This is a genomic window from Catellatospora bangladeshensis (genome assembly GCF_016862575.1).
GTDB lineage: Bacteria > Actinomycetota > Actinomycetes > Mycobacteriales > Micromonosporaceae > Catellatospora > Catellatospora bangladeshensis.
The window spans coordinates 1-115,343 of record NZ_BONF01000017.1 but is presented as its reverse complement, the minus strand read 5'-3'; the positions used below and the strand labels follow the sequence as shown (position 1 = coordinate 115,343).

The following is a 115,343-nucleotide window of genomic DNA, read 5'->3' as shown; positions in this document are numbered from 1 at the left end:
GGCTGGCGCGAGCACCGCGGCCTGTGGTGGATCGCCGCGGGCGTCATCGCCCTGGGCGCCTACGGGTTCGTGGCCACGTTCCAGCCGGATGCGAACTTCGGCCGGATCCTGGCCGCCTATGGCGGAGTGTTCGTCGCAGGCTCCCTGGCCTGGGGCATGATCGTGGACAAGTTCCGGCCCGACCGCTACGACATCGTCGGCGCCGTGATCTGCCTGGCCGGCGTCGCGGTCATCATGTACGCGCCACGTAGCCACTGAGACGACGCACTGCTTTAGGGGAGCAGTCGACGCTGACCGCAGTTCGGTACTCGCCGCGTCACCGCTCGCGTTCACAGGCCAACGTCGCTGTGTCTGGCCCGAGGTGGCCGCGCTGTTGACGGTGCTTGCCCGCATCGCGTTGGCGGCGTCGGAGGGTGCGGGAAGGCAGCCATGTCGGCATGCCGAGCACTACCGGCCCCGCGTGCCGCGCCCAGTGCTAGCTGATCAACGTGGCCCCAGCGAGGTCGCTCGACGTTGTACACCACGGCTGATGCCTGGAAGGGCTGGAGTCCACACGGTACGGTTGGGCCAGGCAAGTCGCAGCGCTCTCCGGATTCAGCCCGAGCCAAGGACGATTTGTGACCACCGAAGCACGCCACCCGACCGATCTGTCCGTCTGGCACTCCGAGCCACCGTTTCCCGACGAACTGCTGACCGGGACCCACGACCGCTCACACGTGTGGGGCGAGTTCACCGAAGCGATGCTCGATCCCTCCGTGCTCCTCCGTGAGATAGTCGTCTATCCCGGCGCCCGCACCTCGATCCATTGCCACATGCACCAGTCGGAGCTGAATATCGTGGCCGAGGGCGCGGTTGAGATCCTCCTCGGCACACATCCCGCGAAGTTGCGGACCCGGCTCGTCATGGCAGGTCACGCCTACCGGGTGCCCGCCGGGACCTATCACGCGGTCCGGTTCGCTCGCCCGGCACATCCCGCGACCCGGCCCTGGGCCCGGCTTTTCGAGCTCGTGACGGGGTTCGCCGCACCTGACGACATCGAGCGCCACGAGCCGGCGGTGCCCGGCGGCCCCCCTCCGGATGGCAACCCCTTCCTCGGTGGCCTGGTCCGGGTGCGCCCGTGACGTCAGACCCGTTACGTGTGGCGCTGTCCCTGCGTGGGTACGACGAGTCGGTCACCAATGTGGCCGCCCGGTACACGACGGCCATGGCTGCGGCGCTGGGACAGGCCGGGCACCAGGTGACGATCTTCGCTGAGGCGCCAATACCTGGCCACATACACCAGGTGCTGCCGGCGTCGCGAGAGCCGGGCGAGTACCTCAGCCCCGATCACGAGTACGCCGACCGGCTGGCCGAACACCTCGCCGCGCTCGGCCCGTGGGACGCGATAGACATGCCCGCCGTGGGCGGCGAAGGACTAAGCGTGACCCGCGCCCGACGACTGGGCTGCAACTTCAGGCGGACTGTGGTGGCGACCAGGCTGCACGGGCCGCCACCGGGCGCGCCGGACGAGCAGACCCCGGTCAGCTTCCGCGACGACCTCCGCCACGCCGCTGAGCGGTACGTCCTCGAACACGCGGACGTGGTGAGCACCGATGGCACGGCCGCCGGTGCCGTGCGGGGCCCGACCATACTGAGCTGGCCTACGCCTATCGACCCGGGCTGGCTCGACGAAGAACAGCCCACGCTCGACCGGCCGGTCCGACGTGTGCTCTTCCTCGGGGAGATCTCCAGCACGTCGGGATACGACACTTTTCTCGCGACCGCCCGCCTGGTCGAGGCGACAGTGCCGGGCTTCCGGTTCGAGGTGCACGGCCCGGACACCCCCACCGATCCGTTCGGGCGCTCATACCGTCGCTGGGCGGACCGGCACACCTCGCTGGACGGGGTGGCAGTCACGTGGCACGCGGCGCCGAGTGTCGCGCGTTTGCGCGAACTGCTCGCCGAGCCGGCAATCTGCCTGTTTGCATACTCTGCCGCCCGATACCTGCCTGACATCGTCGCCGCCTGCGGGGGCGTGCCGCTGACGGCCGCCGCTGTCGGGAGTGGTACGAGCACGGTGCCGGCCACGTCGCTGCTGCGGCACGCCGATGACCACGCCCTGCTCAGCGCGGTCCGTGAGCAGGCCCGCCAGCGGGTGGCCCAGCAGTGCCACCCGGCCGCCGTGGCCCGCCTGGCCGAACGCGGGTATCGCCGCGCCCGCGCGGACCGCAGCGAGCGCCGGAGCCGCACCATTACTGCCCCGCGGGTATCCGTCGTGATTCCGCTCTACAACCAGGGCCGCTATCTGTCCGAGACCATCGCGTCGGCACGGGCCTCCACTCATCCGGAGTTGGAGATAGTCGTGGTCGACGACGGGTCCACCGACTCGCACACCAGGGACGTCTTCGACGCGTTACGCGACGTGATCAAGGTGCGTCAGCCCAACCGAGGGCTCGGCGCCGCCCGCAACGCTGGCATCGCGCACGCCTCGGCCGACTACATCCTTCCGCTGGACGCCGACGACCTGATCGACCCGTCGTTCGTCGGCGTCGCGCTGGAGGCGCTACGCCGCAACCCTGAACTGGGCTACGTCAACAGCTACGTGCGCAATTTCGGCCTGTTCGACAGCAAATTCGCTGGCTTCGGCAACGTGCTCGAGCTGATGCTGTTCATGCATACCGACGGGCCGTACACCGGGGTCTACCAGCGGGCCGCGCTCGCGGCGGTCGACGGCTACGACGAGGACATGCCCGGTTTCGAGGACTGGGACCTGCAGCTGCGTATAGCCAAAGCGGGGTATGACAGCGACGTCATCCCCGTCGAGCTGATCCGCTACCGGCGCCATGGCGAGTCGATGGTGTTCCGGTCCAGCAACCCGATGCGGATCCCCCAACTGCAGTACCTGTTCCGCAAGCACCAGGACGTGTTCGCCCCCAGGGCCGAATCGGTCGCACTGCGGCTCATCGACTTATGGAAGAGCCGGCTCGAGGTCAGCCAGTCGGCCCGGTTCACCTCAGGACTGACGAGGTAGGTCTGCGATGTTCTTCGCAGGGTCCAACGTCGCGACATACCGCGTGCATACGCCCGGCGGCGAGCGCCTCGCCGCAGTGCGCTGCGTCAAGTTCGCCAACCTCACCGAACGCGCCACGACACCGGGCGTCAGCTTCGTCTGGTACGGAGAGGGCGTCCGGGCCGGATACGCGTACCGGCACTTCGGCGAGGCCTTTCAAGATCCCCGCAGGTGCTACGGCCATGCGGCATACCTGCAGGGCAACGGCGAGGAACTGCATGGACACGTCGACCATCTGACGTTTCACCCCACCGGCCCGCCTGAAGGACCGCCCGAACGCATCGCCGTCACCGGCGACTGGACCGAGACTTGGCTGCTGGAGCCCGATGGGCTCGTGACCGAGTACACCGCTCTGCCCGGCCGGATCGTCACCGCGGGGCCCTGGTTCGACCACTTCAGCGTGCTGGAGAAGGCCGGCACCCACGGCGCTGGCCACCGGTACATGCTGAGTTCCGGCAGCTGGCTGGGATCCGGCACCTGGCGGGGCGTGCCGTACCTGCATCTGGGCACCTTCATCGGGGACCCGACCGCGCCCGGGAGCCCGGTCTCCTTCGGCGCCGCCGACATCTGCTTCCAACGCGGGTTCTGCGGGCAGGTGCGCTGGGGGGCGATGCTGCTGCGGCCCGCGGCGCGCTTCCCCGCCGGCACGCTCGAGGTCGTCGGCGGCTGGACCGAGGTCTGGACACCGCGGCGCTCGCGCACGCCCTGCGCGCTCGCCGACGTCCCTGTCCTGCCATTCCGGTCATGACCGGCGCGGCGCACATCGTGCTGATCCACTGGACCATGCCGCCAGCCGTGGGCGGGTCGGAGTCGCACGTCGCGGACGTCGCAGCGGCCCTCGCCGCCGCGGGGCGCCAGGTGACCGTCATCACCGGCGAGCAACACGCGCTGCCGGTGCCGGGCTGCCGCACCATCAGCGTCGACACGCTGCGTTTCGACCGCCTGTGGCACCACCGCGGCGCATCGTCCGAACTCGAGGACGAGTTGTATGCCGAGCTGGGCATCGTGCTGGCGGCGCTCTCTCCCGACGTGGTGCACGCCCACAATCTCCATCAGATCCGGCCCGAGCCCGCCCGTGCACTGGCCCGGTTGCGCGCGGACCTTCGCCTGGTTGTGCACCACACGTTTCACTGCCACGCGCTCTGGCCGGCCGGGGCCGCTCTCGACCCGGGGGTGTTCACGGCCTGGGATGCCAACTACGTGCTTTCGGCGTTTGTGCACACCGAGCTGGCGCGCCTGGACATGCCGACGACGTTGCTTCCCAGCGGCGTGGACGTGGGCCGGTTCCGGAGCCGGCGGCCGTGCCTGAGGGCGGCAGCGCCACCGGTCTTGCTGCACCCCGCACGGCTGGTACCGGAGAAGGGCGCCGACGTCAGCCTCGCGGCGTTGCGTGCGCTCCGGGCCGACGGCGTGGCGGCGAAGTTAATCATCGCTGATGGCCCGACGCCCGACTGGGACGACGTCATCGGTCCGTACCGGCACGGGCTCGCGGCGGCCGTGGCGCGCTGGGGTCTGGCCGAGGCGGTGGAGTTTCGGCGGCTGCCCTACCGCGACATGCCCGGGGCATACGAGGAGGCGGACATCGTGCTCTACCCGGTGCGGTGGGACGAGCCGCTGGGACTGGTGCCGTTGGAAGCCATGAGCGCGCGTCGGCCTGTTGTCGCCAGCCGCTGCGGCGGCATTACTGGCACGGTGCGCCACACGAGCACGGGCTACCTGGTCCCGCCCGGCGACTGGCGTGCGGTCGCGCGCCGCATCCGCTGGCTGTTGCGGCACCCGGACGAGGCCCGCCGGACGGCGCGGCGGGCCCACCGCGAGGTGCGTGCGACGCATGATCTGACCGTCCACGTCGCCGACCTGCTGCGGCGCTACGACCTTACTTGCCGAACAGCCGCTGGGTGATCGTCGCGATCAGGACCACCTCGATGATCAGCCCGACGAACGCCTCGCCCGCAGCGATGATCGACAAGGGGTCGCCGGGTGCGAAGGTGTCCGGAAAGAATCCGCGGCCGTGGAAGGCCGTGACACTCACGACGAACGCCTCAAGCCCGGTGAGCCCGGCGCCGAATGCGTGGTAGAGCGCCGCGAACGTGCCGATGCAGGTGAGGTAGGCGATCAGTCCGCGGCTCGGCCGGTAGCCGTACCCCGACAGCGTACTGAGAAAGACTGAGAAGAGGTACTGGGGCGCGCGACGTGGCCCGGCATGAAGGAAGGCCCGGCGCTGGGCGACCTGGGCACGGTAGGCGAACCGGTTCGCTTCCTCGGTCATGCCCCGGCCGCTCAGCTCCTTGGCGACCTGACGTGACGCCCGGGCAGCCAACACGTACGCCTCCGCCCTGGTAGGACGGCCCTGCTTGCCGTCGGCGCGGCGCGCCACAGTCTCGTCGCCCAGCTGTCGCACCTCCGACCAGGCGAACGTGGTCAGATTCGCATCATTCCAGTGCGCATCGGCCACGATGAGGCCGTTCTCGCCGCCGCTGCCAGCGCGGATGCCGGTAAGGTCGGTCGCACCGTCCAGGAACGCCCGCGACAGATTCGCCAGCAGCAGCGACGCGCCCGCGAAGTTCGCGCCCTCCAGGTGCGCCTCGCTGAGGTTGGCGCGGTCCAGGAGCGCTTCCGACACGTTGGCCCCGTCCAGCCGGGCGCGCCACAGGGTGGCACCAGTGAGGTCGGCCGCGCTCAGCGTGGCACGCTCAAGGCGGCACCAGATCATCTGCGCGTCACGCATCCGGGCGCCGAGCAGGTTCGCCTCGACGAGGCTGGCCGCGCCGAGATATGCGCCGGTCAAATCCGCCTGCAGCAAGTCCGCGCGATCGAAACAGGCGTCGGGCATGCTCGCGCCGATCAGGCTGGTATGGGTAAGCGTAGCCCCGTCCAACCGGGCCCACATCAGCCCGCACCGGTCGAGGACGGCCGAGGCTAGCCTCGCATCGCGGAAGTCGGCGTGTTCGCACTCCGCACCGGTCAGCACGGCCTCGGTCAGGTTCGCCCCGCGCAGCGACGCCCGCTGCATGTTCGCCTCAGCCAGTCGGGCACCGCTGAGGTCGACACCGTCCAGCCGCAGACCCGACAGGTCCGCGCCCGTCGCATCGACCTCGCGCAGACGCAGCGGCGTGGCCCCGTCACCTCGGGCCGCAGCCGCCGCCAGCAACCACTGCACGTCGTCGCGCTGCAGATGGAGACCGCCGAGTTCGAAGACGTCGCCATCGGAGATCCGGCGCGCCGCGAGCACGCCGATCCTGTCCGCAGGCAGTGCCGGCCGCTGGTCCGCCATGGTTCGCGAGTCTCCCGGTGAAGGCGAGCCGAGAAGTACGTGACCACCCCATCGTGCCCCATGGAGGCAACCGCCCCGGGCGCTGCGTGCACAAAAGACGCTCAAGGTGACCGGTCGTACTGACATGGGCACTTGCCGTCCGGGGCTACCGTCGGTCCATGCGGTTCCTTGGTGTTCCGGGCGGCCCGGACGAGCCGGAGCGGCCATTCGGCCGCGAGGGGTGGGCGGCACCTGATGGCGAGGTCGTGGGCATGTTTCGTGATGGCTCATGCCAGCCGGGCGACGCGGAGCGGCCGTTCGACTCTGAGGCATGGCGGGCAGCTGACGGCCACGTCATAGACATGCATCGCGGTGTCCCGGCCATTGTCGCCGGGGACAACCGTTGCAGTGATCTTTCTGGCGGCGCCGAGTCCCCATTGAGGGAAGCCGACGCGGACGGGATCAGCGGGCTGGCGGTGAAGGCGGCGGTCAAGCAAGCCATCGACGCATTTCTGTTCCCTGGTGCCGGGCTGGTGGTCCAAGTGTTGGTGACAGCCGTTCTGACGTTCAAGAGGCTGGACAATACCGACGGAGTGAAGATCGCCGTGCCGGTCAACGTGGGGGAGCTGCCGCTGGCCTTCGAGGTCTCCACCACATTGCGCGACGGCGCCTCGCGGTACTTCACCGCTCCGCTGGAGTTCGAGCCCAAGGCCGGTGAGCCAAGCGCCCTGATCGGAGTCCCGTCAGTGGAACTGCAGACTCCGCAAGCTGACTCCGCGGCCGTCTCTGCGGTCGACAGCGGAGCGCGTTGGCGGCAGGAGCTCGCCCCGGGGCGCGACGACATGGCGGCAGTCGTCATAGCGGGGCGTCCGCCACTGATCGATAGCGATCTTTTCTGGGCCCCGATGGCTGAGGTCATCGCCAACAGCGAGGCCTTCGCCGCCCGCAAGACCGAAGGCATGAAGATCGTGTCGCTCGGCGTGTCGGACGTCCTGGTGGTCGATCGGCGCAACCGGCGGATGCGGTGGATCGCCCGAGACCGTAACGGGACCTGGTCGCAGCGCTACTACGGCTACGAGGTCCGCCTCGGCACCGAACAGCCGTCCATTTGAACACGGGTCCCCGTTTGCCCCGGTAGAGGCTCAAAGGGACGGGGTGTCTACTCCTTGGGCAGCGGGCGCGTTCATCTGCACACCGGGGTGTAGAGCCAGGTGGCGACCCATTCGAGGCCCGGCGTGCGGCGGCCGAAGATGAGCAGCTCGTACTGCATCAGTTGGAGTCCGTCATCGCTCATGCGGGCTGCCAGAAGGCACGAGGCCCGTGATCGATCGCTGCGGCGAGCCCTCTGCTCGAGACGAGACGGTGTTCCCTGTGCGCTACGGCATCTTCCGGCTGGCGCCTGCCGGTCAGAGCAACTCGGCCAGGAGCCGTGCTGCTCGCTGCGGCCCGTCGGTCGCCACGGGCCGGTACGCCGTCGTGCGCCCGATCTCCGCGGCGATGGCGTCGGCGAGCACCTCAGGCGTGAGGTCCTGGTAGTCCAGCCGCCGCCCGGCGCGATAACGGGCGAGACGGTGCGGCACATGGAGATTCTGTTCGAAGTGATGCTGCAACGGGATGTAGAGGAACGGGCGCCCGGTGGCGGTCAGCTCCATGCAGGTAGTCAGTCCGCCCTGGACGACGGCGAGGTCGCAGGCGGCCAGGTGCCGGTGCAGGTCGGGGACGTAAGGGCGGATGTCGAGGCCGGGCGCGGGCAGGATCGAGGCAGGATCGATGCGGGGACCGGTGATCACGATCATTCGCAGCCCCGGCACGCGGCGCGCCGCGGCCCCGTACGCGTCCACGACCCGGCGCAGCAGCGCCGCGCCGACTCCTGAGCCGCCGACCGTCACGACGCAGACCTGTTCGTCAGGGCGGTAGCCCAGTTCGGCGCGCAGGGCCGCGCGATCGGCGACGGTGGCCGGGTCAAAGCCGGTGGCGTACCCGGCGAAGGCGTAGTGCTGGCGGGTCCAGTCGCGGATGCCCGGCAGGCCGGGGCCGAACGTGCCGTCCACGACGTCCTCGGGGTCGCCGATGAAGATCGCCCGGTCCCGGATGCGCGGGTAGCGGGCGATGTGCTCGATCATTTCGGCGTTGTAGTCGGCGGCGACCAGCGCCTCGCGCGAGTCGGCGTCGGGCATCGGCAGGTAGCCGACGAAGTCGGTGAGCCAGGCGTACGCGAACCGCTTGAGTTCGGGATTCTCGTGCAGGAAGTGGTCGACCTCCCACGCCTCGTCGCCGACGACCAGGTCATACGCGCCATCGTGGACGACGTCGTGGAAGACCATGAAGTTGGCGAGCAGGACCTCGTCCATCCGGCGCAGTGCCTCGAAGCAGTGCAGGTCGTGTTCACCTGCTTCGCTTTCGATGTGCGCGGATTCGTTGGCCAGCCAGCGGCTGGCTGGATGCACACGCTCCCCGGCGTCCTCCAGCACCCGGGTCACCGGGTGCTGGGCGAGCCAGTCGATGGCGACGTCCGGGTGCAGGCGGCGCAGTTCGGCTGCGATCGCGGCGTCACGGCGGGCGTGGCCGAGCCCGATGGGGGAGCAGAGGTACAGCACCCGCTTGGTGCGCCGGTTCCACCGCGTCCACGTACGCGGCGCCGGTGTCCGCGGTGCCAGCTGCTCGACGAAGTCCTGAATGAGAAGGTTCACCTGCACCGGGTCGCGGGCGAGCGGGATGTGGCCACCGCCGTGCAGGGTGACCAGCCGCCCGCCGGTGAGCTCCGCGATGGTCTGGCTGCGCCCGACCGGGCTGACGCGGTCGTCGTCGCCGTGGATCAGCAGGACGGGGCAGGTGACGCGCCGGCACCACTCGGTGAACGCCGCCGTCGCCGGCCAGGTGCCGTGGCTCGCGGCCACCAGCACCTCCGCGCTGGTCTGGCGGCCCCAGCCGACGCCGTCCTCGATCTGCTTCGTCGAGTGCGGCTCCGGGAAGCACTGGCCGAGGAAGAACCAGAGGAAGTCGTCGTAGTGCTGCCGCCAGTAGGCGCGGTTGTACTTGGCCCAGTGCTCGTCCGGATCCGACGCGAGCACCGGCACCTGCGAGGACGGCATCGTCGGCGGCTCGGCGTCCATGGGCGCGGTGTGTGACCGGGCGATGCTCGCGGGGGGCACGGGTGCCGTGGGGCCGATCAGCACGACACCGCTGACCCGGGCCGGGTGGTGTGCGGCCAGGTCGATCGCCCAGGTCGCCGCCATGGACAGGCCCACCAGCACGGCGGCACCGGTGCCGGTGGCGTCCAGCACCTTCAGGGCGTACGCGGTGTGGGCGCCGTGGTCGTACGCGCGCGGATCGAGGGGCCGGTCCGAGCGCCCGTTGCCGGGCCCGTCGTAGGCGACGACGCGGTGATGCCGGGCCAGGTACGGGATCTGCCCCTTCCAGAAGCGCTTGTGGATGATGGTCCACGTCGGCATGAGCAGGATGGTCGTCTGCCCCGTGCCGAAGACCTCGTAGTGGATCTTCACGCCGTCGTGTTCGATGAAGCCCTCGGCGTCGGCTTCCCGTGCCCGCATCTGCAGTCCTCCGGTCTCAGTACGTGTCGCGGTCCTGCGGCGCCGGGCGCCGGCCTGCCAGCGTCCGGGGGCTCGGGATGAACCGGGGCACCTGTTCGGCGTACCGCCGGTAGGGCTCGCCGAGCTGGCGGCGCAGGTCGGCCTCCTCGAACCGGACCGCGACCAGGATGTATCCGGTGCCTGCGAGTGCGAACAGCAGCCGCCCGGCGCTCATGTGGGGTGCCGCCCAGAAGGCGATGAGGAAACCGACCATGATCGGGTGCCGGACGACGCGGTAGAGCAGCGGCTGCCGGAACCCCGGCTCGGCGTAGGAGGTCTGCCGGACCCGCGCGAGCGCCTGGCGCAGCCCGAACAGGTCGAAGTGCCCGATGAGGAAGGTGCTCAGGACGAGGACCGCCCAGCCTGCGGCGTACAGCGCCCACAGCAGAATCTGCGCCCAGCTCGCCGAGACCTCCCACACCGTGCCGGGCAGCGGCCGCCACTGCCACATGAGCACTGCGATGACCAGGCTGGCGATGAGTACGTACGTGCTGCGTTCGAGGGCCTGCGGCACCAGGCGTGTCCACCACCGCTTGAACCAGGGCCGGGCCATCACGCTGTGCTGGACCGCGAACAGGCCCAGGAGGCCGGCATCGGTCAGCACCGCCGCCCAGACCGGGCCGGTCCTGCCGTCGTCGATGCCCTTCGGCACGCCGATTCCGCCCAGCCAGCCCATCGTGTAACAGAAGACGGCAAGGAACGTGACGTAGGCGATGACTCCATAGCCGAGTGTCAGGATGCGCCGGCTCATGGCCAATCCCTTCTGTCGCTCGGTCGACCGACCGAATTCAGGGCAAGCTATCATTCGGTCGATCGACCGAACAAGGTCTCGTCCGATGGGAGACTCAGTTGGCCGCCGACACGACGACCAAGATCATGGAGTCCGCCCGCTCCTGCCTGCTCTCCGGCGGCTACGCCAACCTGTCCACGCGCAGGGTGGCCGACCGCGCCGGCGTACCCCTGAGCCAGATCCACTACCACTTCGGCGGGAAGCAGGGCATGGTCCTGGCACTGCTCGACCGCGAGAACCGGCTCCTGGTCGAGCGGCAGCGCCAGATGTACGCCGGCCCCGTACCCCTGTGGAAACGCTACGAGCAGGCGTGCGACTTCCTCGACGACGACCTGGCGTCAGGCTACGTCCGGGTGCTGCAGGAGATGGTCGCCGCCGGCTGGTCCGACGACGCCGTCGCCCGGCAGGTGCTCGCGCTGCTGCAGGGCTGGATGGACATTCTGGAAGAGGTCGCGCGGGAGGCCGAGGCCAGGTTCGGCTCCCTCGGCCCGTTCAGCGCCGCCGATCTGGCGACCCTGATCGGCCTGGCGTTCCTCGGGGGCGAGACATTGATCCTTCTGGGCGACACCGGCTGGAGCCGGCGGGTCCACGTCGCCCTGCGCCGGGTCGCCGAGGCGATACGCACCCTGGAGGAGGCTTGAGCCTAAGCTCCGGCCGGAGAACCGAGGCCGCGAGCCGAGCGCGGCCCGGCTCGACTCGGCCACCGGTCGGTTATAGACCGAGGGTGAACGTCAGGACCGGACTGCACGCGCTGGGGTTCACCGTCAGCGCTGGAGGCGGTAGCGGATAGCATCGATACTGATGCCGGCATCTCAACCTCCGCCTGATCTGTGCGATGAACGTGATGACGGCTTTCGTGCCCCATCCACGATCTGCATACCCAGAGCATCGCCCGTTGCGAACCGGCCCGGAGCTGCCCAGCCCTGGTGCGGGCCAACGGCGAGCGACCAGCGTGGCCGGCGTTACACCGTGCGGCTCGTCGGCCACGGCGGTGTCGGCAGCGCGACGTCGTTGTCTCGACGACGGCCCCGGAGGAGGGGGTCGTGAACGACGCCGCAGTAGTGACCGAAGCCCGCGAAACCTGCGGGATGCGGGTGTGCGTGGTTGGTTTCCTCGTGCGGGACCTGGACTCCGGGCAGGAGCTGGCATCGACTGGTTGCGCCTGGCCTGTTCTGTGGTGGACTGGCGTCGGTCGTCTGCCCCACGAGTACTCTCGTGAAGATGATCTCGTATGAAGTAACGGATGTCCTCCGCAGCTGGGCGAAGGGTTTAGCCGCAGTCAGGCGAAACTCCGTGCCCGTCGAGACCGACTGGGGCCTGCGGATCGACGAGGTCAAGCCGAAAACCCGCGCCCGGTGTCTGGTGTTTCGCGACGACCTCGACGCGGTGCGCAGCGCGGCGAAGGACGCGACCGCCCCGCACGGTGTGATCATCGTTGTCACCGCCGAGGACGCCGCAGCCGCCCTGCTCGGGCCGGCCTGGCAGAGCACGCCGCCGGAGCCGATCATGACGACCACGCTGCGGCAGGTCCCGTCGAGCGTGCCCGTCGGCTACGACCTCAGCACCACGATCGACGCGGGCGTCATCAACGTGCGCGTACATGCCGAAGGCGAGGTCGCCGCGGCCGGATACACCGCCGTGGTGGACGGTGTCGCCGTCGTGGATCGTGTCGGCACCGAACCCGCACATCAGCGCCGTGGCCTGGGCACAGCGGTGATGAACGCGCTGGCCGTCGCAGCCATGGACCAGGGGGCTATGACCGCCGTACTCCATGGGACAGAGGAAGGACGTGCGCTCTACGAGCGTCTCGGCTGGCAACTGCACTCGAAGATCACGAGCTTCACCCACGCGGCATGATCTTCACAACCGTGGTGGCGGGTGCAAACGCGGCCAATCCGGCTCGCAGCGCGGCGGAGAGGGGACGGCTCCATCCGGATCTTCGGCGATCAGCCTGTCCGAGTGCTCTCATCCACCGCCATTGAGTGACTCGGCACGCATGGCGCCGATTGGCGCGATGCTGAACAACGCTGGCGTCCAGCGGCCCTGCGGCCGAGGTCGCAAGCAGGACCTTCGTGGCAGACGGCAGGGATGATCGGCCCTGGTTTGGGTACGACGCGTCTATGGCATTCACAGAGCAGCTCCTGCCCGTTGACGGCGGCGACATGTCGTTCACTGGTGAACGGGTGCAGGCCTGCATGAGCGTGAGCGTGGCCCTGCCATGACCGACGTCGGCCCGGACGTCAGTGGCATCTACGCCGTGGCTGCTCCGGCAGAGGTGGTGTTCGGCACCCTGACGGACCCGGACCGTACGACACGGTGGTTGCCCGGCGGTGCGGTGGCCGAGTATGACGGCCCGGAGCTGGTGCGGGTCCGAGCCGGTGACAGGGTCCTCGCGTTCCGGGTGTCCACCGCAGCCGAAGAGCTGCGGATGGAGTGGTCCGCAGCGGCGGGCGATGGTCCGCACGGCAGCATGCGGGTCCAGGACAGCAGCGTCGGTGGCAGCACCGTGGAGGTTCAGCTCTGGGTCGCGGCCGAAGGGCTGGACCTTGATCGGGTTCGCGCCCTGGTCGAGGAGGGCGTGATGCATCTGCGGCGCGACGTCGAGGACAACTTCAACGCCGGGTGACGCCGTAGAGTGCTGCGTTCGACAGTCCGGCGAGCACCTCGGGCGGCACCCGGGCCCGGGTACCCGGAGCGGGTGCCGGCCAAACGGGGCGTCATACGCCGCGTCCCTGAATACACCCGGTGCCTTGTGGGTACGGTCAGCCCATGGTCCAGCCCGGATCCGGGCCGACCGCGTCAGCCGCCGCCTCGGGGCCGGCGTGGCTGGCCGACAGTGTGCTCTACCAGGTCTACCCGCAGGCGTTCGCCGACTCCGACGGGGATGGGATCGGCGACCTGGCCGGGGTCGAGCAGCACCTGGCCTACCTGCAGTGGCTGGGCGTCGACACCGTGTGGCTCAACCCCTGCTTCGTCTCGCCGTTCCACGACGGCGGCTACGACGTCGCCGACTACCTCACCGTCGCGCCACGCTACGGCACGAACGCCGACCTCGTCCGGCTCGTCGAAGCCGCCCGGGCCAGGGGCATCCGGATCCTGCTGGACCTCGTCGCCGCGCACACCTCAGACCAGCACCCGTGGTTCCTGCGCTCCCGCGACGACCCCGCAGACCACCGCTACATCTGGGCCACCGAAGAGGCCGTCGGCCGTCCCGGCTGGGTCGCCTCGCCGGGCACCCGGCCCGGCTGCTATCTGCGCAACTTCTTCGATGTCCAGCCCGCCCTGAACTTCGGCTACGCTCGCCCCGACCCCGCCGAACCGTGGCGCCAGCCCGTCGACGGGTCCGGGCCGTTGGCCAACCTGGCGGCCCTGCGGGAGATCATGACGTACTGGCTGGACCGCGGCGCCGCCGGGTTCCGGGTCGACATGGCGTCCTCGCTGGTCAAGGACGACCCCGGGCTCGTGCAGACGTCTCTGCTGTGGCGACGGCTACGCGGCTGGCTGGACCGCGCCCACCCCGACGCCGCGCTCCTGTCGGAATGGGGGGACCCCGCCGCCGCTGTCGCGGCAGGTTTCCACGCCGACTTCTTCCTGCACTTCCGCGGGCGGGCGTTCGGTTCGCTATGGAACAACCGGGCAGGCACCCATGATCCTTCCTGGGGAGAAGGTTCCTGCTACTTCGATGCCGACGGAGCCGGGTCGGTAGCCGAGTTCCTGGCCGAGTGGACCGCCGCTGACACGGCGATCGACGGCGCCGGGCAAATCGTGCTGCCCACCTCGAACCACGACTTCGCACGCCTGGCCTGCGGACCCCGCACGCGAGACCAACTCGGGCCCGCCTTCGCGCTACTGCTGACCTGGCCCGCCCTGCCGGCCGTGTACTACGGCGACGAGATCGGCATGCGGTACGTGCCCGGGCTGCCCGACAAGGAAGGAAGCGCCATCGACGGCATCTACAACCGTGCCGGATCCCGCACACCGATGCAATGGGACCACAGCGCGCGCGCCGGCTTCTCCCACGCCCCCCAGGAGCACTTCTACCTGCCCCTGGACCCGGCACCCGATCGGCCGGACGTGGCCACCCAGCAGGCGGACCACGACTCCCTGCTGCAGACGGTCCGGCGCCTCATCGCGCTGCGCCGCCGGACTCCCGGCCTGCGCACCGGGGGAAGGGTCGAAGTGCTGCACGCCGGGTATCCGTTCGTGTACGTACGAGGGGGCTCGCATCTGGTCGTGATCAACCCACGCCGCACACCTGCCACCGCCCCCGTGCCCAACCTGGCGGGCGCCCGCCCGCTGGAGGCCCGCGGCGTCGAGGTCGGGGCGAGCGGCGTCACCGCCGCCCCGTACTCCTTCGGGATCTTCGCGCTCGAGGATGCCGGGATGTGAAGCCGCTTCGTACAGCTTGCCGGCGCAGTGCGGCCATTGCCGGCGATTGGTATCCGGTCGCCGCGGGTATCAGCACGCCATGGCTACTCAGCCGATCAGTCCCGACACCGTCGAGGTGTGGAGGGCGGGTGACCTGCCGGCGTATCTGTCCAACGGGCTCATCGGGCTGCGGGTGCGTCACATCCCCTACCTGAACGGTGTGGTCACCCTCAGCGGCTTCGACGGCGTCGACCCTGCGCAGGCGGTGGAGACCTTCGCCCGCGCACCTTATCCGCTGGCCGGTGACATCAGGGTCGACGGCAAGTCGATGGACTACGCACCGGACCGGGTGCGGCTGGTGGATCAGCGCTACGATTTCGGGTGCGGCGAGCTGACCAGCCGGTTCGTGTTCGAGCCGGACGGCGTCCCCGTGCACGCCCAGGTGACGACGTTCTGCAGCCGCACCCACCCCACGCTCGTGCTGCAGGAGACCCACATTCGCGCAGAACACGAATGTGAAATCACCATTTCCGCGGGCGTGGATCCGCAGGGCGTCACGGGGGAGTGGGCCGAGCGGCGCACAGGTGAGCCGGGCTCGGTCGCCGAGGGCAGCGACGGGTTGATGCTCTGGCGCAGCTACGGCGGCTTGAGCACCTGCGGTGCGGCGTACCTCACGTCCTTCGACGGCACCGACGACGTGCGCCGCGATCTTGAACACAGCCCGGTGGCGCCGCTGCGCACCGCCTACACCTTCACCGCCCGCCCCAAGACCTCCTACCGGCTGCGACAGATCACCAGCCTGCTGCCGGAGACGCTGCACAGCCAGCCGCACCTTCAGGCGGGAAGGCTGCTGCGCGGCGGGCAGCTGCGCGGCTTCGACACGCTGCGGGAACTGAACCGGCAGGCGTGGCAGCAGCTGTGGCGCAGCCGCATCGTCCTGGACGGAGCCCCCGCGCGCTGGCAGGCCATGGCCGACGCCGCGTTCTACTACCTGCACAGCTCGGTGCACCCGTCCTCACCGGCGAGCATGTCGATCTTCGGGCTGGCGTACTGGCCGGACTACCACTACTACCGCGGCCACGTCATGTGGGACATCGAGGTGTTCGCGCTGCCGCCGCTGCTGCTGACCTACCCGGAGGCCGCCGCGACGATCTTGCGCTACCGGGCCACCCGCACCGCCGCCGCGGCGGCGAACGCCGCGCTCAACGGCTACCGGGGACTGCAGTTCCCGTGGGAGAGCAGCATGGCCACCGGTGACGAGGCCGGCCCCGGCATCGGGTCGGCGACGTCGCTGGAGCACCATGTCGGGCCCGACATCGCGGTGGCGTTCGCGCGCTACGTGCACGCCACCGGTGACCAGGGCTTCGCCCGCCAGTACGCCTGGCCGGTGGTCTCCGGAGTCGCCCAGTGGCTGGCCAGCCGGGTCGAGCACGGCGACCGCGGCTATGAGATCCGCCGGGTCACCGGCATAGCCGAAACGGAGACTCCGCGCCACAACAATGCCTTCACCAACATCGCCGCGATCCGGGCGCTGCGCGAGGCGACCGCCCTGGGCCATACGCTGGCCGAACAGGTGCCCGACAGCTGGGCCGACATCGCCGATCATCTCGTCATCCCCACGATCGACGGTGGTGACGTCATCGCCAACCATGACGGATACCAGCCCGACCAGGAAAAGGGCGAGACCCCCGAAGCTGCCGCCGCGATCTTTCCTCTGGACTGGGAACCCGATCCGAAGGTCGCGGCCGCAACGCTGCACTACTACCTCAACCTGGGCGAACGGTACGCCGGGGCGCCCATGCTGTCGGCGATGCTCGGGGTGTACGCGGCCCGCCTGGGCGATCGCGGCGCGGCGTTGGAGATGTTCGAGCGCGGCTATGCCGACTTCGTGACCGACCCCTACCGGATCACCCTCGAGTACGCCCCCGAGGTGTTCCCGGAACAGCCGCACGCGGGTCCCTTCACGGCCAACCTCGGCGGCTTCCTCACCAGCTGCCTCTACGGCCTGACCGGCCTGGTCATCGGCCGTGGACAGCCCGACAGCTGGACCCGGCATCCCGTGACGATGCCGGCAGGGTGGAACGGCGTCAGCGTTCAGCAGCTGTGGGCGAGGGGGCAAGCCGTGGAACTGAACGCCGAACACGGACAAGAACATGCACGCCTCAAAGCGACCGACGGTACGCAGGACGTAGGCGAGACCCGGCGGCACAACTCCTGAGCCCAGCCGGTACACACTTCAGAGGCAATCCACTGACGTACGGTGACGGGTCGTGCGGCCATGCCGTGGCGGATCGCGGCAGATCCGGATGTGATCATCGGTTCGATGAGCAGCCGTGCACTTTCGTCCTGTCCGTGGCCCGATGCCTCAACGGCGTCGTAGCGGCGACTTGTCGCCCACGAGCCAGAGATGCCCGTACGGATCGAAGAAGCCTCCTTGCCGATGTGTTCCCCACGGCGCTTCATGGTCTCGTACCGGATCGTGGTATTCCGCCCCCGCAGCCGCGGCTCCGCTGGCGAACGAGTCCGGGTCGTCCACGAAGACCTCGACCCGTACCGTCGTGGTGCCCAGCTCAAGCGGGCTCTCCCAGCGGTTGCTCTCCGGCTGGGCCAGGAAGAACGGCGCCCCTCCGAGCTCCATGCCGATCACCGAGCCGAGGTTCCACAGCTCGGTGGCGCCCAGAGCGCGTTGATACCAGGCAGACGCCGCAGGAGCATCCGGCACCGCGAGCATCAAAGAGATAGCGGTCACGAGCCGCACGATACGCGCCGGAAGTCACGCCCGCTTCCTGCTGACCGAGTGTCGGCCGCGACGAAATGCAAAAGGGGCGAGGGTCGGCGGGGCGCGCTCCTATCGGCAGATCTGTGTACCCGCAGGTGCAAGCCGCGCTGATCCAGCACTACGAAGAGCGACAGACCTGTCGGCTGTTCTCGGCGGACGACCATGCGCCGCGGCCCGACAGCATATGGAGTCGACGCCGGGCAACCTGCGCGATGGTAAAACAGTCTTCCTAACATCTTGACAGCGTCCCCGTGCACATCGAGACTCATCACCAAGCGGCTTGGCGCGGCGTCCGAACCGGACGTGACGTGCTCAGTGTGTACTGCCCCGGCCGGTGACTCTCCCCTCAGAGGAGCACACCGTGCTGTCCAGAAAACAGATCCTCACCACGGCAGCGGCTGCCGCAACCGCCGTGCTCACCGCGGCCACCGTCGTCCTCGCACAGCGTGCCGATGCCGCCGATGTCCTGCTCTCCCGCAACAGGCCGGTAGCGGCGTCTTCCGTCGAAGCCTCGGCGTACGCGCCGGAGAACGCCGTAGACGGCGACACCGCCACCCGGTGGGCCAGCGCCGAAGGGTCCGATCCCCAGTGGATCCAGGTCGACCTGGGCACGGCCACGCCGATCACCCGCATCCGGCTGGTCTGGGAAGCGGCGTACGCGTCGGCATATCGGCTGGAGACCTCGGCCGACGCCACGACGTGGACCACCCTCAAGCCGGTGACCGGCGAGAACGGCGGGACCGACGACCATACCGGCCTCGCCGCGACCGCGCGCTACGTCCGGGTCTACGGCACCCAGCGCGGCACATCCTACGGCTACTCGCTGTGGGAGCTGGAGGTCTACGGCCCCGGCTCGCCACCGAGTCCCGGCACCGACTACCAGGCGGAGGACGCCGCGCTGTCGCAGGCGGTCGTGGCCGTCAACCACACCGGCTACACCGGCAGCGGGTTCGTCGACTACACCAACGTCACCGGCAGCCGGATCGAGTGGACGGTGACCACCGCCGTGGCCGGTCCCGTGGCGCTGACGCTGCGGTACGCGAACGGCACCACCGCGAACCGGCCGATGGACATCGCGGTCGACGGCGCCGTCCTCGCCGCGGGCGCCCCCTTCGCCCCGACGGCGAACTGGGACACCTGGACTACGTACACGGTCACCACGACGCTGGCGGCCGGTCCCCACACCGTCCGCGCCACCGCCGTCGCCGCCACCGGCGGACCCAACGTGGACAAGCTGACCGTCACGCCCACCGCCACGGCCGGACCCACGGCCAGCCCGACCCTCAGCCCCAGCCCCACCCCTGGTGGTGCGTTCACCGTGGCCGCCGCCGGCGACATAGCCGAGCAGTGCACCGCCTCGTCGAGCACCTGCCAGCATCCGAAGACCGCGGCCCTGGTCACCGCCATGAACCCCGACTTCGTGCTGACGATGGGCGACAACCAGTACGACGACGCGCGCCTGTCGGACTTCCAGAACTACTTCGACAAGACCTGGGGCGCGTTCAAGCAGAAGATCCGCCCGGCGCCCGGCAACCACGAGACCTACGATCCGGCCGGTGCGATGGTCGGCTACCGGTCCTACTTCGGGTCGATCGCCTACCCGCAGGGCAAGCCCTACTACAGCTACGACCACGGCAACTGGCACTTCATCGCCCTGGACTCCAACACCCTCACCGCGTCGGCCCAGCTGACCTGGCTGCAGAACGACCTGGCGGCCACGACCAAGGGCTGCATCGCCGCGTATTGGCACCACCCGCTGTTCAGCTCGGGTGAGCACGGCAACGACCCGGTCAGCCGCCAGGCGTGGCAGCTGCTCTACAACGCACGCGCCGACCTGGTGCTCAACGGCCACGACCACCACTACGAGCGGTTCGGGCCGCAGAACCCGTCGGCCGCCGCCGACCAGAACGGCATCGTCGAAGTCCTCGGCGGGATGGGCGGCGCCTCGCCCTACGCGATCGAGAACGTCCAGCCCAACAGCCAGAAGCGCCTGACCGGCGTGTTCGGGGTGCTCAAGCTGTCGTTCACGGCCGGCACCTTCTCCTGGCAGCTGATCGGGACCGACGGCACGGTCAAGGACACCAGCCCCACCTACACCTGCCACTGATGTACATCACACTGCGCCGGGACACCCCGGCTCCGGGACGGCGGGCGCTTTCCGCCGTCCCGGCCAACGTCATCGCGCTGGGCGCCGTCAGCCTCGTCACCGACGTCTCGTCGGAGATGGTCACGGCGGTGCTGCCGCTCTACCTCGCGCTCACCCTCGGCCTGACGCCACTGCAGCTCGGCTTCGTCGACGCCCTGTCCTTCGGGGTCACCGCGCTGCTGCGCCCGGCCGGGGGCCGGGTGGCCGACCGGTGGCGGCACAAGCCGGTGGCCGCCGCCGGGTACGCGCTGTCGGCCCTGGCCAAGCTCGGTGTGCTCGCCGCCGGGACGGCGCTCGGGCCGCTGGCCGCGGCCATCATCGCCGACCGCACCGGCAAGGGCGTGCGTACCGCGCCGCGTGACGCACTCATCGCGTCATCGGCCCCGGCCGGTGGTGAAGGGCTGGCATTCGGCGTGCACCGGGCCATGGACACCGTGGGGGCGTTCCTGGGTCCGCTGGCCGCGTTCGCCGTGCTCGCCGCCACCGGCGGAACGTACCGGGCCGTGTTCGTGGTCAGCTTCTGCGTCGCGGCGTTCGGCGTGGTGCTGCTCGTGCTCTACGTCAGGGACCGGCCGGGTCCCACCCCGCCGGTGCCGCCGCTGCGGACCGTCGTGCGCGACCGCCGGCTGTGGCGGATGTGCGCGCTCGCCGCCGGGCTCGGCGTGTTCACCATCAGCGACTTCTTCGTGTACCTGCTGCTGCAGCGCTCCGGCGCGGTGCCGCTGCTGTACTTCCCGCTCCTGCCACTGGGCACGGCAGCGGTCTACCTGCTGCTCGCGGTGCCGCTCGGCCGCCTGGCCGACCGCGTCGGGCGGGCGCGGGTCCTGCTCGGCGGGCATCTCGCCCTGGTCGCGGCCACGCTCCTGCTCGCCGGTGCGACGCCCGCGGCGCCGATGGTCGTGGGGGTGCTCCTGCTGCACGGGCTGTTCTACGCCTCCACCGACGGGGTGCTGATGGCACTGGCGGCGCCGCTGCTGCCGGACTCCTCGCGTACCACCGGACTGGCGATGGTCCAGACGGCGCAGGCGTCCGCCCGGGCCGTCTCCTCGCTGGCCGCCGGGGCGCTCTGGGCCGCCTGGGGTGCCCGGGCAGCGCTGCTGGTGATGGCGGCGGGCCTGCTCGCGGCGGTCCTGGCCGCCGCGCGGGGGCTGCGATGAAGCGGGCGTGGCTCGCGTTGGCGGCCGCGCTCGTGCTGGGCGCGGCGGCCACGGTCTACATGACGCACACCGCCGCATCGACACCGGCCGCACCGCCGACATCCCTGCGCGGCGGGCAGCTCTACTTCCGCGACGGCGGCGGCCAGGTCGCCTCGGTCTCCCCAGCTGATCCGGACGGTTCACGACAGAGGTCGGGGCTGCGGTGCGACCGGTTCGCGGCCGCCTGGCCGACGGCGGTCTGCCTCACCGCCGACGTCACCAACGGCCTGCCGGCGACCACCGCCGTGATCCTCGACCGCGACCTGCGCGAGACCCGGCGGCTGCAACTGGCCGGGATCCCCAGCCGCGCCAGCGTCTCGCCCAGCGGCCGGATGGTCGCCTGGACCGTCTTCGTCACCGGCGACTCCTACAGCCAGGGCGGATTCTCCACCTGGACCGGCATCCTGGACACCCGCACCGGGTACGTCGTGACGAACATCGAGAACATCCACCTGTACCTGAACGGCGGGCGCCACCACGCGGCGGACGTCAACTACTGGGGTGTCACCTTCGCCGACGACGACACGACCTTCTACGCCACGGTATCCACGCGGGGCGCGACCTATCTCGTGCGCGGCGACTACGCACGCTGGGAGGCGCGGGCGGTGCTCGCCGGGGTGGAGTGCCCGTCACTGTCACCGGACGCGACCCGGGTCGCCTACAAGAAACCGGCTTCGGGGCGGGTCCCGTGGCGCCTGGCCGTGCTGGACCTGCGCACCCTGCGCTCGGTGGATCTCGCCGAACCGCAGGGCGTCGACGACCAGGCGATCTGGCTCGACACCCGGACGGTCGCCTACGCTCGCGACGGCGACGTGTACGCGCTCGCCGCCGACGGCACCGGTGCACCCCGTGTCCTCGTCCGGGACGCGACCTCACCCACACCACCGCTGATACCGCGATGACAGGCGGCGGCTTGCGCATCGAAACGCAGCGCCGGCGCTCGGTCCGGGTCGACACGACGATGGCGGGTGAAGATTACGGCTCGCGGGTCAAGCGCTGACGCGCCGGAGGGACCGGTGCGGCCGACCCCGATCAGGGCAGCGGATACTCCAGCCAGACGACCTTGCCGTCGGCGGTCGGCTCGGTGCCCCAGTGCCGGGACATACGGTGCACGAGGCCCAGCCGGAAGCCGCCGTCTACGTCGGGCCGGCGGTGCACCGGTGGCGAGCTGCTGCGGTCGGCGACCGCCAGGCGCAACGCGGTGCCGGTGCGACAGCGTTCCGCAGGCACAGCTGGGCAGTGTCCTGCGCACCTGGTACGAAACCGCGATCACGCTGCTCGACGCCGACCTGCTCCCCGAGATCATGACCGCGCCGCCTGCCGGGCACCGGCCCCATCCCGGATAGCCGGGCACCCCGGCAGCCGTGCTGAAGGTGGAACGTCATCCCGGTCGGCCCGGTGGATGAGGTCCTCGCGGACACCGGTCGGGTGCAGCAGCGGGTACGGCGGTTGCGGGCGCGCGTGGTGGTCGTGGTTCATTGGTCGGCGGCCTAACCGGCACTCCGAATTGCTGGTGTCCGGGTTCACCTTGATCTATGGGCTCCCTTACGATGCGACCCGAATGGCACGCGACCACACAGCAGCGAGGCAGGCCATGGAACAATTGGGCAGCACCGATCCATCGAGCATTGGCCCCTTCCGCCTCGTAGGCCGCCTGGGCGCAGGCGGAATGGGCCGCGTCTATCTGGGACAGTCGGCCACCGGGAAGCGCGTCGCCATCAAGGTCATCCGATCGGAACTTGCCGAGGACACGGTATTCCGCCAGCGCTTCGCGCGAGAGGTCGCAGCAGCAAAGAGCATCACAGCTCTGCACACCGCCGCGGTCGTGGACGCCGACCCCGACGCCGAACAACCGTGGTTCGCGACCACCTACGTGGAGGGACCAAGCCTGGCCCAACATGTCCGGCAAGACGGCGTACTGAGCCCAGCGGCATGTCTGACACTCGCAGCAGGCATCGCGGAGGCCCTCGCAGCTATGCACCTGGGCGGCCTGGTGCACCGCGACGTCAAACCGAGCAACGTATTGCTGACCGATGCCGGACCGCAGATCATCGACTTCGGCATCGTCTTGCCTGCCGAAGCCACCCGCCTGACCACCAGCATGGTCGTCGGCACCCCCGCCTACATGGCCCCAGAGAGGCTCGACGGCGATGAGGGCAGCCCGGCGGGCGACATCTTCTCCCTCGGCGCGACCATAGTCTTCGCGGCGACAGGACAGGGCCTCCTCGGAGGCGGAACGATGCAGGAACAGATCGCACGGCTGGCTCACGGCCGGTTCCACCTGGCAAACGTCCCCAAGGAGCTGCGCCCGCTCGTGGTCCGGTGTGTCAGCCGCCGCCCGAAAGACCGCCCGACGGCCTCAGAACTGGCACGCACACTGGTTGGACTCGGCGCAGCCGCGCCTGCAAGCGGCTGGTACGTCACCCCCACCACACAGATGGATCCTGTGCCCACATCGCGGCAAGGCCTGCGGCGCCGGACGATCATCGCAGCGGGGCTCGGCGTCGTGGCAGTTGCAGGAACTGGAGCCACCTTGGCGCTGACGGGCCACACCTCCAACGGGCAGGGGGACCGGAACGGCGCACCAGGCGCGAGCCCTTCGACGCCAGAGCGCTCCGCAACCGTACTGTCCGCGTTGCCCCTTCAGGAGACGGCCCGGTTCTTGGATATGACAACGGTCATCCTCGGGGGCCAGGGCCTAGGCACAAGCGAACCCTCCCCGCTGACCCGCTTTCTCAATGTGGACGGAACCGAGCGTTGGCGAGCGGCACGGTTCTTCGATCCAATGCCGTGGGGCAAATTAGTGGCAGGCACAACGATCGACGAAAACGGGCAAGCGAAGATAGTGATCAATGATCTCGCTACCGGGCGCAAGGTCACGACGATCCAAGTTGAGGACTTGGGCCGCCTCTACATCGTCGGCACCACGCTCATCCATCTCCCGTCGGCAGGCTACGACTCGCTGCGACTTCAAGCGTTCGACACCTCAGGCAAACGGATCATGCAGGAATACCTCGGCGATATCAGTAGCTGCTATGGCTGCGCCAGCGACGGCACCACGCTGCTGTATCTGGGTGCTGTCGCGCGATTTGAAACTCTAAGCTATAGCGACCGAATGGTTCGCTGGGACTTGAAGGCCAGGTCGGCTCGATGGCGGGTGAAGCTGCCATCGAGAGTTTCGAAGACTGCTGAAGTCGTGGCGAGCGGTGAGGCAATCTATGTTGCGAACCAAGCCGACACCCTCATCTCCCTCAACAGCCTCGACGGAGAGGTGAAGTGGGTCGCCTCCCTGGCGTCGGACGATGACGCGTTCTATGTCGACCCGCAAATCGGCCCTCTGATCTTCGAGCGGGGTGAGTTAGTGCGACTCGACCCGGCGTCGGGACAGCGAACATGGCGTTATGACTTGTCGGGAAAGTGGTCCCCGGTCGCGCTGGCGACTGACCGCAAGTCCCTCTACATTATCAGTAAGAATTGTCTCATATGCTTGGACGCGAGCACCGGAGAATTGCTTTGGAAACGGCGTTTGCCGGAAGACACCAGCAACCTCCACCCCTCAGCCCTGCGAGCGGTGGATGACCGCATCTTCATAACGTTCGAAGTCCCAGCGGACAAACCCAATGGCGGGCCTGGCCTCCTAGCTGTGTCCCTCGCGTGAGGTGGAGGACGTAGTATCCGTGCACGTCTTCCGGCTCGTCCCCGGTCGTGCGACGACGCTGTTCTCCCAGCAGCGGACCGAGTCCGGCATGATCCTCAACGTGGTCCCCCTGGGCGCCCGTGACGAAGCCGCGTCGTACGAGCTCTCCGCGCGCACGGCTGGCGGCCGGACGGTGACCCGGCGGCTGAACGTAGGTCTCACCGCAGACATCGACGTATACGACAGGATTTACATCCGCAACCAGCTCCAGCGCCAGAACGTCGAGATCTGGGCGGTCTCGGGCGGCGGGGACAAGCTGAACCTGGTGGCGACGCTGGCACCCGGCAGGAGCGTCGACTACGCCGTGCCGGAGTGCGAGAGGAAGCGGCTGATGGCCTTCCTCGCCTCCCAGTCCACACCCGTCAGAGACCTGGGCACGTTCCTGGGCCACCGGAACTGGTGGGATCTCGGCACCTTCGTGTGATCGGCCGCGGTCCTCACGCGGGCGCGGCCACTGCCGCGCCCGCGGCGCCTGCGGTGAATGTCGGCATGGCGACGCCGGGGCGGGCGATCGGATGACAGTTCCGCGCCCCGATCTCCGTATGATCGTCGTTCATGGTGCGGGTGAACGTCCTGGGCCCGCTGCAGGTGTGGGTCGCGGACCAGCCGGTGGACGCGGGCGCGCCACGACAGCGGGCGGTGCTGGCCCGCCTGGTCGGTGCCGCGGGTGAGGTCGTGTCGGCCGACCGCTTCCTCGACGACCTGTGGGAGGGCGAGCCACCGCCCAAGGCCCTGGGCTCGCTGCAGGCCTACGTCTCCAACCTGCGGCGCGTGCTCGAACCCGCCCGCGCCGCACGCACCCCCGCCGGGGTGCTGGTAAGCGCCTCGCCTGGCTACGCGCTTCGGCTGTCACGATCCGATGTGGACGCGTGGCGGTTCGAGGACCTCGTCGCGAGCGCGGCCGACGCGCACGCCCAGGACGATCCGGTACGCGTGGAATCTCTGGTCGACACCGCGCTGGCACTGTGGCGCGGCCCGGCGTACGCGGAGGTCGCCGACGAGCGGTGGGCCCAGCCCGAGGCGGCGCGGATGGAGGAGCTGCGCGCGGTCGCCGTGGAGTACCGGGCCGATGCCGTGCTGCGCCTCGGCCAGGCGATGCGGGTCGTGCCGGACCTGGACCGGCACGTGCGCGCCCATCCGCTGCGGGAGGAGGCGGTGCGGCTGCTGGCGCTGGCCCTCTACCGGTCGGGGCGGCAGGCCGACGCGCTGGCCGTGCTGCGGCGAGCGCGCGAGCGGCTGGCCGACGAGCTGGGCGTCGACCCGGGGCCGGCGCTGCGCGCCCTGGAGGCCGACGTGCTGCGGCAGGCCGCGCACCTCGACACGGCCGCGTCCGGCGTGGCGCGCCGGGCGAAGCCGGTGAACCGGCCGGCACGCCAGGCTGAGCCCGAACGCCTGGTGGGACGCTCAGCGGAGCTGGCCCGGCTGGCCGACGCGGCCGTCCGGGCGCGGGGCGGCGGCTTCCAGGTGGTGTGGATCGGCGGTGAACCCGGCGCGGGCAAGAGCGCCCTGGCCGAGGCGTTCGGCGCGGAGACCGGATGGCGTAGCGCCGTCGGCCGCTGCCCCGAGGTCGACGGCGCCCCCGCCGCGTGGGCGTGGAGCCAGGTGCTGCGGTCGCTGGCGCAGGCCCGGCCGCCCGCCGACAGCCTGGCCGCGTCGCTGTCGCCGCTGCTGGACCCCGGCCGCCGGCCCGACGGGGAACCTGCCGCGGCAGGCCAGTTCTGGCTGGCCCACGCCGTCGGGCAGTACCTGGCCGAGGTGGCCGCAGACGGTCCGCTGCTGGTCGTGCTCGACGACGTGCACCGCGCCGACGAGGAGACGCTGCAGATCCTGCGCCAGGTCGCCGGGCAGCTGACCGCGTCGCCGGTCCTGATGCTGGCCGCCTACCGCTCGACCGAGGTCTCCGACCACCTGGGACCGACGTGGGCGGCGCTGGCCGGTCCGCGCGCGGAGACGATCGAGCTGGCGGGGCTGAGCCCGGCCGACGGCGTCGCACTGCTGCGCCGCCACAGCGGCGTCGACCTCGACGACGGCGCGGCACGGCAGCTGGCCGAGCGCACCGGCGGCAACCCGCTGTTCGTCCAGGAGACCGCGCGCCTGATCGCGGCCGAAGGACCCGCGGCCGCGGCCGACGCGGTCCCGGCCGGGGTGCGCAGCGTGCTGCGCCGTCGCATCGCCCGGCTGCCCGCCAAAGCCCAGACCGTGCTGCGCAACGCCGCCGTCGTGGGCCGCGACGTCGACGTCGACCTGCTGCTGGCGGCCGAGGGTGCCGACGAGGACACCGTCCTGGACGGGCTGGAGGCCGCGGTCCTCACTGGGCTGCTCGTCGAACCCTCACCCGGCCGGGTGCGCTTCGCCCACGCGCTGGTCCTCGACACGCTGTACCAGGACACGCCGCTGCTGCGGCGTACCCGCCTGCACGCGCGGGTGCTGGCGGCCCTGGAACGGACCCGCCCCGCCGACGTCGCGGCCCTGGCCCGGCACGCCCTCGCCGCCGGGCCCGAGGGCGCCCGGTCGGCGGTCGGCTACGCCACCACGGCCGCCCGCCACGCCGGACGCCTCTACGCCTACCGGGAGGCCGCGTCACTGCTGACCCGGGCGCTCGACGTCCTCGACGCCGCCCGCGACGACGATCCGGCGGCGCGCCTGGACCTGCTGTGCGAACTGGTGTCGGCGCAGGCGCACGCCGGTGCCGTCGCGGCGGCGCGGCAGACCCGCCTGCGCGCCGTCGCCGCGGCCCGCGCGGTCGGGGACCCGGTGGCCACGGCACGCGCACTGGGCGCCTTCGACGCACCCGTGACCTGGACCGTACGCGAGAACGGGGTGCTCGACCGGCCCGTGGTCGACGAGGTCGAGGCGGCGCTCGCGCTGCTGCCGCCCGGTGTCGACGAGGTCCGCTGCCGGCTGCTGACCACCCTTGTCTTCGAGGTCGAGGGAATGGACCAGGACCGGGCCGAATCGGCCAGCGCCCAGGCGCTGCAACTGGCCCGGGCCTCCGGCGACGCGCACCTGCTGTGCCTGGCCCTCAACGCCCGCTACTTCGCCGCGCTCGCGCCGCAGCGCAACCACGAGATCGAGGCGCTGGGCGAGGAGTTGCTCGCGGTGAGCTCCGCCGCCGGGCTCCTGGGCTTCCAGGCACAGGCACACCACGTCCTGTGCCTGGCCCAGCTCGGCCGCAACGACCTCGACGCGGCCAGGGCACACGTGGACCGGGCGGTGGAGCACTCCACGACCGGGCAGCTCGGCCTCACCCTGGCCATCCTGCACATGTTCGACGCGCTGCGCGCGCTCGTGGCGGGACGGTTCGACGAGGCCGAGCGCCGCTACACCGAACTGGCCGCCGAGATCGGCCGGCACGGCGGCGTCAGCGCGCACGCGTTCGCGATACTCGGCCAGTTCTTCGTCCGGCTCGCCGCCGGCCGCGCCCACGAGTCCGCGGACGCCCTGCACGGCTTCCATGCGGTGCTGCCGACGGCGGAGATCAACGAGATGCTCGTCCGCGCGCTGGCCGCCGCAGGCCGCGCCGACGAGGCCCGCACGGTCTGGCGGCCGTCGCTGGAGATCGGCGCCGGGTACTACTGGCTGCTGTTCATGGCGGTGCGCGCGGACAACGCGGTCCTGCTGCAGGACCACGCGACCGCCGCGGCCTGCTACGACGCGCTGCTGCCCTGGGCGGGCCGGGTGGCCGGGCTGTCCAGCGGATCTCTGGCCGCCGGGCCGGTCGACCTCGCGCTGGCCGGCCTGGCACGGCTCGCCGGCCGCGACGACGACGCCGCCCGCCACTACCGCGACGCCGCACAGCTCGCCGAAAGCCTCGGCAGCGGGCACTGGGCCGACCGGGCGCAAGCAGGCCTTCACCTGCGCTGACCGAAGATGAGCCGCTCGCGGCGGCGGTGGCCGGGGCGCAGCAACAGCAGCGCCACCCGCAGCACCGGTCCCGCCAGGGCGTGCAGCTCCGCCAGCTCGTCCGGCGCCGCGAACCGCTCGATGCGCGGCAGGTCGAACCACGGATCGCCCGCCCGGCGTGCAGCCGCCTCGACGCGCCGCCAGTCCGCCGCCGACACGTACCGCTCCACCAGCGGCAGGACCGTGCGCTCCTCCTCCTCGATGTGCTCGTCCAGCAGGTCCCGCAGGCCTTCGAGCCCCTGCGCGAGCCGCCGTGCGGCCACGCGGTCGGACGGCGCCGCGGCGAACGCGGTGACCGCCGCGCGGACCTGGTCCAGCAGCGGCTCCAGCGCGCGGTGGTCGTCGCTCAGCTCGGCGAGGTCGACCTCGGCCCCGGCGGCGCGGTCGAGCACCGGCCACAGGTGACGGTCCTCGACGTCGTGATGGTGGTGCACGCCGTCGCAGACGCGGCACACGTATTCGGCCAGGGCAGCCGCCCGGCGCCGGTCGCAGACGACGACCCCGGCACCGATACGCCCGGCGAGATCGGCCAGGCGCCGCGCGTCGCCGCGCATCGTGCGGTGGGCCAGGCGGAAGCCCAGCAGCTGGGGACGCTCGATAGGGGCCGCAGGCACGGTCGCTCTCCTCGCTGTTCGGCATGCCGATGTCGCCGCCACCGTGACGCCGCCGGCTTGGCGACGACTTGGCGGGCTCGTCAGGTGCGGCACAAGCCGATCCCAAGTCCCCGCCAAGTGGCCGCCGCGACGCTGATCCGGCCGGGACGCCCCCGGCATCGTCGGAAACGAGGAGTTCCTGATGCGTAACCATGACCAGTCGATGCGGACCCGCGTCCGCGCGGGCGGGCTCACCATCAACCACAGCGCGGCGGTCACCGCGCGTCCGGCCGGCCAGGCCGAGGACGGCGTCGCCACCTCCCACACCACGGCGGCGCGCAGCCAGGCCGGAGCGGGCGGGTTGGCGACCAACCACAGCCAGGCGGTGGCCCTGCGCACCCGGCTGAACGCCGGCGGCTCGCACCTGAACCACAGCCAGCCGATCGCCCGCCAGAGCTGACATCCGATCGCCGGGCCGGCGCCGAGCCGCGCCGGCCCGCAACCGCAGAAAGAGAGAGACCGATGAACGACACCCTCACCACCGCGACCGGCACCAGCGAGCACGCCAGGATAGAGACGAACACGCTCGGCACGCGCCGCCTGGCCGCGTACCTGGTCGGCATCGGAGCCGTCCTGTTCGCGGCCGGCAACGTGATGCACCCGCTGCGGCACGACACCGCCGCGTACGCGTCGCCGACCTGGGAGGCGGCACACCTCACCTTCGCCCTCGGCGGGATGCTGGTCGCGGCCGGCCTGCCGATGCTCGTCGCCGTAGGCGGCTTCGTGCGTCCCCACTGGATGGTGACGGCGTCGGCCTTGGTGACCGCGGTCGCCTTCGCCGGGTTCGGCCCCGGGGCCTGGTTCGAGGCGTTCATCGCACCGATGCCCGGTGGCGTGCGCGAGCAGGTCGAAGCCGGGCCGGGGCAGGCCGTCAACGCCGTGCTCGGGTTCGCCTGGCTGCTGGCCACCCTGGTCTACGGCATCGGCCTGATCTGGCGCGGCGACCGGCGCGGCGTGCGAGCGGCCGGTGGCGCCCTGGCCGCCGCGGTCGTGGTCATGGTCGTCTTCCCGGGGCTGCCCGGGGCCGAAGGCCTGTGGATCATCCCGGCGACGGTCGTGGTGTCGCTGGCCCACCTGGCCACGGCGCTGACCGCGATGCGTCCGCCCGCCGCGGCGCGGGCCGCCTGAGATGGACCCGATCGCGTACGCGGTGCTGCTGCACGACGAGGCGCTGCGGGAACGCGACGCGCACCGCCACCCGCGGACGGTCGACCTGTGCCGGCGAGCCCTGGAGCTGTTCGAGGAGCACTCCGGCACGGGTCATCCCGACGTGGCCAACGTGCTGACGCTGCTGGCGTCGGCATACGACGAGGCCGGCGCGCACGTGATCGCCGAGGCGCACCACCGGCGGGCGGTGGCGGTCCTGGCCGCGCTGCCCGCCGAGGGCGAGCTGCTGCGCCTGCACATCGAGGCGGCCACGGCGTTCGGCGGCTGCCTGCGCCGCCAGGGCCGGTACCGCGAAGCCGAGGGTGCCCTCCGCCAGGCGCTGGCCCTTGCGGAGCGGGCGTCCTCAGATCTGGACCGGGTGCCGGTCTGGAACGAGCTGGGCATGCTGGCCAAGTTCGCCGGGCGCCTCGACGACGCCGAGGCCGCCTACGCGCTCGCCTTCAGCGCCCTGGAGGCGGCGCACGGCCCGGATGATCCCCGGCTGGCGGCCCTCTGCCACAACCTGGCCGGACTGGCACACAGCCGCGGCGAGTTCGCGGCGGGGGAGCGGTGGGCACGGCGGTCGCTCGCCCTGCACCGCGCCGGTCATCCCGCCGGACACCCGGCGATCGTCGCCGACGAGGCACACCTGGCCGCACTGCTGCACGCCCAGGGCCGGCACGGCGAGGCGGAACCGCTGCTGCGGCACGCGATCGCATACTTCACGCACCGGCACGGAGCCGAGCACCACGAGGTGGCCGTCAACCTGCACAACCTCGCCTCGGTGCGGGCCGCGCTGGGGGACCTGGCCGAGGCCGAGGTGCTCTACCGCGCGGCGCTGGCGGGCAAGCGGGCGTCACTCGGGGCAGAGCATCCGGACACCGCGCTGACGCTGCACAACCTGGCCGTCGTCGTCGCCGACCGCGGTGCTACGTCCGAGGCGTGTGTGCTGGCCGAGCGGGCGTACCGCATCCTCGCCGCGACCGTGGACGGCAGGCATCCGGCGCTGGCGGCCGCCGCGGACAACCGCCGGCGGCTCCGCGTCCCGGCCTGCCCGGATGGCTCGGACATTCCGCTTCTCGGGTCAGGGGTTTGAGGATCTGGAAACCTCCCGCCCACACGATGGGAATCATGCGGTCGGAACCTGTGCCGGTCCGGCTACCCAGCTTGCGCGTAAGGCGTCTTTCGGCAGTTCAGAGGATCGGCCAGCCGCTTCGTGGGGCCAGACATCAAGGTGCAGAGGTCGATGTCCGGCCGTTCGTCCGGGCGGGCCCGCAGGGCACGGCGGGCTCGCGCGCTGTTACGTTCGCGGATCGCCGTACATGGTGAAGCTCCGGTTCGTCGCGGCATGCGGCGCCCAGTACATCTTCACCTCCGCGCTGCGCGGCTGACCCCGCCCCGGGCGGCCGGCGCCACAGGGCCGTGCCGGCCGCCCTTCGACCGCTCAAGCAACAACTAAACGACTGGAACCATGACTGCGAATCCGGCCTTCGACCACTTCCGGCCCTCCGACGACCACCAGGAACTGCGCGAGGCGGTACGCGCCGTCGTGTTCACGGTGCCTGCACGTAGGCGACGGTGAAGTCGGTGTCGCCTCGCGCTCCGGTCGGGGTGTGGCACCAGACGTACAGATCGAGCTGGGGTGGGGCGCTGTAGGAGTTGATGGTGCCGAGCTGGCAGTAGCCTCCGCCTGGCCCGGTCGCGGTGATCTGCGTGTGGTCGCCGATCTTGGCAAGGTTGGCCCAGGTCAGCCGGTAGTATCCGACGCCGAGCCGGGCGACGGTCGGGGTCTCGCCGGTGCTGGTCCAGGAGTGGGCGAGGTCGACGGCGGGTGTGGACGCGGTGCCGGTGACAGTCGCGTAGGCGGCCTTGGCCGCCGGGTCGCCGTGCAGGCCGACGCCGTCGGTGTACGACAGCAGGAACATGCTGTCCACCGCCTTGCCCTCAGGTGCGTCGCCGACCTCGGTGCACTGCACGAGGATCTCCAGCCCGTAGGCGACAGGCGCGGTGTCCAGCGCGTCGCAGTGCGCCGGTGTCCCCGTGCCGTACGGGGTGACCTGCACACCACCGGTGTCGGCGGCGAAGGAGGTGCCGTGCAGCGCGACCCGGTATCGGCCGGTGCCCTCCCGCAGCACGCCGACAGGCTGCCCGGCGGAGCTGAAGGTGCCGCTGTTGACGATCGCCTCGCTGCCGGTGGCGCCGCCGGGCTGGTCATAGCGGAGCGTGGCGTACGCGCGGCCGCCGGTGGTGGGCGCGGCGAAGAACACCTCGAACCACCAGTCGGCCGGGGCGCCGTGCTCGTCGAAGCAGCGCACGGCGACGAGCTCGTCGGCGCCGTCGGGTCCGTAGTCGGCGACCGCGCAACTGCGGCCCCGGTAGATGGTGCGGTATGCCGTCACCTGGGCGATGCCGGTGACCGAGCCGATGTCGGGCAGCCGGACCCGGTACTGCCCGGTGCCGGTGTGCACGACGTCGGCCCGGCGCGTGGCGGTGGCCGGGTCGCGGCGGCCGGTGGTCCACTGCCAGCCCGGGTTGAGGGCGGTGACGGCACCCAGCGGCGCCTCCGTGGTGGTGGCCCGGTCCATGTAGGCGTATCCCCAGCGCGGTGTGGGCTGAGGGGCTGGTGTGTCCGGTGCCCGCAAGGCGCCGATCACCTCGTCGGCGTCGGCGTGGGCGTCGCTGGGCGACAGACCCGCCTGTGCGGCGCCTTCGTGCCACGGCAGCGGGCGGTGCACGTCCGGCGAGACGCCGATGCGGTACCTGATCTGCTGCCAGTCGTCGTGGCCGCTCAGCCCTTCGGTGTAGCCGAACTCGCGGACGTAGTCGAACCCCTTCGGCCAGTCCGGCGGCCGGGTGCCGCCGGGCGGTTCGATCGGCACGAAGTCGGTGGCCAGGGCGGGGGTGTCGCACCTGCCGTCGCTGCCGGCGTAGATGCGCTGGTTCTTGCGGAAGTCGGTGGTCAGGGAGCGGGTCTGCAGCGTGTTCAGGCCGCCGCCGGTGGGGTCGAACCCGGTGATGCACACCTGGAACTGGCCGATGATGTCGACCTCGACGTCGGGGTCGGTGGCCTGCCGGCCCATGTCGTCGAAGTTCCAGTCCAGGCCGGCAGAGCCGGCGCCGACGCGCAGCGTTCCGGCGGCGTCCCACCAGGCGGTGAGGTAGTCGCTGGCGGCGCCGATGCCGGTCCGCTCGTCGAGCCGGTGCGGGTCGAGGTTGTTGAGCGCTGCGCGGGAGTAGTCGAGCGTGGCTGCGTGTTCGAGGGCGGCGTGCAGGCGGTCTGCGTCGGTCTCGGCCAGCATCATGGCGCGGGCGATGCCAAAGTCGGGGATGCCGGTGCTGGAGTACCGATAGTTCATCACCGACTGGTAGTTCGGTTTGTACGGGACGTCGTCGTCGCCGCCGTGGCGCAGGGTGAGGGCGTGGCCGAGTTCGTGGACGAAGGTGGCCGCCGCGGCGTGCGCGGAGGCGTCGGGCAGGCCCTGCTCGTTGAGGGCGTCGTTGCCGGCGCCGAGCGTGACCATGAAGTCGTTGCTGTTGGGGCCGAAGCAGCACACCCCGGAGCTGTTGGTCTCGTTGTGGGCGTACCCCCACAGGTTGTAGAAGAAGCGCTCGTCGCGGATCGGGCGGAAGTGGGCGGCCCGGTAGTCGTCGAACGGGCTGCGGTCGGTGGTCGCCGACCGCTGCGCCAGGCGCGCCTTGCGGGCCGAGCCGGCGTCTATGCCGTCTGACAGGTCGATCAGCAGCTGCACGCCGGGGCCGGAGGTGTAGCCGTACGGGCAGGGGTAGGCCGGCCGGTCGCCGCGATCGAACATGTAGGTGGCCGCGGCCAAAGACGCGGCGGCGGGTTGATGGCTCTCCTGGGCGTCGTACAGCCAGTCGATCTCGACCGCGACGGTCTCCCGGCATGGGTCGGCGCCGCGTTCCGCGAGCCAGGGGTCGGTCTGGCCGCCTGCGGTCAGGCCGTGCAGCTCCTCGGCGTCGGTGAGGCCGTCGTGGTCGGTGTCGAGGCCGGGCGCCGGGTCGGGCAAGGGGCGGCCGAGGTTGGTGTTGAAGGCGGCGTCCGAACCCCGGACGAACCGGTGCAGTACGGTGCCGGTCTCGGGCAGGTCGACGTAGACGGCGTCGGTGTCGCGGTTGACGATGCGCAGGCCGGTCAGGTCCCAGTCGTCGCGGGCCGAGGTGTGCACGAGGTCGAACCCGCCGATGAGCTTGGCGTTCGGTACGCACGGGGACAGCGCGGCCTGCCACACGTACGTGGTGCCGTGGCCGGCGGGGTAGACCCGGCCGCCCTCGTGGTAGGGCCGTCCCGGTGGCAGGTCGCTGTCCTCCGGCGGGTCTGCGGCGCCGTCACCGTCGTAGTCCTCGAAGAACAGGTGCCGGCCGCCGAGAGTGATCGTCTCCCGAGCGTCGACGGGGTAGTAGTTGCCGGTGCTTCCCGCCCAGCCGATGCCGTCGGGTCCGGTGTTGATCGTGACGGTGACCCGGCAGACGTTGCTGAGGTCGCGCCAGCCGGTGTTCCAGGTCTGGTTGGCGTTCTTCGAGAACCGGTGGATGAGTCCCTGCTCGGGGCTGCGGTCGTAGTAGACCCGCGAGGGCGTGTCCCGGTCCACGATCCGCAGGCCGACCAGGTCCCAGTTGTCGGTTTCATGATCATCGGCGCGGTTGGTGTGCATGAAGGTGAAGCCGCGGGTCAGCACCGAGTTGTGCTGGCACCGTTCCAGCGAAGCATGCCAGACATGGGTGGCGTGGCGCCGGTCGCCGGTGCCGCCCTTGTGGATGGGGCCGGGGTCGTCGCTCGTGCCGTCGCCGTCGGCGTCCTCGAAGACGACCGGCGCGTTCCCGATGAAGATCATCTCCTCGGAGTCGTCGCGGATACCGTCGCCGCCGGTCGTGATGGTGAACGTGAACCGGCACAGGTGGTCGGTGTCGGCCAGCGCCGGGTTCGGCGCCGGTCCGGCCGCCGCCAGCGCCGCCAGCAGCACCGCGGCGGTGAGCCCGGCCCGCCACCGGGGTCGTCTGCTCATGAACATTTCCTGCCTCCCGTAGGGGTGGGGGGATCGACCGCTCCAGTGCAGCGGGGCACCGGCGCACGCCGCCACCGCGCGGAACGCACTGGTGGCGATGCGGAACACAACCGAACACGGCCGGGCGCCGAAGATTTTCAAGATTTTTTCTGGTGCGGCCGGAGTTTTCGCGACCTGCCGCCTCTGTAGGCACGGACCCCGTCAGAACAGGAGCGATGCAGTGCAGGAAACCTTGCCGGCGCAGTTGCACCGGCTGCGCCTCCGCGCCGGCGCACCCTCATACCGGCAGTTGGCCGCCGCCGGGCGGCGGACCTACGCCGCCAGCACCATAGCCGACACCCTCAACGGGCGGCGCAAGGCCGTCGCCTGGCAGTTCGTGCACTTCTTCGTCAGCGCTTGCCTCGCCCACGCCGAGCGGTACGCCATACCCCTGGCACCGTCCGACACGGACTTCAGCCGGTGGTGGCAGTGCTGGCTGGCGGCCGAGCACCAGCCGGCCGGCTGCCCGGCGGCCGCCGACCGAGCGGGAGCGCGCCCGTGACGGCTGTTTGCCTGCCCGCCACGCCGGTGGCGGGCAGCCCTCGCCTGGCTCCGGCGGCCGCTGCGCGAGCCCACCGCGCCGTGGCGACGGCCCCTAACATTCACCTCAGGCGGCGCGGTCCGAATAGGAGGCACTCGTGAGCACCGTGGATCGGGGCGCATCTCCCGTCGATGTCTCGGTGGTGTCCCTAGCCCAGCTGGAGGCCGCCGCGGGCGGGCGCGACCATGCCCTGCGCGAGCAGGCCGGCGACCGGCTCGTCGCGATGGTGACCGCGGGCGGGGCCGATGCCGACGCCGCGATGCAGGCCCTGTGCCGTGCCGAGCTGGCGCGGCTGCACCACTACTTCGCGCTGCGGGTCGACGACGAGCACGATGCGGTCGACCTGACCCGCGACCTGCTCGACCGGGTGTGCGCCGTGCACGCGAGCGCGGGCCTGGTCCTGCGGCACGGCGCGCGGTCGTTCTACCGCTACGTCTACACCGCAGCCCGCCGTGACGTCGCGCACCACCTGCGTAAGCGGGTCCGGGCGGCCCCGGCCGATCCGGCCGATCTCGACCTCGCCGACCGGCCGCAGCCGACCGTGGAGGAACTGGCTGGAAGCTGGGAGCTCGGCAGCTGGCTGCGGCAGGCTACCCACCACATCAAGGATGACTACGAGCTGGTCCTGCTGGCCTACACCCAGGATCTGCCCCGGCGGCAGCTGATCGAGGCCAGCGGTGTCGCGGCGCACCGCTTCGACCGCGTGCTGTACGACGCCCGCATCCGGGTTACCGAGCACCTGCTCACCCTCCACCTGGCCCGCACCCGCCCGTGCGCGGCCGGCGAGTGGAACCGGCGCGACCCGGCCGGGTTCACGCCGCAGGTGTACCAGCGCACCCGCCGCCACCTCAAGGGATGCGACGTCTGCCGACAGCAGTACGCCCACAGCCGCAAGGTGGGGCTGGCCAAGGACTTCCTGGTGATCCCCATTCTGGCGATGCCGGCTGCGCTGGCCGCCTGGGGGCGCGAGGAGAGCGACGAGCGGGCGGCTGCCGCAGTCGCGGTGTCTCGTGACACGCCCGCGACCGCCCCGGCTCCGGCCACCGTCGTCGCGCCCGCAGACATCGTCGCGGCGCCCCGCCCGCCGTCGCCGGTCGGCGGCCTGGGCGGTCGCATCTTGACCGCGCTGGCCGGCAACCCGTCCCTCGGGCGGCTGGCCGACGCGGTTTTGGGCAACCCGGCGGCGGCCGGCGGCACGGCGGTCGTAGTGGCGGTTTCGGTGGCGGCGGTGGTCTTCACCGGAACCGGCGGTCCGGCTGCTTCGCCCGACCCGCGCCCGTCCGCGACCGCGGTGACGGCACCCGGCACCGCGGCGCCTGCCGTGCCGACCTCGCCGCCTTCCTCCGGCGGTCCGGGCGCGCCCGGCCCCGCACCCTCGGCGCCGGCCTCCCCGGTTCCGACAGGCGCCGACCCCGGCAGCGCGGGAACGGGCGGCGCGTCCGCGGGCCAGGTCCTGCAGGGCAGCCCAAACTGGGGATACGTGTACGTCGACAAGGCGACCGAGGCGGAAGCACCCATCGGGACCGCGACGCCGCTGAACCTGAACACCCAGTGGAGCACCGCTGCCGACTACCCGGCCACCACGGGCCAGCAGGCCCTGGTGACCCACACCGGTACCGGCCGCTATCAGGTACGGCTGCCCGGACTCGGAGCCGAGCGGGCAGTCACGCACGTCACCGCGTACCGCACCGTCTACCGGGGGCGCGTCTGCGCCGTCGCCGACTACCGGAGATCCGGCACCGACGAACTCGTCGACGTGCGTTGTTTCGACCACACCGGGGCACCGATCGACTGGTGGTTCACGGTGTTCGTCGCCGCGGCGGCCGGGGGCACGCAGCCGTACGCGACGGTCGCCTACAGCGCGGCGGGCATCCGCGCGGCGGGCACCGCCAACTCGGCCGGCGGGACGAACTCCGTCACCCGTACCGGCACCGGCCGATACCAGGTGCAGCTGCCCGGCCGTGATTTCGCGGCGGGAACGGGCGGGATGATGCTGACCACCTTCGGCACCGCCGCAGCCCGCTGCCGTGTCGCGGGGACCGCTTCCGCCGGGGACGCGCTGACGGTGTCGGTGGCCTGCCAGGCCGTCACCACCGGTGCCGCCACCGCCCGGGACAGCGGGTTCCTGCTCACCTACACCGACCGGGCAGGGCCGCACCGGGACGGGTCCGCGCCGTCGGCTTACACCCTGGTATCCGGCGGCGCCGCCCCGCACGTCGACGCAGCGCGTTCGTACAGCAGCGACGGAGAGACCCCGTCGGTGTCCCGGCTCAACACCGGCTGGTACCGGCTGACATGGACCTCGCTCGGCAAGTTCGGCGACAGCGTGCAGCTGACGGCGTACGGTGACGACGACCGCTACTGCCACCTGGGCGCGATCAACTCCTACAGCGCGCCTCCGAAGCTGACCGTCGACGTCTACTGCCACGGCAACGCGGGCACGCTGGCCGATGGCGGTTTCGTCGCCAGCTACCTGCGCGCCCCATGACGGAAGCGAAGACCGCGGCTGGGGCACCACCGGCGGTCCCCAGCCGCTGTTACAGGCACCGACACGTGAGCGCTCCGCAGTGCGAACCCGCGCGGATCACCGCGGCCGGCAGTCACGCGCCACCCGACGCAGGCCGGGAAGCGCCATGGTCGTAGGTGCGTCGTGCCCGTTCCACCTCCGGGAGGCTGGCGTCGGCCCAGGCGGTGAGGTGGGCGAAGATCGGGCCGAGGCTGGCGCCCAACTCGGTGATCTCGTACTCGACTCGCGGGGGCACCTCGGCGTGGTAGGTGCGCGCTATGAGCCCGTCGCGTTCCAGCTGGCGCAGCCGCTGTGTGAGCACCTTCGGGGTGATGCTGGTCAGCCGGCGCTCCAGCTCCACGAAGCGTTGACGACCGTACTCGTGAAGGGCCCACAGGATGGGTGTGGTCCACCGGCTGAACACGATGTCGACGACCGGAGCGACCGGACATGCCAGCTCGGGATCCGTCGACTGTTTCATGTGCCCTCCGTCACAAACACATTACTATCCTCTAGGTACCTACTATACCGGCGCTACTAGCGTTCTCTCCAACCGCGCGAACGACGCGGTCGGAACTGGAGACACAGACATGTTCGTCGTGGTAGGAGCCACCGGAAACGTCGGCCGTACCCTCTCGTCGATTCTCGCCGCGTCGGGCGCTGCGGTGACGGCGGTGTCCCGGGGACTACGCCCCCTCGCGTTACCACCCGAGGTTCGCCACCATCGCGCAGACCTCGAGCAGCCCGAGACCCTGCGCCCGGCGCTCGCCGGTGCCGAAGCGCTGTATCTGCTCGTGGAAGGCGCCGGGGCCCACCTGGACATGCCCGAAATCCTGCGGATTGCCGCAACCGCAGGCGTGAAGCGCATCGTGTTGCAGTCCTCGCAAGCGGTCGCGACCCGGCCGGAGTCCGCGTCGCACGCGCCCTTACGCACCATCGAGGACCTCGTACGCCGATCCACCCTCGGCTGGACCGTCCTGCGCCCCGGCGGCTTCGCCTCCAACGCCTTCGCCTGGGCTGAACCGGTACGAGGGGAGCGGAGGGTGGCCGCACCGTTCGGCGACGTCGGCCTGCCCGTGGTCGACCCCGACGACATCGCCGAAGTAGCAGCCGTGGCCCTGCGTGACGGCTCGCACGATGGCCGCACCTACGAATTGACCGGCCCGGCACTGAGTACGCCCCGCGAACGGGTCGCCGATCTCGCCGCCGCCCTCGGCGAGCCGATCGGCTTCGTGGAGCAGACGCCCGACGAAGCCCGCGAACAGATGCTGCGGTTCATGCCGCCACCGGTGGTCGAGGGCACACTGGCGATTCTCGGTACGCCAACAGAGGCCGAGCAGCGGATAAGCCCAGACATCGCCGAGGTCCTGGGCCGGCCACCGCGCCCCTTCGCCGCCTGGGCCACGCGCAACATCGACGCCTTCCGCTGACAGGTGCGCCGAATCGGAACGGTTCATCCTCGGGATGAGACCGCAGTTGTCCAACACGATTGATTGCTGATGTCCAGCGCTTGCCCGCTGGACATCAGCGCTATCTTACCGTCGCCTCCGGCGGTTGCCGGCCCACCTCGTTGGGCTGCCGAGCGGCCGACTGCCGCTCACTGGAGTGAACGCCCATCGGCACCGATGATCCGGCGAAGGCAGTAGCGGGTCGGCAGCCATCACAGTACAGTTCCGGGCGCATGAGGAAGACCGGCAGCTCTCGATGGATTCCAGGTAGCCGAGCGCGTCGAACGGCAGCGGAGTCAGGAGCCCATCCGGCCCATCGACAGCAGTACACCCACCCCGGTCGAGCCTGCTCTGTCAGCGGTGCCGTTCGGGTGCCGGGTTTGTTCGCGCGCACGCCCGAGGCCGGGTTATCGCCGGCCGAACGCCGCCGGTTCGGCCCCGCGAAGCTCGTCCGGGGCTTGCGATCCGCTGCAGGTGGCGAGGCTGCAGAAGCGCCGCTGGCCGGTCTCGTCCAGGAACAGCCAGCCGCAGCTCGGGTTCGGGCAGGTGCACACTGCCAGCCTCCGCGGGTCCGTGAGCAGGCCCGCGGCGGTCCAGGCTGCGGCCAGCAGTGGCAGTCGCAGCCCAGCGCCCAGGTCGGTGCGCCAGCGTGCGCCGTCGCCGTGGGCCGGCAGGAGCAGCTGCCACCGAGCCGCCTCCTGCGCCAGGACGGCAACCTGCTCGAACGTCACCCTGTCGGGTGTCTCGGTGAGGCAGCTGTACAGGTTGGTGCGCAGCCGGCGCGCCTGGTCGAGCACCGCCGCCGCCTCGTCGGGACAGCGCTCGGCCAGCACGCACAGGCGGCTGACGGCGGCCTCGTCGGCCAGTCCCGCGAACCCAGTCCACACGGCAAGGGTGCGGTACCTGCGCAGCCACTCCGATCCGGGCAGCGGCGGCTCCTGCCGCCATCCGGCGAACGTGTTGCAGAAGTCGAGTGCGGGGTGGCCGCCGACGCTCCAGGGCAGACTCTCCTCGCGCAGGCGCACCTCGTACACCATGCGGCGGGGCGGGTCGAGCCGCGGATCGCGCTGCAGGATACGCCGGTACAGCTCGGCGAGCTGTTCGCCCGGATCCACGCCGAGGTCCTCGGCCAGCGCCCGCCGGGTCCGGTCGTAGAGCAGCAGGGCGTCGGCCTGCCGGCCGTCGCGGTAGAGCGCCGTCATCAGGGCCCCGACCAGTCGCTCCCGCGTGGGGTGCGCCGCTGCCGGGTCGGGGACCTCAACGATGACCTGTTCATGCTTGCCGAGCAGCAGCCACGCCTCGGCCCGCATCTCCAGCGCCAGCAGGCGGGTTTCGTCGAGCTGCGCGCCGAGCAGCTCGCGCAGTCCATCAGGGGCGAGGTCGGCCAGTAGCGGGCCGCGCCAGAGTCCGAGCGCCTGGTCGAGCAGCTCCACCCGTGCGTCCGGCTCGGCCGACTCGGTGGCTCGGCGCACCAGCGCGGCGAACTCGTGCATGTCGACGGTGAGACCTTCGGGGGAGACCAGATAGCCGTCGTTGCTGGTGCTGATGCGCACGCCGTAGGCGGCGAGCGCGGCGCGCACACGGCCGATGTAGGTGTGCACGGCGCTGCGCGCCGACGCCGGGGGTCGGTCGCCCCACAGCAGCTCGATGACGCGGCCGGTCGGCACCAACCGGCCCACCTCGCACAGCAGGATCGCCAGGAGCAGCCGCTCCTGACGCCGGATGCCAAGCTCGACGGCGGTGCCACCGGCGGCGGCCTCGAACGGGCCGAGCAGACGAAACTCCATACCCAAGCCACGCGTCAGGCAGCCGGACAGGTTCGCCGCGAGCACGGTCAGGACGCGGTGAGCGGCCGTGGTGATGATCACTCCAGCGGAAGGTCGCAGGAGCGATCAGTCCAATTTGTCCGACATCGCCATCAGGTCTGTGGTCAGCCCGTGGTCAACGGCCGCCGCGACGCTGATCCGGTCCGGCCGGCCAGGCCGAGACACGAACCCGAGGAGCAAACATGCGCCGACTGACAACCGTCGCCGTGGCGTCGGTCATGGCGTTGTCCGCCGCCACACCCGCCTCCGCCGCGGAACCCTCCGCCGCACAGGGCGCCTGGAGGCCGGCCCCGCAGGCCTCGTACGACCTGCCCGCCGGGGCGCGCTGCGACTTCGCCGTGCACACCCAGCCCGTCGTCGACGAGGTGCGCAAGCTGGTGCTGGACACCTACCCCGACGGCAGGCCCAAGCGGGAGCTGTACGCCGGTGACCTCATCCTGGAGATCACCAACACCCAGACCGGGGCGAGCACCCGCGCCGACGCCGGCGGCACCACAATGATCGACTACCACGCCGACGGGTCCATGACGTGGTACGCCGTCGGCCCAGTGATGGCCGGCTTCCGCGCGGGCGGCGGCACGCTGCCGCGCGGCCTGTACATCCTCGACGGCGTGTACACCCTCGACATCGCCGCCGACGGGTACAAGACCGTGGACATGATCCAAGGCAGCACCCGCGACCTCTGCGCCGACGTCGCCTGAGCAGCCGCGGTGACCGGCGCGCTCCGCCGGTCACCGCGGTCGTCTTACATCATCCTGTCGCCTGGAAACCGCCTGTGGCCAGCGAGAACATCACCGGGGAGCCTTGATATCTGTAACCGTTGGGATAGAATTTGTGTTGCAGACGAAACAGGGTGTTCCCGGGCGGTGCGCTCTGAAGAGCTGCCTCCGGGGATGCCCGTCACGCAGCGACGACTAGGGAAGGAGCTGAGCTGCGATGGCGATGCGATGGGATCCGTTCCGCGACTTCGACCGCCTGGCCGGTGAGGTGTTCGGCGCGGCCCGAACCCCGGCGCTGATGCCGATGGACTGCCTGCGCACCGGCGAGGAGTTCGTCGTCCGGTTCGACATGCCCGGCATGGAACCCGACACCCTTGACGTGTCGGCGGAGAACAACACCCTGACCGTGCGCGGCGAGCGGCGCCGCCACGATCCCGAGGGCGCCACATATCTGGTGTCGGAGCGCCCCACGGGCAGCTACAGCCGCCAGCTGGTCCTCGGTGACGGCGTGGACGTCGAGGCGATCAGCGCCGAGTACACCGACGGCGTGCTGAGCCTGCGCATCCCGGTCGCCCAGCAGGCCAAGCCCCGCAAGATCGAGATCGGTCGTGCGGAGGCCGGCCGCAAGGCGCTGGCCGACCAGCAGGGCGACCAGGCCGCCGACCAGCACCTGATCGGCAGCAGCGCCTGAGCTCGCCAGGTGGGCGCACCGGAAAGGGGTGGTGAGCTGGGCCGAACCGACTCATCCAGGCGCCGGTGGCATCCCCTGATGCCACCGGCCGGACCGACAGGAGGTGGTGCACCGTGACCGCAGCGGGCGTGCGGGCGCCGCACATCGGCGACGCGGACTACCCCGGCTTCGCCATGGGCGCCGCCGCCGACGCGCTCAAGGTGACGCCTGCGTTCCTGCGGGCGGTGGAGGCGGCGGGCCTGTTCGAGGCGCACCGTTCCGACGGTGGGCACCGCCGCTACAGCCTCGACGATCTGCACCGGGCCGACCGGGCACGGCACCTGGTCGACGACGGGCTGCGCCTGGACGCCGCCGTCCGCGTCGTCCGGCTTGAGTACCAGCTCGCCGCCGCACAGAAGATGATCGAGGTTTTGCGGCACAGACTGGACGAACCTGGCTGCGGCGCCTGACGCATTAAGGCTCCTGGCACGGGAGATGGACCCGGGCGCCGGCCGATCCGGCGCGCTCAGCCTCGGGACTGGTCCAGATCGGTTTCGGCCCGCGCCTGCAGATGCCAGGCGTCCAGTGTTTGAGCCCAGCCATGGACCCACCTATCGCTGCGCACAGGCGTCGGCGCCCGGATGCCCGGGCGCCGACGCCGTTGACACCATCAAGGGTCTTCACCGCTTGCGGTTGGGTGGGCGGCGCAGAGCACGCGGACCGCGTCGGCGGTGGTAGTGGGCCGGAACCAGCAAGGCCATCACGATCACCCCTCGTCAACAACCAGAGATCCTGGTCCAACCGACGAACCAATTCTACCGTCGCCGCAACAGGTTTCACCAGGTCAGCCCGCGTACCACGCGGACGATCGCCCACACGTCAGCCTCCCTGCCGAACCCATCGCCGACGGGTACGCCCGTCAGGCGCAGGCGCTGCCCGTCGTGGACGCCGGGCGGTACGGCGACCTCCAAGGTGACCACGCCGTCGCCTGTGCGAAAGCAGACGAGCCGACGGGCACCGGCCAGCGCCTGCCGGCCCGTCAGCTCCACCGTCACGTACACCACCGAGTCCGGCGCCCGCCGTGGATCGGGGTCCCGCGCGTGACCGGGCCTGGTGTCAGCCGCGGCGGCCCAACGGACCCGGTCCGGTGCCGCGGGCCCGGCCACAGACCGGTCGTAGCGGGCCCGGCTGACCGGGTCCGACAGGACCCGATACGCCTCATTGGCCGCCCGGAACCCCTCGTGCGCCGCCGGATCGGCGGTCACATCCGGATGCCAGCGCCGGGCAAGCCGGTGGTAGGCCCGCCGGATCTCCTCCGTGCTGGCCCGTCGCCCGATCTGCAGCACCTCGTAATGGTCGCGCGGCGCCGGCATCGGCTCCTCCCGCGAACGTGTACGGCATATATCGGCTCTCAACATCAACAGCTACATCGGTCGCCGCAATACGTCAACGATGGCGCGGGAGCCGAGGCCGACCGCGCGGCCGTCGGCGAACAGCAGTACGGCTCGGTGGGTCAGCCGACCTCATGACATGGTCTGGCGGGGGCGCATCTCTTACGGCGTGTACCTGTGGCACTGGCCGCTGTTCCAGTACGTCAACGCCGATCGCACCGGCACTTCGCCCCGGCAGGGTTCCAGCAGATAATCGGTCCGTGGCTGCTGCCGCAGCTGGCCGGCCTCGCCCTCGACGGTGTGAGACCCCGACCTGCCGGCAGCTGACCCGGGCCGTCGGCGTGCAGGTGGTGCAGGCAGTCCGCGGCCGCTGACGCCACTGGGGCGACGACGCTGACGGCAGATGCGAAGCGGGCGGTGCCGACGCCCTCTCACCGTTTGGGTGAAATGTTCACCACGCCCGTGGCCGTGATGCGGCGGCAGTAGCTACCTGCCGTCCGCCATGGCAGGCTCTCAAAAGCCGCATATCGGAACCCGCGGTCAGCCAACAGCGGTCCTGAGCCAGGAATCATCGATGTATTTCATGACCATCGCCTCACTGCCCTTGCCGATCGAGGCGTATAAGGACGAGCGCCCTGCGGAGTCCGGGATCTGGGGAGCCGAAGTCGCCAAGGCGGGCCTGCTGCGTGCGGTGCTGCAGCATTCGCGGTGCGAAGCCATGTATCTGCCGTGCACGACGCGGCGCCAGCTGGCGGTGGCCGGGGAGCAGCTGACGGCCTACCCGAACCGGGAGCGTGTGCGGCCGGTCCTTCTCGCCGACTATCCCGATGCCGCGCGCCGCGACCGCATGGTGCTTTTCCACCCTGGCTCATCGGGCGAGGACGGCATCCGCGATCCCGGCCTCCAAGGACTGGTGAACCTGCGTGCGTTCGTGGGCGACCGCCGATGGCCAATCACCGGTGTCACGCACAGCATTTCGGGTGGACCCGGGTTCTGGTACGCATTCGGTGCGCTTCTGATGGCGCTGCGCGGCCACGACGCCTTGGTTTGCACCAGCCGCGCCGGTCGCGCTGCCGTCGAGCGGCTGGCCTCGACCGCTTCGGCGCCGCAGATGATCAGGGCCCGGTTGCCGGTCATCCCGTTGGGCACGGATGCCACGAAACTCCGGCCCGGCGACAAGGCGCAGGCCCGAGCACGACTCGGCCTGGCTCCCGGGGCGGTGGTGATCCTCTATCTGGGGAGGTTCTCGGCGTACTACAAAGCTGATCTCTTCCCGTTGATCCTCGCCTTTCGGCGTCTGCCGCCGAAGCAGCGTGCGATCGCCGCGCTGGTCCTCGCCGGCGACGACGTGCCGCACCGGATCGCGCCCAAGCTGGAGGCCTTCGCCGGCGAAGTGGGTGTGGGCGACATGGTCACGGTCGTGCCGAATCCGACGAGTGAAGTCAAGCGCGCCCTGTACGACGCGGCGGATGTGTTCGTGTCACCCACCGACAGCGTGCAGGAGACCTTCGGTCAGACGGTGATCGAGGCGATGGCATGCGGGCTTCCGGTGATCGCATCGGACTGGGACGGGCACCGCGACACGGTGCAGCACGGCGTCACCGGGTTTCTCGCTCCCACGCAGTGGGCGGACTGTTTCGAGCACCTCCGTCACACGCCGTTTCTGTGGGAGCCGCTGGAGCTGTACCGGCAGTTGGGCCAGGCGGCGTCGGTCGACCTGCGAAGCCTGACGGCATATCTCGAACAGCTGATCGACGACCCCGAGCTGCGCGCGCACATGGGCGCCGAGGCGCGGCGTCGCGTGCTGCAGCACTACGACTGGCCGGTCGTCGTCCGCCGGTACGAAGAGCTCTGGCTCGAACTGCTGAACGCGGAGGAGCGGGCCGACGAAGCGTCGTGCGACGAACTCGGATTCGACTACCTCGACACGTTCCGGGCCCATCCGACTTCGTTGATAAACGTCGACGCACCGGTCCAGGTCAGTGCGCAAGGTGCCGAGCTCGCCAAGAACGGGTTGCGGTTCCTGCGGGTGACCGAGTTGTCGGAGGAACTGGAGATCTGTGCGAAGATCCTGGCCACGTGCGCCAGCGACGGCAAGATTCCGATTTCCGAACTGATGGCACGCGTGGCCGATGAGTCACCCGATCCGCGGCAGCGGTGCTTCCCGCAGATAGCTCAGCTCGTGAAGTACGGCATCCTCGAACTGGCGTGCTGACGGTGTGCACCTCGCGGCGGCACCGACATGGCGGGCTCAGCCGCGAGCGTCGGAGAGCGCGGTGCGGATCAGCACTGTCGACTTCGTCTCCCACGCTCCGAGCCGCGGCCACGGGCAGCTGTACCGGAGGACTTCCGTGCCGGGCCAGTGGAACGGGGCCCCGAGCACGTCGACGGGGCGCATGGACCCCGCCGGCACGTCGGTGTTGACGTCCGCGATGCGCACCACCGTGCCATCAGGTCGGTGCAGTTCGGACGTGACGGTGTTGGTCACCAACGCCCGGCTGAACCGTCCGAGGAGCCTCGACAAACGGTGGATTTCGCTGTTCGGCAGGTGCTGCAGGACGTCCTTGACGATGAGCAGGTCCGCGTGGGGCAGTTCGTCCTCGTCGTCCAGTCGCGCGAACCGGATGTCGCCGGCCTGGTAGCGCTGCTTGTTCAGCACGATGACCGACTCGACGACGTCGACGCCCAGATACCCGGCACCGTTCCAGTCGATCAACCTCGACGAGCGCCAGTCGCCGCATCCGAGGTCGACGACGGTCCGGACGTCGTTCTGGACGAGGAACTGCTCGATGAACACTCGATACCGTCCGGTGTTGGCCGGATCGGAGCCGGGACCGGACCCGTCGGTCCACAGCCTGTCCCGATAGATCTGCTCGAACACGCTCGCCAGTGGGTGCACGTGCTACCTCTCGGACTCAGTGTTGCGGTGCGGTGCGACGAACAACCCGTGGAGCACCTTGCCGAGCGTGATGAGCGCCTCCCGCTCGCAGCCGTGCCGGCCGAGCAGGCGGTTGTGGTGCATGTGAAGGTGGTCGGTGAGCAACGCGGGATCGGCTTGCGCAGCCGGCCTGGCGAGCCTGGCCCGCCTGTCGGCGAGGATGGTCGAAAGTTCCTGCCCGCACGGGTGCCCGGCGGGTCCGGCGGTGATCAGGGTGCGCAGTTCGCGTACCCTGGCGGCCCGGGCTGGATCGGGCGGCGGACGGTGGCGCAGCAGCTTGCTGTACCAGGCGCGGTGATGCTCGTCATCGTCCAGCGCGTCAAGAAGGTGGTAGCAGGTCAGGGCTGCCAGAACGATGTCGTCGACGATGAGCCGCCCGGCCCGGCGCAGCGCCAGGATGTCGACGACGGCGCAGCTGTCCGCGTCGAAGACGGCTTCTGCGTGAGCCATTCCTGCCGGGCCGTGGTAGCGGTCGAGTTCACGTTCGTAGGTGTCGACGGTGAAGCTCGAGCACAGCCCTCGGTTGAGCAGTTGACCGGCCCAGGCGCAGAGTCGGCGGAACAGCGTGCCGGTCAGGTCGTCCGGGCGGCCATGCAGGCGCAGGCGCACGTGGGGTTCGGGGTCGGCGTAGCGGACGAAGAACCAGCGGTCGGCAAGGCCGGCTTCGATCGCGTGGGCGGCTTCGCGGCCGGCTTCGACGATGACGTCGTCTTCGAACGCCGGCGGGCAGTACAGCTTGAAGTACAGCCAGTCGCTGCCGGGCGGCCGGATCCGGGCCGGCGAGTCCATCGGCCGCGGATGCGCCGGGGGGTCGGCCTGCGGGTAGTCCCTGGCGGTCCGGAACAGCGGCACCACGACCTCGCTGAGGTATCGGCCGCCGGGTCCCGGCAGCCACGCGTGTTCGGGGCCGGGCAGCGCCTCTTCGACGATGAGCCGGTTCGGGGCGGGGTGGCGGCGTAGCTGGTGTCGCAGCGCGTCGAGTTCGGCGGCGCTGTCCAGGTCGACCAGGAGCCGGTAGTCGAACGTGCCCACGTTGACGTATCGGGGCACCCGCAGCCTCGTCCGCCAATGCATCACGGCCGGCCTGAAGGCGGCAGCAGACTCGGATGCCTTCGCGGCCTCGATCAGCGGGGTGGAAAGGTACCGTGCCGGGCACAGGACGATGCGTCCGACCTGGATCCGCGGCAGCACCGGCAGCATCGCGGCGGCACCCCAGTCGAACGGCGTGAACGGCGCGCGGGCGTCGGCTCCCACGTCGGCGAGGAAACAGCACACGTCGGGGCCCGTGCCCGGGTTGAGCATGTGCCCCGCGACGACCGCCACCTCGGCACCGCGCGCAGGCCACCACAGCCGGAACCGCTCACCGGTCGATTCGACGGCGAGTTCGTCGAGAGGGATCACGCCGGAGGGCGACACACCCGGCGACACGCCCACGACGAGTTCGTGCCGCCGGGAGTGCTGCCGGATGGCGACGTTGGCGCTCCTGGCGGTCATCGGCAGATAGGCCAGCTCGGCGAAGACGACCTCGGGCGACAGCTCGGATTCGTGCGAATGCACGTCTTCCAGCGCGGTTCTGGCGGGCTCACCCAGCAGATCGGCGAACCGGCCCAGGATCCTGCCCGCGGCTGCGGCGCCCAGGCTGGGGCCGACGACGAGGCGGTAGTTTCCGGCGTCCACGTCGGCGGCGGACTCGGCGACCACTAGCGCCGACACGTCCAACGACAGGGGCGCACGACTCGCCGGCAGGGGGCTGGACAGTCGCTCCACGGTCGCCTGGTCGAGTTCGACGCAGGAGCGGCCTTCGCACAGGGCGTTCGCGGCCAGCTCCATCAGGAGCTGATCTCGGGCCGTGTATCCGCTCGGTGCGGGCGTGCCGGCCCCGGCGTACGGCGATCCGAGCCCTGCGTTGGGGTCGAGCGCCGCCAGCAGCGGCACCGCCCGGCCGATTCCGTAGCGCTGCTCGAAGCGTGCCCGGTATGCCGCGGTCAGGCCACCGCAGTGGTGCTCGGGGGACAGCCGGAGGAGCAGCTCGGCGGCGTGCGCGGCATCGTCGGCGACGGAGCGATGCAGGCGTGATCCGACCAGCGGCAGCGCCATGTCGACCTGAGGCGGCTCGGCGGCGCACGCGTGTTCCACGCCGCCCGCCATCTCGAGCAGACGGCTGTACGCCGCTTCGGCGTCCGTCATCGGGCAGGTGTCGAACTTCGCCATCGCCGCGAGCAGCGCGCTCAGGGCACAGTGCGCCTCGGCCGCCTGCGCGATGCCGGCCAGTTTGTCCGCGACGTACTGTGCGGGATCGTGGTTGGTCAAGGGCGGGCGCAGGTCGGTCAGCAGGAGCCGCCGCTGCCACAACTGCTCCACGAGCACCTCGACCCGGGCGACCGGTGCGCGTGCCAGGGCGGCCAGCTCGGCGACCAGGTCATCGTGTCGAATCGGGCTGCGGCTCAGGGCGACTGCTCGGCGTACCAGAGCGGTGGCACGGACCGAGACGGTCGACCGCGTGCCATCGCCGGTGCCGCCCGCGGAGTCCGCCGGAGCGAACAGGCGACCTGCCCGCTCGGTGAGCTCGGGGTTGGCGACATACGACAGGTGCCTGCGCACGGCAGGGTCTGACTCGATGTCGAACACCAGGGCGAGCAGCCATTGCATGTCCGGGCGGGTCCGGGTCCGCGGTCGAGCTCTCCCGAGTTCCACGTCCGTGGTGCCGGCCCACTCCACGAGCGCGACCCCGGCGAACAGTCCATAAGGGGTGGGCCGGGTGGACATACGGACCAGGTAGCGCTGCAGCGTCCTGGCCAATCGGGAGCCGTCCGCCACCCGGTCGGCACGGTTGAGCGCGTCCATGACAGCGGGGTTGCCGACGGTCAGCGCCGCGCGCACCCGGGGGTCGTTCAGCGCATCGCCGAGCGGCGAGCCTCCCGGCGACGGTGGGTGCGCCATCGCGGTGTAGGACTCGACGGGCAGGAACGGAGCGCGTAGTAACCCCCACCCGGCGGGCCGGTAGCGTCCTGTGGCGGCGGGCTTCGAGCACTCGGGAACCCTCGGCCTGAGCTGCTCGCACGGGTCGTCAGGCAATGAGCAGCATCCTGTCCCAGTCCGGAGCCACGTCGGTCGACGCGGCGAGCAGGGTCATCGCCACCCCGGCGGCACCGTCGACGAACCCGGGGTTGTCCGGGTTACGCGGATGGCCGTGCTCGCGGTAGCCGTAGGCGCTGTCGGGCTCGTAGAGCACGAGCAGGCGGTCGAGAAGTGCCCGAGCGTGGTGGGCGAACCGCTCGTCGCCGGTGTCATGGTGGAACCGCATCGTGATCTGCAGCAGGCCGGCCAGGCCGTGACACAGTCCCGGCGCGATTACATGTCGGCAGTCGGCCCACCGCGGGTAGACCGCGAGCATCGCATCGGCCGCCCGCTCGCACGCGGTGCCGTCGTCGGTGGCGGTGCCGGCCAGCCACAGCGCCCGCGCCACCCCGGGTGTCCCGTAACACCAGGCGTCAGGTGGCGGTTCACCGGAGTCGTCGAAGCCGGCGACGTGTCCGGTGGTGTCGAGCGAAACGCCCACCGGCCACCGCGGGCCGTAGGCGTCATCGCGTCGATTCGCATCCAGCCACGTGATTAGATGCCGAGTGGCTGCGTCGAGCCCTTCGGCCTGCACACCCAGCGCCCGCGCGCGGGCCAGGAACGCCAGCGGTCCGGCCACCCCGTGGGCGAGCCCGCAATCGACGAAACCGTGCGGGAACCGGGTGCGGAAGAATCCATGCACCGCGTCGCCGACCTTCGCCCACGGTGGTGGCGTGGCAGGGTCGAGAGCATCGCCGATCAGCAGCTGCGCCACCCTGGTCGCGGCGGCCCGGCCGCCCGGCTGGTCGATTCGCTGCAGCAGGTACGTGCCCACGCCGGAAAGGCCGCCCTCGGCATCGAAGTCGGACCGCGGATGTCCGGCGCCGTCGTCGCTCGGCAACCGGCCGAGGTACGTGTGCAGCGCGTCGTCGATCGATGCCAGCAGGCGCTGATAGCTCCTGCCTTCCCGGGCGAGCGACGACGCCACGAAACCGAGCCCTGCCAGGCCGTCGAACAACCCGGAAGGCACGGGTCCTTCGTGAGCGGCGAACGTCACGGCACTCTGCAGAGCCTGGTGGGCCCGCGCCCACCAGGCGGGGTCACCGGAGCAGGCGCCGACGTAGCCGCACATCAGGGCCATTCCGGCGTCGCCTTCGGCAACCGAGGAGCGCAGCCACTTCCTAGTCGGCGCGGCGGCCGGCGGCCGGCGCAGCGTGCCCGCGATGCTCAATGCCAGTCGCTGCGCTCGTTCCCGCTGGCTCGCCGTGGCGACTGCCCGCCATGGCCGCGGACCCGGCTGACGGAGGGCGGTCGAAGTCACCGAGGGGCCGGTCATGCGCGAGCCGTACGACTCACTGCGGGCAAAGACGGCTCGGGCAGGTGAACCTGGGTTCGGTCCGGCGGGGTTCGAAGGGCCCCAACAGATCCCGGGGCAGCGCCTCCAGCCGGGCGTCGAGGTCGAAATCGGTCGTCCGCTGGCCGTGGCTGGTCCAGGTGTAATCGATGGGCGCGTCGCGTCGCACGGTGACGGCGTTCACCTCGTGGCCGGGAAACGGCGACGCGTCCGCGGACACCTGTGTCGAATACAGCAGATCACCGGTGGCGAACTCGGCGTAGTAGTCGAGCGCCAAGGTCAGGTAGATCCGCTGGTAGCCCGGCCTGCTGCTGTTGCCTGCGAAACCCACCAGTTCTCTGACGTCCAGCGGCGCCGCAGCCGGGTCGGGACGGACGCCGTCGACGTACGGGTGTTGGCTGAACGAATCGTCGCTCATTTCATTTCCTTCCCCGCTAAACGTTCCATAACAGTATCAGGTGGACATCCGCGGCCGGGTGCGCTTGTCCGTGTCCGGGACGGCCGGGGCATGGCCGTGACCTGCTGGAACTGTTGCCGGCAGTGACCGATCAGCACTGCGGGCAGAGCCGTGACATTCAGCGCTGGCCCTGTGCGCGGGCTGATCTGCTCGAGGAACAGCCGAGCGAGCCCGGACATCCGAACGGAGTCCGGCGGAGAGTTCGCGCTCAATGCATCAACGCCACCGCGTGCCAGTCGTAGGCACATCCGGACTGCGCGTCGCAACGCCAGTCGACCGGCTGGGTCGCCACGACGGTGCCCGCGGAGTTGGTCAGCCAACTCGTCACCAACCCAGCGTGCCAGGCGTACCAGACCACATCGGTGGAGCGGTTGCCGTCGACGTCGGTGAGCCCGAGCAGCCATGAGCTCGCCCCGCGGCAGCCGAAGGAACCGGCGGGGCTCACGCCGAGGGACCTGGTGCCCAGGACATGGCCTGAGCCGTCGAGATGCCAGACCGACAGCGCGCCGTCGGCATTGTTGACCCACAGCAAGTCCGCGACGCCCTCACCGGTGAGGTCACCGACGGCGAGGGGCCGCCAGCCCTGGCAGTACGGGTTGCCGTTGGCGTAGCGCCAGTCCAGCGCCTGCGTGCCACGGACGGTGCCGGACGTGTCGAGAAGCCACGTGGACACGTCACCGGTCTGCCCGTTCCACCACGTCACGTCGGTGCGGCCGTCGCGGTCGACGTCGGCCAGGCCGACGAGGTCCCATTGACGGCCGCAGTCGGCCTGGGCGCAGCGCCAGCTGACGGTTCGGGTGCCCAGCACGTGACCCGCGCGGTCAAGGTGCCAGATCGACAGGGTGCCCGTCACCTCGTGGAACCAGACGAGATCGGAAACGCCGTCGCCTGTCATGTCCGCACCACCGACCGGTCTCCACTGGTCGGCGCATCCGGAGGCCCGGTCGCAGCGCCAGTCCAGCGCCCGGGTGCCCAGCACGTGGCCCGCGCCGTCCAGAATCCACGTGGACAGTTCCCCCGACGCCGGGTTGAACCACATGACGTCGGCAGTGGCACCGGAAGCGTGTGCTGCCAGCGGGTTTGTCAACGCCAGTGCGAGCGTCGTCAGCAATACTGTCGCCGCCGTTCGTATCCGTCGAGCCATGTCGGTGCTCCTCTGCATCCGAGGGACGTGTGCATCGATACAGGGGGCGTCGGGTCGCCGCTGGATACCTCCCGCCCACACGATGGGAGTCAGGCGGTAGGAGCGCGCGCCGGTCCGGCTTGCACCCAGCTTCCGCATGAGGCGTTTCGCCTGGGCGGGTCCGCAGGGCACGGCGGGCTCTCCAGCGGGAGGCGTTCCCATTCGCACAGGGCGCGGATCCGTTTCCGGCTACCCCGGTCCGGCCGGTCCGCGCGGAGTGCGCGGACCGGCCGGATCCCGCCGCGCGCCGCGACTCGGGGGTCTGCGACGCTCGCCGGTGACCTGGGTGCTACCAGCCGACGGCCAGGGTGAGCAGGCTCGGCGGGTTGCTGTTACCGATGATCTTCACGGAGCTCTGGTCGTTGACGTCGTCGTAGGCGAACGCGTACGACCGCTTGTCGAGGCTGATGGCGTGGAAGTAGGCCGCGTAGTCGTTCTTCAAGCCCGCCGGGTAGTACTTCGCCGGGTCGAACCAGTCCGCGGTGTTCGGGTTCTGCGCGACGCCCCGGTTGAAGGCCGCGCAGAAGTCGCGGCCGACGGCCCGGGTGGTGTCGTTGGCCGGCGGGGGCACCGCCAGCGCCCCGGAGCACTCGAACACCTGCGCCGTGGTCGGCTTCGGCACGCTGAACGAGGTGCCGTCGTTCTTGGTGCCGGTCAGCACACCGTTGACCACCCGCCCGGTGTAGAGCTGGCCGTGGTCGTTCTCAGTCCAGGTGTTGGCCGTGTAGTAGTTCCACACCTGGTCGATGACGCCCTGCAGGTAGTTCGCCTGGGCGCCGCCCGGCTTGAAGACCGGCGACGTGCGCGGGGCGACGATGCGGTACTGGTTGGCCAGCCCGCGGAAGGCCGTGCCGACCCCCGCCTGGTAGCCCGACAGCACCTGCGCCCGGGTCTGCGTGATGCCGACGGTCTGGTCGTAGCCGGTCGACGCCTGCTGCAGCCGCGCCGTCATCGGGAAGCCGAACTGGTCCACCTGGGTGGTGTTGCCGCCGAACCCGAACTGGCCGTACGCGTAGCCCAGCTCGTACCAGTCGAAGTAGACGTCGGCGTTGGGATCGGCCGGGTTCAGCAGGTCCGGGCCGCCCCAGCCGCGGTCGTCGGCGGAGATCGGGATGTACATCGGCGAGCCCAGCGACAGGTAGATCCGCCCGCCCTCGATCCGGTTGGGGAAGGTCACCGTCGAGGCCTGGGCCAGCGTGAACGACATGTTGGCGTAGTTGCGGCCGTTCTTGACCAGGTGGCCGGGCGCGGTCTCCTCCAGGTGGTTGATGCGCGTGACGGTGCCGTCGGCCTTCAGGTACGACCACTGCCCCGGCGTGACCTGGCCGATGAACGTCACGTACACCTGGCTGTTGGTCCACGTCCCGCGGGTGTTGTTGACGAACGTGACCGGGAACGTGCCGTTGCCGCCGCCCCCGCCGCCGCCGATGGTGTAGACCGCGGTGGCCACGGCCGAGGTGGTCAGGCCGGATTTGATCCCGATCGCCTTAAGGGTGCGGGTGGAGGCGACGTTGACCGGTCCGCTGTAGAGGGTGGAGCTCGCGGTCGGGGTGCTGCCGTCGGTGGTGTAGCGGATGGCCGCACCGGCGGTGGCGGTGCTGATGGTGACGCTCTGGGCAGCGGCGTACGCGCCGCCGGGCGGGTTGAACACCGGGGTCGCGACCATGGTCCCGCCCCCGCCCCCGTGGGTGTAGGTGAAATGCGGGGTGTCGTAGAGCGGGCCGGACTTCTCGTAGGTGAACCAGTACTCCAGCACCGTCCCGGCCGACAGGCCGCCGACGGTCTTCTCCCAGGTCGACCCGTTCTTCGTCATGCGGAAGTCCTGCTGGCCCTGGCCTGGCAGCCGGTAGTGCAGGTCGACCAGGGTCGCGGGGACGGTGGGGGTGAACCACACCTTCGCCTGCGTCGCGTCGACGGCGGTGACGCCCTGCGCGTAGTCCGGCGCGGCGTGCGCGGGCGCGGCTGGCAGGGCACCAGCCACCAGGGCAGCGAGGGCCGCCGCCAGGAGTTTCATGGTGCGCCAGGGCATGGCCCTGCGGTGCGAAGTCGTGTGCATGGTGACCTTCTCGAGACGGGACGGTGTCACGAGAGCGCTCTATCAGATGTCTTTGATACCCATTGGGCGCAGATCAAGTCAACCCGTGCTGGCCACAGCGGAGAAAGATGGCATTGATGAGAACCGACGACCTCGTTCACGATCTACTGGTGAGAGCGCTCTCAGAGCGACAGGGATCCGCTCGCCGGGGTTGGACCACCATCCTGACAGACGAGCACGCCTAACCCTGGTTGCGCGACGTGCTGGACGTGCGCGGCTCTGCACGGCTACTGCGGACCCGAGCCCAGCCAGAGTTTGGTCTGCGGGCCTTCGGCGCCGCGCAGCCCGCCTGCGAGAAGCGTGTTCCCTCCGGTGGTGGCGAAGTCGGCGAAGCGCTCCGCGGCTTCGAAGCCGTTGGCGCGTACCTGTTCCTTGTGCCAGGCGCAGCCGTCCGGCGACCACCACAGCCCCGGCGTCGTCGTCTGATTGGTGCTGTTGCCGGTCGAGCCCACCATCAGGAACCCGGTCCCGAACGGGCGGATCGACGCCGCCTCGTGCCCGCCCGTGACCCCCAGATCGGGTAGCCGCCCGGCGTCCACGCGGGCGGCGGCGACCCCGCCGGATCCGTCGCCGCACCAGGTGACGGGCCGGAAGCGGTCGTTCTGGCCGGTGGGGTCATCGGCCAGGTATCCCTGATCGCCGGGCCGTAGTGGCTCGTACAGCCAGCCGTCGACCACCCAGTTGCGGCCGTTGACGGCGACGCGGTTCACGTTGGCGTTCGGCGGGAGCGCCTGGGGCACTCCGGCGAACAGCTCGTCGGCGGTGGCCGCGTACAGCGTGCCGTACCGGTCATACACCAGCACCGGCCCGGCCGCCGTGGTCAGCAGTTGCAGGCTGAGGCGGTTGTAAGGGCGCTGCTCGGCGTGCAGGTCGGCGGTGGCGGCCTCGCTGCGCTCGAATCCGCTGCCGCCGTCGGCCCACAGTTCGACGACGCGCCTGTCGTCGGGAACGTGGGCCACGAAGGCACCACGCGGTCCGGCCGTGATCGCCCACGATCCCGGGCTGTCGACGGGACCGAGGCGCGAGCGCAGCGTCTGCGGGCGCGCCCACGCGCCACCCTCGTCCATGGTCCACACGGTCGCCGCGGTGGCGTAGGTGTCGTGGGCCAGCAGGTACACGTCCCGCCCGTCGGCGGCGAGGTCGCGGGCTTGCCGGTCGAATGCGTTGACGCTGCGGGTCCACGTCGTGCCGTCGGGGGAGAAGAACAGGCCCTGGCGGCCGTACTCGTCGGTGGACAGCATCGCGAAGCCGTGCCTCCCGGCGGCCACCCGTTCGGGTTCGAACGCTCCGGTGCCGCTGGGCAGGCCGGCAGCGACGACCGCCTGCCAGCGGGGGAACATCGCCGGGGGCGAGGCGGCCGTGGTCGGCTGGGGCGCCGGGGTCACCGGGCCGGGTTCGGCGGCGCATCCGGCGAGCACCAGCAGTAGCGCCAGGGAAGCGCGCCTCATTCGCACCTGCCCGCGCGCCACGTCTGCTGGAAGCTGCACATGTCGGTGGCCTGCTCGGCCGAGCTGACCACGAACGGCCGCCCGGCGTCGTCGATGATGGTCTGTTCCCGCCGGCCGCCCCACGACCAGTCGAGGACCAGCACGAACTCGACCCGGCCGGTGCCTTCGATCTTCACCGAGTATGCCGCCGGGTCGTGCTCGGCGACTGTCCACGGGAACGGCGCGGCCGCGGCGGGATCACGCGGCACGGCCGCGCCTGCCTGCGTGGCCAGGTCGATCCGGAGCAGTGCTTGCTGCAGCGTGCCACCGCAGCCGCCGTGGGTCAGGCGGCTGCCGGGCGCGGCGGGGCCGCGGCTTCGTACCTGGGCCCGCAGCCCGTGCAGCACCACCGTGCGGCCGGTGGTCTCCTGCGCCACGATCTCGATGGCGCTGCCGCTGCCGAGCACGCCGTCGGCGGGCACCTCGCGTGGGTCGAACGGTGTCCCGTCGGCGACATCGCGCGGCACGATCCACGACGACGTGCAGTGGTTCTCCAGGGCGGGCAGCGTGACCGCGTACTCCAGCCGCGGTGTCGCCGGCCCGGAGGCCGCGGGGGCGGGCGGGTCCTCGCCGCCGAGCAGCTGCGCCGCGGCGCAGACCCCGCCGATCAGCGCGGTGAGCACACCCACCACCGCGCCGAGCTGGGCCGCGCTACCCGCCTCCCGCCACCAGGCGCCCAGACGGCGCGACCGTGCTCGCAGGGTCACGGCTTGCACTCCTCTACTCGCCCCGGCGACCGCAGGCTTAACCGTATGCGGCATCCGCGCGGCGGGGGCCTTGCCCGATCGGCCGAGGGGCGTGAGTGAACGCCACCCAACGCGAACACTGAACCGGCGATGGCACCGGACCGTTGCGCCGCCGTGGTCCACCACGGCACCACCGGCACAGGTTTCGCCGCCCGCAGGCCGTCGTGCCGTTCGGTGCCGACCAGCCCTTCTAGGCAGCGCGGGTCGCGGCGCTCGGAGCCGGTCCGGCGTCCAGCATGTAGGCCTTCCCGGATCGATCGCGGCCCACTACGTCTGCGCGTGGCGGCGGAGTAGGGGCCGTTTCACTGTCCGGAGGCCGGTGCCGAAGGTGGCGCAACTGCGGTCTTGAAGCATTGTCCGGGCAGCTCGGAGTGGGTGCGGAGAAGTCGTCAGGTGGCGTAGTTCCGGTGGTATTCCGCTAATCCTATCGGTTTAGTAGGGTATCGACCGGACAGGAGGTTCCCCCTGATGACAGTCGATGTCACGCGCCGCCGCCGGACCGACCGCGCCCGCCAGGTAGCCGACGTGCTGCGCCACCAGATCGTCGCCGGCGACTTCGCCCACGGCGCCCTGCCGGGCGAGGACGACCTCGGCGCCGAGTTCGCCGTGTCCCGCAACACCGTGCGCGAGGCCCTGTCGCTGCTGCGCGACGAGGGACTCGTCGACCGCACCCCGGGCCTGGGCACCACCACCTGCGGCGAGAAGTACCCCCACGGCCTGCACCGCCTCATGGGCCTCAACGAGACCCTGCACGAGCACGGCGCCGTCACCAACGAGGTCCGCGCCGCCGAGCTCATCGACCCGCCCACCTGGGTCGCCCGCCGTCTGTGCACCACCGACCGCGTCGTCTACATCGAACGCATCCGCAGCCTCAACGGCGTGCCGCTGTCGCTCGATCTGACCTACCTGCCCCGCGTCGTCGGGGAGCCCCTGCTCGACGAGGACCTCGCCCACCGCGACATTTTCGTCCTGCTCGAAGCGATCACCGGCCAGCCGCTCGGCACCGCCGACCTCACCCTTGAAGCGGTCAACGCCGACGCGCACAGCGCGGGCCTGCTCGGCACGGAGCTCAACGCCGCGCTGCTGATGCTCGAACGCCTCACCCACCTCGCCGACGGCACACCCGTCGACCTCGAATCCATCCGCTTCCGTGGCGACCGTCTCGCCATGCGCGCCCAGCTGTGCAGGAGCTGACCATGGCCCAGGCCCACCAGCGCGTCGATCTCCCGGTCATCGTCGACCAGGACCTCTGCATCGACGGCTGCACCCTCTGTGTCGACGTCTGCCCACTGGACTCGCTGGCCATCGACCCGGCCAGCGGCAAGGCGTACATGCACGTCGACGAGTGCTGGTACTGCGGCCCGTGCGCGGCCCGCTGCCCCACCGGGGCCGTCACCGTCAACATGCCCTACTTGCTGAGATGAGACCCCTGATGCGTATCGTCGCGATCCTCGCCCTCGCCGCAGCCGTGGCGGCCACCTCCGGATGCACCGTCGCCGGCAACGCCGCCGACAGCGACGCCGAGCAGGTTGTGGTCGGCTACCAGTCCAAGACCATCAACACCGTCACCGCGGGCACCCTGCTCAAGGCCCAGGGCTTCTTCGAGAAGCGACTCGGCGAGATCACCGGCCGGAAGTTCCACGTCGTCTGGCAGGACTACGACACCGGCGCGCCGATCACCGCCCAGATGATCGCCGGGAAGATCGACATCGGCTCCATGGGGGACTACCCGCTGCTCATCAACGGCTCTCGCGGCCAGCAGCAGGCCGAGACCCGCACCAAGCTCGTCTCGGCGACCGGGTACAACATCCGCGGCGCGCTGAACATGGTCGTCACCACCCCCACGGCCACGATCGCCGACCTGAAGGGGCTCAAGGACAAGACCGTCTCCACCAGCGTCGGCTCGGCCGCGCACGGCACGCTCGTGCAGGCCCTCGAACGTCAGGGCGTCACCGGGGTCAAGGTCGAGAACCAGGTGCCCCAGGTCGGCGCGTCCGCCCTGCAGTCGGGCAACGTCGCCGCGCTGTCCCAGTTCGTCGCGTGGCCCGCCCTGCTGGTGCACCGGGGCGAGGCCCGGCCGCTCTACGACGGCGGGGCGCTGGACGTGCCCACCTTCCACGGTGTCGTCGTCCGCGAGCAGTACGCCAAGGACCACGCCGACGTGGTCAAGGCGTTCCTCAAGGCGCAGATCGACGCCACGGCGTTCCTGTGGAACGACCCGCTCGCGGCCGCGAAGTCCGTCGCCGACGCCACCGGCCTGCCGCCCGAGGTGGTCTACCTCTACAACGGCGCCGGCGGCCAGGTCACCTTCGACGTCCAGCTCAAGCAGGCCCTGCGCGACGCGCACGCCCACGACGTGCCGTTCCTGAAGTCCATCGGCGTGCTGCAGTCCATCGACCTGGCCGCGTTCGTCGACGACAGCTACCTCAAGGCCGTCTACGGCGAGGGCTACGACGCCGACTTTGGCCAGACCGCCAATCGCGCGGCGATCACGGGCACCGACGCCGTCTGCGGCCGCCCCGTCACCGACCCCGCGCTGGCCGGGGAGATCTGGCCCGCCGACGCCGAGCGCACCGTCCCGGCCGCCACCCCGACGTGCCTGCTGCGCGCCGTACGCGCGAACAAGCCCCGGGTCGCTTACGTACCCGACGCCCTGACCGGCACCCGCTGGTTCGCCGACAAGAGCCTGTGGGTGCAGGACCCGGCCGCGCCCGCCGACGAGCGCTTCAAGCCGTTCGTCACCCGCTCCTCCGCCGACGCCTACACCGCCACGCACCCCGGCGCCCGGCTGGTCACCTATGCCCAGGCGCTGGAGCAGGCATGACGGCCCTGCTGGAGCAGACCCAGGCGCCGCCCGCCGCCACGTCCGGCGGGCGGCGCGGTGGATACCGCGCCCGCTGGGCGGTCCGGCTGACCTCCCTGGCCGCGGCGGTGCTGGCCTGGCAGTGGGTCACCGCGGGCGACGTGCGGCTGTGGGTGCGCTTCGACCGCCTGCCCACCCCCGTCGAGGTGTGGCGGGAGCTCGTCCGCCAGCTCGGCGAGCCCGTCCACTACGAGGACGTCGCCCAGAGCCTGGTGCGCATCCTCACCGGCTTCGGCATCGCCGCCGTGCTCGGCATCGGCCTGGGCATCGCCATCGGCCGCTCCCGGCTGCTGGCCGACGTCCTGCAACCGCTGTTCGAGGTGGTGCGCCCGATCCCCGCGATCGCGCTGGTGCCCGTCGCGATCCTGCTGTTCCCGACCAACGAGCAGGGGATCGTGTTCATCACGTTCGTGTCGGCGTTCTTCCCGATCCTGGTAAGCACCCGCCACGCCGTGCGGGCCCTGCCGACGGTCTGGGAGGACGCGATCGCGACCATCGGCGGCGGGCGCATTCGCACCCTGGCCAGCGTCGTGCTGCCCGGGGCACTGCCCGGGGTGTTCAGTGGGCTGTCCGTCGGTATCGGAGTGTCCTGGATCTGCGTCATCTCCGCCGAGATGATCTCCGGTGACTACGGCGTCGGGTATCGCACCTGGAAGGCGTACACCATCGTCGACTATCCCGGGGTGCTCGTCGGGATGCTCACCATCGGCGCGCTGGGCTGGCTCACCTCCGCCTCCGTCGAACGCGCCGGCCGCTGGGCGACCCGCTGGCTGCCCGCCAACCTGAAGGATCGGACACGATGAGGTTCGAACTGTCGGGCGTGACCCTCGGCTACGGCGGCGATGCCGTCGTCGGCGGGCTCGACCTGGAGGTCCGCAGCGGCGAGATCCTCGTCGTGGTCGGCGGCTCCGGCTGCGGCAAGTCCACCCTGCTGCGCGCCCTGGCCGGGCTGCTGCCACCGCGCGGCGGCCGCATCCTCGCCGACGGGCAGCCCGTACGCGGCCCGTCCAGCGAGCGGGCCCTGATGTTCCAGGAGGACGCGCTGCTGCCGTGGCGCTCCGCCCGCCGCAACGTCGAGCTGGCCCTGGCCATCCGCAAGGTCCCCGACCGCCGCAGGCACAGCGAACGCTGGCTGGCCGAGGTGGGCCTGGGCGAGCACGCCGCCCGGCTGCCCGCGCAGCTGTCCGGCGGCCAGCGCCAGCGGGTGCAGCTGGCCCGCACCCTGGCCGCGCAGCCCCGGGCGATCCTCATGGACGAGCCGTTCGGGGCGCTGGACGCGCAGACTCGCGCCGGTATGCAGCAGATGCTGCTCGACCTGCACCGTGCCAACCCCGCCACGGTCGTGTTCGTCACCCACGACGTCGACGAGGCGCTGATCCTCGCCGACCGCGTCGCCGTCCTCACCCCGCGCGGCGTCGAAGCCGTCCTCGACGCGTCCGCCGCCACCAAGGAGGAGATCCTGTGCAGCCTGCGAGCCTGACCGAACGCCTGCACCTGGACTGCGACGTGGTCGTCGTCGGCGGCGGCACCGCCGGGACCATGGCGGCCCTGTCCGCCGCCGAGCACGGCGCGCGGGTGATCGTGCTGGAGAAAGCGCACGTGCGCCACTCCGGCGCGCTGGCCATGGGCATGGACGGCGTCAACAACGCCGTCATCCCCGGTAAGGCCACCCCCGAGGACTACGTACGCGAGATCACCCTGGCCAACGACGGGATCGTCAACCAGAAGACGGTCCACCAGACGGCCAGCCGCGGCTACGACATGGTCCGGCGGCTGGAGGGCTACGGAGTCAAGTTCGAGAAGGACGCCTATGGGGAGTACGCCGTCCGGCAGGTGCACCGCTCCGGCAGCTACGTGCTGCCCATGCCCGAGGGCCGCGACATCAAGAAGGTCCTCTACCGGGTGCTGCGCGAACGCCGCATGCGCGACCGCATCCGGATCGAGAACCGGCTCATGCCGGTGCGGGTGCTCACCGCCGACGGCCGCGCCGCCGGAGTGGCCGGGTTCCACACCCGCACCGGCGAGTTCGCGACCGTGTCGGCCAAGGCCGTGATTCTCGCGACCGGCGCGAGCGGGCGGCTCGGCCTGCCCGCCAGCGGGTACCTGTACGGCACCTACGAGAACCCGACCAACGCCGGCGACGGCCACTCGATGGCGTACCACGCCGGGGCGGAGCTGTCCGGCATCGAGTGCTTCCAGATCAACCCGCTGATCAAGGACTACAACGGCCCCGCCTGCGCCTACGTCGCCAACCCGTTCGGCGGCTACCAGGTCAACAACCGGGGCGAGCGTTTCGTCGACTCCGACTACTGGTCCGGGCAGATGATGGCCGAGGTGGCCCGGGAGCTTTCGACCGACCGCGCCCCGATCTACCTGAAGCTGTCCCACCTGCCCGAGGAGACCATCGCCAAGCTCGAAGGCATCCTGCACACCACCGAACGCCCCACCCGCGGCACGTTCCACGCCGGACGCGGCCACGACTACCGCACCCACGACGTGGAGATGCACATCTCCGAGATCGGCCTGTGCGGCGGCCACTCCGCTTCGGGCGTCTGGGTCGACGAGCACGGCGCAACCACCGTCCCCGGCCTGTACGCGGCGGGCGACCTGGCCTGCGTGCCGCACAACTACATGATCGGCGCGTTCGTCTTCGGCGACCTCGCCGGAACCCACGCCGCCGGGCTCGACGCCGTGCCCGGCGAGCTGCCGCAGGACCAGGTCGAGGCCGCGCACGAGCTGATCTACCGGCCGCTGGCCAACCCGGACGGCCTGCCCCAGCAGCAGGTCGAGTACAAGCTGCGCCGCTTCGTCAACGACTACGTCGCCCCGCCCAAGTCCGGCGCGAAGCTCGACCTCGCCGTCGAGGCGTTCGAACGCATCCGCACCGACATCACCCGGATGGGCGCGCGCACCCCGCACGAGCTGATGCGTTGCGTCGAGGTCTCGTTCATCCGCGACTGCGCCGAGATGGCCGCCCGTGCCTCGCTCATGCGCACCGAGAGCAGGTGGGGGCTCTACCACGAACGGCTCGACCACACCGACCGCGACGACGAGCAGTGGCTGTACCACCTCAACCTGCGCAAAGACGCCGAAGGGCAGATGGAGTTCGTCAAACGCCCCGTCGACCCGTACCTGTTCCCCGTCGACGGGTTCACCCCGGTCGACGCGGCACCCCAGGTGCTCCAGGCATCCGTGCACCACGGGCGCGGCGCGGCCACCACGACGGCTGCTCGCGGCATCGCCGCCAAGGCCACACCCCGACTGCTGGAGGTCGTACGCCTGGCCGAGCAGAACCCGTCGCTGGCCGACTTCGTGCCCTACCTGACCGACACCGATCCGGAGGTGCGCCGCACCGCCCTGATCACCCTCGTGGAAGCGGCGCCGGACGGCACGCCTGAGACGCTCGTGGGAGCACTGTCGGACGACGACGCGGGCGTGCGCGGCGCGGCCGTGGCCGGACTGCAGGAACTCGCCGACGTCCTGCCCGCCGGGCTCGCACTGCGGGCCACGCTGGGCAGCCCCGACCCGGCCGTCCGCGCGATCGCCCTCGACCTGCTCCGGCACACCGGGGACGGCACCGCCCCCGAATTCGTCGCGCACCTGGCCGACGACGACGTGCGGGTGCGGCTCCAGGCCGTGCGAGGCCTGGTCCGCCTGGACGACACCGCCGGTCTGGCCACCGCCGCGTCGGACCCCGATCGCGAGGTGCGCGTGGCTGTGGCGCAAGGGCTGCGGACGGTGGGCGGGACCGAGGTGCTCGCCGTGCTGGCCACCGACACCGAGCCACTGGTCCGCGCCGCCGCGTTCACCTCGGCGGCGGCCCACTCGGACGCGGCGCTCACCACGCTGGCGTCGCAGGCGGCAGCCGACCCCGCCTGGCAGGTGCGGGCCGGAGCCGCCGCCGCACTCGGCCCGGCCGGGCCGGACGCGTTGACCGTGCTGGCCGTCGACGGCAACGCCGACGTCCGTAAAGCCGCGGTGCAGGCGATGGCGCTGCATACCGACGTGTTCGCCGCAGCGCTGCAGAAGGCGCTGGGCGACGTCGACGCCGACGTGCGCGCCTACGCCCGGCGAGCACTGGGGGGCGTACCCGAACCGGCAGGCGTGCGCTCCCAGGGACGTCGCCTGACGTGATGTCCCCGCGTGGCAGGTGAGCTTCACCGCCCACGCCGGGACATCACACCGCCGGAACGCGTCCGTGTCATCGGTACGGGACTTGTAGGCATAACACGCACCGAGCAGGATCTTGAAGTGGCCCCTATCGGCGGGGCACTCGAGGTCTGCCAACGACTCGTAGTAGATCTCCTCGTAGGTGTCAGGGCTGAGGTTGCCCAGAAGGCTGTGCGCCCGGCGGGGGTTGTAGGAGCCTTCGATGTAGGAGAACACGCTCCATCTTTAGTTCGTGGCGGCTGGGCCAGGCCTTCGTGTAGACCAATTCGGTCTTGAGCATGGCGAAGAACGTCTCGGCCAGGGCGTTGTCGAAGCAGTCCGCGACCGAGCCCATCGAGGCCAGCACATCGCGGCCGTCGGCCGTGACGACGAGCTTGGGGCGTGACAAGGTAATTTGAACGCGGGAAGTGCCTCTCCTGCAATGGTCTTGGGTCCTCGACAAGTCCTATCGTTCCAGATGTGGGGTGCTTTCACTTTCAAGATCTACTATGCAGGCACACCTTCGCGAAAGCCCGAGGCCTACGGGCAGGCACCGCTATCCGTCACGTGCCGAGCGCTAGACGGGTGCCAGCTTCGATCAGCCGCGTTAATCAGGCAGGCGAGAGCTCCAGCGCGCCGAACGCCGGTTGAGTTCGGTAACCCAGAGCGCGTCCAGCACGACGTCCGACCACAGTGCAGCTCACTCAGCGTGACTGCAATTGGTTGCTGTCGCGCGCTTCAGGCGACAGCGCGGGCCGCATCAATCTAGATCGATAACATAATTCGTGTAACGGACGATGTGCTGGTCAGCCGAACGTTCTCGCCGATATGCCGGCGACTAATTGTCCGATTGCATCCAGACTCTGCTCACCTGTCTTGCTTGCTGAAGCGCCCTTATGCGGCATTAAGGTGCACGAGCCATTTCTACTTCAAGCAACGAATTGGAGGCGTGGTGGGTCATTCCGCCATGCGCTCGCGCGTGTTCTCGGCTGGTTCTGACGTATCCCGTCGGTGGTCGGCCACGCGATCGATCGCGATGCTATTGACAGCGGCGCTTGCTGTCACAATGTCTGATCTGCCGAAGCCGCAACAGGCATACGGCGCTGGTGACTCTGTGACGAAATCGGGGAATGAGCTATCCCGGCCCGATGAGGCTGCGGCTCTGGTGACCGCTCGGGTGAGCGGGCGGCGCGTAGAAATCACGAGCCTGAAGAACGAATACGATCAGGCCTTCGCCACCCCCGAGGGAGTGGTGGAGTGGGAACACCGCGTAAGGCCCGTCCGAGTCCTGCGCAACGGCCGATGGGTGCCCACCGACACCAGTCTCGAGATTCGTCCAGATGGCAGTGTGGCTCCGAAGGCGGCCGCGGTGGCACTCGCGTTCTCCGGAGGTGGTTCGGGCGCTCTCGTATCGATCACCGACAGCGGGAGGTCGGTGAGCCTCGGGGCTCCGGTTGCTTCGCTGCCCAAACCAGTGCTCTCAGGAGACACTGCGACCTACCCAGAAGTACTCCCCGGCGTCGACCTGCAGGTAACGGCGGATGTCGAGGGCTTCTCCCAAGTGCTGGTGGTGAAGACCCCCCAGGCGGCGGCGAACCCCAAGCTAGCTCGGTTGGACTTCTCCACGACCACTAAGGGCGTCAAGGTCGCGAAGGAGGCCGGCGGCAATCTGCGCGTAGCCGACGCGAAGGGCGTCGAGGTATTCCGGGGCAGTGCACCTCAGATGTGGAACGATGCAGCTCAGCGTGACGTCCCGGTTAAGGTCCGGGAAGGCGAAGACCTGTCGGACGGATCAGCTGCACGCGTCGCCGGCCGTCTCCCGGTCCGCAAGACCATGACTACCAGCGTTTCATCGCATCTGATAAGCCTGGTCCCGGACCAGGGGATGCTAAGCAGCCCTACAGGCAACCTGCCGCTATACATCGACCCGGGCCTGAGCCTGTCCCGCGGCAACTGGGGCTATGTCGACTCGGCCTTTCCGACGACGAGCTACTGGAACACGTCTGCCGAAGCCAGTGTGGGCGTCACCAACAACGGCATTCGCCGCTCATACTTCAACGTGCCGATCAACGGCAAGCTGGCCAACAAGTACGTGACCTCGGCGACTTTCAACACGAACAATACGTTCTCGTACTCCTGCGTGGCGAAAGCGGTCGAGCTCTGGGCGACGGGGTCGATCTCGCCGAGCATGAAGTGGAGCACGGGCCAGCCGTCCTGGACAAGCCTGCAGCAGTCGAAGACATTCGCCCACGGAAACGGCTCTTCATGCCCCAGTGCGCCTGAGACATTCAACATTGTTAATCAGGTTCGGGCGGCCGCTTCCAACAATCTGTCGAGTATGACGTTCGGCCTGCGGGCCACTTCAGAGACGGACCCGGCGGCGTTCAAGCGTTTCAGCAACAACCCCACCATCACGGTCAACTACACCACGTACGCGATGACCGCCAACCGGTCCACCGCTCCGTCGACGATCTGCGCGACCGGCACCGGGCGGCCTTACATCAACACCGCGACGCCGCAGCTCGCCACGACCGTCTCCGATGCAGACAACTCACCGGTCAGAGCGCTGTTCGAATGGTGGGCGGTCGGCGGCACCGCCGCGATCGGCGGAGCGACCACCGGTTATGCGCCGTCCATGACCAGGTTCACGACGACCGTGCCCGCCGGCGCGTTCAGCGACGGTGGCAGCTACCAATGGCGTGTGCGTGGCGCCGATGCCACCATTGCCGGCAACTGGTCTCCATGGTGCGAACTCACGGTCGACGTCACCGCGCCACATGCCGGCCCGACCGTGTCGTCGGCAACCTACCCAGCCGGAGAATGGCACGGCAGCGCCGGGACGGCCGCCGACTTCGTCATCGGTGCGGCCGGCGTCGCTGACGTGTCTGCGTATTCATACGGCTTCGACACGAATCCGCCGACGGTCGTCGTCAGCGCCTCGAGTCTCGGTGCCGACGTCAGCATCAACCTCACGCCTATGGCGGACGGTCCGCACAAACTCTTCGTGCAGTCCCAAGACCGGGCGGGCAACCTGTCTCCGATCACCGAGTACGGATTCAACGTGGGAGACGGCGCGATCGTCAGCCCGGTGAGCGGCGACACGTCCGCAGGGTGGGTGGCCCTGCAGGGTGCCGCGCAGCCGACCGCGACGGGGATGACCTACCAGTGGCGCCGCGGTGACGCGGACGGCTGGGCCACCGTTCCGGCCGCCGACGTCACCGTCGCCTCGGGCGGTGGTCCCGTCACCTGGCCTGTCCCGAGCAGCGGTGTCGGCAGCTTCCCCAAGCTGACCTGGAACATGGCCAAGACCGTCAACGACGCCGAGGCCGGACCCGACGCCCTCGACGGTCCCCTGCAGATTCAGGCGGTGTTCGTCGGTGGCAGCGGCGGTACCTCCAGCGTCGTCAAGTTGACCTTGGATCGCAACCGGGCGTCAGCCGCATCGGCCCAGGTCGGTCCAGCACACGTCAACCTGCTCACCGGCAATGCGACTCTTTCTGCCAATGATGTGTCGGTCGCGGCCCTGGCCGTCGGCCGGATGTTCAACACGCGGCAGGCGGGCGGCACTGACCCGATGTTCGGCCCCGGCTGGACGTCGAGCGTTCTAGCAGCTGGCGCGCAGGCGCCGTACACGGGTCTGACGGTGACGGGCTCGCTGGTTCAGGCGAGCCTTCCGGATGGCGCCATCGTCGGTTTCACCAAGAAGACCGTCACCGGCATGGGCGCGGACTACGACTCCGAGCCGGGGAAGGAGGGGCTGACCCTCAAGTACGTCACGAACGGTGACAAGTACACCATAACCGACTCCGACGGCACCGTGACCACCTTCACCCTGCCCACAGGTGCCGCTGTCGGCCAGTACGTGCCCACCGCCGTCAACGTCGCCGGGTCGAACACGACAACGACTCTTTCATGGGAGAAGGCGACAGTCGACGGTGTCGAGGTCATGCGGCCGACGCGGATGCTCGCGCCTATCCCGTCCGGCGGTCTGACAGACTGCGGCGACCTGACGGCGGACGCGGCTAAGGGCTGTCGTGCGCTGACGTTCAGCTATGCAGCCACATCGACCGCCACAGGCACAGACGAAGCGGTGTGGGGCGACTGGACCGGACGTGTCAAGGAGATCGCGTTCAGCGCATGGAGCCCGACCCATTCGGAAATGCAGACCCAGGTCCTCGCCCGGTACGCCTACGACAACAACGGCCGCTTGCGCGCGTCGTGGGACCCCCGGCTGGACCACGACGGCCAGCACCTGTCCGAGCGCTACGACTACGACGGCGACGGTCTCCTCACGCAAATGCGCCCCAACGCCCAGGAGCCGTGGCAGTTCACGTACAGCACGATCCCAACCGATCCCGCGAAGGGCCGCCTCGGTCAGGTCTCACGCTCGGCGCTCAGTGCAGGCATCGCGAAGACCACGGTTGTCTACCACGTGCCCACGGCCGGAACAGGCGCGCCTCATGACCTGTCGGTTACTCAGACCGCTCGTTGGGGCCAGACCGAAGCGCCGGTGGAAGCAGCGGCGGTGTTCCCGCCGACTCAGGTTCCCGACGGGGACCAGGCCGCAGGCGCGATGCCTTCGAGCTTCGAACGCGCCACGGTGACCTACCTCGACGCGAACGGCCGTGCCGTCAACACCGCCGCACCTGGGGGTGGCATTTCGGCCGTATGGTATGACCAGTATGGCAACGCCGTGCGTGGCCTCGATGCCGCCAATCGACAGCAGGCGCTCGACGCTTCCGGAAGTGACAGCATCGCCGACGAGGCGGCGATGGCCGCAGCTATCTCGACGATCAGCGTCTTCTCCATAGATGGTCAACGACTGCTCGAGACCTTCGGGCCTGAGCATGATGTCACGCTGGCATCGGGAGCCGCGGTACGTGGTCGGGCACACTCCGTGACTAGTTTCGACCAGGGGGCTCCGGCCGGAAGCTTCAACCTGCCCACCTCTGAGGTCGAATCCGTGCGCTTCCGCGACGCCATGGGTATGCCGGTGGACGCGGATGCCCGGACCACCAACACGTCCTACGACTGGTCGCTTCGGCTGCCCACTGCCGTCACGGTGGATCCCGGCGGTCTGAACCAGATCACTCGCACCGGCTACGACGCCTATGGCCGGATCGTGAGCCAGACCGCACCAGCCGGCGGCGCTTCCGACACCACGCCGGCCACCAGGCTCACGGTCTACTACAGCGGCGCCGCCAACAGCGCCCATCCCCAGTGCGGCCAGCACGCCGAGTGGGAAGGCATGGTTTGCCAAACCGCAGCGGCGGGCCAGCCGACATCCGGTTCTCCGCTACCGACCACGACATACCAGTACGACTATTACGGTCAGCCCACCGTGGTCACCGAAGCAACCACGGCAGGAACTCTGCGTACGACGACGACCACCTACGACTTGGCCGGCCGGGCATCTACGACAGCCGTATCCGCACCGGGTCTGGGTGAGGCTCTGCAGGTTAGGAAGAACGTCTACGATCCGACCACCGGATGGCTGACCCGCACACAGACCCTCAACGGGTCGCTCGTCACGGCCGAGGTCGTTCGCACTTACGACAGCCTTGGACGGCACGCTGGCTATACCGACGCCGATGGCAATCTCTCCATCACCACCTACGACATCGCGAGCCGTCCGCTGACGATGAACGATGGCAAGGCAACCCGCACCTACGCCTACGATGAGGGAAGCGAGCGGCGTGGGCTGGTCACATCGGTGACGGATTCGAGCGCCGGAACCATTTCCGGCTCCTACGACGTCGGCGGCAACGTGACCAGCCAGGTCTGGCCCAACGGAATGCACCTGACCTCCACGGCGAACGAGATCGGCGAGACCGTCAGCCTGGCTTACACTCAGCCGAACTGCGGCCAGGCCGACTGCACGCTCTATTACGAGCAGGTGACCACTAACATCCACGGCCAGTGGCTGACGCGCGCCTCCAGCCTGTCGGCTCAGGTATTCGGGTACGACCAGGCGGGCCGGCTGACACGTGTGGGAGACGCTGTCAACGGGCAGTGCACCACCCGCGCGTACACGTATGACACCGCGACCAACCGCACTGGCCTGACGAACTACGGCCCGGCAGACGACGGCAACTGCCAGACCACCAGTCCGGCAGGTACCACGACGTGGTCCTTCGACAGCGCGGATCGGGCCACCTCGAGTGGCTACACCTACGACACCGTTGGGCGGACCTTGACTGTGCCCAGCTCGGACACCGCGATCCCCGCCAGCGGCTCAGCGGCGGTGACGTACCACGCCAACGACATGGCCCGCTCGATCACGCAGGGCAGCCGGACGGCGACGTACACGTTGGATGTGATCTCGAACCGGTACAGGTCCTGGACCGACAACCAGACCGGGACGAACGTCACGAAGACTAACCACTTCACTGCCGACGTGGACACCCCGTCTTGGACCGACGAAGGCGACGGCAGCTATACCCGCCCGGTCCTCGGCCTCGTCGGTGTAGCCGGTGTCCAGACCGCGACCGGAAAGGTTTGGTCGCTGACCAACATGCGCGGGGACTTCGTCGCCGGCATGACCGACAATGGGGCGGGTCTGGCATACACCGGCCAGTTCACCGAGACCGGTCAGCCCAGTGAAGGCGTCGGCACCCGGCGCTACGGCTGGCTCGGCAATGCCCAACGTGCCGCGGACAATCCTGGCGGATTCGTCTTGATGGGGGCGCGGATCTACACCCCGGGCAGCGGCAGGTTCCTCTCCACCGACGCAGTTTACGGTGGGAACGCCAATTCGTACGAGTACTGCGCGGCAGACCCGGTCAACTGTGTCGACACGACCGGCCTGTGGAAGCGCAAGTCCTACTGGTGGGGTCAGAAGGTCCTGTTCAACAAGTCGGAGACCCGCTTTCTGGGATACTGGCTCCATGACTGGCCGCTGGACTCCTGGGGAGTGTTCGCCACCTTGGGCGCCGGCGTGGTCTGGGCGGCGAAGCATATCGCCGCCGCCCTGCTCAGCGCTGCTGTCGGGCCTTATCTGGTGATCGCTGGGATAGCCGTGGCCGGATATCTATTCTGGGTGGGCTCGGTGTTCGATCGCGCCTACGAGGCCGGTAAGTGCGGACAGCTCAGCCGACCCTGGGGCACCGGCCTTCTTAGCTACGTGCCCGGTAGTTACCGAGATGGATGCAGCTGGTGATACATCGCGTGATCGGGTATGGGCTCAGCGCCGTCCTTTTGGTGGCCGTCAGCGCCCTGCTGGTAGCGGACCTAATGCGGGAGGAGAATGCTGGGCGGAGAATCGGCTTGGTCTTCTACCTCGTGATGGCCGTGGTCGCCATGGTCGCGTGCGCTGTCGCAGCCACGCGAGCGTGGCGACGTATGAGGACCAAGTAGGGGCGTGAGCTGTCTACAAGAGAGACGAGGTCCACAGAGGGCGGGATCCAAACGTCTCGTGCCGCTGGCACCCGAACGTCTGACTCGATCCTGGCAGTTCAGGCCGCCTCCAGTGCTTGATCGGCTCTCAGGCTGCTAGCCAGCTCTTCTAGCGGCTGGTCGCAACACACCCGTCGAGGGCCCCGGAGGTTGACCTTCGGGGCCCTCGACGACGGCAGATGCGGTCTGCTCGCAGGCGCGAGCAGGCCGCCACGTTCGCCGAGCCGCCCGACCACGAAGACACCGAGGCAGACGGGGATCCGCGAGGCTCGGCGCTGGCGTGCTCCCGCCGTACCCCGCCCCGCTCCCGACCGTTACTGTCGGCCTATGTCCGGCCCTGGAGACGTGCCACCACAGATCCTGGAGCGGCTGCGACCGATCTGCCGACGGCTGCCTGAAACGTACGAGGAACCGGCCTGGATCGGCGTCCGCTGGCGGATCCGCGCGCGGACTGTCGGCCACGTCTACACGCCGGACCCGAAGCGTTTTCCGGACTACGCCCGGCTGACGATCGCCGGCCAGGCGCCGACTGTGATGACGTTTCGCGCGCCCATCGACGATCTGCTCGGCCTGACCGCCCGCGGCTTCCCGTTCTTCCGCGCCCCATGGGGCCCTAACGTGGCCGCTGTCGTCCTCGGTGACCACACCGACTGGACCGAGGTCGCCGAACTGCTCACCGACAGCTACTGCGAGATGGCCCCGAGATTTCTCGCCGCCCAGGTCGTCATTCTCCCGCCGAGCGCCTGATTCACAGGGTGGACTAGGGACAGCAAGCCGTCGTCACCTGCAACGTCCCGATCATCTGCATACGACCGCCATGTCTGTCTGCGGCCGATGAGTCCGGTGCCTCCCATCGTGGACTCAGGGCTGCTATCGGTGGCGTCATCGGCCACAGGCCACTGGCTGTGATCAGCATCGACGGTTCCGCAGCCGACTCTCGCCGAAGTGCAGGGCATGGTCGGCAGCGGCGAGCTGCGTTATGTGCTGCTGCCCGCGGCGGCCCGGCCGCAGAAGCCGCTGCGCGGGATGCCTGCGGCCGTTTCGGCTGACCGGCCAGCGGAAAGGAGCCGGCCCGGCGCTCACGACGCGGCTCGGATGTCCGTGACGAGCGGAGTTCACCGTGCGGGCGGCCTATGTGGCCGGTATGGCGATCTGGAACCTGTTTCCACCGCCCGGTCTGGGCGTGACGGTGGCGGTGCCGTTGTGGGCTGCGGCGGCCTGCGCCACGATGGCCAGGCCGAGGCCGGAGCCGGCGACGGCGCGGGAGGTGTCCAGCCGGTGGAACCGGTGGAAGACACGTTCGCGCTCGTCGGCGGGGATGACGGGATTGCGGTCCAGGACGCTGATATGCGCGGTGCGGGACGCCCCGGGTCCGGTGCTCAGGTGCAGTTCCACGGTCTGGCCGACAGCCCCGAACTTGGCGGCGTTGTCGAGCAGGTTGACCATGGCGCGTTGCAGGGTCGCCGGCCGGACCCGGGCGGTAACGGTGTCCGGCGCGTGCAGCCGGAACCGGGTCTGGGGGAAGTGGGCTTCGGCGAGGCTGATCGCCGACTCGCCCAGCTCGGTGAGGTCGACGGCGGTCATCGGTTCGTCGGTGGTGCGGGAGCGGGCGAGGTCGACGAGGTTGGCGACGAGGTCGGCCAGTTCGACGCTCTGCAGGTCGAGGTCGGACAGCAGGGCGGTCCGGTCGCCGTCGGTGAGGCGGTCGCCGGCGTGGATGAGGACCTCGACGTTGGTGCGCATGCTGGCCATGGGGGTGCGCAGCTCGTGCGCGGCGTCCTCGATGAGGTCGCGTTGCTGCTGCTGGGCGTCGCCGAGCCGGGTGAGCATGTGGTTGAACGCCTGTCCGAGCCGGGCGATCTCGTCGTGGCCGGCGGTGGGGATGGGGCTGCTCAGGTCGCGGGTCTCGGCGACATGGGTGGCCGCGGCGGTGAGCTGGCCGACGGGGCGCAGCCCGGCGCGGGCGACGAACCGGCCGGCGACGGCGGCCACGGCGGCCGCGGCGACGATCAGCGCCGCGATGAGGGTGCCGAACCGCTGCACGGTGGCATCGGCGCTGGCCAGCGAACGGGCGAGCTGAATGGTCTGCCCGTGTGGGCCGGTGAACGTCAGCACCCGGAAGCGGCCCTGGTCGGTGTCGGCGGTGTACGTGCTGCGGGCGCGCGCGCCGGAGGCGACGGCCTCGTCGTCGGCGGTCCACGGCAGCGGCGTGCTGGCGCGGGGCACGGTGATGGTGCCGGTCGGGAAGCGGATCTGCATCCGCACGTCCTGCTGGGCGTCCAGCGGATTCGGCGGGATGTTCGCGGCGGTGGCCGGGGTCAGGTCGCTGAGCGGTCCTGCGGCGATGGCTTGCAGTTCACGGTCGGTCTGCGAGATGAGGGTCTGGTGCAGGGCCAGCAGCGCCAGAATCCCGACCGCGACGGCCACCACGGTGACGGCCGCGGCGGCGATGATGGTCAGCCGGTTGGTCAGCGAAGGCCTGCCGGTCACGGGCGCTGCTCGCCGGATCGGAGCACGAAGCCGACGCCGCGGACGGTGTGCAGCAGGCGCGGGCGGTCGTCGGCTTCGAGTTTGCGGCGCAGGTAGCCGATGTACACGTCGAGGCTGTTGGACGACTGGTTGAGGTCGAAGCCCCAGACGTGCTCGAACAGCTGAGCGCGCGACAGCACCCGGCCCTGGTGTTCGAGCAGGGTCTGCAGCAGGCTGAACTCTGTGCGGGTCAGCTCGATCGCGACGTCGCCGCGGCGCACCTGCCGGGTGGAGCGGTTCAGGGTGAGATCGCCGATGCTGAGCGCGTCGTCGGCGGCGGCCGCCGGGGTGGTGCGCCGCAGCAGGGCACGTATGCGGGCGAGCAGTTCCTGCAGGGCGAAGGGTTTGACGAGGTAGTCGTCGGCGCCGGCGTCCAGGCCGGCGACGCGGTCGGCGACGGCGTCGCGGGCGGTGAGCATCAGCACCGGGGTGTGGTCGGCGGCCTGGCGCAGCCGCCGGCAGGTGTCCAGGCCGTCCAGCACCGGCATCATGACATCGAGCAGCAGCAGGTCGGGCCGAAGGTCGTGGGTCTTGGCCAGGGCTTCGGCTCCGTCGGCGGCGAGGTGGACGGTGTAGCCCTCCAGCCGCAGGGCGCGATCGAGGGACTGGCGCACGGACGCGTCGTCGTCGGCGACCAGTACCTGGCTACCCGGTGTCATGGGACCACGATAGGGACCGGCCAGGCTGGCCTGCGGTTTTCTTAGCCAATTCTTAGGTCCTCGTCACCGGCTGTCACTGGTATGCGCCGTTTCGGGTGCCTCCGACCTTTTCTTAAAGAATTCTTAGGCTTTCCACCGGGGTTTCTTAGATTCAGCCACCACGCTGTCGGGTGTTCACCTTCAGTAAACCCCGGATTCAGCCGCTGTTCACCTAGTGACCGGCGGCCTCGGGGCGAGAGAAATGGTACGCGAATGCGACTGCGCCCGCGCTCAGCGCCGACGGGACCTGACAAGGGCGGCGGCCCTGCCCGACCCGTCCCGGGCAGGACAGCCGACGACCAGACCGGCCACGCGCTGCGCGCGCCGAGCCCGCTGCACGCGTTCAACCGTTACGAGATCAAGTACCTGGTGCCGACCGAGCGCCTGGCGGCCATCCGTGACGAGTTGCGCGCTCGGCTCGACCTGGACAGTCACGCCACCGAGGGCGGCTACGGCGTGTGGAGCGTCTACTACGACACCCGGCTGCTGCGCTTCTACTGGGAGAAGATCGAGGGACTGCGGTTCCGGCGCAAGCTGCGGGTGCGCCACTACGGCGACCGCACCACCATCGACGACGACGCCACCGTGTACGTCGAGATCAAGCAGCGGGTCAACCGGGTCACCCAGAAGCGCCGCGTCGCCATGCCCTACGGCGACGCGCGCCTGCTGTGCGACGGCCGCCAGATGGTGCGGCACAAGCCCGGCCAGACGGGCTTCATCCAGGAGGTCCTGGGCCTGGTACAGGGGCTGGACCTGCGGCCGACGGCGATGACCGGCTACCAGCGCGAGGCCTACGTCGGCCGCGACGCCGACCTGGGCCTGCGGGTCACCCTCGACCACCGGGTCCGCGGGCGCGACCGCGAGTTCGACCTCGGCTCCGAGGCCGAGAACCGGCTGATCATCCCGGCGTCGCTGTCGGTGCTGGAGGTCAAGGCCAACGACCGCGTCCCCTACTGGCTGACCGACCTGGCCGCCCGCGCCGAGCTGAACGTCGTGCGCGTGTCGAAGTACTGCCAGAGCGTCGAGGCGTTCGGCCGCGCCCCGCGCTCGCTGTTCCACATCCCCGACTACGACGCCGAGGGCACCGCCCCGGCCGAGGGCACCGACGACCTGAACCTCTCCGAAGCCGCCGCTGCAGGCGCACCGGCGCTGATCACGAAAGCAACCCGATGAACTTCGAACTCCAGGACCTCACCGGCACGTTCAGCGTCACCGACATCGTCATGGCGATGTCGCTGGCGTTCCTGCTCAGCGCGTTCATCGGCTGGGTGTACCGGGCTACGCACCGCAACGTGTCCTACAGCCAGTCCTACGTGCAGACCCTCGTCATCCTCGGCATGCTCGTCTCGCTGATCATGCTGGTCGTCGGTTCCAACATCGCCAGGGCCTTCGCACTGGTCGGTGCGCTGTCGGTGGTCCGGTTCCGCAACGCCATCAAGGAGACCCGCGACGTCGGGTTCATCTTCCTGGTCATGGGCGTCGGCATGGCCGTCGGCACACGCTTCTACAGCCTCGCCGTGGTCGCGACCGTGGCGATCTGCCTCGTGATCTTCGTGATGTTCCGGTTCTCCTGGTTCCAGCTGTCCGTGCAGCGCCAGGTCGTCAAGGTGCAGGTCCCGCCGGAGGGCAACTACACCGCCGCCATCAACGACGCGCTGATCGCGCACACCACCGAGTTCGAGCTGGTCAGCATGGAGTCGATCCGCGGCGGGGCGCTCACCGAGCTGATGTACACGGTGCGGCTGAAGAAGGGCAGCGAGCCCGGCGACCTGATCGCCGCGCTGAGCCAGCTCACCGCCGGCCAGCGGGTCACCGTGCTCACCGGATACGACCAGACGGACCTGTGATGGCAGCCAACCCCGTACCGGAGCCCGCGGCGCCGCCGCCGCGGGCCCGGCTCAAGCACCGCATCCCGGTGCGCGTACGCCACTACTGGAAACTGCTGGCCACCTGCGTGGCCGTGGTCGCCGTGCTGGTCGTGGTCGCCGGCAACGTGCGCATCGCCCCGATCGTGACCAGCCAGGCCTCCGGCAAGCACGACGAGGTGATCCAGAACATCGAGGGCACCGTCGACCTGTTCGACGCGACCGTCGCGCACACGGTGACGATCACCTACGCCGAGGCCGACTACCAGCGCATGTTCGACGAGTACATGGCAACCGGGGAGAAGGAGTACGTGCGCGTCGACGCCACGATCGACGGCACCCTGATCCGCGACGTCGGCATCCGGCTCAAGGGCAACTCGACCCTGTCCGGCGTCACCCACGAGGGCAAGACCAGGTCGCTGTTCGGGGACCGGGAAGGCGGTCCGGGCGGCGGCGGATTCCCGGGTATGCCCGAAGGAGGGTTCCCCGGCATGCCCGAAGGCGGCATGCAGCAGCCGCCCGGCGGCGGGGGCGACAACCCCGGCGGTGGCCAGGGCCGGCCCGGCGGGATGATGGGTGGCGGGCCCGGCGGGTTCGGGCGGACGAGCCTGGACAGCGCCAAGCCCGAGGAACTGCCGTGGCTGATGAGCTTCGACGAGTTCGCTGACGGCCGCCGATACCAGGGCCGCAGTGAGGTCGCGGTGCGGGTGTCGGGCATGGGCGGCGGTTCGACCGTGGTCAACGAGGCCCTGTCGCTCGCGGTCGCCCAGGCCGCGGGTCAGCCGGCGCAGCGCTACTCCTACACCGCGTTCGAGGTCAACGGCCGCCCGGTCAAGGCTCGGCTGCTGGTCGAGCACCCGGACGAGGACTTCGCCGACCGGCTCGGCAACGGCGTGCTCTACAAGTCCCTGGCCACCGGGCAGTTCACCTACCAGGGTGAGGACCCGACCGAGTACGCCGAGGACTTCAAGCAGGTCAACAACAAGGGCAGCCACGACCTCGCGCCGGTCATCGACCTGGTGAAGTGGGCCAACGAGGCATCCGATGCCGACTTCGACGCCCATCTGGGCGATCACGTCGACATCGAGTCGTTCGCCGAGTACCTGGCCCTGCAGAACCTGGTGCTCAACTTCGACGACATGTCGGGTCCGGGCAAGAACTACTACCTGTGGTACAACCTCGACACCAAGAAGTTCCAGGTCATCAGCTGGGACCACAACCTGACGTTCAGCGGCAGCGCCACTGCCGGTCCACACGACAGCATGTCCATGGGCGGCGGCCGGGGCGGTTTTCCCGGTGGCGGGGACTTCCAGCCGCCCGAGGGCATGGAACTGCCGGAAGGGTTCACCCCTCCAGAAGGCGGGCGGCCCGGCGGGATGATGGGTGGCAACAAGCTCAAGGAGCGATTCTTGGCGTCGAACGCGTTCAAGAAGGCCTACGAGGATGCCTACCGCGAGCTGTACGGCAAGATCTACGCCGATAAGGCGGCCGAGAAGGCTCTCGACCAGATCACGACCACGCTCGGCAAGGTGCAGGGCGCTGACGCCGCCGCCGTCAAGACCGACGTCGACAAGCTGCGCAGCACGGTCCAGCAACGGGCCGAGTCCCTCGCCGAGGACGAAGTGATCAAAGCCTGACCGAGGCGATGCGGGATGCCGAGGCGACCGCCACACCGCGGTCGCCTCGGTGTCCGTCGTGCTCTGCGCCGACAGCCAGACCGCAGCCGGCTGCCGCCACGGAGACGGCGAGGTACGGCAAGGGCACGGCCTCCAATTGCCGTTGCGGCATGGAGGTCAACGATCGGCGGTCAGCTCATTGTCCGGCTGATAACGGTACGCAGCCTCACGTACCGCCTCGTCGCTTTCCAGCCCGGCTCCCAGCGCCCCGCCGAGTGTGCCGAGAGAACTCGCCAACCACGCCAGCTGCACCTGGTCACCGATACCGACCGGATGACCGACGGCAGCGGCGATCAGATCCGCCGGAACCATGACGAGCACGCCGACCGCGGTCAGCACCATCAGCTCGCCGTACAGCGCCGCCGCGCCGATGACGACGGTGAGAATCGTGACGATGTTGAACAGGGCCACCTGCTGGCGGATCGGCCGACCGGCAGCCCGGGGCGGCATCCGCTCCCACAGGCCGGCACCGAGTACGAGGCTCAGCACCACCGCCAGCAGCGAACCGACGGTGAGGATGCTCAGCCGCACCGGCCCCAACGAGTTCGCCAGCCGCCAGATGTCGCTCGTCACCAGCGCGAGGACGTCGACGGCCAGGGCCGCTGCCAGAGCTCGGGAGAGCCGCGAAACCAGTCGCCACGGCCGGTTGGCTCGCAGCATGCCCAGCAGGAGCCGCAGATTTCCGGTCAGTACGCCGGTGATCAAACCGAAGGCTCCGGTGTCAGCCGCCGGCGACTCGTTCAGCTCGCGCGTCCGCCGGTACAGGGCCACCTGGCGCCGCCGGACGGCGCGATCATCGAGGTCCGCGTTCCCCGGGTCGACGTCGCCCAGCAGCGCCTCGATCAGGCGCGCGATCGCGTCCTCGGCCCGGCGGGTCACACTGACCGCGCCCAGCGCAGGCAGGGACAGCACGGCGACACCGTGCGTGGCGCTCGCGTGGGCGACCACCGGCCGGCGCTGGGTCGCCAGCGGTAGATCGGTGATGCAGACGGCCATGTGCCAGCCTTCGTCCAGCAGCCTGCGCCGTGCGGCGTCGACCAGCCGATTCAGGTCTGCCGGGGCGTCGACCAGCCGATCCACGGCCAGCCGTATCTGCCAGTCGCCCTCCGGCAGCCGAACGGAGACGAGGTCGGTCAGGTCCGCCAGCACACTCTGTGCCAGATCGGCAGCCGGCCCCGGTGACGCGACCAGTCCGATCACGGTCATCTCAACTCACCGGCCGACGCGCTCGCCGCCCCAACCGAGTCGTCGACGGTTGCCGTCGTCATCGTGCACCTCCTGGCAGAGGTGTCGCCACCGGCACGGTGCGCGGTCACACGCAGCTCATGCACCTGCCCCGATCCGGTGATCGACCGTCACTCGGCGATGGTCAATCATGCTACGGCAACCCCGGCCGGCGAGGGACGGCTCAGATCATCCCGGCACCCTGCCGCGCAGCCGTACGACGTGTTGATCATCTGGGTGGCCTTTGGCATGGCCCTTCGTGCGGGTTCGGAACGTCGACCATGTTTCACCCCGTCACTGACGGGTAGTAGGGAAAACTTGGTTCGCATGTGATTCGGGTCGCGTCGTCGGCATGACGGTGCGCGCTCAACGGACAGTTGGTGCTGCTGGCCTTACACGCACCTCGCTTTCAGCACTTTTGCGAGCTTGCCCGTGCTGCCGGGTGACGGCTGAAACAGTCGGTAAAGATGTCGAACCCGGTGCGCCGCCCGACTGCATCACCGTCAGAGAAGGTGATCAATCATGTCCGAGCTCATGCAGGAGACACCGGACCGCTACGGGGCCTATCCGCGGCTGAGCGCCGAGCAGATCGACGCGCTGGCCTCCCGCGGGCGGCGCCGGACAACCGGCACCGGCGACATTCTGTTCCACGAGGGGGATCCGAGCTACGACTTCCACGTCATCCTGTCCGGTGCCGTCGCCCTTATCGAGGGGTACGGCACCCCGGCCGAACGGGAGATCGGCGTGCACGGACCGGGCCGATTCCTCGGCGAGCTCAGCCTGCTGGCAGGCCAGCCGGCGTTGCTGAGCGCCGTCGTCCGCGAGCCCGGCGAGGTGCTCAGCATCCCGGTCGACGACGTGCGCGCCCTGGTCGCCCACGACCCGACACTCGGCGACCTCATCCTGCGGGCGTACATGATCCGCCGCTCCTTGCTGATCGAGTTGGGTGCCGGCATCCGGATCATCGGCTCGCGCTACTCCGCCGACGCGCGCCGGCTGCGCGACTTCGCCGCCCGCAACCGGCTGCCGTACCGCTGGATCGACGTCGAGCAGGACCCCACCGCCGAGACGCTGCTGCGCCAGCTCGGCGTCACCCCCCAGGAGACGCCGGTGGTCATCTGGCGCGGCCAGGAGGTGCTGCGCAACCCGTCCAACGACGAGCTCGCGCGGGTCGTCGGGCTCGCGGAGCCGAGCATCGGCGGCTCCGACTACGACGTGGTCGTGGTGGGCGCGGGCCCTGCCGGGCTGGCCGCGGGCGTGTACGCGGCGTCGGAGGGTCTGTCGGTCGTGGTCCTCGACGCGGTCGCGGCGGGCGGGCAGGCCGCCACCTCGTCCCGGATCGAGAACTACCTCGGCTTCCCGGGCGGGATCTCCGGCGCGGAGCTGGCCGAGCGGGCCGCGCTGCAGGCCCGCAAGTTCGGCGCCCGGATGACCGTGCCGGCCTCGGTCACGGCGCTGGACGCACACGACGGGTTCCACCTGATACGGCTGGCCGACGGCACCGAGATCACGACCCGGGCCGTGCTGATCACGACAGGCGCCCGCTACCGCAAACTGCGGGTGCCCCGGCTGGCCGAGTTCGAAGGCACCAGCGTCTACTACGCGGCCACCACCGCCGAAGCTCAGCTGTGCCGTGGCGACCAGGTGGCCGTGGTCGGCGGCGGCAACTCCGCCGGGCAGGCGACCGTGTTCCTGGCCGGGCATGTGGCCCACGTCCACCTGATGATCATGCACGAGGACCTGAGCCGGGACATGTCGCGCTATCTCGCCGACCGCATCACCGCACTGCCCAACGTGACCGTCCACACCAACACCGAGGTATGCGAGCTGGCCGGACGCGACCGGCTGGAGGAGGTGGTCGTGGCCGACATGAAGACCGAACACTGCCGGCGCATCCCGGCCACCGCCCTGTTCGTGTTCATCGGAGCCGAGCCGTGCACCACCTGGCTGGACGAGCAGGTCGCCGTCGACCACCACGGATACGTGCTCACCGGCCCGGACGTGCCCGCCGAGGCCGTCACCGACCTGCGCCAGGGCACACCCCGGCGGCCGTACCTGCTGGAGACGAGCCGGCTCGGCGTCTTCGCCGCAGGCGACGTGCGCAGCGGCTCCATCAAACGGGTCGCCTCCGCCGTCGGCGAGGGCGCCATGGCGATCCGGTTCGTCCATGAACACCTGCGCCTGCGCCAGGGCTGAACAGAAGCAGCCAGCCCTGGCGAAGCTGAAGAACCTACTGCTTGCAGGGAACGATGCCGCTGCGGCGCAGCCGTGCACCTGAGCGGCGGGTGCCGCGGCATGCCCGGGCTGGCTACGGCGACCGCCGGCCGCCGGGCGTCACCCGAGGGGCCAGGTAGCGGGCGGTGTGCCCGTCGGCAGCGGCGACCTGCTCCGGGGTGCCCGCCGCGACTATCCGGCCGCCCGCATCGCCGCCGCCCGGCCCCAGATCGACCACCCAGTCCGCGCTCGCGACCACGCCCATGTCGTGCTCGACGACGATCACCGTGTTGCCCGCGTCGACCAGGTCCTGCAACTGTCCCATCAGCAGCTCGACGTCGGCCGGGTGCAGGCCGGTGGTCGGCTCGTCCAGCAGGTACAGGGTGTGGCCGCGGTGGGCGCGCTGCAGTTCGGTGGCGAGTTTGATGCGCTGCGCCTCACCGCCGGACAGTTCGGTCGCGGGCTGGCCGAGCCGCAGGTAGCCGAGGCCGACCTCGCGCAGGGTGCCCAGGCTGCGGGCGGCGGCGGGCACGTCGTCCAGGAAGCGGCCCGCCTGCTCGACGGTCATGGCGAGCACGTCGGCGATGGTCGCGCCGCGATAGGTGATCTCCAGCGTCTCCGGGTCGTAGCGCGCGCCGTGGCAGTCGGGGCAGGTCGCGTACGTGCCCGGCAGGAAGATCAGCTCGACGGTGACGAAGCCTTCGCCCTGGCACGTCGGGCAGCGCCCGGCGGGCACGTTGAACGAGAACCGGCCGGGGTCGTAGCCGCGGGCGCGGGCCTGCTCGGTGCCGGCGAAGACCTTGCGTACGGCGTCGAACATGCCGGTGTAGGTCGCCAGGTTCGACCGGGGGGTGCGGCCGATCGGCTTCTGGTCCACGCGGACGAGGCGGTCGAAATGCTCCAGACCGCGCACGTCGGCGGCGAGCACGCCGGTGTCGTCGACCGGCGCGAGGCCGAACTCCGCCTCGGCGGTGTCGTCGGGTTCGGCCGCCGCGACGCCGAGGTGGCCGGCGACGATCTCGGCAACCACCTGCGTCACCAGCGTCGACTTGCCGGACCCGGACACGCCGGTCACCGCGGTGAGCACCCCCAGCGGCAGGTCGGCGTCGAGGTCACGCAGGTTGTGCCGGTTGACGCCGCGCAGCCGCAGCCAGCCCGTAGGCTGCCGCGGCTCGCGCCGCCGCGGGCGGGACTTGGCCGGGAACAGGTACGGGCGGGTGGCCGAATCCGCGGCGTCGCGCAGCCCGGGAACCGGTCCGCTGTAGACGACCCGCCCGCCGGCCTCGCCCGCGCCGGGGCCGACGTCGACGACCCAGTCCGCGCGGCGTACCACGTCCATGTCGTGCTCCACGACGAAGACCGAGTTTCCGGCGGCCCGCAGGTGGTCGAGGACCTGCAGCAGCGGCTCGGCGTCGGCGGGGTGCAGCCCGGCGGACGGCTCGTCGAGCACGTACACGACGCCGAACAGTCCCGAACGCAGCTGGGTGGCGATCCGCAGCCGCTGCGCCTCACCCGGCGACAGCGTCGGCGCGGGCCGGTTGAGCTGCAGATAGCCGAGCCCCAGGTCGACCAGCACGCCGATGCGCTTGGTCAGGTCGGCGGCGAGCGTGCGCGCGACCTCGGTGCGCTCGCCCGACAGCGACGACTCCCACGCCGGCTCCGGATCGGCCAGGGTCGCGGTGGGCCGCAGCACCTCGGCCAGCGCCGACAGCGGCAGCGCGACCAGGTCGGCGATGGTGCGCCCGGCGAAGGTGACCGCCAGCGCCTCCGGCCGCAGCCCGGTCCCGCCGCAGGTGGGGCACGCTCCGATCGTCACGAAGCGCAGGGCGCGTTCGCGGTTGCGCTCGCTCTTGGAGTTGGCCAGCGTGTGCATGATGTGCGACCGGGCGCTCCAGAACCGGCCGTTGTACACGGCCTCGCCTCGGTCGCGGTGCGGATGCACCTCGACGACCGGCTGCTCGTCGGTGTAGAGGATCCAGTCCCGCTGCGACTTCGGCAGCCGGTGCCACGGCCGGTCCACGTCGACGCCGAGCGCGACGAGGATGTCGCGCAGGTTGACGCTCTGCCACGCGCCCGGCCAGGCCGCCACCGCGCCCTCGCGGATGCTCAGTGCCGGGTCCGGCACCATGAGCCGTTCGGAGACCACATGCGTACGGCCCAGGCCGTGGCAGGTCGGGCACGCGCCTGCGGCGGTGTTCGGGGAGAACGCCTCGGCTTCCAGCCGCTGCTCGGTGCCGGGCGGGTAGGTGCCCGCGCGGGACAGCAGCAGCCGCAGCAGGTTCGACAGCGTGGTCAGCGTGCCCACGGTCGAGCGGGCTCCGCCCGAGCCGCGGCGCTGCTGCAGCGCGACCGCGGGCGGCAGCCCGGTGATCTCCTTGAGCTGCGGTGCCGGCAACTGGTTCAGCAGCCGCCGGGCGTACGGCGCGACGGACTCGAAGTACCGCCGCTGGGCCTCGGCGTAGATGGTCGCGAACGCCAGTGAGGACTTGCCCGAACCGGAGATGCCGGTGAACGCCACGAGCGCGTCGCGTGGCAGGTCCACGTCGACGTCGCGCAGATTGTGCACCCGGGCGCCACGGACCCGGACGAACGGATCGTGAACCTGCGGCCGCGTCCTGGGCACACGGCGAGCGTATCGCGAATCCCGCCTGCAGTTCACCGGCCTGCACTTGACGGCCCCGTGTTCGGCTTCACCGGCGGCCGGCCGCTGCGCGACGGTGCCGCTGCGGTCACCGGGCATGGGGCACGCGAGCAGACTGGACATCGGCTACGACACTCCGGCAAACGATGGGGGAGGGGGCCGGCTGTGCACCCCCTCCGTCCGCTACAGGCGTTGCCAGAGCGCCGGTACGTTGGGCGGCTCCCAGCCGACCTGGGACGTGTGGGCCTGGAGGCACCGGTAGGAGATTCCGGCGTAGGTCACCTGCGCTCCCACGGCGTAGGCGGCACCCGCCCGCCAGCTCGTCGTGCCGGTCGCGGAGCTCGACGGCGTGGGGGTGGGCTTGGGGCTCGCCGCCGTAGCCGTCGGGGACGGGCTGGGAGCCGGGCCGTCGACGAGCTGGTAGGCCTTCATGTTGCGCAGCAGCAGGTAGGTGTCCTGCAGCGAGCCGGAGGTGTCGCCGAGTGAGCGGTAGATCCCCCACTTCGGGCGGACCCGGTCGGCGAGGAAGGTGTCGACGCCGGTCTTGGTGGCGTCGACGATCGTGGTGCCGGCGCTGCGGATCACCCAGCGGACCGAGCCCGCGGTCCCGTCACCGATTTTGATCTCGTACTCGATGTCGATCCACTTGTTGTGCAGCGGTTCGAGGTTCGTCCGGCCCACCAGGACGTCGCCGGCGATGACCTTGTGTTCGATGGTCTGTACGCCGTTGACCCGGCGCAGCGAGGTGACGGTGATGGGGGAGGTGCCGGTGCCCGGCTGCTTGGTCTGCATGATGTGGGTGAAGGACGTGGTCGCCTTCAGCGAGCTGGGAATGTACATCGAGTAGGTCACCCGCCAGGTCTGGCCGAGGTTCCACTCGAGATAGCTCGAGGCCGACGTGCGGGTGCCGGTGACCTCGTGGCGCTGCCGGTCCGTGGCGCTGTCCCGGTCGACCATGTGCATGTCGAACCGGTAGTCGCTGCCGACGACCTTGATGTGCGGCGCGGCCGCGGTGTGCGAGTCGGCTCGGTCGTCCTCGATGGACTCGAAGGCTCCGAGGCCGACCGTGCTGGCGTTGGGAGCCCAGCGGAGCTGCCATACCGGTGCGGCCTGTGCCGACGGAACGACCAGAAGGGTCGCCGCGCCCGCGACAGCGGCGGCCGCGATGGCGATACGGACACGCGAACGGTCCATCCACTCTCCTCGATCAGATCGATAGATAGGAAAACTAACTAACAATAACTGGAGGGTCGATCCCTGCCAAGAGTCTTGCCGCGAGGTTGCGGTGCAGTGCGCCGGTCGCGGCTGCGGCCGAGCTGCTCACCGCAGCGGCCGCGCCCGCCCCACTATCCGATGACCGGGCACCGGCCCGAACAGGCGCGAATCGACACTCTCGTCGAGATTGTCACCGAGCAGCACGAAGTGCCCGGCACCGGCCGTACCGCGACCACGATGTCGTCGACGCGGATCCGGGCCGGCCGCGGTCACCGGAGCGGTGGTGGGCGCGCTGGTCACCGCCGCCGAGGACATCGCGGCCGTCTTCCGCCCTCGACGGGTGCCGCCCGTATCGTGAAGCCGTTCGACAGGCCGAAACCGCCGTCCCGTCCGCCTGCCTGACGACACCGCAACCGGGCACCATGAGGTCGCACGATGCCCGGTGCTGTCATGCCTCGCCAAGGACGCGGCGCTGTCAGGCGGCAGGAACGGTGACCACCGGGTATGGCGCCTGCCGCAGCAGGCCGGTCAGCAGCGGCCACGCCGCGTCCCGGCGCCGCGCGGGCCTGCGCAGCACGGCGAGCCCGGCCGGGACGGCGGCCAGGTCGGTCTGCTGCAGGTCGTGGACGTCGACGGTCGGATGACGGTCGGCGGCGAGCGCGACGGCGTCGGTGAACCCGCCAGCCGCCGGGTTCAGGTCGCAGCTGAGCACCGGCACCCGGCGCCGTTGTGCCTGCAACATCGCGAATTCGGCTGCGTCGCCGGGACCGTCGATGCCCACGATCAGCACGGGAGCGCCAGACGGAGCGGCCGGTGCGGTGGGCACGGTGAACACGGGGCAGGCCGCGGTCCCCGAAAGCCGGGTGGCCTGGCGCGGTCGGTCGGGATCCCGGTCGGTCACCACGATGGACGCGGCGCCGGTCTGCCGCAGTAGCGCGCGGGGCAGCGAGCGGCTGGTCCCGTACACGGTGACGTCCGTGCCGGGGTGGTCCTCGCGTATCTGCGCGACGGCGTCGCGAGCTTGCTGGGCAGCGGGTTCGTCGCTGAACGCCGCGGGTGGACAGGGGGCCATGGCCAGGTGGTGGGTCCACACGGGCAGCGAACTTGCGACGAGTACATGCAATGGCGCCTGCTGGGCGGCCGCTTGGTCGGCGGCCAGGCTCAGGGCGGCGGGTGCGGGCCGGTCCGGGTCGAACCCGGCCACCACGGGCCGCGGCGCGCCGGGCCCGTCGCCGTGGCCTTGGGATGGCTCCCGCACCACTCGGTAGCGGGTTCCGCCAGGGCCGCTGTCCAGGGCCGCGTAGGCATCCCGCAGCCGGTTCAGGTCGTTGGTCATGAGCTGATCCCCCTTCAGCTGGTCAGCTCACCACAGTGCCCACCGGGTGTTTCGGATGTATTACGCGCTCATGAGCAAAAAACGCAATATCACATCTACCGGGCGCTCTCGGATTTGGTTCGCGTAGGTTGCCGTCGCCGGAGGGCACCGGCCCCTGGTACCGCCGGATGGCCGAGCAACGCCGGGGCCGGCTGCCTGCCGGCCCCGGCGGGCCTTCCGTGGGTACCGACTGTCAGCTGCCCGGCAGGTCATGACCGAGGCTGACCGGTCGGTGGGTTGTTCAGTGCTTGGTGTCCCGAGGCGGATGCGGGTCATTGCCGTGTCCCACGGTGTCAGAGTTCTCTATCTTGCCCTTGGCGTTCATTGTCGTCACCTCACCGCCACCCAGGTTCGTGACGATCTCCTTGGCTCGTTGCTGAGCGGCGCCCTTGGTGCCGGTCTTTGCATTGGCCCGCTTGTGATCGGGCTTGACCACCTCGTAACCGTCCTCCGTCGGCTGCACGATGCGGCGTTCCGGCCCGCCCGCGTGGGGGTGGACGGACGTGGCGTGCTTGTCCTTACTGGCAGTCATATTCGGCCTCCTGGGATGAATGAGCTCATTGCTCGCATTACCCCGTTGGTGCCTGTGAAAACGCCGCCGGGCGCGCAGCCGCTCCCAGGTGCCGACGAGCCGCACGACGCAGCAGGAGCGGTAGACCGGCACGGCGGAGGAGATGCGGACGATACTCACAGGGTGGAGATTCTCAGCAGCCGCGTCCTGCTCCGGCCGTCCGAGCTGGAGCGGTCTCACCGGTTCTATCGCGACGTCCTCGGGCTGGCCGTCTATCGCGAGTTCGGGCCGCCCGACCATCCAGGTGTCGTCTTCTTCGTGGGTCAAGGACTGCTGGAGGTCTCCGGCGGCGCCGACAGCCGGCGATCCGGCCCCGTGGAGCTGTGGCTGCAGGTCCGCGACCTGCGGGCCGAGCGGGCCCGGCTCGCGGCGCACGGCGTGGCGATCCTGCGCGAGCCACGACGCGAGCCGTGGGGCCTGGACGAGATGTGGATCGAAGATCCGGACGGCGTGCGGATCGTGCTGGTCGAGATCCCCGCCGACCACCCGTTACGCCGCGACACCCGCTGACGACGCCGCGCCTGGAGGTGGCGCGTACGCCGCATCCGTTGAGGCCGGACCACACCGGCGGAGCCGCGGCGGTGGCTGCAGGGTGCACCCGCGGTGCACCCTGTTCGGCGTCAGGCGCTGGGTCTTGTGGGCTGCATGCGCGGCGTCGACATCGCCGCGCGTGCAGCCCGTCTTCTTTCAGGTGGCCTATGGTTCGGTCAGGACGCCAGATAGGACAGCCACCCTCCGTGGCGGGTGATGTCGAGGGTTCCTTCGACGGCGAGCGGCTCGCACAGGAAACCGGTGACCAGGCTGCCGTCTGCCAGGCGGACCTTGCCCAGGGTCATGGGCTCGGGCAGCGCGTCCAGGAACCGGCCGAGCGCCGCCGGGGGCAGCAGCCACAGCTCACCGTCGATGGCGGCCCCGCCGGAGCCGACCCGCAGCAGTCCGGGCTTCGGCGGCTGCGTGTCCAGCGCGTACAGCCGATACTCCGGCGCGGTGCGGACCCGGGCGGCGAACCGGCCGCCGACCGAGGTCAGCTGGTCGTTGAGCGCCTGGCCGGTCAGGTGCGCGCCGATCACCAGCAGCGGCAGCCCTCCCGCCGCCGGGGCGGGTGGGTCTTCGCCCTGGATCAGCGCCGCGACGTCGGCGGCGACGGCGTCGGCGAAGCCCCGGGCGATCACCTGTACGCCGAAGTTGCCGCCCTCGACCTCCCCGGCCGGCACGGCGACCGCCGCGAGGTCGAACAGGTTGCAGAAGTTGGTGTACGTGCCCACCAGCGCGTTGACGCCCACCGGGTCGGCGGCGACCTGCGCGATGGTGGGCTGGATCGGGGCGGTGGGCAGCAGCAGCACGTCGGCGTCGCCCCACTCGGCCATCGCCTCCTCGCGCAGCCGCTCCAGGCGCTCGGTGTCGGCGACCAGCACGTGCGCGGGCACGTCGCGCGCGGCGGCGATGATCGCGGCTACCGTGGGATCCGCGCCGGCGGGCTGCCCGTCGAGGAACGCGCCGACCGCGGCGTAGCGTTCGGCGACGAAACCGCCGCCGTAGAGCAGTTTCGCCGCGGCCAGGAACGCGGCCAGCCGGATCGGGCGCAGCCGCGCCCCGGCCTTGGCCAGTGTCGCGGCGGCCTGCTCGAAGGCGTCGAGCCACGGCGCGGACATGGCGACCAGCTCGTCGCGGTCGGGCACCGCGACGACCGGTGCGGGACCGGCGGCCAGCGGCGCGTCGGCGGGCCAGGGCCGCCCCGCCGGCTCACTCATGACCGACATGGCCTGCCGGGCGGCGGTGAGGGTGCTGGCGAAGACGGTGACGCAGTCGAAGCTGCGGCAGGCGGGCACCACGCCGTCGGTGGGCACCAGCCCCCGGGTCGGCTTGACTCCGACGACACCCTGGTACGCGGCGGGCACCCGCCCCGATCCGGCGGTGTCGGTGCCCAGTGCCAGGTCGGCGATGCCCAGCGCCACGACCACGGCCGAACCGGAGCTGGAGCCGCCCGACACCCGCGCCGGGTCCCGCACGTCCCGCACGGCGCCGTACGGGCTGCGGGTGCCGACCAGGCCGGTGGCGAACTGGTCCAGGTTGGTCTTGCCGAGCACCAGCGCGCCCGCGTCGACCAGCCGCTGCACGGCCGGGGCGCTGCGCTGCGGCAGGTACGCGTACTCCGGGCAGGCCGCGGTGGTGGGCAGGCCCGCGACGTCGATGTTGTCCTTGACCGCCAGCAGCGACCCGGCCAGCGGCAGCGGCTCACCGGCTGCGAGCCGCTGCTCCAGCGCGGCGGCGTCGGCCAGCACGTCCGCCTCGGCGCGCAGCGTGATCCACGCTTCGGGGCGCTCGCCGCGGGCGAGCCGGGCGTACGCGTCGCGTACGCGGTCCTGCGGGGTCATCGGGTCCTCCCGGCGAGTACGACCAGCGGGCTGCCCGGGGCCACCTGGGACCCGGGGGTGACGAGGATGTCGGCGACGTCGCCGTCCTGCGGGGCGACGATCACCGTCTCCAGTTTCATGGCCTCCAGCGCCAGCAGCGGCTGCCCGGCCCTGACGCGGTCGCCGGGGCGCACGTCGACCCGCCAGACGCTGGACAGCATCGGCGCCTCGACCAGTGCGCCACCGTCGGGCACCGTGACGGCTCCGGCGGCGGCCGGGGCCTGCGGCTCGGGCCGCGGGTCGAACTCGCCGGCCGCGGCCCAGGCGTCGCGCTCGGCGGTGAACGCCGCCGCCTGCCGGGCCCGGAACGCGCCGATGGATTCGGCGTTGTCGGCCAGGAACGCCTCGTGGTCGGCCAGCCGGAACACGCCGTCGTCGATGCGCAGCGCGTGCCGTCCGGCGGCGACGTCGGCACGCAGGTCGAGCAGCTCCTCGGCGCCGACCGGATACCAGGAGATCCGGTCGAAGTGGCGCAGCAGCCACGGCGAGCCGGGTTCGAAGCCGCCGGACTGCCGCCACCGCGACCACACCTGCACGGTGCGGCCGACGAACTGGTAGCCGCCGGGCCCTTCCATGCCGTAGATGCACAGGTAGGCGCCGCCGATGCCGACGGCGTTCTCGGGCGTCCAGGTGCGGGCCGGGTTGTACTTCGTGGTGACCAGGCGGTGCCGGGGATCCAGCGGCGTCGCGACGGGCGCGCCGAGGTACACGTCGCCCAGCCCCAGCACCAGGTAGCTGGCGTCGTAGACGGTGCGGTACACGTCGCCGACGGTGTCCAGGCCGTTGACGCGGCGGATGAACTCGATGTTCCACGGGCACCAGGGCGCGTCGTCGCGCACGCCGGCCATGTAGCGGGCGATGGCCTCGCGGGTGGCGGGGTCGTCCCAGGACAGCGGCAGGTGGACCACCCGGCTGGGCACCGCCAGCGCGGACGTCGCGGGCAGCTCGTCCTCCAGGCCGCGGGCCAGGCCGAGCAGCCGCCGTACGGGCAGCACGTCCGGGTCGACATGGATCTGCAGCGAACGGATGCCGGGGGTCAGGTCGACGACGCCGGGCAGCCGCTCGGCGCGCAGCCGTTCCATGAGCGCGTGGGCGCGCATCCGCAGGCCCAGGTCGAGGGTCATCGGGCCGTACTCGACGAGCAGGTTGTCGTCGCCGCTGCGCCGGTAGGTGACGGCGGGCCCGGCGCCGGTCGCCTCGCGGCGGGCCAGCACGCCGTCGTCGCCGTCAGCGGAGCCCAGCAGCACCGGCCCGTGGCGGCGGTCGGCCCGCAGCGCGGCGGCGGTGTCGTCGCCGACCGGCCTGAACCGGACCGTGTCGCCGGGGCTGAGCTGGCCCAGCTTCCAGCGTTCGGCGGTGACGACGGTGGCGGGGCAGACGAACCCGCCCAGGCTCGGGCCGTCCGGTCCGAGCAGGATCGGCACGTCGCCGGTGAAGTCGACGGCACCGACCGAGTACGGCGTGTCGTGGATGTTCGACGGGTGCAACCCGGCCTCGCCGCCGTCGGCGCGGGCCCAGCGCGGCTTCGGCCCGACCAGGCGCACGCCGGTGCGCGCGGAGTTGAAGTGCACCTGCCAGCGCGCGGCGTAGAAGGCGTCGAGGTCCTCGCGCAGGAAGAACTCCGGCGCGGCGTGCGGGCCTTCGGTGACGGCGAGCTGCCACTCGGCGCCGATCACCGGCCGGTCCGGCAGCGGCACGGGCCCGGCCACCGGCGCGGTGGGTGCCGCTGCCCGCAGCACGTCGCCGACGCGCAGCGCCCGCCCGCCGTGCCCGCCGAACTGGCCGAGGGTGAACGTCGCCGCGCTGCCCAGATAGCGGGGCACGTCGAACCCGCCCGCGACCAGGATGTACGCCCGCAGCCCGGCGGTGGCGCGGCCCACGTCCAGGACCGCGCCCGCGGGCACGTCGACCGGCTCCCAGCAGGGCACCGGTGTGCCGTCGACGGTCACCGGCACGGCCGCGCCGGTGACGCAGACGGTGGTGGCGGCGGTGAAGCGCAGCGCCGGGCCGTCGACCGTGCACTCCAGGCCCGGCGCGCCCGCAGGGTTGCCCAATGCGCGGTTGCCCAGCCGGAACGACAGGTCGTCCATCGGCCCCGACGGCGGCACCCCGACCTCCCACAGCCCGGTGCGTCCGGGCCAGTCCTGCACCGTGGTCAGCGTGCCGGGCCGTTCGACGACGATCCGGGGCTCGCTGTCGGCGACCCCGGCCAGCGTGGCGGTGCTGTGCCGGGCGGCCAGGACACCGGCGTCGGCCGCGGCGGCCCGCAGCAGCCCCAGGTTCGTCTCGATGCCGTCGAGGCGGGTCTGCGCCAGTGCCGCCCGCAGCGCCGCGAACGCCTCGTCCCGGCTCGCGCCGGTGACGATGATTTTGGCCAGCATCGGGTCGTAGAACGTGCTGACCTCGGTGCCCGCCTCGACCCACCCGTCGACGCGCGCCGACGCGGGGAACTCGGCCCGGGTGACCAGCCCGGCGCTGGGCCGGTGCCCCTGCGTCGGGTCCTCGGCGTAGACCCGCGCCTCCACGGCCGCCCCGGTCGCGCGCAGCGGGGTCGCCACCACGTCCCGGTCGCCCTGGGCCAGCCGCAGCATCCACTCGACCAGGTCCACGCCGAAGACCTGCTCGGTCACCGGGTGCTCGACCTGCAACCGGGCGTTGACCTCCAGGAACGACGCCTGCTCGCGTTCGGCGTCGTACACGAACTCCACCGTGCCCGCCGAGCGGTAGTCCACCGACGCGCACAGTGCCGCCGCCGAGGCGTGCAGCCGCTCCCGGACCGCATCGGGCAGTCCCGGCGCGGGCGCCTCCTCGATGACCTTCTGGTTGCGCCGCTGCAGGCTGCAGTCCCGGTCGCCGAGCACGACCACCCGGCCGCAACCGTCGCCGAACACCTGCACCTCGACGTGGCGGGCCCGCGGCACGAACCGTTCCAGGAACACCCCGCCGCTGCCGAAGCTGGCCACGGCCAGGCGTTCCACCTGGTCGTACGCCGCGGCCAGCTCCTGCGGCGTGTGGCAGGCCCGCATGCCGATACCGCCGCCGCCACCGGTCGCCTTGACCATCACCGGGTAGCCGATGCCCTCGGCGGCGGCCAGGGCCTCGTCCAGCCCGGACAGCAGCCCGGTCCCCTCGATCATCGGCACCCCGGCGGCGCGGGCCAGATCCCGCGCGGTGTGCTTGGCCCCGAACGCGGTGAGCTGCTGCGGCGTCGGGCCGACGAACACCAGCCCGGCGGCTTCGACGGCGGCGGCGAACCCGGCGTCCTCGGACAGGAAGCCGTATCCGGGGTGCACGGCACCCGCGCCGGTGGACAGCGCCGCGTCCAGGACGCGGTCCACCCGAAGGTAGCTGTCGCGGGCCGGGGCCGGGCCCAGGTGCACGGCGGCGTCGGCCATCCGCACGTGCGGGGCGGACCGGTCGGGGTCGGCGAATACGGCTACGGTCTTGAGCCCGAGCCGCGCGGCGGTGCGGATGACTCGGCAGGCGATCTCGCCGCGGTTGGCGACGAGCAGGGTGTCGAACATGGCGGTGCCTCTCAGCGGGGGACGGCGGCTCAGGGCGCGGTGACGACCATGCGCACCGGGGTCGGGTCGAAGCCGTTGCACGGGTTGTTGACCTGGGGGCAGTTCGACACCAGGACCAGCACGTCGCGCTCGGCGCGCAGCGCCACCCGCAGGCCGGGCGCGGAGATGCCGTCAACGATGCCGAGGCTGCCGTCCGGGTCGACCGGCACGTTCATGTACCAGTTGATGTTGCTGACCAGGTCGCGTTTGCCCAGGCCCCAGCGCGCGCCCTCGGCGAGGAAGTTCTCGACGCAGGCGTGCTGGTGCGCGGTGTGGTGGCCGTAGCGCAGCGTGTTGGACTCGCGGCTGCACGCCCCGCCGACGGTGTCGTGCCGGCCGACCTCGTCGGCCACGACCGTCATCAGCGCCCGCCCCTCGGACGAGCGCAGCACGCTGCCGGTGGTCAGGAAGATGCCGCCCTGCGCCGCCATCGTGTCGGGTGCGGAGTAGCGCTCGGCGGTGTCGTCGGCGTTGTAGAGCAGGCAGTCGACGGCCTGGTTGCCGTGCAGGTCGACGATGGTCAGCACGTGGCCACGGCGCACCACGGCCGACCACGGTGCCCGGGCGGGCACCGTCTCGTCGAGCACGACGGCGCCGGGCACCAGCGCGGGGGCGGCGGTGGACACGGTCATGACAGCCCCCGGGCGGTGAGGTGGTCGGCGGTGTTGTGGAAGGCGCGCTCGCCCTCGGGCGTACGGGTCCACAGCGGATCGCCGGGCGCGGTCCGCCGGTCCTTCCACGCGCGCACCTGCACCGGGGTGCACGTGTACGCCGGGCGGGGGTCGACCGGGTGCGGCACGTTGACCAGCAGCACCACGACCGGCATCTCGGTGCGCAGCTCCACGCTCGAGCCAGGCCCGGCCGAGCCGAGCCACTGGAACGCCCCGTCGCCGTCGACGCGTACGCCCTGGAAGAACGAGATGCTCGGCGGCAGATCCCGGCGGCCGAGCCCGTGCTTGGCCGCGGCGAGGGTGAACAGCTCCCGCCCGGCGGGGGAGGGCCCGTGCGCGGCGCCGTCGCCGTAGCGCTCGGTGTTGCGCGCCAGCGTGGACGTGCCGCAGAACGTGTCGGAGCGGCCGTGCGCGGCGGTGGTGACCGAGGCGAGCACCCGCCCCTGGTCGGACAGCAGCAGGTGCCCCTCGGCGACGTACGCCTGCCACAGCACCTTGACCGTGTCGGCGACGTTGAGCCGCTCCCACGGCTCGTCGGCGCTGAACAGCAGCACCGACACGCAGGCGTCGCCGTCGAGGTCGGTCAGCCGCAGCGCGGTCCCGGCGGCCAGCCGCCGGTGCGCGTACCCGCCGCCGGGCACGGTCTCCGCCCAGACGAGGTCGGCGGCGTCGACCCCCTGCGGCGGCTCGGCGAGCCCGGTGGCCGGAACGGTCGGCATGCAGGCCACGACGGTGCCGCCCTGGGCGCGGGCGTGGGCCCGCGCCCCGCCGGTGGTGGCCGTCGAGCCGGTCACGCGGCCTCGCCCTCGGCGACGGCGGCCACCGGCAGCCGCAGCAGCGAACCGCTGGTCCGGGCGCGGTAACGCTGGTACACCAGCGCGCCGACCACCAGCGAGCCGCCGACGAACAGCAGCGAGAAGTAGTGCAGATACCAGTGCTCGCCGGACGGGTCGTAGACCTCCTGGCGGGGCCAGCCCAGGTTGAGGATCATGCCGATGCCGTAGACGACCGCCAGGACGTTGACGGCCATACCCCACCTGCCCAGGGAGAACAGCCGCCCGCCGCGCTCGGTGGCGGCGGCGTCCTCGCCGCGCGGCCAGCCCTTCAGGCGGCGCACCAGCAGCGGCACCGTCACCAGCGCGTACGCCATGTACAGCATGACGATGCAGACGCTGGTCAGGGCGGTGAACAGCGCCGCCTGCCCGATGTTGACCAGCAGCACAGCGGCGGCGCCGACGCCGACGACGATCGCGGGCAGGGCGGGCGCGCCGGTGCGGGGCGACACCTTGCGCAGCGCGGCGGAGAACGGCAGCACGCCGTCGCGGGCCATCGAGAACACCATGCGGCTGCCCGCGGTCTGGATCGCCAGGGTGCACACCACGATCGCGATCGCTACGTCGATCAGCAGGATGCGCCCGCCGGTCTCGCCCAGGCGGCTCATCAGCACGTACGGCAAACCCTCGGTGGCCAGCCGCCCGTCGGTGAGGCTGGGCGCGGCCATCAGCGCGACCAGCAGCATCAGGCCGCCGCCGATGCCCGAGGCGGCCAGCGCCCGCAGGATCGTGCGCGGGGCGGTGTGCCGCGGGTCGCGGGTCTCCTCGCTGAGCTCCCCGGCGCTGTCGAAGCCCACCACCACGTACGCGGCCATCAGCGCCGACACCAGGAACGCGCCGACGTAGCCGAAGCCCGAGCCCGTGCCGCCGGTGTCGAAGACGACGGCGGGGCCGCGCTCGGCGTTGACCAGCAGCAGCACCACGACCGCGACCACGCCGATGATCTCCAGGGTCACCCCGGTGCTGTTGATGATCGCCATCAGGCGTACGCCGATGACGTTCACCAGCGTGGTCAGGCCGATCAGGATGGAGCCCAGGATCACGGCGTTGGTGGCCCCGGTCGGCGAGGTCAGCGAGGGGTCGCCGCCGACGAGCTGGAATCCCGACCAGATCGAAGGAAGCACGACCTGCAGCGCGATCGCCGCGGCCGCGACCGTGACGGTCTGCGCGATGATCATCACCCAGCCGGCGAACCAGCCGACCGCCGAGTTCGACAGCCGCCGCGACCACTGGTAGATGCAGCCGGAGATCGGATACCGGGCGGCCAGCTCGGCGAAGGTCAGCGCCACCATGAACTGCCCGGCGAACACCAGCGGCCAGGTCCAGAAGAACGCCGGCCCGCCGAACGAGAAGCCGAAGGCGAACAGCTGGAACACGGTGGTCAGGATCGAGACGAACGAGAACCCGGCGGCGAACGACGCGTAGCTGCCGATGCTGCGCCGCAGCTCGGGCTCGTAGCCGAAGGTGCGCAGGTCTGCGGCGTCGGTGCCGGGTCCGGTCATGGCGACCGGGGGCGGCGCGGGCGGAGCGGGGGTGGGGGACATGACCGCCTCCTCGTGTTCGGCGGCGGATGCTGAGCCCGCCGACCGCCAATACCTGTCGGCCGACAGATTTATGCGCGGGCGTATCGGGCAACGTCCTGCGTGGTAAAAACTGGATTGCCGCAACCTCACCGCGGACACCGCCGGGCAGTGAGCAGGCGCCCGCGGCGGGGATGGGACGATCAGGACGTGAAGCCGCAGCCCGCGTCCGTCGGCCGCCCCCGATCCGGAGCGCGCCGCCTGCCCGCGGCCAGCGCTCGCGAGGAGATCCTCGACGCCGCCGCGGAACTGTTCGCCCAGCGCGGGTACGCCGCGACGTCGACCAGGCTCATCGCCGAGGCGGTCGGCATCCGGCAGGCCTCGCTCTACTACCACTTCGACAGCAAGGAGCACATCCTCGCCGAGCTGCTCGAAGCGACCGTGCGGCCCTCGCTGGACTACGCCGCCGAACTCGAACGCCAGGGCGCCGCACCGGCCGCCGCCCTGCACGCCCTGGTGACCTACGACGTGGGCGTCCTGCTCACCGCCCGGTGGAACGTCGGCATCCTCTACGCCCTGCCCGAGGTCGCGACCGAGCCGTTCAACCGCTTCCGGGCCGAGCGCGAGCGCCTGCGCCAGGCGTATCGCGCGCTCGCTGCCGCCGCGGCGGCGGGCGGCGGCGACGGCTTCCTCGGCGACCTCGTGCTGGGGCTCGTGGAGAGCGTCATCGGCATGCGCCGCGACCTGCCCGTCGCACCGGCCGAGCAGCTGCAGCGGGCGGTGGCGGCCGCCGCGCTGCGCATCGTCGCAGCCGACCCGCCGGATGCCGACGGCGCGACCGCCGGGTAGGCGACTGAGTCGTGAGCAGGCGATCGGCCGCCGCCATGACGTGGCTATCGCATACGCGGGTGAGCCCGGTCGCGGCGGCAGCCGGGCTCACCCGCCGCTTCAGACCTGCCGGATCTGTACGGCCAGGTCCCGGAACGCGGTGGCGGTGTGCCCGTCACGCGTGTAGGCGGTGAAACCAGCCCCCTTGGCGAGGGTGACGGCGAAGCGCGGCGCGTCCTGGCGCGTGTAGCCGGTCACGGTGCGGGCGCGCGAACCCGCCAGGTCGAGTGCGAGCCGGGTGGCGACGTCGTCGCCGAAGACGTCCAGGCTGTCGGCGACCGGCTCACCGCTGCCGTCGAGCAGCCTGCGGACGTCAGGGGCGGGCTGCTCCTGCCAGGTGCGCGGACGGTAGCCGAAGCCGGCGGTCAGGTGGCTCCAGCGCACGCCGTGTCGCAGGTCGAGGATGTTGACGCCGCCGGTGCCCAGCACCTGGCCGCGCTCGTCGCGGCTGCCGGGGTCGGTGACTAGCAGCGCGGTGTCGGGGTCGAGGCCGTAGACGCGGTCGTGGCCGGTGTCTGCGGCGAGCTGGACGGCACGGCCGAGGCGCCCGTACGCGGAGAAGTGGGTGTCGATCAGCCCGGAGGTGAGGAACCCGAATCCGCCCGCGGGCCAGTAGCCGCTGGTGTCGGGGTCGTCGAAGTAGCCGGGTCGCGCGCCGTCACGCAGGGCCTGGTAGCTCTCGCCGCCGGTCACCATGTCGGCGCCCTGCTGGATCTGGGCGCCGGCGCTGGTTCCGGCGATGACCGCGCCCGCGCCGTGGCGGCGGCGGATGCTGGCGAGCACCCGGGTGTCGGTGTGCGCGTCGCCGTGCAGCAGGGCGGTGATGTAGCGGAACTGGTCGCCGCCGCCGAAGAAGTAGCCGGTGCAGCTCGCGGCCAGGGCGGCGACGGCGGGGTCGTCGGCGGCGCTGATGCGGTCGAGGTCGACGGGGATCCAGACGGCCTCGCCGGCGCCGTGGGAACGCAGCAGGTCGGCGTAGTACTGCCCGTTGGTCTCGCTGTTGATCGCGTCGGGGGTGCCGGCGTCGGGGTCCTGGCTGGGCGGGATCGACGCGGCGGTGAGCACGCCGATGCGGGCGTCGGCGCCGCCGGCACGGCGGACGATCTCGCCGTAGATCTCGGTGTTGCCGTCGGCGAGGGAGCCGCCGACGAGGATGAGCGGGCCGCGGCGTGCCTTCGCGGAGGCCGGTGCGGCGGGGCCGAACGCGGTGAGCGCGGCGGCGCCGAGGGCGCCGGCCAGCACGGTGCGTCTGCGGGTCATGGGATGCCTCCCGGGGAAGGCTCCGCCCGCCGCCGCGTGGTGGGAACTTGGGTTTCCAAACGGCGGACGGAGCCGGACTGGGGTGACGCCAGGTGGCGACGCAGCAGCACGTTACAAGAGCCTGTATCGAGAGTCCAGATGTAATGAATGTTACGAGCGCGTAAGTAATAGGAACTACAGATGTACAACTATCGGCGTCGACTGTACTGTGCGTTACATCACAGCGTGGTGGGATCCATCGAGGAGGACTCATGCCCCCCATCTCCCGCCTGGCCGCCGCGACCGCAGTCGCCGTGCTGGCAGGCACCTTGATCGGCACCCCGGCGCACGCCGCCGTGACCCGGGTCCGGCAGGGCAGCAGCACCGACGTCGGCCGCGCCGCATGGTCCGGGCCGGCGTACACCATGAACGGTTCCGGCGCGGTCGTCACCGCAACCATGACCAAGGCGATCGACGCGATCCGCGGCGGCAGCGGCAGCATCGACGTCGCCGTCCTCGCCGGATCCGCGCCGACCTCCGGCAGCAAGACGCCGGAGTGCGACACGATCATCGGGCTGGCCGGTGTCAACTCGTGCACCACGCTTACCTTGACCAGCAACAACGACGGCAACAACACGCAGGTCAACACGGACGTCCGCAACGCCGAGTTCGTCTACTTCGCCGGTGGCGACCAGTGCCGCTACGCCAACTGGAAGGGCACCTCGCTGCGGGCGTCGGTGCAGTCGGTGGTCGCCAAGGGCGGAGGCGTCGGCGGCGGCAGTGCCGGGCACCACATCAACAGCGACGTCGTCTACGACGCGTGCACGGGCAGCGTCCTGTCGTCGGAGGCCCTCGCCGACCCCTACGACCGCTACATCAGCTTCACCAGCGGCATGTTCGAGTGGCCGAACTACGCCAACACGATCAACGACTCGCACTTCGTGGCCCGTGACCGTATGGGCCGGCTCATGTCGTTCGTCGCCCGGTCCATCAAGGACGGGCTGGTCAGCGGCGGCTCGGCGTGGGGTGTGGGCGTGGAGGAGGGTGCGTCGCTGTTCATCGACAGCGCGGGCAGGGCGACGCTGACCGGGCCGAGCGCGTACATCGTGCTCGGCGACCACCAGCCCGAGCGGGCGGTGGCCGGGCAGTCGCTCAGCTTCTCCAACTTCAAGATCTGGAAGCTGGCCGGCGGCCAGACCTACGACTTCGCCAATCGCCCGACCTGCGGCTACTACCTGCGCAGCGTCACCAACGGGGTGGCCGAAGCCAACCTGTACAACGGCACCCCGCTGACCTCCTGCCCGCCGCCCGGCGGCGGGGGCGGCGCCGGCTACGCCGAGGCCGAGCCCAACGACTCCCGCACGGCGGCCAACAGCATCGCCTCGCTGACCTACCCCGCCACCGTCACGGGGACCATGGGCACCAGCACCGACCGCGACTACTTCGCCACCACCCTGGCCTCCGGCCAGACCATCACCGTGAACTGCGCGATCCCGTCCGCCTACGACGCCGACCTGTACCTGCTCAGCTCCTCCGGCAGCACGCTGGTCCGCTCGGTCAACGACGGCGCGGGCGCCGACGAGTCGCTGACCTACACCCGCACCGCCACCGGCAGCACCACCGTCTACGTGGAGCTGGAGGCCTACTCCGGCTCCGGTTCGGCGGCCTACTCCTGCACCGTGGCGAAGTGAACGGCGGTCCCCGCCCGGCGAGAGCCGGGCGGGGACCGGCGGTGCCCGCGTGGCTACGCTGTCTCGCGGAGGTGGCAGATGACCGCAGTCGAGCACGGCGTCGCCGGGATGATCCACGCGCGGCTGGGCGAGTGCAGCCCGGCCGAGCGCCGGGTGGCCCGGGTGGTGCTGGCGGCGTATCCCGCGGCGGCGCTGGAGACGGTGGCGGTGCTGGCCGAGCGCGCCGGGGTGAGCGGGCCGACGGTGCTGCGCTTCGTCAACCGGCTGGGGTTCGGCGGCTACCCCGAGTTCCAGAAGGCGCTGCGTGACGAGCTCGCCGAGCGAGACACCTCGCCGCTGGCCGCGTACACCGCCGAGCCGCCGGCCGCCTCGGGCGGAGCGCTGGAGCGGGCCCGCCGGGTGCTGCCGCAGGCCGTGGAGGCGACGCTGGCCGAACTGCCCGAGGCCGAGGTCGAGGCGGCGGTGCGCCTGCTGGCCGACCCTCAGCTGCGGGTCACCGGACACGGCGGGCGGTTCTCGATGCTGCTGGCCCACTACCTGGTCATGCATCTGGTGCAGGTCCGCGGCAACAGCCGGCTGCTGCCCGCCGGCCAGGTCGAGCGGGCCGGCCTGCTGGCCGAGCTCGGCCGCCGGGACCTGCTGGTGCTGTTCGACTACCGCCGTTATGAGCAGCCCACGCTGCTGCTGGCGCAGGCCGCCAAGGAGCACGAGGCGAAGATCATCCTGTTCACCGACCGGTGGCTGTCACCGGTCGCGGGCGTGGCGGACGTGGTGCTGCCCAGCCGGGTGGACTCGCCGTCGGCGTACGACAGCTTCGTGCCGACCGTGGCGGTGCTGGAAACGCTGATCGACGGTGTCATCGCCCGGCTCGGCCCGGCGGCGGGGGACCGGCTGACCTCGATCGAGGCGGCGGCGCAGCGGTACGGCCTCCTGGAATGATCTTGTTACATCAAAACGTAACTTCACATTCTCTGTAACGCCTATTACAGTCCCCGGTACTGAGCTTCAGTAACCGGGAGGACTTACATGCGTTCGCTCCGTTTCGCCCTTTCCAGCACCGCGCTGGCGGCCGTCTCGCTCGCCGTCGCGGCCTGCGGCTCCACCGACACCCCCGGCACCGGCGAATCGCCGGCCGCCGCGACCGTCACCGTCACGATCGCCGGCGTAGGCGACGTCACCACCGACGCGAAGGCCGCCGCCAAGCTGCCGGCCGACTTCCGGTCCAAGGGCACCATCACCATCGCCACCAACGCCCCCTACGAGCCGTTCATCGACTTCAAGGCCGAGGGCAACACCACCGAGTTCAAGGGCCTGGACTACGACCTGCTCACCGCCGCCGCCGCGCGGCTGGGCCTGAAGGCGCAGTGGAGCCAGCAGCCGTTCGACGGCCTGGTGCCGGGCCTGCAGGCGGGCAAGTTCGACGCCATCGCCGGCGGCATCACCGACAAGAAGGAGCGCCAGCAGGTCGGGACCTTCGTCGACTACAGCGCCTCCGGCACCGGTTTCCTGGTCGCCAAGGGCAACCCGCTGGCGATCAACGACGTGACCGGCCTGTGCGGGCGCACCGTCGCCGTCCAGAAGGCCAGCAACCAGGCCAAGCACCTCGCCGAGTACAGCAAGAGCAGCTGCGCGGGCAAGGCCATCACGGTCAAGGAGTACCCGGAGAACCCGCAGGCCGTGCAGGCGCTGCTCGCCGGCACCGCCGACGCCGTGGCCGCCACCAAGGTCAACCTCGCCGACACCGAGCAGCAGCTCAAGGACAAGGTGCAGCTGGCAGCCGACTCCGCCAATCCCAATGGCTGGCTGGCCAGCCCGAACGCCTTCGGGTTCCTCAAGTCCCGCGCCGACCTGGCCCAGGCGTTCCAGGCCGCGGTGCAGTCGCTGATCGACGACGGCACCTACGCCAAGATCCTCGACCAGTACGGGCAGAAGGAGATCGGCCTGGCCACCGCCACCATCGACCGGGCCATCGACTGACCTTCCACCCCACGGGGCGGGCGCGCGAGCGCCCGCCCCGCGCACCCCGAGGGAACCGCCCCCATGACAACCGACCCCCACCCGCCGATCAAAGCCGTCCCCGTACGCCACTACGGCCGCTGGCTGGCCGCCGCCGCCGTCGCGCTGCTCGCCTACCAGGTCTTCGCGGCGCTGCTGAGCAGCCCCAACCTGGAACCGGCCACCATCGGTGACTACCTGTTCAAAGACTTCGTCCTCGAAGGCGTGCAGACCACCCTGCTGCTGACCGTGATCGCGATGGTGCTCGGCACCGCCGGCGGCATCCTGCTGGCCGTGATGCGGCTGTCGGCCAACCCGGTGCTGCGTTTCTGCGCGGCCGCGTTCGTGTGGTTCTTCCGCGGCACGCCCCTGCTGGTGCAGATCGTGTTCTTCGGCTTCCTCGGCGCGCTGCTGCCGCGTCTGACGATCACCGTGCCGTTCACCGACATCGCCGTGTTCGACCAGCCCACCAACGCGGTCATGGTGGGCATCGTGCCCGCCGTGCTCGCCCTGTCGCTCAACGAGATGGCCTACGCGGCGGAGATCGTGCGCGGCGGCATCATGTCGGTCGACAGCGGCCAGACCGAGGCCGCCCACGCGCTCGGCATGAAGCCCGGCCTGACCATGCGCCGCATCGTCCTGCCGCAGGCCATGCGCGTCATCGCGCCGCCCATGGGCAACGAGGTGATCACCATGCTCAAGTCGACCGCGCTGGTGTCCGTCATCGCCGGCCGCGACCTGATGACCGCGGTGCAGACCGTCTACGCCCAGAACTACAAAGTCATCCCGCTGCTGGCCGTGGCCGCGATCTGGTACCTGGCACTGGTCAGCGTCCTGTCGGTGCTGCAGTGGTTCGTCGAACGGCGCTTCGGCCGCGGCCAGCGCGCAGCAGGGGGAGGCATGTTCCGATGACCGCGATGATCAAAGCCGAGGGCGTGCGCAAGAGTTTCGGCCAGCTGGAGGTGCTGCGCGGCATCGACCTGCAGGTGGCTCCCGGCGAGGTGTGCTGCCTGCTCGGGCCGTCCGGCTCCGGCAAGTCCACGTTCCTGCGCTGCGTCAACCACCTGGAGAGCGTGTCCGCCGGGCGGCTCTGGGTCGACGGGCAGCTCGTCGGCTACCGCCAGCGCGGAGACAAGCTGCACGAGCTGCGCGAAAGTGAGATCGCGCAACGCCGCCGCGACATCGGCATGGTGTTCCAGCGGTTCAACCTGTTCCCGCACCTGACCGCCGTCGGCAACATCATGGAAGCCCCCGTCCACGTGCTGGGGGAATCCCGGGCCGAGGCCCGGCAGCGCGCGCTGGCGCTGCTGGAGCGGGTGGGACTGGCGGACAAGGCCGACGCCTATCCGGCCATGCTCTCCGGCGGACAGCAGCAGCGCGTCGCCATCGCCCGCGCCCTGGCGATGCGACCCAAACTGATGCTGTTCGACGAGCCCACCTCCGCATTGGACCCCGAGCTGGTCGGCGAGGTCCTCGACGTCATGCGCGACCTGGCCGCCGAAGGCATGACGATGATGGTCGTCACCCACGAGATGGGCTTCGCCCGCGAAGTCGCCGACACCGTCGTGTTCATGGACGGCGGCGTCGTCGTGGAAGCAGGCACCCCCGCGCAGGTGCTCGGCGACCCGCAGCACGAGCGCACCCGCGCGTTCCTGGCCAAGGTCCTGTGAACGCCGCCGCTCTGCGGGCCGCCGCCGCAACCCGCTACCCGGCGTTCCTGGCCCGCCTCAGCGAACTGGTGGAGATCGACTCCGGCTCCCGGCAGGTCGACGGCCTGCGCAAGGTCGCCGCCCGCCTCGCCGGATACGCCGCCGAAGCGGGCGCGCAGGTGCGCACCACGGCGATCAGCGACGAGGACGGCTGCGCGCTGGGCGACGCCGTGATCGCACGGATCAGCGGCAGCGGCACCCGGCGCATCCTGCTCGCCGCCCACCTGGACACGGTGTTCCCGCCCGGCACCGCGCAGGCCCGGCCGCTCACCGTCGACGGCGCCGCCGGGCGCGCCTACGGGCCCGGGGTCTGCGACGACAAGGGCGGACTGCTGGCCGGGCTGGCCGCCGTCGAGGTGCTCACCAGCCTCGGCGCCGGCCGCTTCGGTGAGCTGGTGCTGGTGGCCACCCCCGATGAGGAGATCGGCTCCGTGGGCAGCAGACCCCTGCTCGCCGAGCTGGCCGCGACGGCCGACGCGATCCTGTGCCTGGAATGCGCCCGCGACAACGGCGACCTCGTCTCGGCCCGCAAAGGCGTGGCCGACGTCGAGATCGACCTGCACGGCCGCGCCGCGCACGCCGGCATCGAACCCGAACGCGGCGCCAACGCCGCCCTGGCCGCCGCCCGCCTCACCGTGGCGTTGCAGAGCATCGACGGCGTCAACGTCGGCGTGCTGCAAGCCGGCACCCGCCCCAACGTCGTGGCCGACCGGGCGCGGCTGGTCGTCGACGTTCGGGCCGCCGAACCGGCCGCCTACGAGGCGGCCCTGGCCGACATCACCCGCCTGGCGGGCACCCCGCTCGTCGACGGCGTCTCCGCGACGATCCGCGTGGTCGCCCCGACACCGCCCTGGTCGGGCGGCGAGGGCACCGGCTGGCTGTTGCGCGCCGCCGAACAGGTCGGTGCGGAACTGGGACTGACCGTCACCCACGCCGCCACCGGCGGGTGCGCCGACGCCAACCTGCTGGCGGCCTCCGGCGTGCCGGTGCTCGACGGCCTCGGGCCGGTCGGCGGCGGCGACCACGGACCAGACGAGTGGCTCGACCTGCAATCGGTGGTGCCGAGGGTCGCGCTGCTGGCGGGGCTGATCGACCGCATCAGCCAGCCCGCGCTAATCGACGCGGAAAACGACGCAACTCGGCGAACGGCCTACGTGCCGTCCCATCCGCCGACACAATGAGAACAGGCCGGAGGCGCCGGCCGGGAGTCCGCTGGGAGGCCAGAATGGGCATCGACGAGAAACTCGGCAACATGTCACGCCGGTGCGTCGGCCGCTCACTCGAGCTGTTCGGCAAGATCACCCACAACACGACGATGCAGCTCGCCGGTTACACCACCTGGTCGTCAGCCTGCGAAGAAGCAGATCGTGAGAAGGCCAAGGACGCCATCAAGGCGATGGAGGCGGTGGCCGCCTTCGGCCTGGCGGGCCGGCCGGTCCTCGAACCGATGATCAAACCCGCCTCCGCCATGCCGAACGCCGCAGACGATACGGCGGCTACGCGCCCTTCGGGGTGGGCGACTGGGACCGCGACGGCCACCAGGACCTGATCACCCGCAAGGACGCCACCGGTGACCTCTACCTGCACCCGGGGGAGAGCCGGCGCGACTACAGCTACGCCTCGCTCGTCCGTATCGGCAACGGCAGGTAGCACGCGACGTCCGCCGACCGGCTCCCGGCTTGCCCCAGGCGGCCCGGAGCCGGTCTGTCGTGTCCCCGTGATCGTCAGGCGCACTGGCTGCCGGGATCATCAACGGCCGCCGCGACAGCGTGTCGCAGGTGCACCCCCAGGTGCTCGAACCTCGCGGTCCAGGTCGACGGCGTCGACAACCGACGCACCGCACGTCCCAGGGCCGTACGCCGAGGACTTCTGCGCGTCCAGGCGGTAGCCGGATACCGGTCCGGGAACACATTCCGCGAGGTGAGACAGTAGCCGGTTCTGCTGGACACCCGCCTCGACTGCGGCGATAGTGCGGTAATCGAGGTCAGCGGAGGAGGTGCAATGCTACCTGAACCCACGTCGGCCTCGGCCGACCAGGACGTGGTGCGGCAGCCCCGCCCGGCCGACCGCGAGCTGCGCCGGCTGTTGCGCGACGGCACGTTCGCACAGGTTCTCGACCACGCGTTCACCACCCGGGGACTCAGCCTGGAACGCGTACAGCATCATCTGACGCGACGCGGGGTCCAGGTGAGCCGCGCAGCGCTGAGCTACTGGCGGCACGGGCGTAGCCGACCGGAGCGGTCCGAGTCTCTGCGTGCGGTGACCGCCCTGGAGGAGCTGCTCGAGCTGCCGCCGGCGTCGCTGGTGTCGATGCTCGGCCCGCCGCGGCCCAGGGGCCGCCGTCCCGCCGAGCCCGGTACGGTCGACCGTCGCCGGCTCTGGCCGGCCCATGCTCCACTGCTGGCCGCGCTCGACGCGCCGCCGGACGGGCAGCTGCGCCATCTCGACGTCCACGAACGCGTTCGGCTCGACGAGCGGCGGCGGCTCGTTTCGATCACCAGCCGACTGGTGCTGGAGGCGACCACCGACCGGGTCGACCGTTGCATGGTGTACCACTGGGGCGAGGGTACGCCGCCCGAACTGCGCAACCTGCGCTATTGCCGTCAGGGGCGGGTCCGGGCGGATGCTGAGGGTGGCGCCACGGTCTTCGAGTTGCGGCTGGACCAGCGGCTGGCCGCTCTGGAACGCACCGTCGTCGAGTTCGAGTATGGCTTCGCCGACTGGCCGGACGAGCTGACGTGGTATCACCATCGATTCACTCGCCCGGCGCGGCAGTACGTGCTCCAGGTGGAGTTCGCCGGAGGGCCGCCGGCCACGTGTGTGCCGTTCCGGCAGGCCACGCTGCAGACACCCCGCCAGCTCGGGGCTCCCCTGTGGATCGGCGAGTCGCACACCGCGCACCTGGTACTCACCGACGTTCCGCCGGGGCTGGTGGGGCTGCGCTGGGAATGGGACTGAGGCCGACGAAGGCGAGGAGCCGGCGGCCCGGGTGGTGATCCGGGCCGCCGGCTTGGGAGGGAGGAGGGTCAGGAGAGCGTGACGTCGTCCACGTTCAGGATCGAGGCGCCGGTGGAGTTGCTGTGCTCGATCTTCAGGGTGTAGGTGTGCCCGGCCGTGACGAACGCACTGCCCTTCGTCCAGGAGCTGGAGTTCGAGCAGTACCGGTAGACCAGGTTCTGGGTGAACCCGGTGGCGTTGTCGGTCAGTGAGACCGTGGTGAAGTCACCGAATGTGGACGGACAGCCGGACTCCCTGAAGTACAGCGAAGCCGAGGTCCGGCCGGCCGGAACGGTGAACGTCTGGCTGAGCGAGGAGATGCTGCCCGTTCCGCCGACCTTCGCCGCGTAGCTGCCTGTACGGCCAGGGCTGACGACAGCGGTGGTGCCGGTGGCGGACCAGCCACTGAGGCTTCCGGTCTCGAATCCGCCGTTGACGATGCCGTCGGACGTCGGCGGCGCCGTCTGCACGGTCAGGGTGTACGTGGTCGTGCGGGCCGCGTTGCCACGGGTGCCGGTGATGGTGATCTGGTACGTGCCGGACGGGGTGCCGGCCGAGGTCGTGAGGGTGAGGGTGCTGCTGCCCCCGCTGGCGATCTTCGTGGGGTTGAAGGTCGCCGTGGTGCCGGCGGGCAGGCCGCCGGCCGACAGCGTGATGTCGGCGGCCGGTGGCTGCGGTGGAGTGGTGCCGATCTGTTCGTTGGCCCAGTCGCCCATCGCGCTCCACAGCTTGCCGTGGACGTTGTAGGAGCGGCAGTCGGTCCGCAGCCAGGAGAAGACGCCGTAGATCTTGCCGTTGTAGTAGTACGGACCACCGGAGTCACCCTGGCACAGACCGGTGCTGCCGTCGCCGTAGCCGTCGCAGAACATCGTGTCCGAGGTGAAGATCGAGTCGATGTTCTCGCAGTTCTGGCCGTCGACCACCGGCAGGATCGTCTCGCGCAGTCTGCTGTTGCGGCCGCTGTCGTCCGATTCGGTCTTGCCGTATCCGAGCGCGGTGCCCCGGGTGCCGAGCGCCAGGCTGTCCGCGGACGAGGCGATCGCCGGGAACACCATCCCCGCCGGGACGGGGATGTCGGTCTTGGTGAAGATGACCGCCACGTCATACCCGTTACGCCACCCGGTGCCGTCTTGAGGGCTGTAACGGGGGTGGACTCGGTACTCGGCGATCTCGATCCGGGTGCCGGCGGTGGTGTCGGCGAGGTCGTCGCGTCCGTAGATCAGGTACTTGGGGTCGCCCTGCGCGAACTTGCAGTGTGCCGCGATCAGCACCGCTCGCGGCGCCACGACCGAGCCGGTGCACGACTGCTCCTGCGGCCGTACGCCACCGGTGCGGTGCTGCGAGATGATGAACGGGTACTTCGCCACCGTGGTGGGCGTGCCGTTCACCACGGCCGGTCCGGAACCGGTGCCCGAGGTGCCACCCGTGCTGCCGCCACCGGTGAGGGCACTGGCGGCGCTGACCGTGGTCGACAGCGTGCCGCCCGCACCGACGGATCCGGCCGTCGGGTTCGCGCTCAACGCGAAGTCGGTCGGTCCCGTCCCGTTGACCGTCAGGCCCACGTTCACGGCGTGGCTGGCGCTGGTGCCGGTGCCGGTGACCGTGACGGTCGAGGTGCCGGGGCCGGCCGACGACGACGCGGCCAGGGTCAACGTGGATGAGCCGCCTGCGGTGACCGACGACGGGTTGAACGACGCGGTGACGCCGGCCGGCAGGCCGGTCGCGGACAGCGTCACGGTCTGGGCGCTGCCCTTGATGACCGCTGTGCTGATCGTGGTGGTCACCGACCGGCCCGGGTCGACGCTGACCGACGACGGGCTGGCCGACAAGGAGAAGTCGTCGGCCGGCGCCGGCGCGCTGGGCAGGTAGAGCAGCCGGTTGGGCGTACCTGTGCGGATGTTGGTCATCTTGCCGGTCGTGGCGTTGTCGACGATCCACTTCTTCAGATCCGCCGGGCTCGCAGTGGGATCTTGCGACAGCCGGACCGCCATCGCGCCGGCCACATGTGGCGCGGCCATCGACGTTCCGGACTTCTGGCCGTACGCGGTGTCGGAGGTGTTGATCGACGAGTCGATCGAGCTGCCGGGTGCGAACAGATCGGTGCACGGCCCGTCGTTGGAGTCGCCGGCCCGCTGGTCTGAGCTGGTCGCGTTGGCGACGCGAACCCCGGTCTCGACCCGGCTGCCCGGGCCGTAGTCGCAGGCGTTGCCGCCGTTGTTGCCGGTGATCAACGACCACTGCACGCCGGCGGCGATGGCGCCCTTGATGGCATCGACGCCGATGGTGGGGTCGTCGGCGTACACGCTCATGTTGGCCACAGCGGGCTTCCTGGCGTTCCTGGCGAGCCAGTCGGCGGCCACGACGATGTCGGTGTCCTTGCCGCTGGACTGACAGCCGAGGATGCGTACGGACCACAGGTTGGCCTTCTTGGCCACGCCACGGGTCCGGCCGGCCGCGATGCCGGAGACGTGCGTGCCGTGGCCCTGCTTGGCGCTGTCGCAGTCCTCGCCGTTGGTGCTCGGCACGACGAAGTCGGCGGCGTACTTGGCGCGCCCCTCGAACTCCTGGTGGGTGTAGCGGATGCCGGTGTCGACGATGTAGATGTTCACCCCCGCGCCGTCCGCGGGGTAGGTGTACTTCTTGTCCAGCGGCAGATTCCGCTGGTCGATACGGTCCAGGCCCCAGTTGGCCGGGTTGTCCTGGGTTTCGGCGGCCCGGGACGTGCCCGACTGGGTCACCGACGCGATGATCGGGTTGGCGGCCAGCCGCCGGGCCTGCTGCTCGGTCATGTCTTCGGCGACGAAGCCGCGCATGACGGTGTCGAGCACATGCGTGGCCCTGCCGCCGTAGCGGGCGGTCAGCGACCGGGTCGTCTGCGCCGCGTCCGATTTCGCCACGGCCTGGTCCTTGAACCTGACCAGGTAGACGCCCGGCACTGGATGTTTCGCCGCGTGCCGAACTGCGCCTTCAGGCTCGGCCGCCGAGGCGGGCAGAGCCAACGCCGCGACGGTCAGCACGGCCGTAGCCATGGCCGTCAGCAGCGATGTTCGCCTTGTGGGCATGGTGCCTCCCAGGGAATGCGGCTCCGCGACGCGTCGTACCGCCGTCGGACCCGGTGAACGGAGTGCCGACAAACTAGGCCCGCCCTCCGCCGGGCCGGAGGCGTAAGTGAATATTCGGCGATGTCAAGAAACCGCTGAGCCATCGCGGCGTCGTCGCACGTCAGAGCCGGTGTGGCGTAACAGTTGTCACCAACGCTGCGGTCGATGTAACGGTGTGGGCACCCGTGACGCCCACGCCCGGGTCACGCCACTTCCGCTCGGCGGCCGGACTGTCGCCGGTCCATTGACATCACGGCGATGCCGTGGATACCGTGCGGATCCACAACTGAACATCGCCGTCCGAGCCCGGTCGGGAGAGAATCCCGCAGCACCGCAGCGGGGTCGCCGAAGGAGCAACACTCCCCGAGAAACTCTCAGGCACCCATTACCGTCCGGTCCAGGCAACTCTGAAAAGCAGGCGCTCCCGCGTCTCACCCACGGTGCAAGCCGCCCGTCACCGGGCCGGTGAAGCTCTCAGGTCAATGACAGAGGGGGAGGCCAACACTCGTCGAGCCGACGTGGAGCCTCCATGTACCCTGCGCTGCGCCGTACACCACTGCACGCCCTGCATCAATCGCTGGGCGTCCGATTCACCGACTTCGCCGGCTGGTCGATGCCGCTGCGCTTCAGCGGCGAGACCGCCGAACATAACACGGTCCGGTCCAGCGCCGGAATCTTCGACCTCAGCCACATGGGCCAACTGGCCGTCGACGGCCCGGAAGCCGGCCGAGCCCTCGACTACGCGCTGGTGGGATCGATCTCGCCGCTGGCGGTCGGTGCCGCCCGGTACACCATGCTGTGTCACGACAACGGCGGGATCCTCGACGACCTCGTCGCCTACCGCCTGGCTCCCGACCGGTTTCTCGTCGTCGCGAACGCGTCCAACACGCCCGTAGTGCTCGCAGCGCTGCGAGACCGCCTCGACGGGTTCCGCGCACAGGCCCGCTGGGAGCACCGGGTGCTGCTCGCCGTGCAGGGACCGCACGCCGAACGGATCGTGAACTGCCCCGACGCCAGCGCGCTCAAGTACTACCAGGCCGTGGCGACCGAGCTGGCCGGCCGACCGGTCCTCGTCGCGCGGACCGGATACACCGGCGAAGACGGCTTCGAGATCTTCTGCGAGCCGGCCGACGCCGCCGTCCTGTGGTCGGCATTCGCACCGGCGCTTCCGGCCGGGCTGGCCAGCCGCGACACGCTGCGCCTGGAAGCCGGCATGGCGTTGCACGGCAACGAGCTGCACGTCGGAGTGTCGCCCTTCGAGGCCCGGCTCGGCCGTCTCGTCGACTTCACCAAGCCCGATTTCGTGGGGCGCACCGCGCTGCTGCGCCGGGCGGACCAGACACCCCGGACGCTACTGGTCGGCCTGACCTCCACCGGGCGGCGCGCCGCCCGCGCCGGGTACGCGATCGTCGACCCGTCGACCGGCGCGCGCATCGGCACCGTGACCAGTGGTGCACCGTCGCCCACGCTTGGGCGGCCGATCGCCCTCGGTTACCTCGCGACCGCGTACGCCGAGATCGGCACCACGGTGGCCGTCGACATTCGCGGCACAGCCGAACCGTTCACCGTGACCGCCTGCCGCTTCTACTCGCGAAGGGACGCCTGATGCACCTGCCGTCTCACCTTCACTACAGCGTCGACCACGAGTGGGCCGACAACCTCTCCGGCGTCGCCCGGGTCGGCATCACCGACTTCGCTGCCGAGGCGCTCGGCGACATCGTGTTCGTCGAGCTTCCCGGCGAGGGAACCGCCGTCATGGCGGGGGAGCCGTGCGGCGAGATCGAGTCCACGAAATCCGTCAGCGAGCTGTACGCCCCGGTCACCGGCACTGTGGTGGCGGTCAACCCCGAAGTCGTGGCCGATCCCGGCCTGCTCAACGCCGACCCCTACACGGCCGGCTGGCTGTACGCCGTCGAAATCACCGCCGGGCCCCGGCTGTTGACCGCGGAGGCGTACCGGGAACTCTGCGAGCCGTCATGATCAGCGTATTCGACATGTTCACCGTCGGCATCGGCCCGTCGAGCTCGCATACCGTCGGCCCGATGCGGGCGGCCGCCCGGTTCGTCGCCGGACTCCGCGCCGACGGGCTGGCCGACCAGGTGTCCGCGATCCGGGCGGAACTGTTCGGCTCGCTCGGCGCCACCGGCCACGGCCACGGCAGCGAGATGGCCGTCCTGCTCGGCCTGGCCGGCGCAGATCCGGAGACGGTCGACACCGCCGCCGCCCCGGCGACCGCGGCGGCGTACCGGGCGGCCGGCCGGGTCGGCGACTTCGCGGTGGAGGTCGTCTTGCACCGGCGGCGCTCGCTGCCGCTGCACCCCAACGGAATGCTCTTCATCGCGTTCGGGGCCGACGGGACGACGGTGCGCGAGCGCCAGTTCTACTCGGTCGGCGGCGGCTTCGTACTGGACGGCAGCGGCGTGTCCGAGGCGACCGGCCCGGCTGTTCCGTATCCGTTCACCACCGGCGCACAACTGCTGTCCTACGGCCTGCCGATCAGCCAGGTGATGTTGGCCAACGAACAGGTACGCCGTCCACCTGACGAGGTCCGCCGGGGACTGCTCCGGATCTGGCGGGTCATGCAGGACTGCGTGACCGCGGGCCTGTCCGCCGACGGCGTCCTGCCCGGCGGGCTGAAGGTGGCCCGCCGGGCCGGCGAACTGCGGCGGCAGCTGGAATCCGAGCATTTCGCGACCGATCCGCTGCGGCTGATGGACTGGGTGACGCTGTTCGCGCTGGCGGTCAACGAGGAGAACGCGGCGGGCGGGCGGATCGTGACCGCACCGACCAACGGCGCGGCCGGGATCGTTCCGGCGGTCCTGCACTACTACACGAAGTTCGTCCCCGGCGCCGACGACGACGGTGTAGTCCGGTTCCTGCTCACCGCGTCGGCCATCGGAGTGCTGTTCAAGGAGAACGCCTCCATCTCCGGCGCGGAGGTCGGCTGCCAGGGCGAGGTGGGGTCGGCGTGTGCGATGGCGGCGGCCGGGCTGACCGAGGTGCTGGGCGGCAGCCCGGCGCAGGTCGAGAACGCCGCCGAGATCGCGATGGAGCACAATCTCGGGCTGACCTGCGACCCGGTCGGCGGCCTGGTGCAGATCCCGTGCATCGAACGCAACGCCGTCGCCAGTGTCAAGGCGATAACCGCCGCCCGGCTGGCGTTACGTGGCAGCGGCACCCATTACGTGTCCCTCGACAAGGTCATCAAGACGATGCGGGAGACGGGCGCCGACATGAAGATCAAGTACAAGGAGACCTCGCGCGGAGGGCTGGCTGTCAACGTCATCGAATGCTGACCGCTCCTGAGTTCGGCGGCCTACGCTTCCAGCTGCCCGGCGTAGGCGGGTCGTTCCAGACGTACGGGCCAGCCGGGCGGCGTGCATCTTCGCGTCCTAGGCGTAACCCTCTACCGGCTAAACGCGACGGACGCGATCAGATGTGCACCGCAGGTATGCCGCGTTCCTGACTTGGCAAGTTGATCCTGCGTCATCAGGGGTTGCGAACAGCTGCCGACTTTGTACGCGAATGTAGTGAAGTATTGTCATGTATGGTGTCTGGGTGAAGCTTTCGGAGTGGGCTCGCAGTCAGGGTGTGAGCTGTCAGACGGCGTGGCGGTGGGTCAGGGACGGTCAGATGCCCGTTCCGGTCCGTCAGGCGCCTTCCGGGACGTGGATCGTTGAGGGACCGGCGGCTGCGGCAGGCCGTGTAGTGGTGTACTGCCGGGTCTCATCTGCTGATCAGCGCGGTGATCTGGATCGCCAGGTCGTCCGTGCGGTCGAGGGCGCCAACGCGTTGGGGTTGGCGGTCGGTGAGATCGTCAAGGAGGTCGGGTCGGGCTTGAACGGCAGGCGCCGCAGCCTGCACCGGGTGCTGGTCGACCCGGACGTGGCGGTGATCGTGGTTGAGCACCGTGACCGGCTCGCGCGTTTCGGTGTCGAGCATCTGGAATCGGCGCTGGCCGCTACCGGCCGTCGCCTGGTTGTCCTGGACCCGCAGGAGACCAGCGACGACCTCGTGCGTGACATGACCGAGATCCTCACGAGCATGTGTGCGCGCCTTTACGGGCGCCGTTCGGCCGGGCGCAGGGCGCAGTTGGCGATGTCGGCGGCGACCGCGAACGTGAGCGAGTAGATGCCCACGATCCAGCCGAAGGCGGCCACCCCGGCGGCAGATGTCGCTGCGGCCATGTCCGAGCCGCCGGCCGGTGCCCATGGGGGTTGCCGGGGATGAAGAAGTTCGAGTCGCGGGCTGGTTTC

The 115,343-nt window shown here is 70.6% G+C and carries 89 protein-coding genes and 2 riboswitches (1 of these 91 running past the window's edge); of the genes, 56 read left to right on the top strand and 33 right to left on the bottom strand.

The features are described 5' to 3' along the window. From Cba03nite_RS16740 to Cba03nite_RS16720, 5 genes are all read left to right on the top strand, one after another. Positions 1–258 carry the 3' portion of a YnfA family protein gene (locus tag Cba03nite_RS16740; RefSeq protein WP_203746762.1) on the top strand. 78 nt of this gene lie to the left of the window's left edge, so 258 of the gene's 336 nt are visible here — the last part of the coding sequence; the start codon falls outside the window, past its left edge; it ends in the stop codon at positions 256–258. A gap of 359 nt (positions 259–617) precedes the next feature. Further along, positions 618–1,121 carry a cupin domain-containing protein gene (locus tag Cba03nite_RS16735; protein ID WP_203746760.1) on the top strand — a complete coding sequence of 168 codons (504 nt, stop codon included), beginning with the start codon at positions 618–620 and terminating at the stop codon, positions 1,119–1,121. After that, positions 1,118–3,010, top strand: a complete 1,893-nt coding sequence (locus Cba03nite_RS16730; protein ID WP_203746758.1) for a glycosyltransferase — start codon at positions 1,118–1,120, stop codon at positions 3,008–3,010. The genes Cba03nite_RS16735 and Cba03nite_RS16730 overlap by 4 nt, the downstream gene beginning before the upstream one ends. Positions 3,011–3,053: 43 nt before the next feature. Further along, the gene (locus tag Cba03nite_RS16725) at positions 3,054–3,797 is read left to right on the top strand and encodes a hypothetical protein (RefSeq protein WP_203746755.1); all 744 of its coding nucleotides are present in this window, start codon (positions 3,054–3,056) and stop codon (positions 3,795–3,797) included. Next, positions 3,794–4,951 (top strand): glycosyltransferase family 4 protein, encoded by a 1,158-nt coding sequence (locus Cba03nite_RS16720; protein WP_203746753.1) that lies wholly within the window; start codon positions 3,794–3,796, stop codon positions 4,949–4,951. The genes Cba03nite_RS16725 and Cba03nite_RS16720 overlap by 4 nt, the downstream gene beginning before the upstream one ends. Here Cba03nite_RS16720 and Cba03nite_RS16715 read toward each other — a convergent pair. After that, positions 4,926–6,323, bottom strand: a complete 1,398-nt coding sequence (locus Cba03nite_RS16715) for a pentapeptide repeat-containing protein (RefSeq protein WP_239125793.1) — start codon at positions 6,321–6,323, stop codon at positions 4,926–4,928. The two genes, Cba03nite_RS16720 and Cba03nite_RS16715, sit on opposite strands and share 26 nt — an antisense overlap. 158 nt (positions 6,324–6,481) lie before the next feature. Between Cba03nite_RS16715 and Cba03nite_RS16710 the strand changes: the two genes are divergently transcribed. Continuing rightward, positions 6,482–7,414, top strand: a complete 933-nt coding sequence (locus Cba03nite_RS16710; protein WP_203746749.1) for a hypothetical protein — start codon at positions 6,482–6,484, stop codon at positions 7,412–7,414. Positions 7,415–7,708: 294 nt separating this feature from the next. On the opposite strand, the gene Cba03nite_RS16705 is transcribed toward Cba03nite_RS16710, so the two are convergent. Next, complete coding sequence (locus tag Cba03nite_RS16705) at positions 7,709–9,853, bottom strand: alpha/beta hydrolase (RefSeq protein WP_203746748.1); 2,145 nt, start codon at positions 9,851–9,853, stop codon at positions 7,709–7,711. Positions 9,854–9,869: 16 nt separating this feature from the next. Next, positions 9,870–10,643, bottom strand: a complete 774-nt coding sequence (mddA, locus tag Cba03nite_RS16700; RefSeq protein WP_203746747.1) for a methanethiol S-methyltransferase — start codon at positions 10,641–10,643, stop codon at positions 9,870–9,872. A 98-nt stretch (positions 10,644–10,741) separates the two neighbouring features. On the opposite strand from mddA, the gene Cba03nite_RS16695 reads away from it, so the two are divergent. The 6 genes from Cba03nite_RS16695 to Cba03nite_RS16670 all read left to right on the top strand — a co-directional run bounded on the left by Cba03nite_RS16695 (position 10,742) and on the right by Cba03nite_RS16670 (position 17,268). Next, positions 10,742–11,323, top strand: a complete 582-nt coding sequence (locus tag Cba03nite_RS16695) for a TetR/AcrR family transcriptional regulator (protein WP_239125792.1) — start codon at positions 10,742–10,744, stop codon at positions 11,321–11,323. 402 nt (positions 11,324–11,725) lie between these two features. Further along, positions 11,726–11,917 carry a hypothetical protein gene (locus tag Cba03nite_RS16690; protein WP_203746746.1) on the top strand — a complete coding sequence of 64 codons (192 nt, stop codon included), beginning with the start codon at positions 11,726–11,728 and terminating at the stop codon, positions 11,915–11,917. Beyond that, a complete protein-coding gene (locus tag Cba03nite_RS16685) occupies positions 11,904–12,539 on the top strand; it encodes a GNAT family N-acetyltransferase (protein WP_239125791.1) in 636 nt (211 codons plus the stop codon). Before Cba03nite_RS16690 ends, Cba03nite_RS16685 begins: the two co-directional genes overlap by 14 nt. A gap of 361 nt (positions 12,540–12,900) precedes the next feature. Beyond that, the gene (locus Cba03nite_RS16680; protein ID WP_203746745.1) at positions 12,901–13,308 is read left to right on the top strand and encodes an SRPBCC family protein; all 408 of its coding nucleotides are present in this window, start codon (positions 12,901–12,903) and stop codon (positions 13,306–13,308) included. A 143-nt stretch (positions 13,309–13,451) separates the two neighbouring features. Beyond that, on the top strand, positions 13,452–15,071 hold the full coding sequence (locus Cba03nite_RS16675) for an alpha-amylase family glycosyl hydrolase (protein WP_203746744.1): 1,620 nt from the start codon (positions 13,452–13,454) through the stop codon (positions 15,069–15,071). 79 nt (positions 15,072–15,150) lie between these two features. Further along, the gene (locus Cba03nite_RS16670) at positions 15,151–17,268 is read left to right on the top strand and encodes a glycoside hydrolase family 65 protein (RefSeq protein ID WP_203746743.1); all 2,118 of its coding nucleotides are present in this window, start codon (positions 15,151–15,153) and stop codon (positions 17,266–17,268) included. A 147-nt stretch (positions 17,269–17,415) separates the two neighbouring features. Here Cba03nite_RS16670 and Cba03nite_RS16665 read toward each other — a convergent pair whose 3' ends face one another. Next, positions 17,416–17,799, bottom strand: a complete 384-nt coding sequence (locus Cba03nite_RS16665; RefSeq protein ID WP_203746742.1) for a VOC family protein — start codon at positions 17,797–17,799, stop codon at positions 17,416–17,418. A gap of 391 nt (positions 17,800–18,190) precedes the next feature. Between Cba03nite_RS16665 and Cba03nite_RS16660 the strand changes: the two genes are divergently transcribed. From Cba03nite_RS16660 to Cba03nite_RS16650, 3 genes are read left to right on the top strand one after another with little or no spacing between them, the layout of a single operon-like run. After that, positions 18,191–19,936 (top strand): discoidin domain-containing protein, encoded by a 1,746-nt coding sequence (locus tag Cba03nite_RS16660; protein WP_203746740.1) that lies wholly within the window; start codon positions 18,191–18,193, stop codon positions 19,934–19,936. Then, positions 19,936–21,132: an MFS transporter gene (locus tag Cba03nite_RS16655; protein ID WP_203746738.1), complete on the top strand. Its 1,197-nt coding sequence runs from the start codon at positions 19,936–19,938 to the stop codon at positions 21,130–21,132. Before Cba03nite_RS16660 ends, Cba03nite_RS16655 begins: the two co-directional genes overlap by 1 nt. Next, complete coding sequence (locus Cba03nite_RS16650) at positions 21,129–22,073, top strand: hypothetical protein (protein WP_203746736.1); 945 nt, start codon at positions 21,129–21,131, stop codon at positions 22,071–22,073. The genes Cba03nite_RS16655 and Cba03nite_RS16650 overlap by 4 nt, the downstream gene beginning before the upstream one ends. A 130-nt stretch (positions 22,074–22,203) precedes the next feature. Here Cba03nite_RS16650 and Cba03nite_RS16645 read toward each other — a convergent pair whose 3' ends face one another. Further along, a complete protein-coding gene (locus Cba03nite_RS16645; protein WP_203746734.1) occupies positions 22,204–22,401 on the bottom strand; it encodes an ATP-binding protein in 198 nt (65 codons plus the stop codon). A 153-nt stretch (positions 22,402–22,554) separates the two neighbouring features. On the opposite strand from Cba03nite_RS16645, the gene Cba03nite_RS40635 reads away from it, so the two are divergent. From Cba03nite_RS40635 to Cba03nite_RS16625, 4 genes are all read left to right on the top strand, one after another. Further along, positions 22,555–22,665 (top strand): hypothetical protein, encoded by a 111-nt coding sequence (locus Cba03nite_RS40635; RefSeq protein ID WP_373315754.1) that lies wholly within the window; start codon positions 22,555–22,557, stop codon positions 22,663–22,665. Between the two features lie 19 nt (positions 22,666–22,684). Continuing rightward, positions 22,685–24,829, top strand: a complete 2,145-nt coding sequence (locus tag Cba03nite_RS16635; protein ID WP_203746730.1) for a serine/threonine-protein kinase — start codon at positions 22,685–22,687, stop codon at positions 24,827–24,829. 1 nt (position 24,830) lies between these two features. Beyond that, positions 24,831–25,292 (top strand): hypothetical protein, encoded by a 462-nt coding sequence (locus tag Cba03nite_RS16630; protein ID WP_203746726.1) that lies wholly within the window; start codon positions 24,831–24,833, stop codon positions 25,290–25,292. Positions 25,293–25,423: 131 nt separating this feature from the next. Further along, complete coding sequence (locus Cba03nite_RS16625; protein ID WP_203746725.1) at positions 25,424–28,732, top strand: ATP-binding protein; 3,309 nt, start codon at positions 25,424–25,426, stop codon at positions 28,730–28,732. Here Cba03nite_RS16625 and Cba03nite_RS16620 read toward each other — a convergent pair. Beyond that, positions 28,720–29,385 (bottom strand): hemerythrin domain-containing protein, encoded by a 666-nt coding sequence (locus Cba03nite_RS16620; RefSeq protein ID WP_203746724.1) that lies wholly within the window; start codon positions 29,383–29,385, stop codon positions 28,720–28,722. The genes Cba03nite_RS16625 and Cba03nite_RS16620 overlap by 13 nt on opposite strands. 181 nt (positions 29,386–29,566) lie before the next feature. On the opposite strand from Cba03nite_RS16620, the gene Cba03nite_RS16615 reads away from it, so the two are divergent. The 3 genes from Cba03nite_RS16615 to Cba03nite_RS16605 all read left to right on the top strand — a co-directional run bounded on the left by Cba03nite_RS16615 (position 29,567) and on the right by Cba03nite_RS16605 (position 31,666). Next, positions 29,567–29,824, top strand: a complete 258-nt coding sequence (locus Cba03nite_RS16615) for a hypothetical protein (RefSeq protein ID WP_203746722.1) — start codon at positions 29,567–29,569, stop codon at positions 29,822–29,824. Between the two features lie 62 nt (positions 29,825–29,886). Next, positions 29,887–30,552, top strand: a complete 666-nt coding sequence (locus Cba03nite_RS16610; protein WP_203746721.1) for a hypothetical protein — start codon at positions 29,887–29,889, stop codon at positions 30,550–30,552. 1 nt (position 30,553) lies between these two features. Beyond that, positions 30,554–31,666 (top strand): tetratricopeptide repeat protein, encoded by a 1,113-nt coding sequence (locus Cba03nite_RS16605; protein WP_203746720.1) that lies wholly within the window; start codon positions 30,554–30,556, stop codon positions 31,664–31,666. 457 nt (positions 31,667–32,123) lie between these two features. On the opposite strand, the gene Cba03nite_RS16600 is transcribed toward Cba03nite_RS16605, so the two are convergent. Continuing rightward, positions 32,124–35,594 carry a zinc metalloprotease gene (locus Cba03nite_RS16600; protein WP_203746719.1) on the bottom strand — a complete coding sequence of 1,157 codons (3,471 nt, stop codon included), beginning with the start codon at positions 35,592–35,594 and terminating at the stop codon, positions 32,124–32,126. A 220-nt stretch (positions 35,595–35,814) separates the two neighbouring features. On the opposite strand from Cba03nite_RS16600, the gene Cba03nite_RS16595 reads away from it, so the two are divergent. Both Cba03nite_RS16595 and Cba03nite_RS16590 read left to right on the top strand, forming a co-directional pair. After that, positions 35,815–36,135, top strand: a complete 321-nt coding sequence (locus Cba03nite_RS16595) for a hypothetical protein (RefSeq protein WP_203746718.1) — start codon at positions 35,815–35,817, stop codon at positions 36,133–36,135. A gap of 136 nt (positions 36,136–36,271) precedes the next feature. Further along, positions 36,272–38,662: an RNA polymerase sigma factor gene (locus tag Cba03nite_RS16590; protein ID WP_203746717.1), complete on the top strand. Its 2,391-nt coding sequence runs from the start codon at positions 36,272–36,274 to the stop codon at positions 38,660–38,662. A gap of 112 nt (positions 38,663–38,774) precedes the next feature. Here Cba03nite_RS16590 and Cba03nite_RS16585 read toward each other — a convergent pair whose 3' ends face one another. Beyond that, a complete protein-coding gene (locus Cba03nite_RS16585; protein WP_203746715.1) occupies positions 38,775–39,161 on the bottom strand; it encodes a winged helix-turn-helix transcriptional regulator in 387 nt (128 codons plus the stop codon). Positions 39,162–39,270: 109 nt separating this feature from the next. On the opposite strand from Cba03nite_RS16585, the gene Cba03nite_RS16580 reads away from it, so the two are divergent. Further along, a complete protein-coding gene (locus tag Cba03nite_RS16580; RefSeq protein ID WP_203746713.1) occupies positions 39,271–40,110 on the top strand; it encodes an NAD(P)H-binding protein in 840 nt (279 codons plus the stop codon). Between the two features lie 425 nt (positions 40,111–40,535). Here the strand turns inward: Cba03nite_RS16580 and Cba03nite_RS16575 are convergent, their stop codons facing one another. Then, complete coding sequence (locus tag Cba03nite_RS16575) at positions 40,536–41,915, bottom strand: BTAD domain-containing putative transcriptional regulator (RefSeq protein WP_203746711.1); 1,380 nt, start codon at positions 41,913–41,915, stop codon at positions 40,536–40,538. A 221-nt stretch (positions 41,916–42,136) separates the two neighbouring features. On the opposite strand from Cba03nite_RS16575, the gene Cba03nite_RS16570 reads away from it, so the two are divergent. The 3 genes from Cba03nite_RS16570 to Cba03nite_RS16560 all read left to right on the top strand — a co-directional run bounded on the left by Cba03nite_RS16570 (position 42,137) and on the right by Cba03nite_RS16560 (position 43,813). Then, positions 42,137–42,655, top strand: coding sequence for a hypothetical protein (locus Cba03nite_RS16570; protein WP_203746710.1), 519 nt, complete (start codon positions 42,137–42,139; stop codon positions 42,653–42,655). A 235-nt stretch (positions 42,656–42,890) separates the two neighbouring features. Next, the gene (locus Cba03nite_RS16565) at positions 42,891–43,364 is read left to right on the top strand and encodes an Hsp20/alpha crystallin family protein (RefSeq protein WP_203746709.1); all 474 of its coding nucleotides are present in this window, start codon (positions 42,891–42,893) and stop codon (positions 43,362–43,364) included. Positions 43,365–43,477: 113 nt separating this feature from the next. Next, positions 43,478–43,813, top strand: coding sequence for a MerR family transcriptional regulator (locus Cba03nite_RS16560; RefSeq protein ID WP_239125790.1), 336 nt, complete (start codon positions 43,478–43,480; stop codon positions 43,811–43,813). Between the two features lie 366 nt (positions 43,814–44,179). Here the strand turns inward: Cba03nite_RS16560 and Cba03nite_RS16555 are convergent, their stop codons facing one another. Beyond that, complete coding sequence (locus Cba03nite_RS16555) at positions 44,180–44,716, bottom strand: J domain-containing protein (RefSeq protein WP_203746708.1); 537 nt, start codon at positions 44,714–44,716, stop codon at positions 44,180–44,182. A 592-nt stretch (positions 44,717–45,308) separates the two neighbouring features. Between Cba03nite_RS16555 and Cba03nite_RS16550 the strand changes: the two genes are divergently transcribed. Next, on the top strand, positions 45,309–46,949 hold the full coding sequence (locus Cba03nite_RS16550) for a glycosyltransferase family 4 protein (RefSeq protein ID WP_203746707.1): 1,641 nt from the start codon (positions 45,309–45,311) through the stop codon (positions 46,947–46,949). Positions 46,950–46,985: 36 nt separating this feature from the next. Here Cba03nite_RS16550 and Cba03nite_RS16545 read toward each other — a convergent pair whose 3' ends face one another. The 8 genes from Cba03nite_RS16545 to Cba03nite_RS16510 all read right to left on the bottom strand — a co-directional run bounded on the left by Cba03nite_RS16545 (position 46,986) and on the right by Cba03nite_RS16510 (position 58,012). Further along, positions 46,986–47,615, bottom strand: a complete 630-nt coding sequence (locus Cba03nite_RS16545; protein WP_203746706.1) for a class I SAM-dependent methyltransferase — start codon at positions 47,613–47,615, stop codon at positions 46,986–46,988. Between the two features lie 21 nt (positions 47,616–47,636). Further along, positions 47,637–50,747, bottom strand: a complete 3,111-nt coding sequence (locus Cba03nite_RS16540; RefSeq protein WP_203746705.1) for a lantibiotic dehydratase — start codon at positions 50,745–50,747, stop codon at positions 47,637–47,639. After that, positions 50,740–52,065, bottom strand: a complete 1,326-nt coding sequence (locus Cba03nite_RS16535; protein WP_203746703.1) for a lanthionine synthetase C family protein — start codon at positions 52,063–52,065, stop codon at positions 50,740–50,742. Before Cba03nite_RS16535 ends, Cba03nite_RS16540 begins: the two co-directional genes overlap by 8 nt. Before the next feature lie 16 nt (positions 52,066–52,081). Further along, positions 52,082–52,501: a hypothetical protein gene (locus Cba03nite_RS16530; RefSeq protein WP_203746701.1), complete on the bottom strand. Its 420-nt coding sequence runs from the start codon at positions 52,499–52,501 to the stop codon at positions 52,082–52,084. Positions 52,502–52,748: 247 nt separating this feature from the next. Next, on the bottom strand, positions 52,749–53,684 hold the full coding sequence (locus Cba03nite_RS16525; RefSeq protein WP_203746699.1) for a hypothetical protein: 936 nt from the start codon (positions 53,682–53,684) through the stop codon (positions 52,749–52,751). 328 nt (positions 53,685–54,012) lie between these two features. Then, on the bottom strand, positions 54,013–55,779 hold the full coding sequence (locus Cba03nite_RS16520) for a beta-1,3-glucanase family protein (protein WP_203746697.1): 1,767 nt from the start codon (positions 55,777–55,779) through the stop codon (positions 54,013–54,015). Positions 55,780–56,045: 266 nt separating this feature from the next. Continuing rightward, a complete protein-coding gene (locus tag Cba03nite_RS16515; RefSeq protein WP_203746696.1) occupies positions 56,046–57,266 on the bottom strand; it encodes a hypothetical protein in 1,221 nt (406 codons plus the stop codon). Further along, a complete protein-coding gene (locus Cba03nite_RS16510; RefSeq protein WP_203746694.1) occupies positions 57,263–58,012 on the bottom strand; it encodes a hypothetical protein in 750 nt (249 codons plus the stop codon). Before Cba03nite_RS16510 ends, Cba03nite_RS16515 begins: the two co-directional genes overlap by 4 nt. Before the next feature lie 507 nt (positions 58,013–58,519). On the opposite strand from Cba03nite_RS16510, the gene Cba03nite_RS16505 reads away from it, so the two are divergent. From Cba03nite_RS16505 to Cba03nite_RS16470, 8 genes are all read left to right on the top strand, one after another. Continuing rightward, a complete protein-coding gene (locus Cba03nite_RS16505; protein ID WP_203746692.1) occupies positions 58,520–59,245 on the top strand; it encodes a GntR family transcriptional regulator in 726 nt (241 codons plus the stop codon). A gap of 2 nt (positions 59,246–59,247) precedes the next feature. Next, the gene (locus Cba03nite_RS16500; protein ID WP_203746691.1) at positions 59,248–59,475 is read left to right on the top strand and encodes a 4Fe-4S dicluster domain-containing protein; all 228 of its coding nucleotides are present in this window, start codon (positions 59,248–59,250) and stop codon (positions 59,473–59,475) included. 8 nt (positions 59,476–59,483) lie between these two features. Further along, the gene (locus Cba03nite_RS16495; RefSeq protein ID WP_203746690.1) at positions 59,484–60,875 is read left to right on the top strand and encodes an ABC transporter substrate-binding protein; all 1,392 of its coding nucleotides are present in this window, start codon (positions 59,484–59,486) and stop codon (positions 60,873–60,875) included. Continuing rightward, entirely contained in the window at positions 60,872–61,717 is an 846-nt protein-coding gene (locus Cba03nite_RS16490; RefSeq protein ID WP_203746689.1) for an ABC transporter permease, read from the top strand. Before Cba03nite_RS16495 ends, Cba03nite_RS16490 begins: the two co-directional genes overlap by 4 nt. After that, positions 61,714–62,394 carry an ABC transporter ATP-binding protein gene (locus Cba03nite_RS16485; protein ID WP_203746688.1) on the top strand — a complete coding sequence of 227 codons (681 nt, stop codon included), beginning with the start codon at positions 61,714–61,716 and terminating at the stop codon, positions 62,392–62,394. Before Cba03nite_RS16490 ends, Cba03nite_RS16485 begins: the two co-directional genes overlap by 4 nt. Then, positions 62,376–65,048, top strand: a complete 2,673-nt coding sequence (locus Cba03nite_RS16480) for a fumarate reductase/succinate dehydrogenase flavoprotein subunit (protein WP_239125789.1) — start codon at positions 62,376–62,378, stop codon at positions 65,046–65,048. Before Cba03nite_RS16485 ends, Cba03nite_RS16480 begins: the two co-directional genes overlap by 19 nt. Before the next feature lie 1,081 nt (positions 65,049–66,129). Then, positions 66,130–72,222, top strand: coding sequence for an RHS repeat-associated core domain-containing protein (locus tag Cba03nite_RS16475; protein WP_203746687.1), 6,093 nt, complete (start codon positions 66,130–66,132; stop codon positions 72,220–72,222). 563 nt (positions 72,223–72,785) lie between these two features. Further along, positions 72,786–73,205, top strand: coding sequence for an MmcQ/YjbR family DNA-binding protein (locus tag Cba03nite_RS16470; protein ID WP_203746686.1), 420 nt, complete (start codon positions 72,786–72,788; stop codon positions 73,203–73,205). A gap of 384 nt (positions 73,206–73,589) precedes the next feature. On the opposite strand, the gene Cba03nite_RS16465 is transcribed toward Cba03nite_RS16470, so the two are convergent. Continuing rightward, the gene (locus Cba03nite_RS16465; protein ID WP_203746684.1) at positions 73,590–74,948 is read right to left on the bottom strand and encodes a HAMP domain-containing sensor histidine kinase; all 1,359 of its coding nucleotides are present in this window, start codon (positions 74,946–74,948) and stop codon (positions 73,590–73,592) included. Continuing rightward, positions 74,945–75,646, bottom strand: a complete 702-nt coding sequence (locus Cba03nite_RS16460; RefSeq protein ID WP_203746682.1) for a response regulator transcription factor — start codon at positions 75,644–75,646, stop codon at positions 74,945–74,947. The genes Cba03nite_RS16465 and Cba03nite_RS16460 overlap by 4 nt, the downstream gene beginning before the upstream one ends. Positions 75,647–75,898: 252 nt before the next feature. On the opposite strand from Cba03nite_RS16460, the gene Cba03nite_RS16455 reads away from it, so the two are divergent. From Cba03nite_RS16455 to Cba03nite_RS40335, 3 genes are read left to right on the top strand one after another with little or no spacing between them, the layout of a single operon-like run. Next, complete coding sequence (locus tag Cba03nite_RS16455; protein WP_203746681.1) at positions 75,899–76,858, top strand: polyphosphate polymerase domain-containing protein; 960 nt, start codon at positions 75,899–75,901, stop codon at positions 76,856–76,858. Further along, positions 76,855–77,532: a DUF4956 domain-containing protein gene (locus tag Cba03nite_RS16450; RefSeq protein WP_203746680.1), complete on the top strand. Its 678-nt coding sequence runs from the start codon at positions 76,855–76,857 to the stop codon at positions 77,530–77,532. Before Cba03nite_RS16455 ends, Cba03nite_RS16450 begins: the two co-directional genes overlap by 4 nt. Then, entirely contained in the window at positions 77,532–79,187 is a 1,656-nt protein-coding gene (locus Cba03nite_RS40335; RefSeq protein WP_203746679.1) for a CotH kinase family protein, read from the top strand. Before Cba03nite_RS16450 ends, Cba03nite_RS40335 begins: the two co-directional genes overlap by 1 nt. A 156-nt stretch (positions 79,188–79,343) precedes the next feature. Here the strand turns inward: Cba03nite_RS40335 and Cba03nite_RS16440 are convergent, their stop codons facing one another. Beyond that, a complete protein-coding gene (locus Cba03nite_RS16440) occupies positions 79,344–80,432 on the bottom strand; it encodes a hypothetical protein (protein WP_203746678.1) in 1,089 nt (362 codons plus the stop codon). A gap of 540 nt (positions 80,433–80,972) precedes the next feature. On the opposite strand from Cba03nite_RS16440, the gene Cba03nite_RS16435 reads away from it, so the two are divergent. Then, a complete protein-coding gene (locus tag Cba03nite_RS16435) occupies positions 80,973–82,646 on the top strand; it encodes an FAD-dependent oxidoreductase (protein WP_203746677.1) in 1,674 nt (557 codons plus the stop codon). Between the two features lie 112 nt (positions 82,647–82,758). Here Cba03nite_RS16435 and uvrA read toward each other — a convergent pair whose 3' ends face one another. The 5 genes from uvrA to Cba03nite_RS39760 all read right to left on the bottom strand — a co-directional run bounded on the left by uvrA (position 82,759) and on the right by Cba03nite_RS39760 (position 88,586). Next, positions 82,759–85,287, bottom strand: coding sequence for an excinuclease ABC subunit UvrA (gene uvrA / locus Cba03nite_RS16430; protein ID WP_203746676.1), 2,529 nt, complete (start codon positions 85,285–85,287; stop codon positions 82,759–82,761). 201 nt (positions 85,288–85,488) lie between these two features. Beyond that, a complete protein-coding gene (locus Cba03nite_RS16425; RefSeq protein WP_203746674.1) occupies positions 85,489–86,499 on the bottom strand; it encodes a carbohydrate-binding protein in 1,011 nt (336 codons plus the stop codon). A 126-nt stretch (positions 86,500–86,625) separates the two neighbouring features. Next, positions 86,626–86,835, bottom strand: coding sequence for a S26 family signal peptidase (locus Cba03nite_RS40630; RefSeq protein WP_203746672.1), 210 nt, complete (start codon positions 86,833–86,835; stop codon positions 86,626–86,628). A 160-nt stretch (positions 86,836–86,995) separates the two neighbouring features. Further along, complete coding sequence (locus tag Cba03nite_RS16415; protein ID WP_203746671.1) at positions 86,996–87,856, bottom strand: hypothetical protein; 861 nt, start codon at positions 87,854–87,856, stop codon at positions 86,996–86,998. Between the two features lie 280 nt (positions 87,857–88,136). Continuing rightward, on the bottom strand, positions 88,137–88,586 hold the full coding sequence (locus Cba03nite_RS39760; protein ID WP_239125788.1) for a DUF2188 domain-containing protein: 450 nt from the start codon (positions 88,584–88,586) through the stop codon (positions 88,137–88,139). Between the two features lie 3 nt (positions 88,587–88,589). On the opposite strand from Cba03nite_RS39760, the gene Cba03nite_RS16405 reads away from it, so the two are divergent. Continuing rightward, positions 88,590–88,976, top strand: a complete 387-nt coding sequence (locus tag Cba03nite_RS16405) for a VOC family protein (protein WP_203746669.1) — start codon at positions 88,590–88,592, stop codon at positions 88,974–88,976. A gap of 197 nt (positions 88,977–89,173) precedes the next feature. Here Cba03nite_RS16405 and atzF read toward each other — a convergent pair whose 3' ends face one another. Genes atzF through Cba03nite_RS16380 form a run of 5 tightly spaced genes read right to left on the bottom strand, consistent with a single transcriptional unit; the run spans position 89,174 to position 97,491 of the window. Continuing rightward, entirely contained in the window at positions 89,174–90,841 is a 1,668-nt protein-coding gene (gene atzF / locus Cba03nite_RS16400) for an allophanate hydrolase (protein WP_203746667.1), read from the bottom strand. Further along, positions 90,838–94,404: an urea carboxylase gene (gene uca / locus Cba03nite_RS16395; RefSeq protein ID WP_203746665.1), complete on the bottom strand. Its 3,567-nt coding sequence runs from the start codon at positions 94,402–94,404 to the stop codon at positions 90,838–90,840. Before uca ends, atzF begins: the two co-directional genes overlap by 4 nt. A 29-nt stretch (positions 94,405–94,433) precedes the next feature. After that, positions 94,434–95,075, bottom strand: a complete 642-nt coding sequence (locus tag Cba03nite_RS16390; protein ID WP_203746664.1) for an urea amidolyase associated protein UAAP2 — start codon at positions 95,073–95,075, stop codon at positions 94,434–94,436. Beyond that, positions 95,072–95,908: an urea amidolyase associated protein UAAP1 gene (locus tag Cba03nite_RS16385; protein WP_239125787.1), complete on the bottom strand. Its 837-nt coding sequence runs from the start codon at positions 95,906–95,908 to the stop codon at positions 95,072–95,074. The genes Cba03nite_RS16390 and Cba03nite_RS16385 overlap by 4 nt, the downstream gene beginning before the upstream one ends. Then, a complete protein-coding gene (locus Cba03nite_RS16380) occupies positions 95,905–97,491 on the bottom strand; it encodes an amino acid permease (RefSeq protein WP_239125786.1) in 1,587 nt (528 codons plus the stop codon). Before Cba03nite_RS16380 ends, Cba03nite_RS16385 begins: the two co-directional genes overlap by 4 nt. 186 nt (positions 97,492–97,677) lie before the next feature. Here Cba03nite_RS16380 and Cba03nite_RS16375 point away from each other — a divergent pair, with 186 nt between their 5' ends. Then, on the top strand, positions 97,678–98,316 hold the full coding sequence (locus Cba03nite_RS16375) for a TetR/AcrR family transcriptional regulator (protein ID WP_203746663.1): 639 nt from the start codon (positions 97,678–97,680) through the stop codon (positions 98,314–98,316). A gap of 99 nt (positions 98,317–98,415) precedes the next feature. Here the strand turns inward: Cba03nite_RS16375 and Cba03nite_RS16370 are convergent, their stop codons facing one another. Next, entirely contained in the window at positions 98,416–99,615 is a 1,200-nt protein-coding gene (locus Cba03nite_RS16370; protein ID WP_203746662.1) for a cyanophycinase, read from the bottom strand. Positions 99,616–99,866: 251 nt separating this feature from the next. Here Cba03nite_RS16370 and Cba03nite_RS16365 point away from each other — a divergent pair, with 251 nt between their 5' ends. The 9 genes from Cba03nite_RS16365 to Cba03nite_RS16325 all read left to right on the top strand — a co-directional run bounded on the left by Cba03nite_RS16365 (position 99,867) and on the right by Cba03nite_RS16325 (position 107,947). After that, the gene (locus Cba03nite_RS16365; protein ID WP_203746661.1) at positions 99,867–101,285 is read left to right on the top strand and encodes a hypothetical protein; all 1,419 of its coding nucleotides are present in this window, start codon (positions 99,867–99,869) and stop codon (positions 101,283–101,285) included. A 78-nt stretch (positions 101,286–101,363) separates the two neighbouring features. Continuing rightward, positions 101,364–102,224: a MurR/RpiR family transcriptional regulator gene (locus Cba03nite_RS16360; RefSeq protein WP_203746660.1), complete on the top strand. Its 861-nt coding sequence runs from the start codon at positions 101,364–101,366 to the stop codon at positions 102,222–102,224. A gap of 87 nt (positions 102,225–102,311) precedes the next feature. Next, complete coding sequence (locus tag Cba03nite_RS16355) at positions 102,312–103,262, top strand: ABC transporter substrate-binding protein (RefSeq protein ID WP_203746659.1); 951 nt, start codon at positions 102,312–102,314, stop codon at positions 103,260–103,262. 63 nt (positions 103,263–103,325) lie between these two features. Further along, a complete protein-coding gene (locus tag Cba03nite_RS16350; protein WP_203746658.1) occupies positions 103,326–104,192 on the top strand; it encodes an amino acid ABC transporter permease in 867 nt (288 codons plus the stop codon). Continuing rightward, complete coding sequence (locus Cba03nite_RS16345; protein ID WP_275411593.1) at positions 104,189–104,950, top strand: amino acid ABC transporter ATP-binding protein; 762 nt, start codon at positions 104,189–104,191, stop codon at positions 104,948–104,950. The genes Cba03nite_RS16350 and Cba03nite_RS16345 overlap by 4 nt, the downstream gene beginning before the upstream one ends. After that, a complete protein-coding gene (locus tag Cba03nite_RS16340; protein ID WP_239125785.1) occupies positions 104,947–106,170 on the top strand; it encodes a M20/M25/M40 family metallo-hydrolase in 1,224 nt (407 codons plus the stop codon). The genes Cba03nite_RS16345 and Cba03nite_RS16340 overlap by 4 nt, the downstream gene beginning before the upstream one ends. A 44-nt stretch (positions 106,171–106,214) precedes the next feature. After that, a complete protein-coding gene (locus tag Cba03nite_RS16335) occupies positions 106,215–106,538 on the top strand; it encodes a hypothetical protein (protein WP_203746656.1) in 324 nt (107 codons plus the stop codon). Further along, entirely contained in the window at positions 106,502–106,639 is a 138-nt protein-coding gene (locus tag Cba03nite_RS16330; RefSeq protein WP_203746654.1) for a hypothetical protein, read from the top strand. The genes Cba03nite_RS16335 and Cba03nite_RS16330 overlap by 37 nt, the downstream gene beginning before the upstream one ends. Before the next feature lie 351 nt (positions 106,640–106,990). Then, entirely contained in the window at positions 106,991–107,947 is a 957-nt protein-coding gene (locus Cba03nite_RS16325) for a hypothetical protein (RefSeq protein WP_203746652.1), read from the top strand. Between the two features lie 68 nt (positions 107,948–108,015). Here Cba03nite_RS16325 and Cba03nite_RS16320 read toward each other — a convergent pair whose 3' ends face one another. Further along, entirely contained in the window at positions 108,016–111,048 is a 3,033-nt protein-coding gene (locus Cba03nite_RS16320; RefSeq protein WP_203746650.1) for a S8 family serine peptidase, read from the bottom strand. A gap of 340 nt (positions 111,049–111,388) precedes the next feature. After that, positions 111,389–111,488: riboswitch (glycine riboswitch) on the top strand. Further along, positions 111,489–111,586, top strand: a riboswitch (glycine riboswitch). Between the two features lie 30 nt (positions 111,587–111,616). On the opposite strand from Cba03nite_RS16320, the gene gcvT reads away from it, so the two are divergent. The 4 genes from gcvT to Cba03nite_RS16300 all read left to right on the top strand — a co-directional run bounded on the left by gcvT (position 111,617) and on the right by Cba03nite_RS16300 (position 115,218). Beyond that, positions 111,617–112,693 (top strand): glycine cleavage system aminomethyltransferase GcvT, encoded by a 1,077-nt coding sequence (gene gcvT, locus Cba03nite_RS16315; RefSeq protein ID WP_239125784.1) that lies wholly within the window; start codon positions 111,617–111,619, stop codon positions 112,691–112,693. Further along, complete coding sequence (gene gcvH, locus Cba03nite_RS16310; RefSeq protein WP_203746648.1) at positions 112,693–113,067, top strand: glycine cleavage system protein GcvH; 375 nt, start codon at positions 112,693–112,695, stop codon at positions 113,065–113,067. Before gcvT ends, gcvH begins: the two co-directional genes overlap by 1 nt. Next, a complete protein-coding gene (locus Cba03nite_RS16305) occupies positions 113,064–114,383 on the top strand; it encodes an L-serine ammonia-lyase (protein ID WP_203746646.1) in 1,320 nt (439 codons plus the stop codon). The genes gcvH and Cba03nite_RS16305 overlap by 4 nt, the downstream gene beginning before the upstream one ends. 262 nt (positions 114,384–114,645) lie before the next feature. Beyond that, the gene (locus Cba03nite_RS16300; RefSeq protein WP_203746644.1) at positions 114,646–115,218 is read left to right on the top strand and encodes an IS607 family transposase; all 573 of its coding nucleotides are present in this window, start codon (positions 114,646–114,648) and stop codon (positions 115,216–115,218) included. The last annotated feature ends 125 nt before the right edge of the window (positions 115,219–115,343 follow it).

Bases quoted from the DNA above. Each gene is read 5' to 3' on its own strand.
- Cba03nite_RS16720 (WP_203746753.1), top strand. From the start codon at position 3,794: ATGACCGGCGCGGCGCACATCGTGCTGATCCACTGGACCATGCCGCCA.
- Cba03nite_RS16715 (WP_239125793.1), bottom strand. From the start codon at position 6,323: ATGGCGGACCAGCGGCCGGCACTGCCTGCGGACAGGATCGGCGTGCTC.
- Cba03nite_RS16710 (WP_203746749.1), top strand. From the start codon at position 6,482: ATGCGGTTCCTTGGTGTTCCGGGCGGCCCGGACGAGCCGGAGCGGCCA.
- Cba03nite_RS16705 (WP_203746748.1), bottom strand. From the start codon at position 9,853: ATGCGGGCACGGGAAGCCGACGCCGAGGGCTTCATCGAACACGACGGC.
- mddA (WP_203746747.1), bottom strand. From the start codon at position 10,643: ATGAGCCGGCGCATCCTGACACTCGGCTATGGAGTCATCGCCTACGTC.
- Cba03nite_RS16685 (WP_239125791.1), top strand. From the start codon at position 11,904: ATGATCTCGTATGAAGTAACGGATGTCCTCCGCAGCTGGGCGAAGGGT.
- Cba03nite_RS16680 (WP_203746745.1), top strand. From the start codon at position 12,901: ATGACCGACGTCGGCCCGGACGTCAGTGGCATCTACGCCGTGGCTGCT.
- Cba03nite_RS16675 (WP_203746744.1), top strand. From the start codon at position 13,452: ATGGTCCAGCCCGGATCCGGGCCGACCGCGTCAGCCGCCGCCTCGGGG.
- Cba03nite_RS16670 (WP_203746743.1), top strand. From the start codon at position 15,151: ATGGCTACTCAGCCGATCAGTCCCGACACCGTCGAGGTGTGGAGGGCG.
- Cba03nite_RS16655 (WP_203746738.1), top strand. From the start codon at position 19,936: ATGTACATCACACTGCGCCGGGACACCCCGGCTCCGGGACGGCGGGCG.
- Cba03nite_RS16650 (WP_203746736.1), top strand. From the start codon at position 21,129: ATGAAGCGGGCGTGGCTCGCGTTGGCGGCCGCGCTCGTGCTGGGCGCG.
- Cba03nite_RS16625 (WP_203746725.1), top strand. From the start codon at position 25,424: ATGGTGCGGGTGAACGTCCTGGGCCCGCTGCAGGTGTGGGTCGCGGAC.
- Cba03nite_RS16615 (WP_203746722.1), top strand. From the start codon at position 29,567: ATGCGTAACCATGACCAGTCGATGCGGACCCGCGTCCGCGCGGGCGGG.
- Cba03nite_RS16610 (WP_203746721.1), top strand. From the start codon at position 29,887: ATGAACGACACCCTCACCACCGCGACCGGCACCAGCGAGCACGCCAGG.
- Cba03nite_RS16605 (WP_203746720.1), top strand. From the start codon at position 30,554: ATGGACCCGATCGCGTACGCGGTGCTGCTGCACGACGAGGCGCTGCGG.
- Cba03nite_RS16600 (WP_203746719.1), bottom strand. From the start codon at position 35,594: ATGAGCAGACGACCCCGGTGGCGGGCCGGGCTCACCGCCGCGGTGCTG.
- Cba03nite_RS16585 (WP_203746715.1), bottom strand. From the start codon at position 39,161: ATGAAACAGTCGACGGATCCCGAGCTGGCATGTCCGGTCGCTCCGGTC.
- Cba03nite_RS16580 (WP_203746713.1), top strand. From the start codon at position 39,271: ATGTTCGTCGTGGTAGGAGCCACCGGAAACGTCGGCCGTACCCTCTCG.
- Cba03nite_RS16575 (WP_203746711.1), bottom strand. From the start codon at position 41,915: ATGGAGTTTCGTCTGCTCGGCCCGTTCGAGGCCGCCGCCGGTGGCACC.
- Cba03nite_RS16570 (WP_203746710.1), top strand. From the start codon at position 42,137: ATGCGCCGACTGACAACCGTCGCCGTGGCGTCGGTCATGGCGTTGTCC.
- Cba03nite_RS16565 (WP_203746709.1), top strand. From the start codon at position 42,891: ATGGCGATGCGATGGGATCCGTTCCGCGACTTCGACCGCCTGGCCGGT.
- Cba03nite_RS16555 (WP_203746708.1), bottom strand. From the start codon at position 44,716: ATGCCGGCGCCGCGCGACCATTACGAGGTGCTGCAGATCGGGCGACGG.
- Cba03nite_RS16550 (WP_203746707.1), top strand. From the start codon at position 45,309: ATGTATTTCATGACCATCGCCTCACTGCCCTTGCCGATCGAGGCGTAT.
- Cba03nite_RS16535 (WP_203746703.1), bottom strand. From the start codon at position 52,065: ATGACCGGCCCCTCGGTGACTTCGACCGCCCTCCGTCAGCCGGGTCCG.
- Cba03nite_RS16530 (WP_203746701.1), bottom strand. From the start codon at position 52,501: ATGAGCGACGATTCGTTCAGCCAACACCCGTACGTCGACGGCGTCCGT.
- Cba03nite_RS16525 (WP_203746699.1), bottom strand. From the start codon at position 53,684: ATGGCTCGACGGATACGAACGGCGGCGACAGTATTGCTGACGACGCTC.
- Cba03nite_RS16520 (WP_203746697.1), bottom strand. From the start codon at position 55,779: ATGCACACGACTTCGCACCGCAGGGCCATGCCCTGGCGCACCATGAAA.
- Cba03nite_RS16515 (WP_203746696.1), bottom strand. From the start codon at position 57,266: ATGAGGCGCGCTTCCCTGGCGCTACTGCTGGTGCTCGCCGGATGCGCC.
- Cba03nite_RS16505 (WP_203746692.1), top strand. From the start codon at position 58,520: ATGACAGTCGATGTCACGCGCCGCCGCCGGACCGACCGCGCCCGCCAG.
- Cba03nite_RS16500 (WP_203746691.1), top strand. From the start codon at position 59,248: ATGGCCCAGGCCCACCAGCGCGTCGATCTCCCGGTCATCGTCGACCAG.
- Cba03nite_RS16495 (WP_203746690.1), top strand. From the start codon at position 59,484: ATGCGTATCGTCGCGATCCTCGCCCTCGCCGCAGCCGTGGCGGCCACC.
- Cba03nite_RS16490 (WP_203746689.1), top strand. From the start codon at position 60,872: ATGACGGCCCTGCTGGAGCAGACCCAGGCGCCGCCCGCCGCCACGTCC.
- Cba03nite_RS16485 (WP_203746688.1), top strand. From the start codon at position 61,714: ATGAGGTTCGAACTGTCGGGCGTGACCCTCGGCTACGGCGGCGATGCC.
- Cba03nite_RS16475 (WP_203746687.1), top strand. From the start codon at position 66,130: ATGTCTGATCTGCCGAAGCCGCAACAGGCATACGGCGCTGGTGACTCT.
- Cba03nite_RS16470 (WP_203746686.1), top strand. From the start codon at position 72,786: ATGTCCGGCCCTGGAGACGTGCCACCACAGATCCTGGAGCGGCTGCGA.
- Cba03nite_RS16460 (WP_203746682.1), bottom strand. From the start codon at position 75,646: ATGACACCGGGTAGCCAGGTACTGGTCGCCGACGACGACGCGTCCGTG.
- Cba03nite_RS16455 (WP_203746681.1), top strand. From the start codon at position 75,899: ATGCGACTGCGCCCGCGCTCAGCGCCGACGGGACCTGACAAGGGCGGC.
- Cba03nite_RS16450 (WP_203746680.1), top strand. From the start codon at position 76,855: ATGAACTTCGAACTCCAGGACCTCACCGGCACGTTCAGCGTCACCGAC.
- Cba03nite_RS40335 (WP_203746679.1), top strand. From the start codon at position 77,532: ATGGCAGCCAACCCCGTACCGGAGCCCGCGGCGCCGCCGCCGCGGGCC.
- Cba03nite_RS16440 (WP_203746678.1), bottom strand. From the start codon at position 80,432: ATGACCGTGATCGGACTGGTCGCGTCACCGGGGCCGGCTGCCGATCTG.
- Cba03nite_RS16435 (WP_203746677.1), top strand. From the start codon at position 80,973: ATGTCCGAGCTCATGCAGGAGACACCGGACCGCTACGGGGCCTATCCG.
- Cba03nite_RS16425 (WP_203746674.1), bottom strand. From the start codon at position 86,499: ATGGACCGTTCGCGTGTCCGTATCGCCATCGCGGCCGCCGCTGTCGCG.
- Cba03nite_RS40630 (WP_203746672.1), bottom strand. From the start codon at position 86,835: ATGTCCTCGGCGGCGGTGACCAGCGCGCCCACCACCGCTCCGGTGACC.
- Cba03nite_RS16415 (WP_203746671.1), bottom strand. From the start codon at position 87,856: ATGACCAACGACCTGAACCGGCTGCGGGATGCCTACGCGGCCCTGGAC.
- atzF (WP_203746667.1), bottom strand. From the start codon at position 90,841: ATGACCCCGCAGGACCGCGTACGCGACGCGTACGCCCGGCTCGCCCGC.
- uca (WP_203746665.1), bottom strand. From the start codon at position 94,404: ATGTTCGACACCCTGCTCGTCGCCAACCGCGGCGAGATCGCCTGCCGA.
- Cba03nite_RS16390 (WP_203746664.1), bottom strand. From the start codon at position 95,075: ATGACCGTGTCCACCGCCGCCCCCGCGCTGGTGCCCGGCGCCGTCGTG.
- Cba03nite_RS16380 (WP_239125786.1), bottom strand. From the start codon at position 97,491: ATGTCCCCCACCCCCGCTCCGCCCGCGCCGCCCCCGGTCGCCATGACC.
- Cba03nite_RS16370 (WP_203746662.1), bottom strand. From the start codon at position 99,615: ATGACCCGCAGACGCACCGTGCTGGCCGGCGCCCTCGGCGCCGCCGCG.
- Cba03nite_RS16365 (WP_203746661.1), top strand. From the start codon at position 99,867: ATGCCCCCCATCTCCCGCCTGGCCGCCGCGACCGCAGTCGCCGTGCTG.
- Cba03nite_RS16360 (WP_203746660.1), top strand. From the start codon at position 101,364: ATGACCGCAGTCGAGCACGGCGTCGCCGGGATGATCCACGCGCGGCTG.
- Cba03nite_RS16355 (WP_203746659.1), top strand. From the start codon at position 102,312: ATGCGTTCGCTCCGTTTCGCCCTTTCCAGCACCGCGCTGGCGGCCGTC.
- Cba03nite_RS16350 (WP_203746658.1), top strand. From the start codon at position 103,326: ATGACAACCGACCCCCACCCGCCGATCAAAGCCGTCCCCGTACGCCAC.
- Cba03nite_RS16345 (WP_275411593.1), top strand. From the start codon at position 104,189: ATGACCGCGATGATCAAAGCCGAGGGCGTGCGCAAGAGTTTCGGCCAG.
- Cba03nite_RS16335 (WP_203746656.1), top strand. From the start codon at position 106,215: ATGGGCATCGACGAGAAACTCGGCAACATGTCACGCCGGTGCGTCGGC.
- Cba03nite_RS16325 (WP_203746652.1), top strand. From the start codon at position 106,991: ATGCTACCTGAACCCACGTCGGCCTCGGCCGACCAGGACGTGGTGCGG.
- Cba03nite_RS16320 (WP_203746650.1), bottom strand. From the start codon at position 111,048: ATGCCCACAAGGCGAACATCGCTGCTGACGGCCATGGCTACGGCCGTG.
- gcvT (WP_239125784.1), top strand. From the start codon at position 111,617: ATGTACCCTGCGCTGCGCCGTACACCACTGCACGCCCTGCATCAATCG.
- gcvH (WP_203746648.1), top strand. From the start codon at position 112,693: ATGCACCTGCCGTCTCACCTTCACTACAGCGTCGACCACGAGTGGGCC.
- Cba03nite_RS16305 (WP_203746646.1), top strand. From the start codon at position 113,064: ATGATCAGCGTATTCGACATGTTCACCGTCGGCATCGGCCCGTCGAGC.